The following is a 115,343-nucleotide window of genomic DNA, read 5'->3' on the forward strand; positions in this document are numbered from 1 at the left end:
GGATGACGTGTGCATGGACCCGGAGGGTGATGGCTGGGTCGGCGTGACCCAGGCGGGCCGCGACGACGTGGACGGGGACTCCCGCCAGGAGCAGCGTCGTCGCGTGGATGTGGCGAAGGTCGTGGAGGCGCGCGTGGTTCTACAACCGCCGCCGCCTGCATTCGGCGCTCGGCTACCGGCCACCCCTGGAAGTACTCAACGAGTCCCTTTCAACCCAAACGGCCGCATAGGCTACGCCCATAAGACGGCTGTCCGGAATCACCGTGGCCCCTCAATGCGCCTCGTGGTGACCCTTGCATTCAAGACCAGCTCACTATGGCTGCCTGGTCGGGCAGATGTCGCGGTAGGGCACGTCCTTGAGGAAGGCGGCCCAGTCGGCCGGGGAGAGCGTGTGCCCGGCACGGCGGCACACGTCCTGGACGATCCGCTCGGCACCGATCGGGATCCTGTAGACGGAACCCCAGTCGGCGGCGTAGAGGGTGGAGCCGTCCGGGCCGAAGGCGAGCGAGGTGATCTGGGAGCCGTGCAGGTTGAACGCGCCGCCGAGCCGCCGCATGGCGTTGACGTCCCAGATCTGGAGGATGCCCTCCATGGTCACGCTGGCGAGCAGATCGCCCTTCGTCGAGAAGGCCAGTTCCGTGATCTCACCCGTCGTCCCGCGCAGGACCGGCGTGATCTGGACCGGCCCCTGGACCGTCCACATCGCGATGCGGCCGGCAGAACCGGCGCTGAACGCCAGCCGCCCCTGGCTGCTGACGGCCACTGCCGAGGCACCGCGTACGACGTCGAAGGCCGCGTCGACCGGCTTGCCGGTGGTGAGGTCTATGAACCTTCCGAAAGTCGAGGCGAGGCGCCCGTCCGGCGTGTACGGCCCGCCGCCGATCTGCGAGCTGAACGTGCGCAGGACGCGCCCACGGGCGGTGTCCACCACGAGTAGCCGGAAGCTGCCCTCCTGGGAGGATGGCTGGAGCGTGAGCGCGATCGTCTTGCCGTCCCGGCTGAAGTCGACACGTTCGGGGTTGTTCGTGTTCGTGTGGGGCGTGGAGAGCTGCCAGAGCTTCTTATGTGTCGCGAGGTCGATCAGCCGCACGCTCGCGAGGTCGGCGATGAGCATGCGTGTGCCGGTCCGGTCGAATCCCCATGCCCCGAATTCGCGGAGCGGGAACGTCGCCACCTCCTTGCGGCCGCGCAGGTCCCAGAGCCCGAGGCGGTTCTGATCGGGATCCTCCATCGCCACCCACCGTCCTCCGGGGCTGAGTTTCGCCACTCCCTTCCTGACATGGGTGGCGCCGGCTCTCGGCGACAGGTCGAGGCTGATGACCATGTTGTCGTAGAGGTAGCGCAGGGTCCTGCCGTCGGGGTCGAACCGAAGGTCGGTCAGCTCGTCCTCGGCCCGGTAGGTGAGGATCTGCTTCCGGTCGGCGACCTTCCACACGCGCAGCTCGCGTGCGGCGAAGGCGGCCAGGTAGTCGCCGTCCTGGCTGAAGCGCAGCTGGGCCCCGGATTTCGTGCAGATGTCGCAGGCCCAGTCGTCATCGCCCCGTTTGTGTTCACGACCGGTCGCCGCGTCGACGAGCGCGATCGTGGCGGCCGCGCAGGCGATGGTCTTGCCGTCCGGGGTGAAAGCCGCCACGTCCGCGTGAATGCGGCAGGGCGCCAGGCGCCGCTCCCGGGTCCAGCCCGGCAGCGCCAGCTCGTCGAAGCGTCCACCCGTCAGCAGCAGGTGTTTGCCTGTCGGATCGACGAGCGGAGGCTGCCACGGCGTCGTGCCGCCGTCCGTGTAGAGAGCCTTGCCGAACTGCTTGCCGGTCGCCACGTCCAACAGGTAGACGATGTCGCCCTGGTACAGCACGGTGAGGATCGACTCGTGCTCACCCCAGATCGCGCTGTACCCGCCGCGTTCCCCCAGGGAGCGCCGCACCAGTTGCTTTCCCGAGGTGAGGTCCCAGACTCCGAGCTCTGAACCGATCGTCAGGGAGAGCAGGCGGCCGCTCTTGTTGAGCGCCGGCTCCTGAGGAGTCCCGTCCTTCAGCCTCAGCCCGGCCCAGCCACCGGTGCGCTTGCCGGTGCGGACGTCGTAGACGTTCACGCCGGCCTCGCTGACGCTGACGAGTGTGCGGCCGTCAGAACTGAGGGCGCGGTGGGCAAGGCCCTTGACCAAGGGATCGCGGAAGACCGCCGTCTCCTGCTGCTGCAGGGAGGCGATGAGACTGGATCGGGCCTCCAACTGCGGTGAGACCCGCCAGGCGGCCACGCTCAGCAGCATCGCCTTGACCGGGTCGGTCGTGCGCATGCGGTCGGCCTCCGTCGCCACCTGCTTGGCGGTGAGGATGTCGCGCTGTTCGGTGGCCTGCTGCTGCTGATAGACGGCCAGCCCTCCGGCGACCATGGCCACAACCAGCAGCCCGGTCAGTGCGATCGTGGTCAGCGTTCTGCGGCGGGTCCGCTTCCTGGTCAGCTCTGTGCCTGCCCGCAGGAAGTCACGCTCGGCGGGGGTGAGCGTCACGTGACGGCGACCGGTCGCCGCCCAGCTGAGCGCCTGCTCCAGGCGGCTGCCCTGGAGCAGGTCGCCGTCCCGCCTGCCGTTGTCGGACCAGCGCCGTGCCGCCGCGGAGATCTGGCCCAGTACGGCCAGGCCATCGCGGTCGGCGTCCACCCACATGCGCAGCCGCGGCCAGGCCCTCAGCAGCGCGGGCCTGGACAGGGCGACCGAGGTGTCCTTCGTGGTCACCACGTACGAGAACGCCCGCAGGATCCGCTGAACCGCCGCCGCCTCGCGCTCTGGGCGCCCGCCGTACAGCTCCTCGCGCGAGGCCCACCGCCCGCTCTCGTACCCGTCCTCGTCCACGGTCACCATCCGCAGGAACACCTCGGCGGCCAGGTCGCGCTCCTCTGGCGCGAGTGCCGCGTAGGCGTCCTCCGCGATCGTGCCGAGCGCCGGATCACCTTGGTCGGACCCGTGCACGCCCTGCGCCGAGCGGCTGCCCGCCGCCAGCAGGCTTCTGGTGTCGGCGGCGTTGCCGCTGACCAGCGCGAGCAGCAGGTCGCGTGCCGCGGGCCTGGCGGCGGGATCCTTCGCCATCGCGGCCGCCACCAGCTGGGCCAGCCGCGGCGGCAACGCCCGCAGATCCGGTGCGGAGGACAGCACCTGGTGCATCACGCCGCCCAGGTTGTCCGCCTTGAACGGATCCTGCCCCGTGGCGGCGAACACAACGACGGCACCCCACGCGAACACGTCGGCGGGCGCCCCCGCGCGCTGCCCGATGAACACCTCGGGCGCCATGTAGCTGGGCGTGCCCGAGATCTCGCCCGTCCTCGTCAGCGACATGTCCAGGGTACGGGCGATGCCGAAGTCGATCACGCGTGGGCCGTCCGGGCCGAGCAGCACGTTGTCCGGCTTAAGGTCGCGGTGGATGACGCCCGCGTCGTGGATCGCGGTCAACGCGGTGGCGATCGCCGTCGCCAGCCGGTGGAGGTCGTCCTCGGTGAACCTGCGGCCCTCGTTCACGGCCTTGCGCAAGCTCGGCCCCCCCACGTACTCCGAGACGATGTACGGCTTGCTGCCCTCCAGATCGGTGGCGAGCACCCGGGCCGTGCAGAACGAGGCCACCCGGCCGGCCGCAGTCGCCTCCTTGGCGAAGCGGTCACGGCTGCCGCCGTCGTCCGACGCGTGCAGCACCTTGATGGCGACCCTGTGTCCTTCGGGGTCGTAGGCCTCGTACACGACTCCCTGGCCGCCCGAACCAAGGCGTCCAGCCAGCCAGTAATCCCCGATGTGCTGCGGATCTCCCGCGATCAATGCGTCCACGGCGCGTTAGATGAAGAGTCTTCGCCCAAAGTTGTCACATCCGACCGCCTTGTCCCGTCTTGTCGGCGTAGCGCGGAAACCGCGGAGGGTCCGATGACCCAGCGTCATTCGCATGAACACCTCGAACGCCTGTCACGTGTGCGAAAAAACTGAAGGGCGCGTGTGCGGGGAGCGCGGGGTCCGCAGGACACTCGATGGGCAGGCTGGATGTCAGGTGATGATCATGCCACTGGTTGATGGCGCCGTGGCTCTCATACCGACACGCCTGGCGCGCGGGGTGTTCTTCCGTCGTCGTGGGGGCGAATGACGATGGTGCTGACGGTGTCGTTGCCCCAGACAGTGGTGTCCATCATCATCCACCCGTCGAGGGACGCCATTGTGAACTCCGGCACGAAGCGTGCCGTGGACAGCTCCGCCATATAACTTCGCAGCAGCTCTACTTCACTTGCGACGAAATCCCACTTATCGAGGAGGCGTACCTGAACCCACGCGATGTCGTCGTCCCCGGTGCCTGTTTCCCAGTATCTCGCATAGCAGACTGAGAGCAGGAACTCGCGGTCATCGTTGAAGAGCCCATGCTCAGTTGCCATCCGGAACCAGCCCGCATTGACCTTGTCAGGCATGTCCGCGTCGTCGACATCGGCTATTTCGTCCGGGTGGGAATCGAACCGGCCGTGCTCGGGGCCTGCACTCGCGGCGGAGTGTCCCGGTGGCAGCGGAGGCAGCCGGACGTCCTCTTGGTTCATCCGCTTGATGAAGTGGAGGCCGGCGGGTGCGAGCAGAGCGGCCACATCGGCATCGGTGAGCGTCACAGCCGTACGATAGCCCTAGGACTTGGATCTTGCCCTGCCCTTGTAAACAGAAGGCTTGGGGTGCGATTTCCCACGTTGGCTCTGTTGGAAATAGCCCCTGAACTGGTCGCCCATTCACTGCCATGGTCCGCAGCCGATCCGCTGGGGTCGCCTGGAGCTCCTGGATCCCTGACAAAGATTTCCCGATATGCCAGTATCTGTCGGGTGACACTGGGGGATCTTCGAAACCACATTCCCGGGTACCGGCTCATCGAGCCTGTGGGCCAGGGTGGTTTCGCTGTGGTCTACCGCGCCCTGCACGAGCGGGTCGGCCGCGTGGTCGCCGTGAAGATCCTCTCGGTGGCCGACCTCGACGAGCGTGCGCTGCGCAACTTCCGGCGGGAATTGGAGGTCATGGGTCGGCTGAGCGACCACCCCAACATCGTGGCCGCGCTGGACACCGGCACGACCACCAACGGCCGGCCGTACATCGTCATGGACTTTCACGAAGGTGGGAGTCTCTACACCCAACTGCGCGCGGCAGGAGCGCTCCCAGCGAACGAGGCGCTGCGGATCGGCGTGAAGGTCGCCGCCGCGCTGGCGGCCGTGCATGATGCCGGTGTCTTTCACGGCGACATCAAGCCGCAGAACATCCTCGTGTCCAAGTACGGCGAGCCGGCGCTGGCCGACTTCGGCGTGGCACGCATGCTGGACGTCGGGCAGCTGTCGTCCAACACGCTCATCTTCACTCCGCACCACGCCGCTCCTGAGGTGCTCAACGGCTTACCCCAGAACGTCGTCTCCGACGTCTACGCGCTCGGGTCGACTCTCTACCAGCTGCTGACCGGGCGTCCCGCCTACTATGACGCCGCCGATGTCGGGGTGGCCCCGTTGCTGCTCAGGGTGCTCAGGCAGCCGCTGCCCCCGCTGCCGGAGCCCGGCGTCCCCGCTCCGCTGCGTGCCCTCGTTGAGCGGGCGATGTCCAAGGAGCCGGACGCGCGGCCGCAGAACGCCTGGGCCTTCGTCGAAGAGCTACAGAAGGTGCAGCGGGCTCTCGGGCTCCCGGTGACCGAACCGGCGACCGCCATTCCGGCACCACTTCCCGCCGCCGTCACGCCCCCCGCACCGGCAGCGGCCCCTCCCCTTCGCGCTGGGCCTGCCGTAACGGCGCCCACGAGCGCACGCCGCAAGTCCCGCCGATGGATTCTCGCGACCGCTGCGGCGCTCACCGCGGTGGTCGCCACCGTGGCCGCGGTCAACCTGACCGGCGGACCCGCCGCGAAGGCGGTGCTCGCCACCACTTCTTCCCCGCAGCCCGTGGCCACCGGGCGCGAGCCTGTTACCCCTTCGCCGAGTTCGGCTGAACCCTCGGCGAGGTCCAAGAAGCCCACCCTCACCAAGGTGTTCGTGACAACGGACGCGAAAGCCCAGACTCCGGGTCAGACTTTCAAACTGAAGGTGACCGGCCGTCTGTCCAACGGGCGCGCGGCCAGCCTGTCGAAAGCCGCCTTCGACTTTCACAGCGCCGATCCCCGCGTGGCCACCGTCAGCCCCGACGGCCAGGTCACCGTGCTTGCCGCCGGCCGGGTCCGCATCACCGTCAAGGTGACCATGAACGGCGCGTCGCGGGTCGCCGCCCTCCCCCTCAGCATCGCGGCCTCGGCGACGCCCACCCCTTCCCCCTCGCCGAAGGCGGGTCCCCGGAGGCTGCGCGTGCCCGCCACGATGACCAATATGGTCCGGGCAGGCGGCTACTCCGGCGACGCGTACGCCGCCTGCATGAAATGCAAGGTCAAGACCGGGAACCCGGGCTACTACCGCGAGACCTACTTCCGCTTCGACCTCGGCGCCGTCAAGGTCAAGCCTGCCCGGATCGCCTCCATCGTGCTGCACGCCCACATGCGCGTCGAGGACGCCGGCGACGTCCAGGGAAGGGCTGTCGCGTACGCCCTTGGGAACGACTGGACCTCCAGGGTCACCTTCGACACCCGCCCGCGTCTGAGCAACAAACTCGGCGAGTTCCCGCCGGTGGATGAGGCCGGCGGCTGGGTGAAGCTGAATCTCACCGGCTACCTCAAGCCGAAGCTCGGCGGGCCGGCCAGCGTGGGGCTGGCCGAGAACGCTGGAGTAGGCGTGGCTATCGGCGGCCTCTCCTCCAAGACTGTCCCCTATCTCGAGATCACTACTCGCTGACGCCTCGGATGCGGCTATGGCTTTGCTATCACCGGACCCGGACGATCATGGATGGGTGTGGACTGGAATTGTCCGACCAAGGCGCGTGACCAGCATGTTCAGGCACCCACGGACGATCGTGGACATTCTTGAACTGTGCCAACAACTTCAACCAGAACTTCGACGAGGACCTGTGGCTGGAGCCGTTGCGCGCGGGGCGGCTCGCGCTGCCGATCGGTGAGACGCCTGAGCCGTTCATCGACGTGGAGGATGTCGCGGACGTGGCGGCGGAGGTGCTGGCGCGCGGCGGCCACAGCGGGCAGGTGTACGACCTGTCGGGGCCGCGCGGGCTGAGCTTCAGGGCGGCGGTCGAGATCAGCGCGGGGGCGGCGGGGAGGAGTATCGACTACGTCGAGTTGACGCCGGAGGTCTACCGTGCCGAGCTGGCCGCGTCGGGGTATCCGGAGGCGGCGGTCGCGGCGCTCGACGCGATGTTCGCCATGCACCGGGAGGGACACACGGCGGTTCCGGCCGACGGGGTCAGCCGGGTGCTCGGGCGCGCGCCGCGGCGCTTCGAGGAGGACGCAAAGCGGGTGGCCGCCTCGGGCGTGTGGTCGGGCACATCCTGACTGCGGCGGTCGGCAGTCCGGCCCGGCGGCTCATGGCCTGCGATCGGATCGCCGCTCGACGGCTCGCATGCAGTGGCGCCGGCCCCGATGGGACGCGGTTGGCGGCGGCACCAAAAATCGCGTCTGGCCGCAAGCGACTTCGGACATTTCCGGCCTGCCATAAACCGTCTGCAAGAAGACGGTCGGCACCTCCTATGGCGATGCCTCCGTTGCGGCACTCGCCGTAGGCGATTGACGAAGAGGGATATTCCTCGCTGGAACCCTGAAGAGCGCCAGATCGTGCCCGACCGGAAAACTGCGCCGTCTATGAGCGGGAGTATCGGGTATTCAAGGATCTCTATCGCCAGACCAAGGGCCTGATGGCGGAGCTGTCATGAGCGACAACCTCTTTCGCGCCGCGCTCGACGAGCTTGGCGCTGTGCTCGCGAAGATGGACGAAAGGCTCATCGATGCAGCCTGCCGGTTGATCGCCGACGCGAGAGCGATCGGCGTCTATGGCTGCGGCCGGGAGGCGCTGCAGATCAAAGGTTTTGCGATGCGCCTCTTCCATCTCGGCCTGCCGGTTGCGGTGGTCGGCGACATGACCATGTCGGCGCTGGGACGCGGCGACGTTTTCCTCGTCACCTCCGGTCCCGGCGAAACATCCACGGTGCTGGCGCTGATGCAAACGGCGAAGGCGGCGGGCGCGACGAACCTTCTGGTGACGGCTGAACCTGAGAGCAGCGCGGCAAAGCTCGCCGACTTCGCGCTCGTGATCCCGGCGCAGACCATGGCCAGCGATCAGGGCGAAAGGCAGACCTCCGTCCTGCCGATGGGTTCGGTCTACGAAGGCGCGCTGTTCGTGCTGTTCGAGGTGATGGTGCTGAAGCTCAGGACGCTGACCGGCGCCACGCGCGAGGCGATGCGCGCCAGGCACACCAACATGGAGTGAGCGAGCCGTACACGAAGCCAGCGCCGGCGATGACGAGCCTGAAGTGGTTGAGCAGTTTTGGTGGCCCTTGCAGGTCCTCGACGGAATGCAGCGCCGCGGCTTGCCGGGACGCGGCGCTGCAAGTCGGGCCGGTCAGCATAGGTCAAGAGCGATTTCCAGGCGCAGGTATGCGTCGACCCAGGCGTGCTCGGTCACCTGGTCACGGTCGCGGGTCAGCATCGTCGCGAAGGCCGTGACAGCCTGCGCGACGCGGTGCAGTCCGAGCACGGTCAACCGCTGTGCCGCGGTGGCCAGCCGGACGCCGTACGTCGGGGGCAGGTGGCACAGGCCGCGGTGGACCGCCTCGGCGAGAAGATCCCTGGTCTCGATCAGAGCCGCGGCGAGCGGTTCGCGCGGGGTGTCGTCGGCGGCGGTGAGGCTGGCGACGCTGCCGGTTGGCTGCAGGTCGGGGACGACGACCCGATCGCCGACTGCCAGACCGATCGGTTCGATGATGACGCTGCCGGCTGTCCGCCGCACGATGCCGCTGACGAAACGCAGCTCGCCTTCCTCGCCGGCGAGCACGGCGGCCAGCGAGTCGAGGCGCCCGGAGGCGGCGCTGGTGTGGGTGGCGGTGACGGTGGCGGTATTACCCGCACGGTCGATGATCACGGCATCGAGACGCTGGTCGCCGGGGGCGTAGGTAACGGCTTGCACCCGGGCGACGGCGACGACCCGGACCAGCTCCGCTTCGACCCGCGCGCGGATCGGCCGGGGTGCGAGGGCGTCGAGTTCGTGGGCGAGGGTGGCGAAGTCGACTGCCACCAGTGGTGGCGGCAGTTCATCCCAGGCGCCCCGTGACGGGCTGACGGTGCTCTTGGCGATCCGCCCGGTGGCCAGCCGCACCGTTCGGCTGGCGCTGCGGACGGCGGATTCGGTGACGAGGTTGCCGGCGGCGAGCACGGCCAGCGTGGTCGTGCCGATCCGCCGCCGTGACAGCGTCGCGCCATCGGCGTCGCCGTCCCAGTGACGGCGGAGCACGAGCACCATGGCGCTGGCGCTGTGGGCGAGGTACACCTCGGCGATCCGCTGTCCGCCGAGGGTCCGGATCCGGCAGCCGAGGCTGTCGAGGCGTGCCCGGCGCAGGGGTGTCTCGGCGGCCTCGGCGGTGCCCAGCACGCTGCTGCGCAAGGTGGCGTTCGGCCGGATCACCGCCCGGTGGCGGGCGTGCAGCTCGGCGATGTGGCTCGCGAGCAGCTCGGGACGGTAGTGGGCGCTGCGGTCGCGGTAGGAGGCCAGCTGCTCGGCGAGGTCGCCGACGGCCAGCAGCGGCCAGCGCAGTCCGGCATCATCGAGGTGACGCTGCACGTCGGCGATGGTGGCCTCGAGGCCCGGGCCGAGATGCGTCGCACCGTCGTGCAGAACCGTGCCGGCCAGCGCGAGCGCTCGCTCCAGCCCGGATCCGGTGCCGGCTTCGATGTCGCCGCCGACGTCGACCTGCACGTCGGATGCTTCGGGATGCTTGTCGTCGGCGGCCCGGAACGCCCACACCGCCAGGGCGATGACGTCGTCGCGGCTGCCGGCGACGGCGTCGGTGTGCACGAACCCCAGGTCGGCGGGTACCAGGAAGCGCACGGTCGCGGTGGCGAGTTCGACCTGCGGCACCGGGTCGGCGGCGGTGGCGCGGCGGATTCGGGCGGTGTATCCGGCCCGCTCGGTACGGCGGGCGGCGGCCATCAGGCGGGCGCCGATCCTGGCGGTGAGTTCGTCGTCGGTCACCTGCCCCGGTGACCAGGGCCCGGGCGGCGCGGCGGCCGGGCGTTCCTCAGCCGGCTGGTCGGCGCGTTGGTAGGCCAGGACCACGCCGATCAGGTGGCGGCAGATGCCGGTGGCGCCGCAGGTGCAGCGGCCGGCGTCGAGGCCGCCGGGGGGCAGGCTGGCGGTCGGGCCGTCGGGGAACTCGCCGTGCACTGTGCCGTCGGCGTCGGTGCGCAGCTGCGGCGCGGCGCTGACGAGTTCCTTGTCGGCGCGTTTGACCAGGCCGCGGTTGGTGAGCGCGGCGAGGGAGTCGGCGGTGAGCGCGAGCAGGTCGGTCCTCATCGGCCCACGTGCTCCGCGACGAAGGATGCCAGTTCGCCGGGTGTCATCGCGCCCACGTGCGCACCGACGTCGGCCAGGCGCTGCGCCAGCACCCGGTCGTAGTCGGGATTGGCCTGCTCGTCGAGAGCGGCCAGGCCCAGCACCTTGGTGCCCTGCTCGACCAGGCCGCGCACAATGCGCACCAGCCGGTGGGGATCGCCGCCCTCGTAGAAGTCGGAGATCAGCACGACGATCGCCCGCCGTGGCTGGTCGACCAAGCCGGCGCCGTACGCCGCCGCGCGCGCGATGTCGGTGCCGCCGCCGAGCTGGACCCTCATCAGCAGCTCCACCGGATCGTCGACATCGGCGGTCAGGTCGACGACCTCGGTGTCGAAGGCGACCAGGTGGGTGCGCACGCCTGGCAGCCCCCACAGGCACGCCGCGGTGACCGCCGAGTGGATCACCGAGTCGACCATGGACCCGGACTGGTCGACGAGCAGGATCACCTGCCACTGTTCGAGGTGGCGGCGGGTGCGGGTGAAGAAGTACGGAGTCTCGATCACCACCTTGCCGGTGTCGGGCTGGTAGCGGCCGAGGTTGGCACGCATGGTCCGGGTCAGGTCGAAGTTGCGAGCCTGCCGCAGCCGGCCGGGGCGTCGCGCCTTGGTGCCGGAGAACGCGGTCCGCACGTCGGTGGCGAGTTTGTCCATCAGCTGCCTGACGACCGTCTCGACGATCCGCCTGGCCAGCCGCAGCACCTGCGGATTCATCAGGTGCTTGGTGCGCAGCACCGCTTTGAGCAGCGCCGGGTTGGGTTCGATGCGCGCCAGCACGGTCGGGTCGGTCACCACGTCATGGATCTCGTAGCGTTCGACCGCGTCACGTTGCAGCCGCTCGACGGTCTCCTTCGGGAACAGCCGGGTGATGTCGTCGAGCCAGTCGACGGTGGTCAGCGCCGATTCGCCCGAGCCGCCTTCGCGGGGGCCACCACGCCGTACGCCGCGCCGACGCAGGTCGTCGTCGCGGCCGTAGAGCCAGTCCATGGCCGCGTCGCGGGCGGCTGTCTGCGGGTCGAGCTGCTGCCCGCCGAGGCAGGCGCGGCCGGGTTCGCCGAGCAGCAGGCGCCAGCGTTCGAGGATGGGGTCGGTCATGACGTGATCAGTCCCTCCCGGCGCAGCGCCGTGTCGACCCGCTCGTCCAGTGCCATGCCGGCCGCCACCAGCGCCGGTGTCGCGTCCAGCCGCATCAGGTCCGATCCGGAGGCGCCGCCGGTGCGCCGCTGGACCAGGCGGGTGGCGATGATGTGCCGTTCGCGGGGCGGGAAGTATTCGAACGCCTGGCGCAGCGCCGGCAGCGCGATCAGGAAGTCGTGGTCGGTCATCGCTCCCACCAGCTCGTCGAGCAGCTCCAGCATCCCGGGGGTGTGGAGCACCTCCTCGCGGGCGAGCGCGAACAGCCCGGCCAGCCAGTCACCCGCCGACGCTGGGGTGAACGTGCCGCGTACCGCCCGAGCGGGGTCCGCGACGGCCGTACCGCGCAGCGACCAGCCCAGTCCGAACGAGGCGCCGCGCAGGTCGGGTGGCGCCTCGTGACAGGCGGCGAGCCGATCGGCGGCCCCCAGCGCCGCCGGTGTGTCCAGTCCGAGCGGCGTCCCGGCGTGGGTCAGGGCGTCGCGGACGGCGATCAAGGCGTTGATCCGTTTGAGGTCGGCCGGTGCCGAGCCACCGCGCACGCCCTCGGCCAGCCACAGTGCCCGGCGGGTGGCCGCCGCGATGACCGCGCCCAGGGTGGTGCTGCGGCCGGTGTGGAATAGGCCGTCGTGGCGCCACATCGCCAGGACGACGGTGAGCGTGCGGCCCAGCGATCCCAGGTCGGCCGCCGCGCCGACGGCCCGCGCCAGGTCGTCCAGCACCTGCCCGGTCAGCTCGCCGATGCCGCACAGCGCCGCGTCGAAGAGCAGGTCGGCCAGCCGGTCCAGGTCCGCGGCCGTGGCAGTGATCCGTTCGGTGAGGGCGGCGGCCGCCGCCTCCTGCGGGTCCACTCCGTAGCCGCCGGCCTCGATCAGGGCGGGCAGGCGGTCGTCGGACTCGATCAGCGTCCATTGTTCGACCAGCACATGATCACCTGCCGGGTGCGGCCCGGATTCGCGTACCAGGCCGGGGATCGCCAGCACTCGCAACCGGTGCAGCAGCCGGCTGCGCTCGCTGTCGGCCTCCTTGCCAAGGTCAAGGCGTACCTCGCCGGAGCCGTCCAGCCCGTAGCGGCTCAGTTGCTCGACAACGGCGTGGACCAGCGGCGGCAGCGGAGTCGACGCGTGCAGCCGGCCGACCCGGTCACCGCTGAGCGCCGCAACCATCTCCACGATCACGGGATGGCTGCCGGCCTGCATCCGGCCGCGGGTCGCCCAGGGCAGCGGAGCCTCGAGCGCCTCGCTGACCAGCGCACTGGCCAGGCCGTCCAGCACGTCGACCCTGGCCGGATGCCGGTGGCCACGCACCAGCGCCAGACCGTCCGCGGTGGCCCGAGCGGCGATCAGGTCCGCGGTGGACACCGACTGGTGCCGTGCGCGCAGCCGTACCGTCACCGCCTCGGTGAGCTTGCGGGCGGCCGCGCGGGGACCGGACTCCCATAGGTGCTGGTAATAACCCGGCGACGGCATGCCCGACTGGTAGCCGTCGAAGGCGTCCAGCCGCCGGAACGAGTACGGCACCAGATAGCTGCCGACGACCGCGTCGGCGGGTGGTTCCGGCAGCCCCGGCCAGGTCCGGTCGCCTTGCTCGGCCAGCCGGATCAGTGCGGGGCGGTGGAAGCCGCCGGTGACCACGGCGACCGGCCGGTCGCCGGCGTCGGCGAGCGCGGCCCGGATCCACTGCGCCATGTACGCCTCGCGGGCCATGTCGTCAGGGCCGGGCTGCGCGTCGCCGCGCACCAGGTCGAAGTAGGTGGCCAGCCGTTCGGCCAGCCCGTCGGCGGGCTCCATCTCGAACAGGTGGTCCCACAGCGCGTCCACATTGTCGACGGCGAAGGTACGGCACAGCCGCTGGGTAACCTCGGCGTAGCGGCCCTCGGCGTCGGCGTAGCGGTTGCGCACCTCGGCCAGCGCCGGGTGCCAGGCGGGCAGGTCAATGAAACGCAGCTCGGCGCCGACGGCGCGCCCCGCGGTCAGCGCCGTCCACTCCGGGGAGTACTCGCACAGCGGCGCCCACGAGCCGTGCCGGCGCTGGGCGTCGCGGTAACTGGTGTACACCGCGACCGGCAGCTTATGCCCCAGCATCAGCTCCTCGAGCCGGCGGTTCATGTCGGCCGGGCCCTCGACCAGCACGTACGCCGGCCGCAGCGCCGTGATGGTGTCGGCGACCAGCCGTGCGCAGGCGGGGCTGTGGTGCCGCACGCCGAGGAAGGTGGCAGCCATCGTCAGCCCGGCAGCAGGTGACGGGCCTCGTACAGGTCCCGCCACTGGTCGCCGCGCCGCCCGGCGGCCTGCTGCTCCAGGTACCTGCGGAGTTTGGCCAGATCCTCCGGACTGTCCTTGGCCGCCGTGCCGGCCAGGCACGACACCAAGTCGGCCGCGGTGCCAGGCTCGCCGCGCAGGAACCAGCCGCGCAGCCCGACGGCGTGCGCGACCGAGACGGCCTCGGCGGTGCTCATCACCCCCGACAACCGGTCGGTGGCGTCACCCCGCAGGGTCTGTCCCTGGCGCAGCTCCCGGAACGCGGTGACCAGAACCTCCAGCACATCGCGTCGCGGCGGCGCGCCGACTCCGGAGCGCTCCAGGAGCGCTGTGGCCTCCGCCTCCACCAGCGACAGCTCGGTGTCGAAGTCGGCGATCGGAAAGACGGTCTCGAAGTTGAAGCGCCGCTTGAGCGCGGCGCTCATCTCGTTGACGCCACGGTCGCGGGTGTTGGCGGTGGCGATGACGGTGAAGCCCTCCCGAGCGAACACCATCGCCTCCGGGCCGGTCAGCTCCGGGACCGCGAGCACCCGGTCCGACAGCGGCGACAGCAGGCAGTCCTGCACCTCAAGCGGGCACCGGGTGATCTCCTCGAAGCGCACCACCTTGCCCTCGGCCATGCCGCGTAGCAGCGGAGCAGCCACCAGCGACCGAGTCGACGGCCCCTCGGCGACCAGCAACGCATAGTTCCACGAGTACTTGATCTGATCCTCGGTGGTGGCCGCACCGCCCTGGATGGTGAGCGTCGACGTGCCGCTGACCGCCGCGGCGAGCAGCTCCGACAGCAGCGACTTCGCCGTGCCCGGCTCACCGACCAGCATCAGCCCACGGTTGGTCGCGAGCGTCACCAGGGCACGGTCGATCAGTGACGGGTCGCCGACGAACTTACGGCTGACGCCCAGTCTCTCGTCGCCGATGACGAAGCGCCGGGCGGCTCGCAGGCTCAACGCCCAGCCCGGCGGCCGGTCACCGTCGTCGCTGTCACGCAGCCGGGCCAGCTCGTCGGCGTAACGCACTTCGGCCGGAGGCCGCTGGACGTGGTCGTTCATCGGATGAGCTCCTGCAGGTCTCGCATGATCTCGGAGGCGGTGATGGGATCGAGGCCGTCGAAGTCCTGCTTGGAGACCACTAGGGTCTGTTCGGGTTCCACGTCGATGTAGCCGATGGCGACGCCCGGATCGAGGCCGATCGTGACGGTCTTGCCACCGGGCACGTCCCGCTCGATCCACCCCTGCCAACCGGCATCCTGCGGATCGCCACGCCGCCAGCCGCGCCGCTCCAGGCCGAGCACCCGGCCGGTCGGGATCTTGGCGAACTGCTCTGTGTCGAAGTCCTCGGCCGAGGTGTATACCTCCCGACCCAGCTGCGGGAACGGCTGCAGGATCTCGTAGTCGGCGAACACCTCCGCCCAGGGGCTCAGCGTCTCTCCCAGTTCCAGCGGGTGTACCAGCCCGATGGCCACGTCGTCCGGCAAGGTCAGCGTCTCGTCCTCGACGTCGGCGAAACTGCGGTCCTCGGCGACCCGCAGCGCGCCGAGCAGCTTGCCCGAGGAGTCGTAGTAGCCCCACACCAGGCGCCGCACGATGTGCCACAGCAGCGGGTGGCCGACGAGCAGCCGCGTGAACTCCTCGACGCTCCAGCGTCGCTGCTGCACCATCGCCTGCTCCAGCCGGCTGATGTTGTCGGCGGCCACGGTGCGGACGTCCTTCTTCAGCCCGGCAAAGCGCTGGTAGGCCGCCGGCGCCAGCTCCGCGTCGTCCTTGGCACCCGGCTTGGGCAGGCTCTTCAACCGCTTGCCGCCGACGTCGACGACATAGGGCTTGAGCTGCTCGTCGAAGCCGACGACGAACTGCCTGCCGCCGTAGTCGAGGGTCAGGCTGCCGTCGGCGGCCAAGCCGAAGTCCGGCACCAGCCGGTCGGCCAGCTCCTGGGGCTGCAGGCCCAGCTGCGCGGCAACCTCGGCCATCTTCTGCTGAGCCCGGTTCCTGAGCCCGCTGAACTTGACCTTCTCGGCGATTCCGTGGAGGTGCATCAGCGCGACCTCGGTCCCGAGAGCGGCCAGGATGTCCAGGCCGGTGACCGCACGGGCGTGCCCGCCCTCACCGGGCCAGGCTCGGATCAGCGGTGTCAGCCTCCGGACGGTCTCGTCGTCGCCGAGCAGCCCGAGAGCGTCCATCATCCAGCTCTCCTTGGATGGATACCCGACCGCCTGCCACCGCTGGAACAACGCCCAGCCGAAGTCCGCGAGGCTGCGGCCGTCGCAGGCCTCCTTGACCAGGGCGATACCGGAGTACGGGTCACCGGGCCGGGAGATCGCCAGCATCGTCAACACATGGCGGGCGGCCTCGATCGACAGCGCTCCGGTACCGCCGCGCAGCTGGATCGGCGTCAAGATCGAGGGGTCGGCCCACTCGGGCAACACCGGCATCTTGTTGGGCAGCGCGTCGAGCGGGTCGGCGGCGAGCAGGTCGGCGACCGCGGCCTCGGCGACCGGGCCGTGACCCGCAGCAGCCTGCGTCACGGCATCGCGGTTGCTGCCCGCGGCCAGCACCGACAATGCCTGCTCGGCCTGCCGGCGGGCCGGACCGGGCTTGCCCAGCGCCGCCGGGACCAGCGCCCGGGCGGCAGCACCGGGATGCCGCGCCAGCCAGCCCAGTGCGGTGGCCCGCACCGACTTCAGCCGGGTCAGCCACTCCGCCATCAGCACGGCGATCTCCGGGCTGGCGAACGGGAGCAGCGCCGGAGCGATCGGCCCGGGATTCTTCCGGGCGCTGTCGACCGCCATGGGCAGCGCGGCCAGCTGGAACCTGGCGACCACCGCCCGCATCCAGTCCGAGGCACCCCACATATCGGGCGGGCGCCACATCTCGATCAACGGCCTGGCCAGTTCCTCCGGCCCGGCCACGAACAGGGCCACCTCCTCGTACCAGCCGTTACGGCCCTGCCGGGCATCGGCGATGTTGGTGGCGATCTGCTTCCAATCCCGACGGTAGCCATCGCTCCACCCCGATCCGGTGGAGCGCCAGGAATCCCGCTCGCCCGGCCCCCACACCACCGTCGGCTCGTCCGCACACACCAGATCGCTCACCACCACCGGCTTGCTTGCCGTACGCCGACGTGTCCACGGCGGACTGACCAGCACCTCGGGCAGGGCCTCAGGCGGCGCGGTGGCGACAGCCGCGGTGGTCGCGATGGCGCTGATCCTCTGCGCGGCGGCACCGCTCACGTCCGCCAGCACCTCGTCCACCAGGTCGGGATGGGCCAGCACGTGGGCACGCAGCAGGTCGCCCACGACCTTGCCACCGGCTGCGGCCAGCAGCCGCATCGCCCGGCGTGGGTAGCGGGCCGCTGCCCGCAGGAGCGCCGGCTGGCCGTACTTATGCTCGACCCGGTCGATCAGCGCCTGCATTGCCGCGTCGGTCGGCAACTCGGCGAGCATCGCCAGCAGCCGCCGCTGATCTTCCGCACCGTGGGCGTCGTCGAGCCATCCGGCCAGCACCGGTACAGCCGCGCCACCCATGCCGTCGACGACCGTGGCCGGCAGGGCGAGAGAGTGTGTCACGTAGTAAAGCCACACGTTACTCGCGATCAGCGCCGCCTGGTCCGGGGTGCTGATCGCGGCGACCAGGCCGTTGGCGAGACCCGGGTTGAGCCGGGCAGCTTCGGCGCAATCCGCCTCCACCCAATCGGTCTCGGTCGGGACCAGGTAGGAGGCGGCCACTCGTTGGTGCGGCCCCCCTTCACGACATCCGGCCAGCGCGGCCACTACCTCGGCGTACTCGGCATCCGACGCTGCCGCGATGGCGGTCCGGACCCGCATGGGTAATTCCACCCGGTTCCAGCCCCACCAGCGACCGGGGCCATCCGTCGCAGCGAGCCGCTGGATCGGCAGGGCGGGCTGCGTGCTGCTGTAGTAGTGCTGGTCATCCCCACATTTCAGCGAGCTCAGCTCGGCCACCGCCACCGCCGCGAACACCTGGCCGCGCTCTATCAACCAGGCCTCAGCGAACGCGTGCAGCGTCGTCGAGTCCTGCCAGTCCAGGTGCGCGCCCAACACTTCGGCGACCGTCGCGGCACCCAGCGGGGTGCTCGCCGGATCCCCTGCCAGGTATGCCGCGCCCGCTGCGGCGATCTCCGGGTCGGGGCACAGCGCCAGGCAGTCAAGGATCACCTGCCGATACTTGTCCAGCGTTGCGGCGACCTTCGACGGCGAGTCTGCGTCCAGCCGCTTCACGGTGACCCGCACGCCACCCCGCCGCGGATGGAGGCTGCGCACCCAACTGGTCGGCATCGTGAAGAGATCCTCATCGACAGCCCCGGCGGCCGCCGTACTGGACAGCTGCGCCGAAGCTTTGGGCGCAGGTGACGTCGCCTCCGCGGCAGATGTGTCGCCTTCGGTGTAGCCCTTGCGCAGCTTCTCGGCCACCAGCTTGTCGGCCGCGGCGGCCGCGGCGGCCGCGGAGGCGAACGACTTGACCTGCGTCTGACCGGCTGCACCAAGCCGTCCGTACCGGATGCTCAGCTCGGTGTCATCCTGGCTCACTTGCCAAAACTTCGCTGAGCCGCCGCCGACGTAGGTCAGCTTCCGTTCCGTGGTCATGCCGATACCTCGCAAGGGTCTACGTAGTACGCGAGCACGGTAGTGACAGATCTGCTACCTCACGCGCTCAGGGGTAGGGACAAGGTAGCCACCCGGACTGACAAACCCACTGATTGGGGAAGTCACCGACGCTCAGGTCGTTGAAGTGCAGAAGGCTCACGCCATAGATGCACGGTCTTGGCCGCATCTACGCGGATGAGACCCGAGGAGAGCCTTGCAACCCAGCCAGCAACACGAGTTCGCCGTATTCGTGGCCAGCCGATCGGACAGCCTGATCAGGCTCGCCTACGTCCTGACCAACGACCAGCACGCCGCGGAGGATCTCTTACAGACAGCGTTGATGAAGACCGCGGGCCACTGGCGGAGGATTCGCGGCAATCCCGAGGCGTACGTGCGCAAGGTGATGTACCACGAGCAGGTCGGCCGCTGGCGAAGTCCGCGCTGGGGGCGTGAACGCGTGGTCCCCGCACCTCCCGAGCAGCCGGTCGAGGACCGCACTCACGAGGTCGAGAACCGTCTCACACTGCAGCAGGCGTTGCGCGCCCTGCCGGTGCGCAAACGCGCGGTCCTCGTTTTGCGCTACTACGAGGACCTGCCCGAGTCGGAGGTCGCAAAGATCATGGGCTGCTCGGTGGGGACCGTCCGCAGCCAGACCCATCAAGCGGTCGCCCGGCTCCGCGAGCTGGTCGGCGAACACCTCATCCTGGAGGCCTGACATGCCCGTCAACGAACGCCGGATCGCCGAGGAACTACGGCTGATGGCGGACGAGGCCCAGCCGGTCGACCCGGTCGCCTACGCCACCCGGGCGGGCGCCGGAGCGTCGAGGCGCCGCCGGCTGTCCTGGTCGCTGGCCGGGCTCGTGACCGCCACGGCACTCGTCGCCGGCGTCTTCGTCGTGTCTCCCTTGCACGAAGGCGGGGACATCGCCGCGCAGGTCGCCGAGCTCCCGCGGAACACCCCTGAGCAACTGCGGCTGGTGCGCGACTGCATGCCCGGAGGAGGCCCGGTGCACAACATGGACCCCGGCCTGCGGATTCCCGAGCACGGCAGGCGCGAGGACTTCCGCGTGCTGGTGGAATACCGGGACAAGAAGGGCTCCACCGCGCTGGTCGGGAGCACCGCGGGATTCGTCCTGTGCACACCGGCCGAGCAGAAGGACATGGCGCAGCCCCCGGTGTTCACCTACTGGGGTTATCGGCCTCCTGGAAGCCTGAGCGGCTTGGCGGGAGATCTCACCGTGGACGCCTATGACAGCCATGACCACCCGTATGTCGTGGGGCCTGATCGTGAGCAGAAGAACGACTACTACCTGGTCATCGCCGGGCGGGTCACCCCTCGCGTGCAGCGGGTGGAGATCGTCTGGAAGGGCGGGCGGCGTACCGACGCGCGGCTGGCCAACGGCTTCTTCCTCGGACGGATGCTCACGGGATTGGTTCCTGCTCCCGAAGACCTCGGAGAAGGGACGCTCAAACCCGAGCAGATAGTGGACACGCCACCGGCCACCGTGACCGCCTACGACCAGGCGGGCCGGGTCATCGGGCAAGAGCAGAACGTTCACTACTCATGGCGAGGTCCTACCTCCCGGCCCAGCCCCACCCCCTGACCGCGTCGAGCCGGCGGCTGGGCAATACGTGGCCTGAGCGGTGTCGCTGTCGGCGAGAACGCCGTGAAGGCTGGCGATGGCGGAGGAGCTCGCTCATCGGCCACATGTGGCGAGCCCGTCGCCCGACCTGGCGGCGGAGTCTCCGCGGGGGAAACGGCCGGGGGACGCGGCGAACAGGAGGCCCCGGCAGTGAGGCCGGGGCCGAGGTGGGGCAAGGTCAGCTATTCGAGGGCGTTGTTGATCTGTCCGTTGATGTGTCTTGCTGGCCATCGAGGCACTTCGTGCGGTGAGCCTCGAGACCCCTGACCCCGCCGCCGCCCTGGCCGTCCCCAAGGGGACGACCAGGGCGGCGGCAGGTGGGCGGGACGCGCTCCTATCTCTGCCATGCGCGGACGTAGTCCACCGTCATGTGCCCCACCGACTCCGGCGCGGGCGGAACCTCGGCGTACACAAAGTTGCTCACCACCAGGTTGACCACGCTCGGAGGCGAGCCCGCCGCGTGGCACGCCTTCACCCCGTCGATGTAGAAGTCCGTCCCCGACTCGCCGATGTCGGCCCCGTAGACGTGCATGCCCGCGCTCGGATCGAAGTCCGGCTTGTGGGTGCACCCCTTGTCGCCGTCCCAGTGCCAGGAGAGATACAGGTGCCGGTGGTTGTCGGAGAAGTACTCGAAGACGTCCGTCTCGGTCTGCTGCCTCTGGCCGGACGCCTGCCAGGTCCAGAACGACGGCCAGAATCCTCGAGGGGAGGGAAGCGTCGCTCTGATCTCGACGTACCCGTACCGGAAGGCGTAGCCCTGGGGCCCGCTGGAGGTGATCAGGCAGCTGGACCACCTGTACCGGTGACCGGACTCGGACCGGACGCTGTCGGGCCTGGCCGTGATGGTCAGCGCTCCGCCGGCCACGGAGCAGTTGCCGGGCTGGTCGAACTCCAGTTGCTTGCTGTTCGGATTACCGGTGCCGTACGGCTTGTCGGACCAGTCGGACTCGGCCGTCGAGCGAAACTGCCACTTCGACCCGTCAACAGCGGATCCATCGAATTCGTCCTGGAACGTGAGCGTCCACCGCCCGCCGGGCCCGACGGGTTCGACGTCTCCGGGTCCCAGAAGCGACGCCGGGACTGTGCGCTCGGCAGAACTGATCGTCAGGACCGACATCACTACCAAGAATCGTATCAACCACATTGTTCACACCTTTCTCAGGCAATTCATTGATTCGCCGCCTTAAGGACAAACCTGTGTCGACAGTGTCCGGGTGGTGTGTTTGCCGTGAGTGCACGTGCGAGCAAACCTCTTTGGCCTGCGGGTATGGCCCCTTAGTGTCCGATTGGCATCAATTCCCGGCTGATCAGGACATGTTTCGATCCCCGGAAGGCGGCCCGCGTGGTCCTGGACGGGCACGTGCGCGCCATGGATCTCCTCACCCACGACCGGGGGCGGCATCGTGGGCAACGCCCTCCGGGTCCGGGGCGCAGGACTCGCGCGAGGCCGTACCGCTCGAGCCGCTGCTCCGGCGGGCCGCGTACGTCGTGGGGTGGTGATCCGGTCGCCCGACGGTGTCCCGGGTGCGGCCTGGCGAGGGGGCGTGGACGTTGCCTCGGGGTCGTGCTCGTCGTCGGCGGCCGTCAGCGCCGAGGACTTGACGATCTCGTCCCGGTCGCGACCGAGCATGGCGACGCGGCGTCGAGCAGTTCTCGCATGGTCGCCTGCTCCGAGGGGGAAAGCGCGGCGTCCCGATGGCGTCCGGTCATCGCGGTTCCTCACCTTCCCCACCAGGTTAGGCGCAGGATTCAGGCTGACTGATCACATGATGTTCGCGGCTCTGAACACCGCCTTCACGCCTTCAGGGCGAAGAGTATCCAGGACTCCTCCGGAGCCAGGCCGGCCAGTTCGCGGCCGCATTCCTGAAGCACCTGTGGGCCCGAGGTGATGTGCGCGGTACCGGCGTGGACATCCCTGAACAGCCGCTGGATCAGCCCGTCGCGCAGCGCCGAGGTGCCGCACGACGCGTAGACGAATCGGGCCACCTCGGCGACCGTCGACGTGACGTGGTTGAGCGCGAGCCGCACCATCGTCTCCTGGCGTACGTCGAGCCACCGGCCCGAGTCCAGGGTGCGTTCCGTGTCGTCCCACGTCTCGTGCACCAAGGCCTTGGCCGCGCGGAACTTCGCCTCGGCACGGGCGAAGTCGGCGTGGAAGGCGTCACTGTCGGCGATCTGGCCGGGGCGTTCGGCCCGTGTCCCGACGTAGCGGATCAGCTCGTCGAGCAGCCGGCGGCCGACACCAAGCGCCCAGGCGGAGTGGCAGATGAGTGCCTGGTCCAGCACGCCGAGCCGGTAGATCGCCCCGCCGCGCAGCGGCTCGTTCTGGGTGAAGACATGCGTTTGCGACTCTGGTACGAAGGCGCCGTCGATGGCGTAGTCGATGCTGCCCGTCGCGCGCAGGCCCAGGACGTCCCAGTTGCCGAGCATCTTGACGTCTTCGATCGCGGTGATGAAGATCCGGGTCTCGTCGGTGCCCTCGATGGCGCCCAGGCTGTGGACGTACTGGGCGTGCGGCATGCCCGAGGCGAAACTCCACTGCCCGCTGAGGCGAAAACCGCCGTCTTCCCGTACGGCGGTGCCCGGCCGGGTGCCCTGGCCCGCGAAGACGGGCATCCGCGGGCCCTTGAAGATCCGTTCGACGGCCTCGTCGCCCAGGTAGGCGCCGGCCGTACCGTTCTCCAGGGTGGTGGCCATGACGACCCAGCCCGTCGAGGGATCGGCGTGGGAGAGCTCCTCGAAGACGGCGATCAGTTCCCTGGGGGACAGCTCGGCGCCGCCCAGCGTCGTGGGCACCCATATGCCGAAGAGTCCTGCCTCGTGCAGGGCGTCCACGACGGGGGTGGTGAGCCTGCCCTGCGCCTCGGCCCTGGCCGCCTCCCGCTCGATCAGCGGGCGCAGCTCACGGGCGCGGTCCAGCAGGGTGGTGCCGGCGGTGTGCAGTCGCGGCGTATCGCTCATTCGCAGGTGCTCCTCTTCGTGATCGACGGCGCTCTTACTCCTTCTGTCAGATCACGCGAGTGGCATCTTGTCCAGAGCCGGTAGCCGTCACGGGCTGGGCGAGCATGACCTCCCGCAGACGCCCACCTGTGCCGGGCGCCCTCACCTCCCACGGTTTCGCCACCTTGATCGCCTGGGCCGTCGGCTTCACGGTCGGCGACGCCGAAGGCCGGCCCCGACGCCGACGTCACGGTCACCCGACGAGACCGGCCCGGCGGCCTGCTGCGCGAATACTCCCAGGTCGCATGAGGTGACCACAGCCTCCGAAGGGCTTATGACCGGGAATGACGCCCTTCTGGTGACAGCCTCGTCAACGCCAGGCCTGGTTGAGGCCGGGTCTCGTGAGCTGAAATGATCACATTTGTCCCTGTCACCACCTCTGTATCGCAGGAGCACTCTTGTCCAAGCGTCGTGGTTTGACCTTGTCCGCGGCCCTCGCCGCGCTGTTGGTGTGCGTCGCCGTACCCGGCGCGTCGGCGGACGAGGCGATGGATGATTCGACATCTCCGGGGCCGGTTTACCGGACGGTTACCGACAAGAGCGGACTGCTGTCACTGCAGACCAATGGGCGTCCGGACGGGCGGGACATGGTCTTCCGGATTTCGGGAGCCGTCTACGCCAACATCGAGGGCAACGCCCACGACCCGCAGCTGCGCCATGGCCAGAAACTGTTCAACCTCGAGGGTTACAACATCCGACGGCTGTACCGGGTACCCGGCACCACGCAGCTGTACCAGCTCTCCCGTGAGATCGTCTTCTACACCGACCCCGCCGACCCCACGAAGATCCTGCGGGAGTGGAAGAACCCGATCGACCTCCGGACCTACCCCGTCGTCCCCATCAACAACGACGCGGTGAACTTCGGCCCGTTCAACGTCACTTCCTCCTACGTCGGTCCGCCCCTAAGGCAGATGCACGACGAGACGGTGTGGACCAGTGACATCCCGGTTCGCGCGGACTTCAAGGCCACGCTGGGCGAGCCGTTCGGACTGGTGAACGGCGTCTACGCGGCCCAGGAGATGTTCGACTTCTACGTCGACGACCGCGAGGTCGCGGCCCGCACGATTCCTGGCACCGTCCCCAGGGGCGCGATGAAGACCAAGATCAGCTGGGCCAGGACGAGTCCGTGGGCGCCGTTCATGTGCCTGCCGGAGACCGACGTCCGCGGGCAGCTCACCTACCATGCCCGCAGCTGGTCGCTGCCGTCCTACCTTGACCTTGAGCCATGGCTGCGTGCGGAGGTCGACGCCGCCTACCCGCTCTTCAAGGCCGCTCCTACGGCGCCTGGCCCGAGCGAGAACTCCTGGACCTCCTTCTACAACAAGCAGCTGGGCAAGGGTGCCACCACGTGGGCCGGCTGGTGCGCCGCCAATGGAAGGGCCTGATCAAGGCTGAAAGGACCTGCGGCTTCTCCGCCGCAGGTCTTTCGCCTGGTGTGTCACGGTCCGATGGGGTCAGAGCAGCCGCCTGATCTCGCCGTACGCCCGGTAGAAGCCGCCCCGCCCGGCGGAGCGCACGCCGTCGACCAGGTAGCGGGCACCCGCCTCCCGGACGGTCTTGGGGAACTGCACGTTCCATGACTCGTAGCCCGGGCTGACCACGCGGACCCGCAGCCGCTCGCCCTCCTTGACGCACTCCACCACCACGCCGTCGCCCGCGCCGTCGGTCTCCAGCACCCTCTCCAGCACCCTCTCCAGCACGGTCTCCAGCGCGGTGGACGGCTCGACCACCTCCAGCGACGCGGCCGCCTTGACGTCCACCGGCTGCGGCACGCTGCCCGCGCGGGCCGCGGCGATGGCCACCTCGCCGGCGTCGATGCAGGCGAGGGAGCCGTCCGTGGTGACGATGTAGAGGCGGTCGTCCAGGAACTGCATGGAGAACGCCGACCCGCAGCCTGTGGCGAGCTTCCACAGCACACCCGCGTCGAGCCCTTGGGCGAGATCGGGCGAGCGGTCGGGGCACACGGTGGCCACGAAGGACAGCCGCGCGCTCTTCAGGATCATGCGCATGTCGTCGTCGACTGTCTTCATCAGCTCTCCTTCGGTGGGGCCAGGCTTCGGCCTTGAGGGAGGAGGTCAAGGTCTCTCCATGTCGCTGGTGAGCTGCGTCGCCTAGACTTGTACCATTCGTTCTCTTGTATCGTTCGTGTTTATGACGGTAGGTTTGGCGGCATGACCGCATCCAGGACTCCGACCGTCGCCGAGGAGCTGCGCGGTGCCGGCCTGCGGGTGACGGCCGCGCGCGTCGCGCTGCTCGAGACCGTTCGGGACGGTGACCATCTCGGCGTCGAGGCGATCGCCTCCGGGGTGCGCGATCGCGTAGGCCATATCTCCCTCCAAGCCGTGTACGAGGCCCTCCACGCGCTCGCCGCCGCGGGGCTCGTCCGCCGCATCGAACCGCCCGGCAGCCCCGCCCTGTTCGAGGGACGCGTCGGGGACAACCACCACCACCTCGTGTGCCGGTCGTGCGGGGCCGTCGCCGACGTCGACTGTGCGGTCGGCCACGCCCCCTGCCTGACCGCCTCCGACGACCGCGGCTTCTCGATCGACGAGGCCGAGGTCATCTATTGGGGCCTGTGCCCCGACTGTTCCACCTCCCACAGTGCCTGAGCACGGTGATCCGCATAGTCCGAAAGGATTCCCATGTCTGAGAACCATGATGCAATCGTCACCGACCCGAAGCCGGAGGAGGCCTCCGGTTGCCCGGTCGCGCACGGGCGCGCCGCGCACCCGACTCAGGGCGGCGGAAACCACCGGTGGTGGCCGGACCGGCTCAACCTGAAGATCCTCGCCAAGAACCCTGCCGTGGCCAATCCTCTCGGCGAGGAGTTCGACTACGCCGAGGCGTTCAAGACCCTCGACCTCGCGGCCGTGAAGCAGGACATCCTCGAGGTGCTGACGACCTCGCAGGACTGGTGGCCGGCCGACTTCGGCCACTACGGCCCGTTCATGATCCGGATGGCGTGGCACAGCGCGGGCACGTACCGGATCAGCGACGGCCGCGGCGGCGCCGGGGCCGGCCAGCAGCGCTTCGCCCCCCTCAACAGCTGGCCGGACAACGGCAACCTCGACAAGGCTCGCCGCCTGCTGTGGCCGGTCAAGAAGAAGTACGGCCAGAAGCTCTCGTGGGCCGACCTCATGATCCTCACCGGCAACGTCGCCCTGGAGTCGATGGGCTTCAAGACCTTCGGCTTCGGCGGCGGCCGCGCGGACGTCTGGGAGCCTGACGAGGACGTCTACTGGGGCCCCGAGACCACCTGGCTCGGCGACGAGCGCTACACCGGCGACCGGGAGCTCGAGACCCCCCTCGCCGCGGTGCAGATGGGCCTCATCTACGTCAACCCGGAGGGCCCGAACGGCAACCCGGACCCGCTCGCCGCGGCCCGCGACATCCGTGAGACGTTCCGCCGGATGGCGATGAACGACGAGGAGACGGCCGCCCTGATCGTGGGCGGTCACACCTTCGGCAAGACCCACGGCGCGGGCCCGGCCGACCACGTCGGCGCCGACCCGGAGGCCGCCCCGATCGAGGATCAGGGCCTCGGCTGGAGGAACACCTTCGGCACCGGCAAGGGCGCCGACACGATCACCAGCGGTCTCGAGGGTATCTGGACGAACACCCCGATCACCTGGGACAACAGCTTCCTCGAGATCCTTTACGGCTACGAGTGGGAGCTGTTCAAGAGCCCCGCCGGCGCGCACCAGTGGCGGCCGAAGGACGGCGCGGGAGTGGGCACCGTACCCGACGCCCACGACCCGTCGAAGCGCCACGCCCCGACGATGCTGACGACCGACCTCGCGCTCCGCGTCGACCCGGTCTACGAGCAGATCACGCGGCGCTGGCTCGAGCACCCCGCCGAGCTCGCGGACGCCTTCGCCCGGGCGTGGTTCAAGCTGACCCACCGTGACATGGGCCCGATCGTGCGCTACCTCGGCCCGGAGGTCCCGGCCGAGACGCTGCTGTGGCAGGACCCCCTCCCCGCGGTGACGCACGAGCTCATCGACGCCGCCGACATCGCCGCCCTCAAGAGCCAGGTCCTCGCCTCGGGTCTGTCGGTGTCCCAGCTCGTGTCCACCGCGTGGGCGTCGGCCTCGTCCTTCCGCGGCAGCGACAAGCGCGGCGGCGCCAACGGCGCGCGCATCCGCCTCGAGCCGCAGAGCGGGTGGGAGGTCAACGACCCCGACCAGCTGGCGACGGTGCTGCGCACCCTTGAGGGGATCCAGCAGTCCTTCAACGCCGCCCAGACCGGCGGCAAGCAGGTCTCGCTGGCCGACCTGATCGTGCTCGCCGGTGGTGCTGCCGTCGAGCAGGCCGCCAAGGACGCCGGCTTCGAAGTCGAGGTTCCCTTCACGCCGGGCCGCGTGGACGCGTCGCAGGAGCAGACCGACGTCGAGTCGTTCGCCGCGCTCGAGCCGGCCGCCGACGGCTTCCGCAACTACCTCGGCAAGGGCAACCGCCTGCCGGCCGAGTACCTGCTGATCGACCGGGCGAACCTGCTGACCCTCAGCGCTCCCGAAATGACGGCCCTCGTCGGTGGCCTCCGCGTCCTGGGCGCGACCTACCAGCAGTCGCCGCTCGGCGTCTTCACCACGACCCCCGGGTCGCTGACCAACGACTTCTTCGTCAACCTGCTCGACCTGGGCACGACGTGGAAGGCGACGTCCGAGGACGCGAACGAGTTCGAGGGTCGCGACGCCGCCACGGGCGAGGTCAAGTGGACCGGCAGCCGGGCCGACCTCGTCTTCGGGTCGAACTCCGAGCTGCGCGCGCTCGCCGAGGTCTACGCGAGCGATGACGCGAAGGAGAAGTTCGTGAAGGACTTCGTCGCGGCGTGGGACAAGGTGATGAACCTCGACCGGTTCGACCTCGTCTGATCAGGACGTCCAGGCCGGCCCACGCCGGCCGGCCTGGACGTCCGCTGACCCCAGATGAAGCGACCGCCGAGGAACCTCGTCGGCTCTGTCGTGAGCGGCCCCTGAACAGGGATGACCTGTTCAGGGGCTTCTCGTTTGTCAGGAAACTCCGTCGAAATCCCGTCGGGTGTCTCGTGTCGCCCATGGGCCGGTATTTGGCGGTTCGGCGGTGCCGTGCATCGGTTGGTGTCATTGTTGACCAATGGCTAAGGATCTTGTCCGGGGAGCTGTTGTCGGGTTGCCCGCGGGCCTTGGGCTCGGGTATCCGGTGTCGCGCCTGTATGAGGAGGATCTCGACAGCTACGTGGCCCTGCCTGGCGTGGCCCTGGCCATAGTGCTGATCGTCCCGGGGGGATGGCTGCTCGCGAGGCTCGTTCGAATCGCGCACCCGCTCCGCACCGCGTTGCTCGCGCCGATGCTGTTGTGGGTGCTCAGCGGCGCGGCCGAGCTGGCTGTGCCCCATCCGAGCCCGCGGCTGGTTCTCCTCGAGTTCGCCGCGCTCGCCGTGGTGAGCTACGCGAGCGCCGCCCAGTTGACGGCCACCACGTCACTGGTGCCACGGGTGATCGCCGCTGGAATGGTGTGCGCGTGCGTGGTCACGACGGCGACGATCCAGGAACGGCGGGCGGAGAGGCAGGAGCGGCGACTGCGGAACGAGTACGTCGCCCATCTCCGCGAGTCCCTCCCCTTGGCGGTGCCTGCTGTCGTCCCCGGTCGCAGGCTGGTCAGGGCGTTGCCGCTCACCGACCAGGTACTGGAGCTCGCCTACGCCAAGGACCGTGGGAGCGAACCCGACGTGTACGTCCGTATCACCGGCAACGAGGATCCGCGCCGGGCGTGTTCGGTGTGGAACGTGCGGGATGTCAAACCCGGGTGCGTACGGCTCGCGGCCGATCGTTGGCTTTGGCGGTACAAGCCGAGCGGCCGGATGGTGCTCTTCTCCAAGGTCGGGCATCGGCTGGTCGAGGTCGACTCAACGAGCCTGACTCTCGACGAGGCTCTTGTCGCGGGGAGCAAGCTGCGCGCCGTGAGTGCGGAATACCTCGCCGATGTCGGTGACCGAGCATCTTGATCGCGAGCCCCCCTGTCGGGTCTTAAAGCGGTGGCGCGGAAGGTGATGCCTGCAATGCCGGCGCCCAAGGTCCGGGTGCGCACGCCGCAGGGAATCCAAGATCGCAGCAAAGCGGGGCCGGCTCGCGGGTCGCGAAGGGCGGATTCCGAGGTCAGGCTCGGACGCGTCAGTGCCGCGTCCCGTGTCGTGTTCAGGGGAACGGCTTAATCGGTGTGGTTCGTGAGCGTGCTCTGTACACGCTCCATCAGGTCGGCGCGGTCGATGCCGGCCAGGGCGAGGGCGCGTGGCACGGTGCCGACCTCCGCCTGGAAGATCCCGAGCAGCAGATGCCCCGAGCGCAGGTCCTTCTTGCGGGCGACGGAGGCGAAGGCGCGTTCGAGCGCGAGCTTGCCCGAGGTGCCCATGGACACCGAACGCGTGGGGTCCTTGCTCGGCCGGGGAAGGTCGAAGTCGGCGAGAGACACTCCCGCCGCGCTCAGGCTGTGCTCGAACTCCTTGTCCAACGCTTCGCGGATCGCCTGGTGGTCGAGCCCGACCGAGGTCAGCACATCGTGCGCGGCGGTTCCTTCATGGTCGGCGATCGCCAGCAGGAGATGCTGTGCCTCGATCGTCGCCGATCCGTCCTCCACGGCCTCATGTGTTCCCCGCGTGATGACGGAGTGGAGGTATTTGTCGAATGCGCTCATTGTCGCCTCCTCAGGGTGACGTCAGCGGCGATGAGCCGCTTGGCGTGCTTCTTGTGCACCGCTTGGCGCGTGACCCCGAGCGCCTCGGCGACCTGCGGCCAGCTCCAGCCCGCTCGCATCGCCTGCTCGACAGCGGAGTCCTCCAACTGATCGGCCAGGCGCCGCAACGCCACCACGGCCGCCAGCCCATCGGCAGGATCTTTGGAACCGGGAATCTCATCAGCGGGCATGCAAGCAACCGTAGTTGACTAATCCTCGCTTAGTCAATGTGGGTTGCTAATTCGTGGATGGGCGCGATCGGGACCGGCCTGGTGGTCTCTTCAGTAGAGGATGCTGGGCAGGTATGCGCCCTCCGGATCGTTGTAGAGCCCGATGGTCATCAGGGTCATCAGCTGGGTGATCTTGAGGCCGTTGCCCAGGCACCACTGGAGCAGCGCGTGGTCGCTCGCCGGGACGAGAATGCCAGGGCCGCCGAAGGCGGGGGCCGCGGCGATGAGCGCCTTGAGGTCCTCGGTGGTCTCGCCGACCGCGTGGGCGAAGAACGCCAGGTCCGTGGCGTAGCCGGTCAGGCGGCCGTCGTGCTCGACGACGCTGGCCGTACCCTGCTTGAGCGCGTCGCTGACCTCCCCGCCGCGATCGACTCCGTGGACTCGCGAGCACAGCTCGTTGCAGGCGGCCAGGTCCGCGTCCGTCGCCGGCCGTACCGTGTGGCCTGGGATGGTGCGCCGGATCGGCGGGCCCTGCATGCAGGCCAGGGTCTCGCGGAACTCGAAGCCCATGCCGGCGTACAGGGCGAACGACCTGCAGTGGTAGCTCGACTGCAGCAGCCTGATGCCCGGCGCCTGCCGCTCGGTGGCCCGGCGCATGACGTCCTCCATGAGCCGACGGCCGACGCCGCGGTTCTGGCAGTCAGGGTCGACGGTGACCGGCCCGATGCCGACGACGCGCGAGCGTTCATCGAGGAAGTTGCTGCCGACGATCCGTCCGTCCAGCTCCGCGGTCACGCTGTAGAAGCCCGGGTGGTTCAGGAGCATGTCCACCAGCCCCGTCGCGGTCTCCACGTCGGGCATGTCACCGATGAAGCCGTGCTCGGCGGCGATCCGGTCGAAGGCCGCGAAACAGATCCTTCCGCAGTCGGCCGCATCAGCGCGTGTCCCTGGGCGCAGGAGCAGATCCATGGTCACACCCTCCGTCGTCTCCGCTGGGTGCCGGGAAACGCCTTCTCTTCCATCAAAGCACCAGGCGCCGTACGGCCCTGCGGCGGCCGGTCGGGGCCGAGAAATGTCGCACCCGACGACTACGCTCGCCGTCGTGGATCCTGCGCGGGGTGAGGTGAGATGGAACTCTTCGATCTGAGCGAGCCCTCCGTGCGCGACCACGTGGTGCGCTGTGAAGCGTGCAAGCACACGCTCCGCACTCCGGAGTCACGGGCTGCCGGGATCGGGCCCGAGTGTGCGGCCAAGCTGGGGCTGGTGCCGCGGAAGCCGCTCAGGATCACGGGAGTGCCGCGGGGCTGGGACTGCGAAGGGCAGATCGATCTCCTGGAGGGGCGCGGCCCGCACGGTTGGTGAAGACACGAAGGTATGGAAGACGCGAAGACGGCTCGCAAAGCGTCCTGTCGTGGGACAGTAGACCTACTGTGATCTCTTCCCCCGCTCTTCCTCTTGACATCGTCGCCATGCCCAACGGCGACGTTCTCGTGCTGCCTGCGGTGTGGCCGGTGCGGCTCAACCCTGAGCAGAGACGGCAACTCGGCGAGCTCCTGCTCAACTCGGACACGCAGGGATTGAGCGTGCGAGAGGCCGAGAAGGCGCCCAGCCCGCAGCAGTAGGGCGACCACAGCGGTGTCCCACGGTGAGAGCACTCCCGGGGCCGCTCCCTTACCTCCGAGACGCGTACGGCTTGCGTACAGCAATGGCTTCTGCGTACAGTGTTCGCATCAAGAGGACGTTGTACGCGGATCTGGAGGAGAAACCATGTCGGACGTCGCGAGCTGGGGCATGAAGGGCAGCTGGGAAGCGAAGAGCCACTGGGGCGGGACGGAGATCGGCGGCCTCTCGGCGGCGGGACTGCGCCGGATGCGCGAGGTCCTGGCGGGCCATGTGGACTCCGGGGCGGTTCCCGGGCTGGTGGCCCTGGTCGGCAGGGGAGACGAGACGCACGTCGAGGCCATGGGGACGCTGCACGTCGGCGGTGGCGAGCCGATGCGCCGCGACACGATCTTCCGGATGGCGTCGCTGAGCAAGCCGATCACGGCCACGGCGGTGATGATCCTCGTCGAGGAGTGCCGCCTGCGGCTGGACGACCCGGTCGACGAGTGGCTGCCCGAGCTGGCGGACCGCCGGGTGCTGACGCGGATCGACGCCCCGCTGGATGACACCGTGCCGGCGCTGCGGCCGATCACCGTACGGGACCTGCTGACGTTCACCTTCGGGTTCGGGGCGGTGCTGGCGCCGCCGGACACATACCCGATCCAGGTCGCGATGCGCGAGCTGGGCCTCGACGGCTCGGCGCACACGGCGGGGCCTGACGAGTGGCTCGGCAAGCTGGGCAAGCTTCCGCTGATGTACCAGCCGGGGCAGCTGTGGCAGTACCACACCGGCTCCGACGTGCTCAGCGTGCTCGTCCGGAGGGTGACGGACCAGTCGCTGGAGACGTTCCTCAAGGAGCGGCTCTTCGGCCCGCTCGGGATGCAGGACACCGGCTTCCACGTGCCCGCGGACAAGATCCACCGCTTCCCGACCAGCTACGCGCACGACCCCGAGACGGGCGGGCTGGTGGTGTGGGACGAGGCCGCCGGCGGGAAGTACAGCAGCCCGCCGGTGTTCGAGGCCGGTGGCGACGGGCTGGTGTCGACGGTGGACGACTATCACGCGTTCTACCGGATGCTGCTGAACAAGGGGACGTACGGCGGGCAGCGCATCCTGTCCCGCGCGACGGTCGAGCTGATGACGATGGACCACCTGACGCCGGAGCAGAAGGCCGAGAAGGACGCGTTCGGCGACCACTTCGGCAGGCACGGCGGCTACGGCTTCGGGGTGGCGGTCCGCACCCACCGCCGCGACCTGGCGTCCGTGGGTCAGTTCGGGTGGGACGGTGGCCTGGGCACGACGGCGTACGCCGACCCGGCCGAGGGGCTCACCGGGATCCTGCTGACCCAGCAGGCGATGGACTCCCTGGACACGCCCCGCCTCCACAAGGACTTCTGGACCACTGCCTACCAGGCGATCGACTGACGGCTCGCCGCTTTGGACGGGTCTGTCGGCGGCGTCTGGTGTTCGGGGGAAGGCATCCGCGGGCGTTGGGGAGAGGCGGTCTGTGGGACGGGGGCCGCGGTAGGTGGCCTGAGTGGTCATCCGGAGGGCGGCGCCGGATGAGGTGGCCGCCGGTGGATGGCCGGGGCAGGTGTCTTCGGACATAAATCAGTTGTTCGGCTGACCGGTCGTCTGTTCTACTCGCCAAGACAGGTCGCCGACCAGGGAGACGGAAATGCGCACGGCTTACATGTCCATCCAAAAGGTAAATGCCACCTATCTTGAGGACATGTCGCTCCGTGAGCACGTTGAATTTGGGGATTTTGGCGCATGTAGACGCCGGTAAGACCAGCCTGACCGAGCGGCTGCTCCACGCCGCCGGTGTCATCGACGAAGTCGGTAGCGTCGATGACGGCAACACCCAGACCGATTCCCTGGCGCTGGAACGGCAGCGCGGGATCACCATCAAGTCCGCCGTCGTGTCGTTCGAGGTCGACGGCGTCACCGTCAACCTGATCGACACCCCCGGGCATCCCGACTTCATCGCCGAGGTGGAGCGGGTGCTCAACGTGCTCGACGGCGCCGTCCTGGTCGTCTCCGCCGTCGAAGGGGTGCAGGCGCAGACCCGCGTGCTGATGCGGACGCTGCGGCGGCTGCGCATTCCCACTCTCGTCTTCGTGAACAAGACCGACCGTGGTGGCGCGCAGGACGAACGCGTGCTGGAGGCGATTTCCGAGAAACTCACGCCATTCGTCATTGCGATGGGATCGGTGTGCGATGTGGGCACGCGGGATTCCGATTTCCGGCCGTACGGCGCCGCCGACGTGGCGTTCACGGCGAGGCTGGCCGAGGTGCTCGCCGAGCGGAATGACGCGATTCTGGCCGCTTTCGTCGATGACGAGACGACGGTGTCGTACGGCGTGCTCCGGCGCGAGCTGGCGGCGCAGACCGGGCGGGCGCTGGTGCATCCGGTGTTCTTCGGCTCGGCGATGACCGGCGCCGGGGTGGATGCGCTGATCTCCGGTATACGGGAGCTGCTGCCCGCGATCGAGGGTGCCGCCGACGGACCCCTCTCCGGCACCGTCTTCAAGGTCGAGCGGGGCTCGGCGGGGGAGAAGATCGCCTATGTGCGGATGTTCTCCGGCACCCTTGCCGTCAGGGAGCAGATCGGCGCGGGGAAGGTCACCTCGATCAGCGTCTTCGAGCACGGCTCGGCCGTCCAGCGAGGGACGGTCGTGGCCGGGCAGATCGGCAAGCTCTGGGGGCTCACGGACATCCGGATCGGCGACCCGATCGGCGCTCCCAGGGAAACGCTCAACACCCTCCGAGAGGAGGGAGTGCCCAGAGGTTTCGGGTCCGGGGAGGTCGGGTTTCAAGAAGGCGCCGCCCGAGAGGTTGGATCCCCGAGGAGCGGCCCTGGTGGGGGCGGCGAGGGGTGCTACTTTGCTCCTCCGACCCTGGAGACCGTGGTCGTCCCCCGTCGTCCCCGGGACCGGGCGGCGCTGCACCTCGCGCTGTCCTACCTCGCCGAGCAGGACCCGCTGATCAACCTGCGCCAGGACGAGATCAGGCGGGAAGTGGCCGTCTCGCTCTACGGCGAGGTGCAGAAGGAGGTCATCCAGGCCACGCTGGCCGATGACTTCCGCGTCGACGTCACCTTCCGCGAGACGACGACCATCTGTGTCGAACGGCTGGTCGGCACGGGCGCCGCGGTCGAGGTCATGCACAGGGGCGACAACCCGTTCCTCGCGACAGTGGGGCTGCGCGTCGAGCCGGCTCCGGTCGGCGCCGGAGTGGAGTTCGGCCTGGAGGTGGAGCCGGGTTCGATGCCGCCCACGTTCTTCAAGGCAGTCGAGGACACCGTGCGGGTGACGCTGCGGCAGGGGATCCACGGCTGGGAGATCCCCGACTGCAGGGTCACCATGACGCACTCCGGTTACGCGGCGCGGCAGAGCCACGCCCACGCCGTCTTCGACAAGTCCATGTCGAGCACCGCGGGCGACTTTCGTGACCTGACGCCGCTGGTGCTGATGGACGCGCTCAGGCAGGCCCGCACCAGGGTGGACGAGCCGATGCACCGCTTCACGATGGAGCTGCCCGCCGACACGTTCGGGCAGGTGGTCGCCGCGCTGGCGCGGCTGCGTGCCGTACCGCAGAGCTCGGAGATCAGGGGCTCGACCTGCGTGCTGGAAGGGGAGATCCCCGCGGCCATGGTGCACGGGCTGCAACGGCAGCTGCCCGCGCTCACGCGTGGCGAGGGTGAGCTGGAGTGCGCCTTCGACCACTACCGGCCGGTCACGGGAGCGGTTCCGAGCAGGCGGCGGACCGACTGCAACCCGCTCAACCGCAAGGAGTACCTGCTGCGCGTCAAGCGGAGGGTGTAGCCGACGTCCACTTCGACAGGGAACTCCTGCGCCAGGGGGCGGGCGGAGCGCTGACGACGCGTTCCGGTCCGCCGGTCGGCGAGGCAGAATGGGGGGACGGCGAGGGAGCTGGGAGTCGCACCGTGTCCACCGCCGACGGTCGCAGCCTCGCCGCGATGCTCGACCTGCTCGTCTACGAGAACGTCCTGGTGGCCTGGCGGGTGCGCTCGGGCGTGTACGAGATCGTGCTCCACGACGGCGAGGAGATCGCGATGAGCCGCGACCAGGCGGCGATGTGGTCGCTGGGGGCCTTCGAGGTGTTCCTCGCGTTCGTGGACCAGGGCCGGATCATCCCGCGCATGCCGTAGTCCTGTCGCGCGGCAGGGCGGCGGCATCGGGACTCCGTTCGATGCCGCCGCCCTGCCCGGACGACGCGGTCAGGACGCGGTCAGGACGTCGACAGCGCGACCGTCGGCGACAGGCGGGCCGCCCGCATGGCCGGGTACAGCCCCGCCACCGTGCCGATGACCAGCGTGGCCCCGACCGCGCCGCCGATCGACCACGGCGGCACCACGGGCGGCCAGTTCTGCGACAGCGCGTACCCGATGGTGGCCAGGGCGCCCAGCACCGCTCCCGCGACCCCGCCCAGCGCCGACAGCAGCAGCGACTCGGAGAGGAACTGGACCCGCACCTGCCCTCGCGTGGCTCCGAGCGAGCGCCGCAGTCCGATCTCCTTCCTGCGCTCCAGCACCGAGATGACCATGGTGTTGGCCACCCCCACGCCGCCGACCAGTAGCGCGACGGCGCCGAGGCCCAGCAGCAGGTTGGTGAACGCGCCCGCGGCCGCCGCCTTGGCGGCCAGCGCGTCGGACGGACGGCTGACCTCGACCTCGGAGGGGTTCTCCGGGTTGACCGTGCGCGGCAGGACGTCGCGCACCGCCTCCACCGCCGCCTCGTCCGACCGCTCGTAGATCGTCGTCGGGTGGCCGTCGAAGCCGAGCTCCTCCTCGGCGACGGGGAAGCCGATGAGCGCCGAGCGCTCCACCTCGGGGGCCAGCGGCATCGGGCCGAGAATCCCGATCACGGTGAACCACCGGCCGCCCATCCAGACGCGCACCCCCGTGCGGGTGATGCCCAGCCGCTCGGCGGCCCTGGCGCCGAGGACGACGGCGGGCTGGCGGGAGGTGGCGTCGTTCAGCCAGGTTCCCTTCGCCACACTGCCCTCCAGGGTGGTGAGCAGGGAGGCGGTCGCCGCCTGGACGGTGATGCCGCCGGTGACCGCCTCGTCGATGTGGGCGGTCCGCCGTACGGTGGCCGCGACGGTGCCGGTCGCGGAGGCCGAGGTGACGGGTGCGATGCGCGAGACCATGTCGACCGAGGCGACGGGCAGTTTGGCGGGCTCGCCGAAGACGGTGGTGCCCGCCGAGACCGTCAGCAGGTTGGTGCCGAGCTTGTCGAGCTGACGGAGCAGCTCCTCCCGTGACGACGACGAGATCCCGATCACCGCGATCATCGTGGCGATGCCGATCGCGATCCCGAGCGCCGAGAGGATCACCCTGGTCGGACGGGCGCGCAGTCCTGACGCGCCCACCCTGAAGACGTCGGAGAGGCTCAGCCTGGCGGGCTTCATGACAGCACCAGCCCGTCCCTGACCCGTACCTGCCGAGGGCACCATTCGGCGATCTCGTTGTCGTGCGTGATGATCGCGATCGTGGTGCCTCCCTCGTGGAGCTCTTTGATGATCTTCAGGACCTCGGCGCCCGCCGCCGAGTCGAGGTTGCCCGTCGGCTCGTCGGCCAGCAGCAGCGGAGGATCGCCGACCACTGCCCTGGCCACGGCGACGCGCTGCTGCTCGCCGCCCGACATCTGGTTCGGCTTGTGGTCGAGCCGGTGTCCGAGGCCCACGCGATCCAGCGCCGCGGCGGCCCGCTCCCGCCGCTTGCGCAGCGGGGTGCCGGTGTAGAGCAGCCCGTCGGCCACGTTGTCCAGGGCGCTCACCCCCGGCGAGAGGTGGAACTGCTGGAAGACGAAGCCGAGGTGGCGAGCGCGCAACGCGGACAGCCGGCGGTCGTTCAGGTCGAGAACGGAGTGTCCGGCGATCCGCACGGTCCCCGTGGTCGGCCGGTCGAGGGTGCCGATCATGTGGAGCATCGTGGACTTCCCCGAACCGGAGGGGCCGATGATCGCCAGGAGCTCCCCCGTGGAGATGGTCAGATCCACCCCGCGCAGCGCATGGACGTGCCCGTTGTAGGTCTTGGTGACCCCGCGCAGCTCGACGATGTTCATTCCGCGGGCACCCCGACCTTCATGCCCTCGGCCAGGCCCTCGCCGGTGATCTCGACCATGCCGCCGCCGAACGCGCCGACCTTGACGGGGACCAGCCGGGTGCGGGCGCCCTCCACGACCTCGACGCCGAAGCCGCCCTCGCGCAGCGCGAGCAGCGCCTCCACCGGTACGGCGAGCACGTCCTCGCTCCGCTCGCTGACCAGCTCGACCTCGACAGGGGCCTGGTCGAGCTTGGTCTTCGGGGTCTTGCTGAGCGTGATGTCGACGTCGATCGTCGTGCCGTCCTGGGCGGTCTTGGCCACGGTGCCGACCTCGGTGATCTTCCCGGTCATCGTTTCGCCGCCGGGCAGCTCGACGTCGACCTTGGCGCCCTTCCTGGCCAGCGACTGGTCGCCGGTGTCGAGGTCCACGTGGACGAGCCTGCGCAGGCCGCTGACGGTCAGCGCCGGCCGGCCCGGGTCGGTTCTCGCGCCGACGGCGGTCTTGGCCTCGGTCACCCTGACCGAGGAGGGAAGGAACACCACCTGGGAGGCGTCCACCCGCCCGGTCTCCGGCAACCCCCTGTCCTCCTGCCATTCGAGGACGGCCAGGTAGGTGGCGTAGGAGAAGTGGTCGTCCACGGTGAAGTCGTCGTAGCCGAGCGCCCTCAGGTTGCGCTCCAGCTGCTCCACGTCGGGGCCGTCGTCGACGCCCTGTTCCAGGGTCCGGTAGAGGGGCAGCTTGCCGTACATCAGGACGAGGGGTTCGCGGTCGATCGTGAGCAGTGAGCGGCCGCGCCTGATGATCGAGCCCTCCTCCGGCACCCAGGTGACGGTGCCGGCCCTGCCGGAGGCGACCTGGCGCTCGCCCGAGTAGGTGAGCGAGCCGTCCACGGTCTTGGTGTCGACCAGGTCCTGCCTGGTGATGGCGGCCGTGGCGGGCACCGGGGCGGCGCTCTGCGTGGCCGCGCCGGTGCCGCCACCGTCGGTGAAGCCGACCAGCGCCGCCCCCGCTGCCGCGACCGCCAGAAGGCAGGCGCCCGCGAGGATGCCCTTTCTCACGATCCGCCCTTCGCCATGCCGGGCGCGAGCTCCTTGCACGCCTCCTGGGCGGCCTTGACCTTCGCCTCGCCGCCCTTGGGCGCGGTCATCTTCATCATGCCGTCGGCGCCCGGGTCGGGCATGTCGACGCCGTGCTCGCGCATGCACTGGGCGAACTTGACCATCTGGTCGCGGCGCTTCGGGTCCTGGGCCGCCTTGTCGCCGATCGCGCCGTCGAGATGCTCCTTGCAGGCCTTCATGGCCTTGTCCATGAGGCCCTTGTCGGCGCCGCCCTTCTTCGACTCGATGCGGATGCCGCCGGTGGCGTCGGGGTCGGCCATGTCGACGCCGTTCTCGCGCATGCACTGCGCGAACTTGAGCTGGGCCTCGGCCCTGTCGACGGTGGCGGAGGGGCTCGGCTTGGCGGCGGCGGCGCCCTCTCCGGCCACGCTCGCGACGCCGGTGGTGGGTTGGTCGGTGCCGCAGGCGGCGAGGAGGAGCAGCGGCAGCGAGGCCAGCAGCAGTCGTGTTCTCATGCGGCACACTTCACCGGAGCGGGCGCTAAAGCCGGATAAGGCGCTTACTCACGACTAACAGTCGCTCCTGCACTCTCATGGCTATGCGGGTGCTGATCGTCGAAGACGAAGAACAACTGGCCGACGCCGTCGCGCGGGGCCTCAGGCTGCACGCGATGGCCGTCGACGTGGCCTATGACGGCCAGGAGGCGCTGGAGCGGGCCTCCTACACCGACTACGACGTCGTCGTCCTCGACCGTGACCTACCGGAGGTGCACGGCGACGACGTCTGCGGCGAGCTGACCAGCAGGACCAGGATCCTCATGCTGACCGCCGCGGGGCAGGTGCGCGACCGGGTCGACGGGTTGTCGCTCGGCGCGGACGACTACCTGGTCAAGCCGTTCGCCTTCGCCGAGCTGGTGGCGCGGATCAGGACACTGGCCCGCCGTACCTCCCCGGCCGCGCCGCCGGTGCTGGAGCGGGCCGGGATCAGGCTCGACCCGGCCCGCCGTACGGTCACCAGGGACGGCCGCGAGCTGTCGCTGAGCCGCAAGGAGTTCGACCTGCTGCGGGAGCTGATGCGCGCCGACGGCGAGCTGGTCAGCTCCGCCGACCTGCGCAGGGACGTCTGGGACGAGTTCGCCGACGGCGACACCAGCGTGCTGCGCGTGACCATGACCTCGCTGCGCAGGAAGCTGGGCGCGCCGCCGGTCCTGGAGAACGTGCCGGGGAAGGGATACCGGCTGTGAGGCTCGGGCTGCGGGCACGACTCACCGTGCTGTACGGCGTGCTGTTCTTCGTGGCGGGCTCGGTCCTGCTCTGGTTCACCTACATCCTGACGGCCAACGCCCTGAGCAAACAGATGGTCATGGCCTACACCAAGACCGGTCCCGCGGGGGCGCTGCCGACCAAGGAGCAGATCGACGTGGCGGTCAAGCGGACGGTCGGCGACAAGGCGGCCGGCGTGCTGGAGGAGATGCTGCGCTCCTCCCTGATGATCATGGTGCTCATCGGGATCACCGCGGTCGTGGTCGCCTACCTGGTGGCAGACCGCGCGCTGCGCCCGCTCGACAGGGTCACCGCGACCGCGGAACGGCTCTCGGAGAGCAACCTGCACGAGCGCATCGGCCTGGAGGGCCCCAAGGACGAGATCAAGCGGCTGGCCGACACCTTCGACGCGATGCTCGACCGGCTGCACAGGGTCTTCGACGCGCAGCGCAGGTTCATCGCCAACGCCTCGCACGAGCTGCGCACCCCGCTGGCGGTCAACCGCACGGTCCTCGAGGTGTCGCTGGAGGAGCCGGAGGCCTCTCCCGACCTCAAGGCGCTGGCCAGGGCGCTGCTCGGCACCAACTCCCGCCACGAACGGCTGATCGAGGGCCTGCTGCTGCTCGCCCAGTCGGAGCAGGAGCTCACCGCCCGCAAGCCGGTCGAGCTGCGCCACGTGGTGGCCACCGCGATGGAGCAGGCCGAGCTCCATCCCCGCAGGCGGCGCGTCACGATCCACCAGGACCTCGGTCCCGCGATGACCGAGGGCGACCCGCTGTTCCTGGAGAGGTGCGTCTTCAACCTCATCGAGAACGCGATCAAGTACAACGTGCGCGAGGGGGAGGTCTGGGTCCGGGTCTCCACCGAGAACGAGGCCGCAGTGATCACCGTGGAGAACACCGGTCCGGTGGTCCCGCCGTACGACGTGGACGACCTGTTCGAGCCCTTCAGGCGGCAGGCGGGCGACCGCGTCAAGTCCGAACGCGGCTCGGGGCTCGGCCTGTCCATCGTCAGGGCCATCGTCGACGCCCACGGCGGCACCGTCACCGCTCTCGCCCGCCCCGAAGGTGGACTGGTCGTCACCGTGGGGCTGCCGCGCAGGGCGGGCGTCGCGGCGAGAGCGGTGCGGGTGTAGCCGTCCTAGCAGGTGAAGTGGACGCCGGAGAAACCAGCGCGCCACGCCGTCACGTCGGGGGCGACGGTCGCGGGGTCCACCGCGGGATCGAGGCCGCGGGCGATGAACGAGGCCAGGACCGGCATGTCGCTCTCCTGCATGCCCAGCCGCGCCACCTCCGGCGTGCCCAGGCGCAGCCCGTTGACGTCGCCGTCCACGGGAGCGACGGGCAGGCCGATCCCGCAGGCCAGCAGGTTGGCTCTGCGCAACCGGCGGGCCGCCGCCTGCCCCCCGCCCGGGGCGAGCAGGGCGAACTGGTGGGAGTTGGTGCCGCCGCCGAAGACCGGCAGGCCGAGCTCTTCCAGGCTGGTGGCCAGCTGGTGGGCGGTGACGACCATCATCTCCGCGTAGGCCTTGCCCGCGACCTTCCAGTCGAGCAGCGCGACGGCCAGCGCCGCCGTACGTCCCGCGTCGAAGTTGGCCGTCAGGCCGGGGTAGGCGATGGCGTCGAGCCGCTCGGCGAGCTCGGCGGAGTCGGTGACGACGAGGCCGCCGGCGGGGCCGCCGAGGCTCTTGTAGGTGCTCATCGTCATCAGGTGGGCGCCCGAGGCGAGGGGGTTCGGCCAGACGCCGCCCGCGATCATCCCGCAGGCGTGGGCGGCGTCGAAGAGCACCCGGGCGCCCACCTCGTCGGCGACCTCGCGCACGGCGGTTACCGGGTGGGGGAAGGGGTTGAGGCTGCCGCCGATGGTGATCAGCTTGGGGCGGACCCTGACGGCCAGCTCGCGCAGGGCGGCGACGTCCACGGTGTAGCCGTCGGCGGCAACCGGGGCGTCCACCGTGGTCAGGCCGTAGAGGCCGGCCGCGCCCGCCGCGTGGTGGGTGACGTGGCCGCCGATGGAGGGCGGCGGGGCGATGATCGTGTCACCTGGACGGCAGGTGGCCATGAAGGCGTACAGGTTGGCCAGCGCGCCCGAGCCGACGCGGACCTCGGCGTAGCGGGCGGAGAAGACCTCGGCGGCCAGGGCGGCGGCGATGATCTCGATCTGCTCGATCGCCTCGAGCCCCATCTCGTACTTGTCGCCCGGATAGCCGAGCGACGGCCGCGTGCCGAGGTTCGCCGACAGCAGCGCCTCCGCGCGCGGGTTCATGATGTTGGCCGCGGGGTTGAGGTTGACGCACTCGACGTCGTGGATCTCGTGGTTGCGGGCGGCGAGTCTTTCGATCCCGGCCAGCGTGGACGGCGCGGTCTGGGCTGAGACCTCGGCCGCTCCGCGTTGGACCAGGTCCTCGGCGGCGGCGGGTACCCAGGGGCGAGGAGCGAGCATGTGGCCAGGGTAGGCAGGCTCCCGGCGCGGGCGCATGGTGTGGATGAAGGGACCCGCTCCTACACTTGTCGGATGCAGGCAAGGCTCGACGCACTCGCGGCGGCCATCGAGCGGAGCGTCTCGGTCGACGACCCCGAGGGCCGCCTGCTCGCCTACAGCTCCATGCACGCCGACGCCGACCCGGTGAGGGTGGCCGCCATCCTGTCCAGGCAGGTCGCCCCCGAGGTCCGGCTGTGGCAGGACCGGCACGGCATCGCCGCCGCCACCTCCGCCGTGCGCGTGCCCGCCAACGCGGAGCTGGGCATGGGCGCGCGGGTCTGCGTGCCCATCAGGGACGGCGGGCGCTGCCTGGGCCACCTGTGGCTGCTCGACCCCGGCCAGTCGCTGGACGACGAGGCGCTGGCGCTGGCCGAGGAGGCCGCCCGCGACCTGGCGGCCGACTGGCGCGAAGACCTCGACACGCTGGTCCGCCGCCTGCTCACCACCGGGCAGGGCGCGGAGAAGCTGCCTCCCCAGCTGGTCCAGGTGTGCGTCGTGCTCCCCGGCTCGGCCCGGCGCGAGCGCAACGCCATCGGCGGGTTCGTCACCGACTCCCACGCGGCCTACCTGCTGCGCCATCCGGCCGAGAGCGCGCCGCCCGAGGAGGGCGTCATCCGGGGCTACAGCGACCCGGCGGGGCTCGACGCCGCGCCCGAGGCCTACCGCCAGGCGCTGGCCGCCGCCCACCTGGCCGCGGGCGACCCCGCCCTGCCCCGGCACGTCTCGTGGTCGGAGCTCGGGGTCTACCGGATGCTGCTCGGCGCGGCCGACGACCCGCTGGCCCCCCTGGACGGCGAGCAGGTCCACACCCTGGAGACCTACCTCGACCTCGGCGGCAACGCCCAGCGCACCGCGACCCGCCTGCACCTGCACAGGACCACGCTCTACTATCGGCTCGGCCGCATCGCGGGCGCGCTCGGCGCCGACCTCGACGACGGTCTGACCAGGCTCCACCTGCACCTGGCCCTGAAGAAGCGCCGGCTGCCGCCCGACCTGCGCTAGCCCCCTGCTCCAGCTCCCCGGCCGCACCGGGGAGCTGGAGCCCGTTCACTCGGCCGCCAGCCGATCGGCCTCCTCGTGCAGCGCGCTGACCAGCAGAAGCTCAAGCCTGAGCTCGGTCAGGTCGGTCGCCGCGAGGCCATCGAGAACCTGCATGGTGGGCCTCCCTGATCATGAGACGCCCCACTCGCCACACCGGTTTACGTCAGCTTCTCGGTCGTGAACGACCGAGCTTGCAGCTCCTCTCCGTCGATGGATTCGACGTTTCGGGCCGCGTAAGGCAGCGTGACTCACTGCCCGACATGGCAGGCCATGCCGCGTTGCGATGCCGATACCAGATCACAGAGCCGTTCCCCGGCACGCCGGGTGCGTTCAATCCCGTCACCGCGTCACCAAGAGTAACAACAAGCCTACGCAGGGAAGCCATTCCTCTCGGGCGTGAACGCCCGAGGTTCCTGGCTGGATGGCGCTGACTTTCCATGTGTCAGGCCACGCCTGACAATCCCTCCTGCGCGACGGCTCTGGCGCCCTTGACCTCCGCCATGATGATGGCGCTCCGCTCCTCGGCGATCTTCCTGCAGATGGTGGTGTAGGCCTGGAGAATTCTGCGGTAGGCCGCACGTGCCTCCTCGAGTTGGGCGTTGAGCGCGAGCACGCGGATGGGGTCGTCGTAGAGTTCGGCCTCCGCGAGCATGGCCCGTGCCTCGTTCACGATTTCCTCGGCGCGCTGCCGTGTGCGGCGCAGCAGCGCCGAGCACTCGTAGAGCTCGCCCAGTCGTGCGGAGGAGACGATGCGCTCGGCAGAGCGCACGGCTGGATCCTCGGTCGTCTGACGGCTGAGTTCCGTTCCCATTCCTGCCACCTCCCCGGTCAAGGTTGCCTGAGTGTAGACGCGCGATCCTCTCCTCCGGATCACGTGGAAGGGCCGGGGGTAGGGCACTGTTCCCTGCGGGGATGATTCTCTACGCCCGGGGGGAATTCATCGCTCCCGCCACACCCCTTTTAATCAGCAAATTTGCACCGCTAGGGGATATGTCGCCTGTCCTAAAAGGACGGGCACGAACACGCCCGATCAGCCACGCCACGCCCACGCCTCGTCACATACTGAAGCGGAATGCAAGCGGAACGTGACGGCTGAGGGGCGCGGCTGTGGCTGAACAACCAACGGGGCGCGATGGCGGCGGTGTCGACGTCAGCGTCATCATCCCCGTCCACAACTGCAGGGCATTTCTCGATCGCAGCCTGACCTCCGCTCTCGTGCAGCGGGTGAACAAGGAGATCGTCGTCGTCGACGACGGCTCCACCGACGGCAGCGCCGACCTCCTCGACCTCTACTCCCACTACCACCGAGGCGTGATCAAGCTCGTGCGCACGGAGCACTCCGTCGGCGCGGGCCGCCCGCGCAACCTCGGCCTCGAGCACGCCACGGGTCGCTACGTCTTCTTCTGCGACGCCGACGACTACCTCGGGCCCGAGGCGATGGAGCGCATGCTGGCCGTCGCCGACCGCAACGGCTCCGACATCGTGCTCGGCAAGGTCGTCGGGCACGGCCGGCGTGCGCCCGTCTCGATGTTCCAGGCCGGCGCCGACCGGGTCGAGCTGGGCGCCAGCGCCGTCTACAACAGCCTGAGCTGCTTCAAGCTCTTCCGCAGGGAGATGCTCGACAGGCACGGCATCAGGTTCGCCGAGGACCGGCTGGTGGGCGAGGACATCTACTTCAGCGTCCACGCCTACTGCCACGCCAAGATCATCTCGGTCGTGGCCGACTACGACTGCTACCACCTGGTCGCCAGGCCCGACGGCAGCAGCATCATGCAGCAGCCCTCCAGCCGCGACCCGCTCGACTGGCTGGCCATGATCAGGGATCCGATCGCGCTGATGGCCGAGCACGTCGAGCCTGGCCCGCTGCGCGACCACCTGCTCCGCCGCCACTTCAGGCTCGACATCTTCGCCCAGCTAGGCGCGCCCTTCCTGGAGGCCGACGAGGTGCGGCGCAAGGAGATCGCGCAGGAGGTCGCCGCGCTGTGCGACGAGTGGATGACCCCTGGCGTCATGGAAAGGCTGACCACGACCGACGGCCAGCGTCTGGCGGCGCTCGGCGACATCGAGCGGCTGGTACGGCTGGCCGACATCGAGGCCGCGACCGTGCGGCGCCGCCTGACCGGGCTGCGGTGGGAGGGCGAGAGGCTGGTCGTCGAGGGCGAGGCCGCGCTCGACGGCATGGACAGTCAGGGCGGCGTCGCGCTGGTGCTGCGCTCCAGACACGAGGAGCCGGTCGAGGTGGCCGTGCAGGCCGAGACCGACGGGCACTCCTTCACCGCCAGGATCGACCTCGCCGAGCTGACGTCGGGCGTGTGGGACCTCCACGTCGCCGTCGAGTGCGAGGGCGTGGTCCGGCTGGGCCGGTTGGGCGCCGCCAGGGAGAGCGGCATCACCAGGCCGGCTCCCCGGCTGGTCGGCGCCGTGGTCGCGCTGCCGTACTTCACCAGGTCCAACGGCAACCTGAGCCTCGACGTCGGAGGGCACGTGCTCACCGTGCCGGGCTCCGTGCGCCTCACCCGCACCCGGTGGGCGCTGGGGCACCGGCTGGTCATCGACGGGGCGATCACCGTCGGCGGAGACGGCGTCCCCGAGGCGGGAGCCGTACGCCGGCTGGTCTGGCGGGAGCGGCACACCGGCAGGGAACGCACCGAGCGGGTCGTGGCGCTGCCCGGCGGGAGGTTCGCCTCCAGGCCCGCGATCGGCAGGTTCGCGCCCGGCACCTGGGACGCCTACCTGGAGCTGGAGCTGGGCGGCCCGCCCGTGCGCTTCAGGATCGAGGCCGACGCGGACACGGTGGCCGAGCCGCGCAGCTGGTGGCGCGGGCCCGTGCGCAGCAGCGTCAGGCCCTACGCGACGTCAGGGAAGGGCAGGTTGAGCACGGTCGTCCGTAAGATCACGCCGCGCGCGGTCCTTCGGCGATTCTTCGGCTAATTGCCACATATATGCAGTTGCAAGGCCATCACCTAAAGTAGGGACGTTTGATCCCCTTCATGGAGGCTTGGTCGTGCACGTACCCGATGGCTTCTTCAATGCCGCTACCTCCGTTTCGGCCGGTGTCGTCGCGGCCGCGGGGGTGGCGGTCTGCCTGCGTGGCGCGAGGAGAGAGCTCGACGACCGCACCGCGCCCATGGCCGGTCTGGTCGCGGCCTTCATCTTCGCCGTCCAGATGCTCAACTTCCCCGTCGCGGCGGGCACCAGCGGGCACCTGCTCGGCGGCGCGCTGGCCGCGATACTCGTCGGGCCGTACACAGGAGTGCTGTGCATGGCCGTGGTGCTGCTCGTGCAGTGCGTCTTCTTCGCCGACGGCGGCGTCACCGCGCTCGGCATCAACGTCCTGATCATGGGCGTGGTCACCGTGCTGGTCGGCTGGGGCGTCTTCCGCCTGGTCACCGGGGCGGTCAAGAGCAAGGCGGGGGTCAGCGCGGGCGCGTTCCTGGCCGCGCTGGTCTCGGTGCCCGCCTCCGCGCTGGTGTTCGCGCTGCTGTTCGCGGTCGGCGGCACCGCGCCCATCGACACCGCCGCCGTGGCCGCGGCCATGGGCGGCGTCCACGTGCTCATCGGCATCGGCGAGGCGCTCATCACCACCGCGACCGTCGGCGCGGTGCTGGCAGTACGGCCCGACCTGGTGTACGGCGCGCGCGGCCTGGCCACCCCGCTCGTCCTGAAGGGCGCCGACGGCACGGTCTCCACCGTCGAGGCGCCCTCCACAGTCGGACCCGCCCCGGGCGGCGTCAGGCCGTTCCTGATCGGGGGTATCGGCGTGACGCTCGTGCTCGCGGGCGTGGTCTCTTTCTTCGCCTCCTCCAGCCCCGACGGCCTGGAGGCGGTCGCCGAGAACAAGGGCTTCCTCGACCAGGCGACCGAGCACCCGCTGGGCTCGTGGGTGCTGGCCGACTACGGCGACGTCGGCGGCATCCATGTCGGCATCGCCGGCGTGATCGGCGTGGGCATCACGCTGGTGGTGGCGGGGGCCGTCGCCTACGCCGCCCGCCGCAGGGGCAGCAGGGCCAAGGTCTGAGAGATGGGCGCGGGACACCACCACCAGCTCTACCGGCCGGGCGACTCGCCGGTCCACCGGCTGCCGCCGCACTGCAAGCTGGTGGCGGTGCTCGCGTTCGCCGTGGTCGTCGTGGCCACGCCGCGCGAGTCCTTCTGGGCGTTCGGCTGCTACGCGCTCCTGCTGGCGGCCGTGGCAGTGGTGGCACGGGTCCCGCTCGGCCACGTGGCGCGGCGGATGGTGATCGAGGTGCCGTTCGTCGTGTTCGCGGTGGCGATCCCGTTCATCGGGCTGGGGGAGCGGACCGACGTGCTCGGGCTCTCGCTGAGCGTGCAGGGGCTGTGGGCGGCGTGGAACATCCTGGCCAAGGCCTCCCTCGGCGTCGTCGCCTCCATCCTGCTGGCGGCCACGACCGAGCCGCGGATGATCCTCCTGGGCGCGCAGCGGCTCAGGCTGCCCTCGCTGCTGGTGCAGATCGCGATGTTCATGCTCCGCTACCTGGACGTGATCATGGAGGAGATGCGGCGGATGCGGGTGGCCAGGGAGTCGCGCGGCTTCGTGGCGCGTGACGTGCGGCAGATCCCGGTGATCGCGCGCTCGGCGGGGGCGCTGTTCATCCGCTCCTACGAGCGGGGCGAGCGGGTCCACCTGGCTATGCTCAGCAGGGGATACAACGGATCCCTCCCCGTTATTCACGAAATTTCGGGATCAGGGCGGCAGTGGGTGGTCGCGCTGGCCCTGCCGGTCACCGCGCTGGCCGTTCTTGGAGTGTCATGGTGGTGAATTCCCTCGAGGTGAGCGAGCTCGCCTACGCCTACCCGGACGGCACGCAGGCCCTGTTCGGCGTCGACCTGACGATCGGCAGGTCCGAGCGCGTCGCCCTGCTCGGACCGAACGGCGCCGGCAAGACCACGCTCGTCATGCACCTCAACGGCATCCTCACCGCAGGCCACGGCACGGTACGCGTGGCGGGCACATCGGTGCGCCCGGACACGCTGAAGGAGATCAGGCAGCGGGTCGGGCTGGTCTTCCAGGACCCCGACGACCAGCTGTTCATGCCGACCGTCCGCGACGACGTGGCCTTCGGCCCGGCCAACATGGGCGTCAAGGGCGAGGAGCTGGAGCGCAGGGTCAAGAACGCCCTCGACAGGGTGGGCATGGCCGACCACGCCGACCGGCCGCCGCACCACCTGTCCTTCGGCCAGCGGCGGCGGGTGGCGGTGGCCACCGTGCTGGTCATGGAGCCCGAGATCCTGGTGCTGGACGAGCCGTCGTCCAACCTCGACCCCGCCGCGCGCAGGGAACTGGCCGAGATCCTCCGCTCGCTCGACGTGACCGTGTTGATGGTCACCCACGACCTGCCGTACGCGCTGGAGCTGTGCGAGCGGTCGCTGATCCTGTCCGGCGGCGTGATCGCCGCCGACGGGCCCACCGGGACGCTGCTGGCCGACCCCGAGCTGCTGGCCGCGCACCGCCTCGAGCTGCCGTACGGCTTCGCTATCCCTGAGGGGCGTTGACGACCACCAGGCGGTCGCCCTCCCTGATCGAGGACACCTCCTCGTCGGCGTAGGTCAGGATCCGGCCGTCGCGCACGACCGCGATGACCACGCCGTCGCACTGGGAGGGCGACCTGCCGATCTCGTGCGGCTGGACGGGCCGCTCGGCCAGGTCGAGGCCCTTGCCGTACGCCAGGAAGTCCTCGATCAGAGCGCTGACCGCGGGGCTCTGGGTGGCCACGCCCAGCATCCTGCCCGCCGCGTCGGAGGAGGTGATGACGACGTCGGCGCCGCTCTGCCGGACGAGAGGGTCGTTCTCCGCCTCGCGCACCGCGGCCACGATCGTGGCGGTCTTGTTGAGCTGGCGGGCGGTCAGCGTGACCAGCGCGGTCGTGTCGTCGCGCTGGGTGGCCACGATGATCTCGCTGGCCTGGCGCACGCCCGCCCTGTTCTGCACCTCGCTCCTGGTGGCGTCGCCGACCACACCCGCGAAGCCGTCGGCGTTGGCCTCCTCGATCGCCTCGGCGCGCGGGTCGATGACCACGATCGACTCCTTGTCCCGCTCGTTCTCCAGCAGCGTGCGGATCGCGGCCCTGCCCTTGGTGCCGTAGCCGATGATCACGGTGTGGTCGCGCAACCTGGACCTCCATCGGTCGATCAGGAAGATTTCGCGGGTGCGCCGGGTGAGGACCTCCAGCGTCGTGCCCACGAGGATGACGAGGAAGACGATGCGCAGCGGTGTGACGGCGAGGATGTTCACGGTCCTGGCGAGGGGGGTCACGGGGGTGATGTCCCCGTACCCTGTCGTCGACACCGTCACCGTCGCGTAGTAGAGCGCGTCGAGGAGCGAGACCTTGCCGTCGTAGCTGTCCTTGTAGCCGTCCAGATCCAGCGCGACCAGCAGGAACACCAGGCCCAGCGCTGCGCAGGCGTAGACGATCCTGCGCAGGACCGCCCTTATCGGGCTGAGCGAGGGGGCGGGCAGACGGACGCCGGTGCCTCGAAGGTCGTCCTGCATAGTGGTGATCGTAGTTTGTCCATGCCGTCCCTCTGGGGATGTCGAAGTACAGTGGCTCATCGAGGAGGGCAGATGAAGCTGCGGCTGGCGCGTCATGCCATGGGCGATGCCGTGGTGGTGGCCGTGGAGGGAGAGCTCGATCTCTTCACCGCACCCTTCCTCCGCGACGAGGTCCGCGACGCGATCAAACAGGACGGCGCGCGGCTCGTCCTCGATCTCCAGGCACTGTCGTTCATGGACTCCAGCGGGCTGTCGGTGCTCATCGAGGCCTGGCGGCTGGCGACGGGCGAGGGCGGCGGCGTCTCGCTCGCCGCGCCGCAGGCGCCGGTGGCCCGCATCCTGCGCACCACCGGCCTCGACCGGCGGATCAAGGTCTATTCGGACGTCGACACGGCGGTGGGCGCGATCTGAGGGGAGCCGGGCGCCGGCTCCCCACGGCGTCGTGGCGACACCTTGGCGCGCGCGTTTCCCATTAGTGGCCCACCCCGAGTAGAACTTCATTCGGTTCTCGCGTTAAGGTCCGTGGCATGGACGTCAACGGAGCAGTAGCAATCATCTCGGGCGGGGCCAGCGGGCTGGGCGAGGCCACGGCCCGCGAGCTCGCCCGCCAGGGCGCGACCGTGGTCATCGCCGACCTCAACGAGGAGCGCGGCAAGTCGATCGCCGACGAACTCGGCGGAGTCTTCGTCAGGACGGACGTCTCGGACGAGGGCGACGTGCAGGCGGCCGTCGACGCGGCCGTGGCCACGGGCAAGCCGGTACGCGTGATCGTCAACAGTGCGGGCATCGGCTGGGCCGAGCGCACCGTCAACCGTGAGGGCGCTCCGCACAGCCTCGCCAGCTACCGCAAGGTCATCGAGGTCAACCTGATCGGCACCTTCAACCTCATGCGCATCGGCGCGGCGGCCATCGCCAAGACCGATCCCGTCTCCGAGGACGGGCACCGCGGCGTGGTCATCAACACCGCCTCCGTGGCCGCGCTGGAGGGCCAGACCGGCCAGCTGGCCTACTCCGCGTCCAAGGGCGGCATCGTGGGCATGACCGTGCCCGCCGCCCGCGACCTGGCCGCGATCGGCGTGCGGGTCAACACGATCTGCCCCGGCATCATCGACACGCCGATCTACGGCTTCTCCGGCAACGCCGAGGAGTTCAAGGCCAAGCTCGTCGCCCCCGTCGTCTTCCCCAAGCGCATGGGTCGCGCCGACGAGTTCGCCCACCTGGTGCGCGCGCTCGTCGAGAACGACTACATGAACGCCGAGGTCATCCGCTTCGACGGCGGCATCCGCTTCCAGCCCAAGTAAGTGAGGTGCGCGTGTCCGCAGAAGAGGTTCTGATCGAGGAGTCCGACGGCGTCGCGGTGATCACGATCAACCGCCCGTCGGCTCGCAACGCCGTGAACGGCGCCGTCGCGCGAGGGATCGCCGCGGCGCTGGACTCCCTGGACTCCCGCACCGATGTCTCGGCCTACGTCCTGACCGGCGCGGGAGGCACGTTCTCCGCGGGCATGGACCTGAAGGCCTTCCTGGCCGGCGACTTCCCCGTCATCGAGGGCAGGGGCTTCGGCGGCATCGCGGAGGCGCCGCCCAAGAAGCCGCTGATCGCGGCGGTGGAGGGCTACGCCCTCGCGGGCGGCTTCGAACTGGCGCTGTCGTGCGACCTGATCGTGGCGTCGGCGGAGTCGAAGTTCGGCCTTCCCGAGCCCAAGCGCGGCCTGGTGGCGGGCGCGGGCGGCATCATGCGCCTGCCGCGCAGGATCCCGTACCACGTGGCCATGGAGATCGCCCTGACCGGTGACCACTACCCGGCCTCCAGGCTGTACGAGCTGGGTCTGGTCAATCGGATCACCGAACCCGGCGAGGCGCTCGCCGGCGCGCTCGAACTGGCGCGCAGGATCGCGGCGAACGCCCCGCTGGCGCTCGCGGCGACCAAGAAGGTGATCATCGAGTCGGCCGACTGGTCGATCGAGGAGATGTTCAGGAAGCAGGGGCCGATCATCAACCCGGTCTTCGGCTCCAAGGACGCGATGGAGGGCGCGGCGGCCTTCGCCGAGAAGCGCGCTCCCCAGTGGCGGGGCGAGTAGCCCCACTCGTCAGGCTCCTCCCGATCTCGGGAGGAGCCTGTTTCTTTACGCCGAGGAGGGGAAACCCCGCATTACCGTAAAAGGAGACGGTCCACCTTCGGCGGCAGGAGAGCCCATGAGTTCCCCCTACGAGTCGGTCAAGCGTGGCGCGGGCGGCCTGCTGCAGGGTGCGCTCGGCGCGCTGCTCCTGGTGGGGGGCATGGTGGTGGCCATGTGGGCCGTCGAGGTCTTCGACTACGTCACCCCTGGCGACCTCGACGCCGAGCTCGGCATCATCTCCTGGTCGCCCGACGGGCTGATCGGAATCCTCTTCGCGCCCTTCCTGCACGCCAACTTCGAACACCTGATGGCCAACTCGCTGCCGCTGCTCGTCCTCGGCTTCCTCGCCGCCTTCCGCGGAATCGGCAAGTTCCTGTGGGCGACCTTGATCATCATGGTGGTCGGCGGCGTCGGCACCTGGTTCGCCACGCTTCCCGGCATCGCCACCGTGGGCGCGAGCGGCCTCGTCTTCGGCTACTTCGGCTTCGTGGTGGCGCGCGGCCTGTTCGACCGGCGCGCGCTCGACATCCTGGTGGGTCTCGGGGTGGCCGTGGCCTACTACTCGCTGATCTGGGGCCTGCTGCCCACCCAGGAGGGCATCTCGTGGCAGGGCCACCTGTTCGGTCTCATCGGCGGTGTGGTGGCCGCGTGGGTGCTACGCCGTAAGCGGCTGGCCACGCCGACGTACCCGGCCTACTGAGCTCCCCGCTTCCCCGAAGGACAGGGCCCGGCTCCCGGGCCCTCAGCGGACGGCTCAGCGGCGCCCACGCGTCAGTGGACGGCGGGCGCGTGGGTGCGCTCGGCGGGTGACGACGACAGCAGCCTGTCGATGAAGGCCAGGCCGATCGCGGACGCCACGAAGGCCAGATGGATGAGCGTCTGCCACAGCATCGCCTGCGTCGGCGTCTCCCTGGCCCTGATGAAGGTCTGCAGCAGGTGCACCGAGGAGATGCCGATGATCGCGGTGCCCAGCTTCACCTTGAGCACGTTGGCGTTGACATGCGAGAGCCACTCGGGCTCGTCGGGGTGGTCCTTGAGGTCGATGCGCGAGACGAAGGTCTCGTAGCCGCCGACGATCACCATGATCAGCAGGTTGGAGATCATCACGACGTCGATGAGCCCGAGCACCGCCAGCATGACGATCACCTCGGGCCCCGGCAGGGAGCCGGTGCCGCCGAAGGCCTTGATCGTCGCCTCGCTCACGTGCCCGGTGAAGACCGTCTGGATCAGGTGCCACAGCTCGACCATGAACTGCCACACGTAGACGCCCTGGGCCACGATCAGCCCCAGGTACAGCGGCGCCTGCAGCCACCGGCTGGCGAACATCACGTACCCGAGCCCCCGCCGGCGTACCGCACGCTCCTCCAAGGTGGACGTCACTCGTGTCACTCCTGTCGCAGTGGTCGGCCGATCTCTGGCAGCGTCGACCGATTTGGGGAACAATGTTGCCGACTTTGAGAGGTGATCGTGGCAAACCTCGGGTCCCTGGAACGCGCGATCATGGACGTCCTCTGGGATTCCGGCCGCCCCCTGCTCGTGCGCGAGCTGCTCGCCGCGCTCAACGAGGGTTCCGACCGGCCGCTGGCGTACACGACCGTGCAGACGGTGGCCGAGCGGCTGCTGCGCAAGGGGCTGCTGACCCGCAGGCCGTACCGCAACGCCTTCCGCTACTCGGCGGCCCGCACACGAGACGAGCACGTCACCCAGCTGATGCTCGAGGCGCTCGCCGCCAGCACCGACAGAGTGCCGGTGCTGGCCAGGTTCGCGCAGAGCGTCGAGCTGGAGGACGCGCTCGCGTTGCTCGACGAGCTGACCCGCCGGGCGAAGGACGGCTAGAGGCGCTCGACCACGTAGTCGACGCAGGTGGTCAGCGCCTCGACGTCGGAGGGCTCGATCGCCGGGAACATCGCGATGCGCAGCTGGTTGCGGCCGAGCTTGCGGTAGGGCTCGGTGTCGACGATGCCGTTGGCGCGCAGCACCTTGGCCACCGCGGCGGCGTCGACGGCGTCGGTGAAGTCGATCGTGCCGACGACCTGCGAGCGGAACTCGGGGGCGGCGAACGGCGTGGCGAACGAGGACTTCTCGGCCCAGGTGTAGAGGCGCTGCGAGGAGTCGGCGGTGCGCGCGGTGGTCCACGCGAGGCCGCCGTTGCCGTTCATCCAGTCGAGCTGGTCGGCCAGCAGGAACAGCGTCGCCACCGACGGGGTGTTGTAGGTCTGGTCCTTGCCCGAGTTGTCGATCGCGATCGGCAGGCTGAAGAACTCGGGCACGTAGCGGCCCGACGCGGCGATCTCCTCGACGCGGGCCAGCGCGCGCGGCGACATGATCGCGATCCACAGGCCGCCGTCGGAGGCGAAGCTCTTCTGCGGGGCGAAGTAGTAGACGTCGGTCTCGGCGATGTCGACGGGCAGGCCGCCGGCGCCCGAGGTGGCGTCGACCAGGACGAGCGCGTCGTCGCCGCCCACCCGCCTGATCGGCATCGCGACGCCGGTCGAGGTCTCGTTGTGGGTGAGGGCGTAGACATCGACGCCCTCCTCTGCCACGGCCGCCGGGTGGGTGCCGACCTCCGACTTGATGATCGTCGGGTCGGCCAGCCACGGCGCCTTGCTGACGACCGCGCCGAACTTGGACGAGAACTCGCCGAAGGACAGGTGCTGCGACTTCTCGCGCACCAGCCCGAAGGCGGCGATGTCCCAGAACGCGGTGGTGCCGCCGTTGCCGAGCACGACCTGGTAGCCCTCGGGCAGCGAGAACAGGTCGGCGAGACCGGAGCGGACCCTGCCGACCAGGTTCTTGACCGGCTTCTGTCGATGGGAGGTGCCCATCACGCTCGCTCCTGAGGAGGCGAGCGCGGACAGCTGCTCGGGTCGGACCTTCGAGGGCCCGCAGCCGAAGCGGCCGTCGGCGGGCTTGATGTCAGCGGGAATCACGATGTCAGCCACCTGCCCAAGCCTACTGAGCCGTCTCGCGTGGCTTGTCCCGGGTCCGCATGTGAGATTCACGGCCTTGGGGGCGTTGCTCCCCAAGGGAACGAGAAACGGCCCGCCGGATCTCAGCGGGCCGTTACCAAGAGGTGTCAGATGGTGCCGACGACCTCGTCGGCGCCCGGAACGTCGCTCAGCGGACGCGTGGCGGGGCCCACGTAGTTCGCGCTGGGGCGGACCAGCCTGCCCGTGCGCTTCTGCTCCAGGATGTGCGCGGCCCAGCCGGCCGTGCGGGCGCAGGTGAACATCGAGGTGAACATGTGGGAGGGAACCTCGGCGAAGTCGAGGACCACGGCGGCCCAGTACTCCACGTTGGTGGCCAGCACCCGGTCGGGCTTGCGCGCGTGCAGCTCCTCGAGAGCGGCCTTCTCCAGCGCTGCGGCCACCTCGTACCGGGGAGCGTCGAGCTCCTTGGCGGTGCGGCGCAGCACGCGGGCGCGCGGGTCCTCGGCGCGGTAGACGCGGTGACCGAACCCCATGAGGCGGTTGCCGGCGTCGAGCTCGCTCTGGACGTACTTCTTGGCGTCGCCGAGCTTCTCGACACCCTCGATCATGTGCAGCACGCGGGCGGGAGCGCCACCGTGCAGCGGGCCCGACATCGCACCGACCGCGCCGGACAGCGCGGCGGCCACGTCGGCGCCGGTGGAGGCGATGACACGGGCGGTGAACGTGGAGGCGTTCATGCCGTGCTCGGCGGCGGAGGTCCAGTAGGCGTCGATGGCCTTGACGTGCTTGGGGTCGGGCTCGCCGCGCCAGCGGACCATGAACCGCTCGGTGATGGACTGGGCCTCGTCGACCCTGCTCTGCGGCACCATCGGCAGGCCGAGGCCACGCGCCGACTGGGCCACGAACGACAGGGCCATCACCGACGCGCGCGCGAGGTCGTCACGAGCCTGCGCGTCGTCGATGTCGAGCAGAGCCTTGAAGCCGTAGGCCGGAGCCAGCATGGCCAGCGCGCTCTGCACGTCCACGCGGATGTCACCGGAGTGGACAGGGATGGGGTACGGCTCAGCCGGCGGGAGACCGGGCTGGAACTTGTTGTCGACGAGCAGACCCCAGACGTGCCCGAAGGGGACACGGCCGACCAGATCTTCGATGTCGACGCCCCGGTAGCGAAGGGCGCCCCCCTCTTTGTCCGGTTCGGCGATCTCGGTCTCGAAAGCCACAACGCCTTCGAGGCCGGGTTTGAAGTCGGACATTCTCGGCCGCCTCCCTTTCTTGCCGTGTGGGCAATCCGTACTCATGGTCGCGGCCGCCTCGGAGCGTGTTCGCATCCCCGGAGCTCGTCCGCTTCTGTTGATGTCGAGATACCGGCGGGTCAATTTAACCCCCTACGTGAGCGTGCTTCGTCTTCGGGCACGCCGAAACGTCATCACCGCTGGTAGGGGGCAATGCGTGGGATCGCCACCAAGCGCGCAAGAATACCTTCTCGTGGATGCCACATCGCTGGCGGGGCTCCGCCGTACCTATGAGGGCAAGCCGTTGCTCGAAACCGACGTCGCGGCCGATCCGATCACGCAATTCACCCGGTGGTTCCAGGAGGCGGTGGAGGCAGGACTGCCCGAACCGAACGCCATGGTGGTCGCCACCGCGTCGGCGGGCGGCCGGCCGAGCGCGCGCACCGTGCTGCTCAAGGGCTACGACCAGCACGGCTTCGTCTTCTTCACCAACTACGAGTCGCGCAAGGGCCGTGACCTCGCCGAGAACGCCCGTGCCTCGCTGCTGTTCCCCTGGCATCCGATCCGCCGCCAGGTCCGCGTCGAGGGCGGCGTGGTCCGGCTGTCGCACGAGGAGTCCGCCGCCTACTTCAACTCCAGGCCGTACGGCTCCCGCATCGCCGCCTGGGCCTCGCGCCAGTCCGCCGTCGTGCGATCGAGGGAGGAGCTCGACGCCCGTTACGCCGAGCTGGCCGCCCGGTGGCCCGAGAACCCGCCGGTCCCCGACTTCTGGGGCGGTTTCCGCGTGCTGCCCACGGAGGTGGAGTTCTGGCAGGGCCAGCTGGAGCGCATGCACGACAGGCTGCGCTACCGGCGTGTTCACCCTGGTTGGGTCCTGGAGAGACTTGCCCCCTAATGTGCCTTGAATGGCTTTGGGGGATTTCGTTGTCGACACGCGGCCGCTGCGCGTAGCCGCCTACCGGCGCCTGTGGACCGGACAGGCCGTCTCGCACGTGGGCCTCGGAATGACCGTGGTAGCGGTCAGCCAGCAGGTATGGGACCTCACCCACTCCTCCTTCTGGGTCGGCATGCTGGGGCTGGCCAACCTGATCCCGCTGGTGGTCTTCGGGCTGTGGGGCGGCGCGGTCGCCGACGCCATGGACCGGCGCAAACTGCTGGTCGTCGGCTGCGTGGTCGCGTGGGCGGGCACGATCATTCTCCTGGGCCAGGCGCTCGTCGGGCTCGGCAACGTCCACGTCCTCCTCGCCGCCGTCGCGCTGGGCGCGGCGGGTTTCGCGATCAGCTCCTCCACCAGAGGCGCGATCATCCCCAGGCTGCTCACCCCCGAACTAGTGCCCGCCGCCAACGCGCTCAACTCGCTGGTCTTCAGCATCGGCGCGGTCTTCGGCCCGATGCTCGGCGGCGTCGTGCTCGCCAACGGCGGGTTCGGCGCCGCCTACGCCGTCGACGCGGTGCTGTTCACCGCGAGCCTCTACGCCGCGCTCCGGCTGCCCGCGCTCCAGCCGCTCGGCGAGGTGGTCCGTCCTGGAGCGAAGGCCGTGCTGGAGGGGCTGCGCTTCATCATGGGCAGTCCTGTCCTGCTCATGTCGTTCGTCGTTGACATCATCGCGATGGTCTTCGCGCTGCCGAGGGCGCTCTTCCCTGAACTGGTCGCCGAGCGCTTCGGCGGCTCGATGACGGCTCTGGGCTGGCTGGTCTCCTCCATGGCGATCGGCTCGGTGGCGGGCGCGCTGTTCTCCGGCTGGGTCGGCAGGGTCAGGCGGCAGGGCGTCGCCCTCGTGGTCGTCATCGCGATCTGGGGCCTGGCGGTGGCCGCCGCCGGAATGGCGCACGAGCTGTGGCTCGTGGTCGCGTTCATGGCCGTCGGCGGCGTGGCCGACGTGGTCTCCTCCGTCTGGCGGCAGTCGATCCTGCAGCTGTACGCGCCCGACGAGATGCGCGGGCGGATGCAGGGCGTCTTCATGGTGGTGGTCGCGGGCGGGCCGCGCCTCGGCGACCTGCGTGCCGGAGCCACCGCCACGGCCGTCGGGATGTCGGGCGCGTGGGTGGGCGGCGGGCTCGCCTGCGCCGTCGCCGTCCTCCTGGTCGGGCTCGCCGTACCGGCTTTCAGGAACTACAGGAGCGGCGGGCGAGCTTGAGGTCGGACAGGAACCCCTGATAGGTCTCGTCGCGGTCGGGGGCGCGCAGGATCGCCGACGGGTGGATGGTCGCCACGGCCAGCGCCTCGCCCAGCTCCAGCACCTCGCCGCGGCGCTGGGTGACCCTGAAGGCCGCGCCCAGCAGGGCGCGCGCCGCCGTCGCCCCGAGCACCACGACCATCTCCGGCTTCAGCAGGGCGAGCTCGGCGTTCAGCCACGGCTGGCAGGCCTCGATCTCGGCGACGGTCGGCTTCTGGTGGATCCTGCGCTTGCCCTTGAGCGTGAAGGAGAAGTGCTTCACCGCGTTGGTGACGTAGACCTCCTCCCTGTTGATGCCGGCCTCCTCGAGCCCCTTGTCCAGGATGCGGCCGGCGGGCCCCACGAACGGGGCGCCCTTGCGGTCCTCCTGGTCGCCGGGCTGCTCCCCGACGATCAGGAAGCGGGCGTCAGGCGGGCCCTCGCCGAACACGGTCTGGGTTGCGTCGCGATAGAGATCGCAACCCTCGCAGTGAGCCGCGGCGCGCCGCAGCTCGGGCAGGGTGAGCCGCTCGGGAAGGAACCGAGCCGCTCCGGTGTTTCCGTCCAATGCCATCGTCGGTCGTTCTCCCACTAGGGTTTCTGTGGCTTCTGTGCCCCATGACCGGCGTAGCATTCAGGACGGGAGGAGCCTTGACCGCACACGGCTTGATCGACACGACGGAGATGTACCTCCGTACGATCTACGAACTCGAGGAAGAGGGGATCGTTCCCCTTCGTGCGCGCATCGCGGAGCGGCTCCAGCAGAGTGGTCCCACCGTCAGCCAGACCGTGGCGCGCATGGAGCGCGACGGGCTGGTCAGGGTGGAGGGCGACCGCCATCTGGCGATGACCGATCTCGGCCGCACCCTCGCCACGCGCGTCATGCGCAAACATCGCCTCGCCGAATGCCTGCTGACCCAGGTCATCGGCCTGCCGTGGGAGGAGGTGCACAACGAGGCCTGCCGCTGGGAGCACGTGATGTCGGAGTCGGTGGAGGAGCGGCTGGTGAAGCTGCTCGACAACCCGACCGTCGATCCCCATGGCAACCCCATCCCAGGTCTTGAGGAGCTCGGCGCGCAGGGGCCACAGGGTGACGCGTGGCAGACCCTCCCGTGCATGGCTGACCTCGCAGGACCCAGAGATGTACCCGTTGTCGTGCGTCGAATTAGCGAACAAGTGCAAAGCGATCCCGCTGTGATGCTTAAACTCAAGCAAGTTGGGATACAACCCGGACGCGAGGTGACGCTCGCGGCGAGCGACGACGGTGTGCGGGTGACAGGTGATAACGACGCGACAGAAACTCCCGCGGAGCTCCCGCGTGAGATCGCCGCGCACGTATTCGTCTCCAAGCGCTGACGACGGCGCTGCTGCCTGGTTGCATCCCAGATGGGAGTCCCTCCACTCCCCGGACACGACTGTTGCAGGAGCGCCCGTGGTTCGCTTTGCGCACATGCCTCCCCGAGGAGTGGTCTCCGGATGAAGCGTTGGGGGGATTTGTCTCAGGAAGCGGTCGATTTCTTGTCGGCGTCGGCGGTTCTCGACCACGCGGAGATGGCCGTCGTGGTGACGGATCGCTTCAGCAACCTCCTGTACTGGAACCCGTTCGCCGAGAAGCTGTTCGGGCGCCAGGGCAAGGGCTCGGTGCGGGAGGGCTCCGTCCTCTCGCTCGGGATCATGGAGAAGGACCACCCGCTCGCCGTCGAGCTGGCCAAGCATGTGCTCAAGGGCGGCGTGTGGGAGGGCACCTTCGACGTCAAGCGCGGCGACGGCACCATGATCTACGTCAGGGCCCAGGCCGTGCCGCTGCGCCACGACTCGGGGTCGGTGACGGGCATCGTCATCACCGCCCGCGAGGCCATGCGCAGCAACGAGCGCGAGAAGGACCGCTTCGGCCTGCTCGAACGCATCGGTGAGCGGCTGGCGGGCTCCCTCTACGTCGAGGAGACGCTCAAGCGGGTCGCCGAGATGCTGGTGCCGCAGTTCGCCGACCACTGCTTCATCGAGCTGATGGAGGGCGAGCGGCTCGTGCGCAGGGTCTCCCAGCACGTGCAGGGCTGGAGCCCGCCGCCCGACACGTGGAAGCCGGTGGGCGCCGAGATCCGCTACCCGGCGGGCCACTACGCCGACACCGCGATGCGCCGCCAGGAGACGATCCTGGTGGAAGACTTCTCCTCCAGTAACTTCCCGAGCCCCCACGAGGGCAGCGCCCGCCTGTGCGGCGAGATCGGCATGACCTCCGCGGTGGTCGCGCCGCTGAGCGTGCGCGGCGAGACTCTCGGCCTGATGTACCTCGGCCTGTCCAACCTCACCGACCGGCGCAGCCCCCACTACGACGCCTTCGACCGCGACTTCGTCGGCGCCATCGCCACCCGCGTCGCGCTCGCCGTCGACAACGCGCTGCTGTTCGAGGAGGAGCGGCACACCGCCGAGTCCTTCCAGAAGCACCTGCTGCCGCGGGCGCTGCCCGCGCTCGACGGCCTCGACATCGCGGTCCGCTACTACCCCGCGGCCCCGCTGGCCTCCCACGGCCAGGGCATCCAGACCCAGGTCGGCGGCGACTGGTACGACGTGATCCCGCTGTCGGCGGGCCGGGTCGGCATCGTGATCGGCGACGTCGAGGGCCGCGGCGCCAAGGCGGCGGCCATCATGGGGCAGCTGCGCGCCGCCCTGCGCGCCTTCGCCCAGGACGACAAGCCGCCCGCCGACATCCTGGCCAGGCTCGACGAGTGGACGCGCATCATCGCCACGCCCGAGCAGGACGAGTCGGGCGCCGACATCAGCGTGCCGCCCATCGTCACCTGCCAGTACCTCGTCTACGACGCCTGGTCGCGCCAGCTGTCCTTCGCCAACGCCGGGCACGCGCCGCCGCTGCTGCTGCACGACGGCCAGTGCCTGGAGATGAGCATCGAGGAGGTCGGCCAGCCTCTCGGCGTCCGCGCCAAGGGCATGCACGCCGACCTGGTCTACAAGGAGGAGACCCGCACGCTGCCGCCGGGCGCCGCGCTGGTCCTCTACACCGACGGTCTCGTCGACCGGCGGCCGAGCCGCGACTTCGGCGGCAGGATGCCCTCCGACGAGGAGACGCTGGCCATCCTGCAGGAGAAGCTGGCCGCCTGCACCAAGGAGAACGTCGAGCGCATCGCCGACACCGCCACCCGCGCGGTGCCCGGCGAGATCGACGACGACATGGCGATCCTGGTGCTGCGAGCCAGCCCCGCCGACCTCGACGTCGAGGAGCGGACCTTCCCCGCCCAGCCGATCATGGTGGGCGAGGCCAGGCGCATGGCCGGTGAGGCCTTCGCCGGATGGAACGTGCCCGACGAGCGCGCCGAGCTGGCCTGCCTGCTGGTCTCCGAGGTGGTCACGAACGTGGTCCTGCACGCCGCCACCGCGAGCATCCCGCGCAGGGAGCTGGTCGTGGAGGGGCCGCCGCTGCCGTTCGAGGAGTCGTGGGACGTGCCGGGCTTCGAGGAGGAGCTTGTCGGCGACAAGGAGTTCACGCTCAGGCTGCGCAGGGGCGAGGAGTCGGTCTGGGTCGAGGTGTTCGACCAGGACCTGCGCCTGCCGCGCATCCGCAGCGCCGGGGAGAACGACGAGGGCGGCCGCGGGCTCTACCTGGTCGACCAGCTCGCCAAGCGCTGGGGGTCCCGACCCACCAAGGAAGGCAAAGCGGTCTGGTTCGAGATTCCCACCCGTAGCAGGTAGTGGTTGACTCGATGACATGGAGCTGGCCTTCGAGCGGCGTGGTAGCGGCCCGCCGCTGATCCTCGTGCACGGCATCGGCCATCACTGGCAGGCGTGGTTGCCGGTCATGGACCGCCTCGCCGCCTCGCGTGACGTGATCGCCGTCGACCTGCCGGGGTTCGGGAGGTCACCCGGGTTGCCCGCGGGCACGCCGTACACGGCCGAGTCGCTGGCCGATGCGGTGGAGTCGTTCTGCGCCATGCTCGACGTGCGGGAGCCGCACGTGGCGGGGAACTCTCTGGGCGGGTACATCGCGCTGGAGCTGGCCTCCCGCGGTGTGGTCCGTACGGCCACCGCGATCTCCCCGGCCGGGTTCTGGTCGAGGACGGAGCTGCTCTGGTGCCAGGGCGTCCTGCGGGCCATGCGCGCCTCGGCCGTGAGCCGCGTCCAAGCGACTGCCCAGTCCGAGACCGCCGTAGCGGGGGCGCTGTCGCGGCTGCTGGCCGCCGAACCCGTGACGTTCCTCGGGGCGGGCCTGCTCGTCGCCCACCCCTCACGGCTCGGCTCCGTCGCCCTGGCCGCCGCCACCGAGGCCCTCGCCACCTCGTCCGGGTTCGACGAGACGCTCGACTCCTTCACCGGGATGCTGCCGCCCGCGCCGCCGAAATCGCCGATCACGATCGCCTGGGGCGCCCATGACCGGCTGCTGCTCCGGCGGCAGGCCGTCCGCGCGGCCCGCTGGTCAGGTCAGCGGGTGAAGCTGCTCACGGACTGCGGGCACGTGCCCATGAGCGACGATCCCGAGCTGGTCGCCGGGGTCATCCTCGAAGGGTCTGACCCCAGATCGCCAGCATGACGATGACGAAGACGACGACCACGCCGACGTAGCCGACAGGTCCGAGGCGCAGCGCACTGCGCACGCGGTTGAGCGCCCAGGCGAACAGCAACGCCAGGAAGACCAGGAGGATGAGGCCGCCGTCCATATGGACCAGTATGGGCTAGAAGCCGAAGGAGCGGCCGATAATCTCCTTCATGATCTCCGTGGTGCCCCCGTAGATCGTCTGGACCCTGCTGTCCACCCAGGCCTTGGCGACCGGGTACTCCATCATGTAGCCGTAGCCGCCGTGCAGTTGCAGGCAGCGGTCGATCACCTTGTTCTGCAGCTCGGTGGTCCACCACTTGGCCTTGGCCGCGTCGACGACCGACAGCTGCTTGGCGTTGAGCGCGACGACGCACTTGTCGACGTAGTGACGGGCGATCTCGGTCTCGGTGGCGAGCTCGGCGAGCACGAACCTGGTGTTCTGGAAGCTGCCGAGGTTGCGCCCGAACGCCTGGCGGGTCTTGCAGTACTCGATCGTCTCCTCCAGCACCGCCTCCGCCGCCGCGACCGCCGCGACCGCGATCGACATGCGCTCCTGCGGCAGGTTGTTCATGAGCTGGAAGAAGCCCTGGCCGTCCTCGGCGCCCAGCCTGTTGGCCACCGGCACCCGGACGTTCTCGAAGAACAGCTCGGCCGTGTCCTGCGCCTTCATGCCGATCTTCTCGAGGTTCCGGCCCCTGGCGAAGCCCTCCTTGCCGCGCTCGACGACGAGCAGCGTCGTGCCCCTCGCCCCCGCCGCGGGGTCGGTCTTGGCCACCACCACGACGAGGTCGGCGTTGATGCCGTTGGTGATGAACGTCTTCTGGCCGTTGACCACGTAGTGATCGCCCTCGCGCACCGCGGTGGTCCTGATGCCCTGCAGGTCGCTGCCGGCTCCCGGCTCCGTCATGGCGATCGCGGTGATCAGCTCGCCGGTGACGAACCCGGGCAGCCAGCGCTGCTTCTGCTCGTCGTCGGTGAGGTCGACGAGGTACGGCGCCATCACGTCGTTGTGCAGCGAGAAGCCCAGGCCCGACGCGCCGGATCTGGTGATCTCCTCGACGATCACCGCGTTGTAGCGGAAGTCGGTGATGCCGGCGCCGCCGTACTCCTCTGGCACGGAGAAGCCGAACATGCCGACCTCGCCCGCCTTCTTCCAGACCTCCCTCGGGACTATGCCGTCCTTCTCCCACTGGGCGTGGTGGGGGAGGACCTCGCGGGCCATGAACTCTCGGACGGTCTCCCGGAAGAGCAGGTGCTCCTCCTCGAAGAGGTCTCGCTGCATCAGTCGCCTCCATGCTGGGGTACGGCAACAGAATACAATTCTGTTGATTGGCCCGGCAGGCGGAAACTGTCGGAGCCGGTCTCTACGGTGGGTCGCGCACCGGACGATCTCCTGGACAAGGAACAGACGTTGACCTTCTGATGCCGCTGGCTGTTCTCGATGATCGAGCCAGGGTCGCGCGTTGGAGCCGGCCGCGCCGGTCCGCGACTGGGTGGTGTGCACGTCGGCGGGAGCGAGCGTTCGCGGTGTCTTGACCTCGACACCGGCCCGCCCGCGCGGGGGAACGTGCACCAGACCGCAGGCGAGGCCAAGGTTGCCTGCTCACGCCCTTCGTCCTTGACGCATCGCGTGCGCGAAGGGGTTCCTCGAGTGCGCGGGCGGGTCGATGCTGATCAGCAGGCAGTGGGGCACTGGGACACGGGTTCATCACAAGTGTCGGTAGTCGCGCCGTTTCTCCTGTGTAGCAGGTGGTTGAAAGCTTAAGATCTCCTCTTGGTTTATGGGAGATCGGAGTGTGCCGTGGGTCGGTGGCGCAGCGCTTTAGCAGCCGGATCGGTGGGGCTGGCCGCAGCCGCCTGCGTACTGTTGCCGACGGCTCCCGCCTCGGCGGCCCCGGCTGATCTGGTCATCGACTACGAGTGCAGGGGCACCGGTCCCGCCAGCATCGCGAAGTACGCGCCGGTCCGGCTGCGGACGCGGTTGACGTTCGCGACGGACCTCGTCGTCGGCGGCGCGCTCGACCTGAAGTGGTCGCTCGCCTACAAGGATGCGAGCCGGTTCACCTCGCCCGGCTACTACGTCGGCGGCGCCCAGATGAACGTCATGGGCAATGTCCAGATCTCCGGCAGCTGGCAGAACATCCTGCAGCCGACGGGTGCGACCACAATTACGCAGGGACTTCAGCTCGACAAGGAGCTGCCGCTGCCTGCAGGGATCTCCGACCCTGGGCTGCTCAACAAGCCCGGCGTGATCAGGATCGAGCCCAAGGACATCGTGGTCGACTTCGCGCCGCCGAGCGGCGAGGCGAACGTCAACGATGGGAACGACACCGACAATCCCCACGGCCATGTGATCGACTACAGCCTCGGCGACTGGACCCCGATCATCAACCGTCCCGGGTCCGAGAAGCACATCCACAACGACTACCACGAGACCACCAAGCAGTACGCCTGGGCGGAGCTGAAGTTCATCGGCACAGGCGTGCAGTACATCGGTCCTCGCGACCATGAGGGCGGCCCGGTCTCGATCGAGATTGATGGCGAGGCGCGAGGAACCGCGGATCCCTCGCGAGACGCGGTCGGCGACCCGGTGAACGAGGTTCACAACGGCGGGCACACTCTGTGGGAGGTGCGCGATCTTCCGTATGGCGAGCACAAGATCAAGATCGCAAACGCCTCCACGAAGAAGGCGTGGCTTGACGCATTCAGGGTGATCACCGACACGTCCAAGATTCCCCCGAACAACCAGAACTTCCACCGGGCCACGTGCACGATCGTGAGCGCTCCGGTGTCGGTCGAGGTGACGGTGAAGGACAAGCCGGGCTCGTCGCCGTCCGGCACGCCCAGCACCCCGAACCCGACGCCCACGACGCCCACGCCGTCCCCGAGCACCTCCACCAGCCAGCCGGGCCACAACAACGGCGGCAACAACAACAACCACCACAACAACGACCAGACGGTGGCCGACAAGCTCGTCATGGTTCACGGCAACGTGGCCACCACCACCCCCACCGCCACGCCCAAGCCGTCGGCGGGGCCGACCGCGACCAACTACGTCGCGGCGCAGGTGAAGAAGACGCCCTTCGGCGGCGTGCCGTCCGGTGAGGCGCCCGAGGCTTCGCGGCAGCCGTACGTGCTGCTGGCCGGTGGGTCCGTGCTGCTCCTCGGGAGCGCGGTGGGCGGGGTCGTAATGAGACGGCGGCGCGCCACGCACGCCGGGAACCGGCGTTAGAGGGAGGGGCGGATCATGACCGAGCAGAAGTCGCTGCTGAACAAGGCCCTTCCCGGGCTGCTGATCGCCGGGTCGCTGGGCGGCGTCGCGGCCATCATGGCGGGCCTGCTGGCCTTCATCACGCCGGTGGACGACGGCTCCGACGGGTCCGTCCCGATGGCCCAGCCTGGACAGGGCGAGGAGACCGTCGGCATGTACAACGTGGCCAATGCGTTCGTCCTGCCGAGCGTGGGTCCTGGCGGGCCCAACAAGCCGCTGGCGCCCGCCGTGCTCTCCGCGCCCCCGCCCGCTCCCGCCGGCGCGGTCGTGGCGCCGATCAAGACCACCGTCAAGGCCAAGCCGACGCGCATCCGCATCCCCAAGATCCAGGTGAACGCGCCGATCGGCGGGGTGACCGTCGACTCCAAGGGCGAGCTTCAGGCCCCGCCGACGAGCAAGCCGAACCTGACCGGCTGGTACCGGTTCAGCCCGGTTCCCGGCGAGAAGGGCCCGGCGATCATCAACGGGCACGTCACCACCAAGAGCGGCGCGGCGGTGTTCCGGCGACTGAAGGAGCTCGCGAAGGGCGACTTCATCTACGTCTACCGGACCGACGGCAAGGTCACCCGCTTCACGGTGAGCGGGATCGAGCAGGTGAAGAAGTCGGCCTTCCCGACCAAGCGCGTGTACGGCAACGTGACGAACTCCCAGCTGCGGTTGATCACCTGCGGTGGGATGGTCGGCGCGAACGGCCACTACGACGACAACGTCATCGTCTACGCCACCCTGTCCAAGAAGAAGGGGTAACGGGCGGGGAAATTTGGGCTGATTTTTCAAGTTTGATGACGATTCACAGGGACAGTTCGTAGGATCTCTACCGAACCGTGACCAAGGACTGGAATCCTGTTACGCCAGTTGCAGTTGGTCGCTTTGCTGTTTGGAACGGAGAGAGACAGTGCAGAAGTCCAAGGCGCGGCGCCGCCTCGCCCTAAAGACCTCCGCCCTGGGCCTCGCGGGAACGCTGGCTCTCTTCGTCGGGTCGGTAGTCGGTCTGGCCGGCCCCGCCGAGGCGGCGGCAGTGGACAAGACAATGGATGTTGTCTACAGCTGCAACGGGGGGCCCTTCAACGAGTCGTCACTTACGGTCCGGTTCAGCGCTCCTGACCCTGTGACGGCAGGCGGCACTCTCGCGGTCAAGTGGACGATTCCCCAGCTGACGTTGAAGCAGGCCCCGACGGCGGCAGGCCGGGTCAAGGTGAGCGGCAAGCTCGTGGTCACGGGCGGGACCGCCACGGACCTCGTCGGTCAGCAGGCCGGGACCATCACGAGCGGTCAGGTCAGCATTCCGACGGCCGATGTGACCAGCAACGTCACCGTCACTGGCACGACCGGCGGCAAGGTCAACATCAAACCGTCCACGGAGGCTGGCAGCCTGAAGCTGACCGTGGGTGACAGCACCACCGAGGTCCATTCATGCTCGACGACCTCGACTTCCAGCATGGAGGTCTCCATCGGGCAGGGGACGGGCACGGGAACGGGCACGTCGGACATCGCTGAGTACAACTGCACGCTCAAGAGCGGCAGCACGACCGACACCGAGTACCCCGTCTACCCCGAGATCAAGCTCGAGCTCACTCCTCCGACCAGCGCCAGGACGAACGAGGAGATCACGCTCACCTGGCGGCTGACCAACCAGGACGACGCAGAGAAGCTGAAGGTTCCCGCGGCGGGCCTCACTGGGACCAACAAGCTCTTCATGAGCTTCACGGGCAGCGGCGCTGGGTTGTCGGCGACTCTCACCGGAGAAGGCGCCATATCCGCCGGCACCACCACGGGTGCGGACATCACGCTCCCGAGCGTGACGCTCAAGGCGAAGGCCACCACGGTCGGCACCGCGAGCCTGAAGCCGGGTAACTTCACCATCGGCACCGCTGCGACCACCTCGACGATCGAGTGCGCCTTGCAGAACGCCACCGAGCTCAAGGCCTGGACGTACCAGGTGACCGCTGGGAGCACCTCTCCGTCGCCTTCGCCTTCGCCCTCTGCGACCACTACCGGCCCCAAGCCCACTCGGACCGTTACCGCGACCGTCACCCAGACCCCCGTCGGCGCCGGTAACGGCAAGGTGACCAAGACGCCCAAGGGTGCTGCCGAGACCGGTGGTGGCGGGGACATGGGGCCTGATGGGCGGATGTTCGTGCTCACCGGTTCGCTGATCGTGCTCGCCGCCGCGGCCGGTGGGTTGGTTCTGCGTCGCCGTACCCTCTCCAGAGGTTGACCCCCGTGTCCGCGCAGTACCCCGACCCGCAGTACCCCGGCCCCTATGACGATCGTGGCAGCAGGATGCTGCGGTCCACGCTGATCCTCGCCGCGGTGGCCGGGGTGTTGACCGTGGTCGTGGGGTTGGTGTTCATGCTGCTCAACCCCGAGGAGTACGGCCTGTCGGAGGGGCGGCAGTCGCTGTCGCTGTCGAGCCAGCCGGACGCGCTGCCGTCGGCCGCGCCGAAGCAGGCGCTGTTCCAGGCGCCGCCGACGGCGCCCCCACCGCTGCCGCAGGTGGTGCCCGCGCCGCCGATGCAGCCGTCGAACCCGATCAGGGTCGTCATCAAGCGGCTCGGCATCAACGCGCCCGTCAAGTCGGTGGGCGTGGACAGGAAGGGCGCGATCGAGACCCCGCCGATCGACAACCCGAACCTGGTCGGCTGGTACCGGCACGGCTCCACGGCCGGCGAGGCGGGCCCCGCCGTGATGCTGGGGCACAAGGACACCCGGACGCGAAGCGCGGTGTTCAGCCGGCTCGGCGAGATCCGCAACGGCGACGTCATCGAGGTGAAGCGGCGCGACGGCACCACCGCGGTGTTCACCGTGGGCGGGGTCGAGCAGGCGGGCAAGGCGACGTTCCCGACCCAGCGGGTGTACGGGGACCAGGACAACGCCCAGCTGCACCTGATCACCTGCGGCGGCGTCTACAACCGCAGCACGGGGCACTACACCGACAACATCATCGTCTACGCGACGATGACCGGCTCGCACCGCTCCTGATCCGCCGCGCCGCGGCTCAGTTCCTCCCCGTACGGCAAGCCCACCCCAGCCCACCGCGGTCACTCCTGACCGCCCGTCCATCACGCCGCTCCAGCACGACTCCGGCCGGGCGCCGTCACGTCGCCCGTCTCAAGGGGCGACGTGACGGCGGGAACCGAAGTCGTGCTGGAGGACGCGTGATGGACGGGCGGCAACCGGCATCCCACGGTGGCCTCAGCCCGGCGGCAGCCGTACGGGAAGGTGGGCGGGAGCCGTACGGGAAGGTGGGCGGGAGCCGTACGGGAAGGTGGGCGGGAGCCGTACGGGAAGGTGGGCGGGAGCCGTACGGGAAGGTGGGCGGGAGCCGTACGGGCAGACCGGCGGGAGCCGGACGGAATGGGCGGGGAGAGGCCCGCGGCGACGACGCGGTGAGGCGACTGTCACAGGCACAGAGGAACATTCTGTTGTAACCTCTCACTGACCGAATGTTGCTCGGTTTTGACCCGGGAGGCACTGTGGCAGAGGCATACATCGTCGGGGCGGTCCGTACCCCCGTCGGTAAGAAGAAGGGCGGCCTTTCCACCGTCCACCCCACCGACCTGGCCGCGCGCACGCTCAAGGCGCTCATGGACAGGACCGGCGTGGACCCAGCGGCGGTCGAGGACGTCATCATGGGCTGCGTCATGCAGTTCGGCCCCCAGAGCATGGACATCGCGCGCAACGCCTGGCTGAGCGCGGGCCTGCCCGAGACGACCGCGGGCGTCACGATCGACCGTCAGTGCGGCTCTTCCCAGCAGTCGATCCACTTCGCCGCACAGGGCGTGCTGTCCGGCACCCAGGACCTGGTCGTGGCCGCGGGCGTCGAGTCGATGAGCATCGTCCCGATGGGCTCGTCGATCACGGCCGCCCTGGAGAAGGGCATGCCGTTCCCGTTCGGCGAGATGTGGGTCGAGCGGTACGGCAAGCAGGAGATCTCCCAGTTCCGCGGCGCCGAGCTGATGTGCCAGAAGTGGGGCTTCACCCGCGAGGAGCTGGAGAAGTTCGCCTTCGAGTCGCACCAGAGGGCGGCCAAGGCGATCGCGAACGGCTACTTCAGGGACCAGATCGTCCCGGTGAACGGCGTGGAGGACGACGAGGGCCCGCGCCCCGACACGACCCTGGAGAAGATGGCGAGCCTCAAGACGCTGAAGGAGGACGGCGTCATCACCGCGGCCACGTCGTCGCAGATCTCCGACGGCTCCGGCGCGCTGCTCATCGCCTCCGAGCAGGCGGTCCGCGACCACGGGCTCACGCCGCGCGCCCGCATCCACCAGCTGGCCCTCACCGGCGACGACCCGGTCTACATGCTCACGGCGCCGATCCCCGCGACGCAGAAGGCGCTGAAGAAGGCCGGGCTGTCGATCGACGACATCGACGTCACGGAGATCAACGAGGCGTTCGCGCCGGTGCCGCTGGCGTGGATGCGCGAACTCGGCGCCGACCCCGCCAAGGTCAATCCGAACGGCGGCGCGATCGCCCTCGGCCACCCGCTGGGCGGCACCGGCGCGATCCTGATGACCAAGCTGCTGAACGAGCTCGAGCGCACCGGCGGCCGTTACGGCCTGCAGACGATGTGCGAGGGCGGCGGCCAGGCCAACGTCACGATCATCGAGCGCCTCTGACGGGGTCACGCCATGGGCGCATCCCGAGGATGCCGCAGCCTGTGAGTGAAGCCGCTCCCCGCGAACAGTTCGCGGAGAGCGGCTTTTTCGTCACGGGAGGGGGTAGCGCCGCCCGCGTCGGCGGCCCTTGGGTGGGATGCGGCGCGGCGGCGCGATGGGCCGCTGCGGCATCTTGGGCATCTGGCGAGGAATCTGCGGCGTCTGCCACGTTTCTCTGCGTACTTGGTCACGTAGATCCGATGCACATGCATCACGGAAACTGCGTGCCTGCCGTTCCGGTATTCGTCTGACGGTGTCAGAGACCCGTTGATACTGTGTTCGAGTTCTGGGACGTCGGTGTCGCGAGGGGGTGGTGTTCGGTGAAGCTGCGCTACAACTACCGGCTGTACCCGGACGCGCCCCAGCGGGAGCTGCTGGCCCGGACGTTCGGCTGTGTGCGCGCGGTGTGGAATGACGCGCTCGCGCGGCGCAAAGCCGCCTGGAAGGCCGACCGGACGCGGATCGGCGGCGTCGAGTTGCAGAAGATCTGCATCACCGCCGCGAAGCGGACCGTTGAGCGGGAATGGCTCGGGCAGGTGTCCCCGGTGCCGTTGCAGCAGTCGCTACGAGACCTGGACGTGGCGTACAAGAACTTCTTCGAGTCGGTGTCGGGCAGACGGAAGGGCCCGAAGATGGGCCTGCCCGTGTTCAAGTCCCGCCACGATCAGCGGCAGTCGGCCAGGTTCACCACCAACGCCTTCAAGGTGCGAGCAGGCGGCGCCCTGTATCTTGCGAAGATCGGCGAGATCGCGGTCCGGTGGTCGCGCGATCTTCCCGCTCCGCCTTCCAGCGTGACGGTTGTCAAGGACGCGGCTGGAAGGTATTTCGCCTCCTTCGTCGTCGAACTCGACGACGACGCCCACACGCTTCCGCAAGCAGACACCGAGGCCGGGATCGATCTCGGTCTGACCCACTACGCGGTCACGTCCTATGGCGAGAAGATCGCGAACCCGAAGTGGCTGCGCCGCCGGGAACGCAAGCTCAAGAAACTCCAGCGGGCCCTGTCGCGCAAGAAGAAGGGGAGCGCCAACCGAGCCAAGGCCCGGATCAAGCTCGCGCGTCAGCACGCCAAAGTCGCCGACGCCCGCCGAGACTTCCTGCACCAGGCCAGCACCACACTGCTCCGTGAGAACCAAGCGGTGCATGTGGAAGGGCTGGCCGTGCGGGGCCTGGCGCGGGGCATGCTCGCCAAGAGCGTGAACGACGCCTCCTGGGGGGCGTTCCTGCGGCTGCTGGAGGGCAAGGCAGCCCGGTACGGGCGCGAGTTCATCGAGATCGGCCGCTGGTATCCGTCCTCCCAGCTGTGCCCGTGCTGCGGGTGGAAGATCGGGAAACCCGCTCTGGACGTTCGCGAGTGGGACTGTCAATCGTGTGGCGAACACCACGACCGCGATATCGCCGCCGCGCTCAACATCCTCACCGAAGGCATCCGCCTGAGGTTCTCACACGACGTGGCCGCCGGGCTGGCGGACACCGAAAACGACTGTGAAGGGCAGGTAAGACCAGGGAAGGCAATCCCGACCCTGGCCCCGCCCGAAACCTATACCGCGCACGCGGCGTAGAGGCAGCAGTAAACTCCCCGTCGCGAGGCGGGAGAATCCCCGTCATTTATTTATGGCGGGGAGAAGTCAAAGGTAAAGGCGCATGGCTCAGACGTTAGGGCAGGAGCCGCACGGCGCGCAACGGATTAATTCAGCTGCAGTAGGCAGGCCCGAAGCCCTCCACGGGGTTGCTGTAGCCGACCTGGCCGTAGACCTCGATGCACTTGCCCTTGCCGTACACGCTGACGGGGCCCGCGTAGTACTTGTAGTACTGGGCGTCCGTCCTCGACGAGCCGCCGATGGCTGAGAGGGTCACCCGGATGTACTGCGAGACGCCGGGCCTGTTGGTGTACGTCATCGCGCAGTTGTAGCCGGTCGAGGAGTTGTAGTAGACGGCGATGTAGCCGCCCGTGATGGGCCAGTTGTCCAGGTGGGTACCCGAACAGGTGGCGGCCGACGCGGGGCTCGCCGTACCGACCAGGACGCCGGCGCCCAGGACGAGGGCGGCGGCGATGGTGCGCAGCTTCAAGGAGTCCTCCGAGATCGTTAAGGGATCGCGGAGGACATTACCAAGAGTGTCACTACTTGATCGAGCCGGCCGTCAGGCCGCCGACGACCTTGCGTTCGATCAGGGCGAACAGGATGATCACCGGGAGGGTGGCGATCACCGAACCGGCGAACAGGTTCTGCCAGTCCACCGAGTACTGTCCGATGAAGGAGTTCAGCGCCACCGTCAGCGGCTGGTTCTCCGGGCTGGTGGTCAGCGTCAGCGCGACCACGAACTCGTTCCACGCGGCGATGAAGGTGAAGATCAGCGCGGTGATGACGCCGGGCATGGCCAGCGGCAGCGTGATCCTGAACAGCGCGCCGAAGCGCCCGTTGCCGTCCATGAACGCCGCCTCCTCCAGCTCCCTCGGGATGGAGGCGAAGTAGGCGTTGAGGATCCACACCGCGAAGGCCAGGTTGAACCCGCCGTTGACCAGGATCAGCGACCACGTCGAGTCGACCAGGCCGAACTGGTAGAACTCGCGGTAGATGCCGACGAGCATCGCGGTCGGCTGGAACATCTGGGTGATCAGCACCAGGATCAGGAAGGCCGTGCGGCCCCTGAAGTTGTGCCTGGCCGAGTAGTAGGCCGCGGGCAGCGCGACCAGCAGCACCAGCAGCGTCGAGCCCGCCGCGACCTTGAGCGTCACGAAGAGGTTGTCGGCCAGGCCGCCGGTCCAGAAGTTCAGCAGGTTCGACCACTCGAACGACGAGGGGAAGTATTCCGCCTCCCGCAGGCTGCTCTGCGGGCGCAGCGCGGTGAGCAGCATGACCAGGTAGGGGAAGAGGAAGATGAACGCGATCACGTAGGCCGAGGCCGCGACGACCACCTTCTTGAGCGACGGCATCGCGCCGCCCGTGACGGTACGGGAGTGGGCCATCACGCCACCTCCTGCTTCCACTTGGAGATCTTGAGGAAGATGGCGGTGAGGATGATCACCATGCCGAAGTTCACGACCGACATCGCCGCCGACTCGCCGATGTCCGAGCCCTTGAGGATGAACATGAAGATGGTCGAGGTCGCGGTGGAGTAGCCGGGCTGGCCGTGGGTCATCGACCAGATGATCGGGAAGCTGTTGAAGACGTTCATCACGTTGATCAGGGCGGCGACGGTCAGCGCGGGCCGCAGCAGCGGCAGCGTGATCGACCAGTACGTCCTGAACTTCGAGGCGCCGTCCATCTTGGCCGCCTCGTAGACGTCCGAGGGGATCGTGGCGAGGCCCGCCAGCAGCGCGTAGGTGGTGAACGGCACCGACACGAACACCGCCACGAAGATCAGCCAGGGGAACGCGGTGGCGGCCTGGCCGAGCTGGTCGGCGTCGGAGCCGCCCATCGCGGGGATCAGCCCGAGGTCACGCCTGATCAGGTTGATGATGCCGACCTCGGGGTCGAGCATCCACTTGAAGATGATCGACGTCATGAGCACCGAGGCGGCCCAGGGGGCGATGAGCGCCCACCGGGCGATCTTGCGCCCGGGGAAGCGCTGGTTGAACAGCTGGGCGAGGGCCAGCGAGATCAACACGGTGAAGCCGACGACGGCGACCACCCAGATGAGGCTGCGCAGCATCACCGGCCAGAAGTCGGTCTCGGCGAAGAGCTCGTCGTAGTTGTCGGTACCGTTCCAGCCGCGGACCACGCCGAACCGGCTGACCTCCAGGAACGACGTCCGAACCATCTCGATGACCGGCCACAGGACGACCAGGGCGATCAGCACCACCGCGGGTCCGACCCAGGCCAGGGGCTCCAGGACGCGCAGCCGCTTCATCCGGAGCTCCCCAGGAGATCCCGGGAGCGCGGGAGGTCGGTCAAGTCCCGAGCGGTGCGGTGACCCCGCGCTTTCCGCATCACGGGAACCCCTCTCTTGGTATGGTCCATACGTTCGAACAGGCTTCACCGCCGGGCCGGCGGGATGGGAGCCTGTGGCGGCCGGTCACGACCGGTCGCACGCCTTCGGGCGCGCGCGCGGGTGGTCAGGTGACGGCCGGCGCCGCCGTGGCGCCGGCCGTACCGAGCCCCGAGGATCAGCTGCCCTCGGCGACCTTCTGCAGATCACCGAGCACCTTCGCCGGGTCGTCCTTGACGGCCCCGCCGATGGTCTGCTTGATCGCGGTGTTCACCTCGGACCACTTGGGGTCCTTGAAGGGGTAGAAGCTGGCGTTGGGCAGCGCGTCGAGGAACGGCTTGAGCTTCTCGTCGCCCGACAGCTTCTCGATGCCGCCGTTGGTGACGGGCAGCAGCTTGTAGTTGTCGACGATCTTCTGGGTGGCGTCGCCGGTGTAGAAGTAGTCGAAGAACTTCTTGATCTCCGCGGCGTGGCCGTTCTTGTTGAACGCCATGATCCAGTCCATGACGCCCAGCGTGGTGTCGAGCGGTCCGGTCTTGCCGGCGATCGGGGCCACGGCGTACTTGCCGTTCACCGCGCCCTTGTCGAAGATCGGGATCGACATGGGGCCGCCGTTGACCATGCCGACCTTGCCCGCGGCGAAGTCCTCCCAGACCGTCTTGCGGTCCTTGGTGCCGGGGTTCGGGGTGGTGAGGCCGGCGTCGACCAGGCCCTTGACGTACTGGAAGGCCTCGACGTTGGCGGGGGAGTTGATCGTCCACTTGCCGGAGGCGTCGGTGTAGCCGCCGCCGTTGCCGAGCATCCACAGGAAGGACTCGGCCTGGGCCTCCTCCTGGCCGAGCGGCAGACCGAAGGGCTGGCTGACGCCCGCGGCCTTCAGCTTCTCGGCGGCCGCTTTCACCTCGTCCCAGGTCTTGGGCGGCTCGGCGATGCCGGCCTTCTCGAACAGCTCCTTGTTGTAGAAGAGCGCGCGGGCCGAGGAGACGAACGGGATGCCGTACGACGTGCCGTCGACCTTGCCGAAATCGGCGAACTTCGTGAGCATGTCCTTCGAGACCTCGGGGGAGAGGACCTCGTCGGTCTTGTAGAGCAGGCCGTCCTTGACGAAGCCCGAGTAGTCACCCGTCTGCAGGATGTCGGGCACCTGGCCGTTCTGGACCATGGTGGCGACCTGCTTGTCGATGTCGTTCCAGGAGATGACCTGGACCTCCACCTTGATGTTCGGGTTGGCCGCCTGGAAGCCGTCCACCACGGACTTCCAGAACTTCGTGCCGGCGTTGTCGGCCGTGGGGTTGTCGCCGTAGTCGGCGGCCACCATCTTCAGCGTGACCTGCTCGCCGCCGGCCGCCGCCCCCGTCGCTCCGCCGTCCGCGGGCTTGGCGGCGTCGCCGCCGCCACAGCTGGACAGGACCAGCATGGTGGCGAGGCCGAGAGCGGCGCCGCCCACAAGCTTGATGTTCACCGTAGATACCGCCTTCTCGTCGGACGGGCCGTTGGTCCATACCAGCCGGCGGAACCCGCCCAGGGATGAGGTGCGCGAGCCTGTCAGCGCCACGCGTTTGCGTCAGGGTAGGGCGGGATTCATCACCTGGTCTATACCGGCGCATATCGGTTTGAAAACAACACTGAGCAGCCGGTCTAGACCGGGTGAGTCAAGACTTGTTAGAAGGTGATTGTAATTGATGGCTTTCAATCAATTACAAACTTCGATCGCCGTCAAGAAGCCAAACGCGGCGGCCCAGGATGACGGGTCAGGCCGAGGTGACCCGGACCGCCTCGCGGATCACGTCGGAGACCTCCTTCGGCCGGGACACCGCGACGGCGTGCGAAGCGCCCGCGACCTCGACGCCGACCGCCCCCGCCCGCTTGGCCCCGAACCGCTGGACCTCGGGGTTGATCGCCTGGTCGGCGTCGGCGATGACCGCCCATGAGGGCTTCGTCTTCCAGGCCGCTGTGCTCGCGGTCTCGGTGAACGCCCCGGCGGCGAGCGGCCGCTGCGCCACCGCCAGAACCTTGGTGACCTCGCCGGGTACGTCCGCAGCGAAGACCTGAGGGAACATCTCGGGAGCGATCGTCAGCTCGACGGCGGGTTCGGCGCCCTCGACCGGGTAAACAGCCTGCCGCAGGCTCGCCCCCAGCGGCGGCTCAGGGAACCGTCCCTGCAGCTCGCCGAGGCTCTCGCCCTCTTCGAGGACGTAGGCGGCGACGTAGACGAGACCGACGACGTTCTCGGTCGCGCCTGCCACGGTGATGATCGCACCGCCATAGGAGTGGCCGACCAGCACGACGGGGCCGTCGATCTGGGCCGCCACGGACGCGATGTACGCCGCGTCGGAGGCCAGGCCGCGCAGCGGGTTGGGCGGGGCCACCACGGGGACGCCGTGCTGCTGCAGTTCGGCGATGACGCCGGACCAGCTGGCGGCGTCGGCGAACGCGCCGTGCACGAGGACGACTGTCGGGATGGTGCTTTCCGTCATGGAAGTGCTCCTTGTTCGGCAGGGTGTCAGGTGTTTCAGCGGCGATCCAAACAGGCCACGGTGCGGGCGGACGAGGCGGAAGCGTACTTCTGCCTGTGCTTCTGCCTCGTCTTCTTCCGATGCCGCTTGCTTGGATGTGCGGTGAACGGGCGCCCCCTTGTGCCGAAGCCCCCGCCTTTTCACCCATGTGGAGCGATCATGAGCAAGCCTGTCCTGGAACCCGCCGCGCGAGCCTTCGCCGAGGCCACCGCCCAGCCGCCCTATCTCTTCCAGCTCTCGCCGGACGAGGGCCGCAAGACCGTGAACGACGTCCAGTCCGGCCCCATCGACAAGCCCGCCGTGGACGAGGAGTGGGTGACGATCACCGGTGGCCCGACCGGTGAGGTCAGAGCCCGCATCGTCCGGCCGGCGGGCAGCACGGGCGTCCTTCCCGTGATCATTTACATCCATGGCGCCGGCTGGGTCTTCGGCAATGCCCACACTCACGACCGGCTGGTACGTGAGCTGGCGGTGGGCGCCGGTGCCGCCGTCGTCTTCCCCGAGTACGACCTGTCGCCTGAGCACCGCTATCCGGTGGCGATCGAGCAGAACTGGACGGTGGCGCATTGGATCACCGCCGAGGGCGCGGCCAGGGGCCTGGACGCCACGCGTGTCGCGGTGGCCGGCGACTCCGTCGGCGGCAACATGGCCGCCGCGCTGACACTGATGGCCAAGCAGCGCGGCGGGGTGACGCTGCGGCAGCAGGTGCTGTTCTACCCGGTGACCGACGCGTCCTTCGACACCGGCTCCTACCAGCAGTTCGCCGAGGGCTACTTCCTGCGCAGGGACGGCATGCGGTGGTTCTGGGACCAGTACACCACCGACGAGACCCAGCGAGCCGAGATCACCGCCTCCCCGCTGCGGGCCACCACCGAGGAGCTGACCGGCCTGCCTCCGGCGCTGGTCATCACCGCCGAGGCGGACGTGCTGCGGGACGAGGGCGAGGCGTATGCGAACAAGCTCCGCGCGGCCGGCGTGCCCGTGACCGCCGTGCGCTACCTGGGGATCATCCACGACTTCGTCATGCTCAACGCCCTGCGCGAGACCCAGGCGGCGGGGTCGGCGATCGGGCTGGCCATCGGCACGCTCCGGCAGGCCCTCGCCACGAGCTGAGGCTGTCCTCCTGACCCGTGCGGGGACCGCCGCCACGTCCGGCGGCCCCCGTGCCGACCCCCCGACCCCGGGACGGATTCATGCCTTCCAGCTTCGAGCACGCCCAGATACGCCACGCCAACCTCACCGGCCGGATCCCCGTCGTCTTCGTCCACGGCCTGTGGCTGCTGCCCACCAGCTGGGAGCGCTGGGCTCAGGTGTTCGCCGAGGCGGGATTCGCCCCCGTCACCCCGGCCTGGCCCAGCGCGCCGCCGGCCGGGGCCGCGCCTGCCAGGACGGCGCCTGCCGGGACGGCGCCTGCCGGGACGGCGCCTGCCAGGACGGCAGGCGAGGTGGCCGGCCACTTCGCGGACCTGATCGGCGGGCTCGATCGCCGGCCCGCCGTGGTCGGCCACTGCACCGGCGGCCTGCTCGCGCAGATCCTCGCAGGGCGCGGCCTGGCCTGCGCCGCCGTGGCCATCAGCCCCGCACCCCTCCAGGGCGCGCTGCCGCTGCCGATCTCCCCTCCGCGCGCCCCCGTCCGCGCGCCGGCCGATCCGGCCGTCGTCGGCAGCGCCGTCCCGCTCACCTACGACCAGTTCCGCCACGCCTTCGCCAACGCCGTCGACGAGGCAGAGGCCGAGCGCTTGTACGAGACGTTCGCCGTCCCCGCACCGGGCGTGCCGCCGCTCCAGGCAGCCGCCGCCTTCGACCCGTGGAGCGAGCCCGAGGTCGACCGCACCGCGAAGGACAGGGGCCCGCTGCTGCTCATGTCAGGCGAGATGGACCGCATCGTCCCGTGGGCCGTCGCCCACGCCTCCTACGAGAGCCAGGTCCGCAACGAGCACCACCTGACGGAGATCCTCGAGATGCCCGGCCGCGGGCACTCGCTGACCGTCGACGGCGGCTGGCGCGAGGTCTGCGGCACCGCCCTGACGTTCATCCAGCGTTTTGTGGACGCGTGACGGCACCTGACCGGGCGACCTGCTCGAGGAGCTCGAGCACCCTGGTCGCCCTGACGGCGTCACCGGCGGCCTCGTGCAGCTCCATGGCTTCACGGAACGCTTCGCGGGCCTGCTCGACCTGCTCCAGCTGGACCAGCGCCTTGCCCAGGCTGGTCAGTGTCGTCGCCACGGCCCGGCTGATCGGGCGCTCCCGCATCTCCCGCAACGCCTGGCGGTAGTGGTCGGCGGCCTCCTGCCAGCGTCCGAGGGCGGAGTAGCCGTCACCCACCAGATCCAGCGTCGCGCCGACGGCCTGGTTGACGATGGCGGGCGAGCCGCCGAAGGCGGGATCGCGCAGCCGGTCCACCAGGGCCAGGTTGTGCCGGACGGACTCCTCCACCCGGCCGAGCCGGCGCAGGCAGTGCCCCATGCTGGTCATGGCCTGGGCGTAGCCCTCCGTGTCCCCTGCCTGCTTGAAGCACTCCGCCGCCTGCCGGGTGTAGCTCAGACCGCTCTCCTTGCTCGGCTGGTCGTCGCGAGCCCACAGCGACCAGGTGGCGTAGATCAGCGACCAGCCCTGCTGGCGCACGTCGCCGATGTCGCGGGCCAGCTCCAGCGCGCGCAGGGCGGTCGCCTCCGCCTCGTCGTAGCGAGCCTGGCAGTAGGTCTGCGCCCAGGACAGGTAGTTGAGATGCACCGCCTCCTGCCCGCGGTCGCCCATGGCGCGGGCGGCCCTGGCGGACAGGTCGAACACCTCGGGCCAGTGCCCCCAGTGCATCCACAGGTCCGAGAACCAGTGCATGGCCTCGGCCACCTCGACGACGCGCGCGTGCTCGCCGACGCGGAAGGCCTGTCTCAGCGCCGCCAGCCACGCCTCGCCCTCCGTCTGGAGCCACTCCTGTGCCTGCTGCGAGCTGTTCAGCTCGACGAGGGAGCTCCAGTCCGGCGGCGGGGCGCCGTAGTCCGGCTCGAACCAGCGCCCGGCGATCGTGGCGACCTCGAGCAGCCAGTCGTCCATACGCCGCCGGGCCTGCCGCTGGGTCTGGACGGGCTCCTCCTCGGACAGCCGGGCGCGGGCGAACAGCCGTACCAGGTCGTGGAAGCGGTAGCGGCCCACGTACGGCGACTGCAGCAGGCCGAGGTCGACGAGTTCCTCCAGGGCGTCCTCGGCCTCGACCCGGCCGAGCTCGGCCAGGACCGCCGTCATCGGCACCCCGAACTCCGGCGCCGCGGCCAGCGCCAGGCGGCGGAAGCTCTGCCGGGCCGGCAGGGAGAGCTGCCGGTACGACAGCGCGAAGGCGGCGGCCACGGACAGGTCTCCCGCGGACAGGGACTCCACTCGCCGTCCCTCGTCGCCAAGGCGTGCGGCCAGTTGCCCTGCTGTCCAGCCGGGCCTGCTCTGCAGCCGGTTCCCGGCGATGCGCAGCGCCAGCGGCAGGTTCCCGCACAGGCTCGCCACCTGTGCCACCCCGTCCGGATCGGCCGCGGCGCGCTCCGCGCCCACGATCGCGCGCAGGAGGGCGGCCGCCTCCTCCGCGGCCAGGTGCGCCAGCGGGAGCTGGTGTACGCCTTCCAGCCCTGCCAGTGGCCTGCGGCTGGTGACCAGCGTCATCACCGGACCGGCCGAGGGCAACAGCGAACGCACCTGGCCTTCGTGGGCCGCGTTGTCCAGGATGATCAGGCACCGCCGTTCGCGCAGCAGGGCCCGGTATTGGCCTGCGCGGTCCTCCTCGTCGGCGGGGACGCGCCGCTCGGCCACGCCCAGGGCCTTGAGCAGCCGGGACAGCGCCGTCCCCGAGTCCAGTGGCACCGGATCCATGCCGCGCAAGTCCAGGTAGAAGCGGCCGTCGGGGAACAGATCGTCCAGTTGCCCTGCGGCTCGCACGGCCAGCGCTGTCTTGCCGATGCCGGCGGCGCCGGAGACGGCGGCCACGACGGCGGCCTGCTCGTCTCCCGTCCGACCCGCCAGTTCGCGCAGCGCACGCAGTTCCCGTGTCCGCCCGGTGAAGTCGCCCACTCCGCGGGGCAGCTCACACGCTCCCGGCGCGGGGGCCTCCTGGCGCGGTCGTCCCGCCCGTGCCGCCTCCGACAGCGCCATCCGCTGCGCGTCGTCCAGCCGCAGCGCCTCGGCCAGTGCCTCCACGGTGCGCCGTTGCGGGCCCCGGCTGGTTCCGCGCTCCATGTCGCCGATGGCCCGTACGCTCACGCCGGACGTGTGGGAAAGCTCCTCGATCGTCAGCTTGGCGGCGTGTCGCAAGCTCCGCAGCAACCTGCCGAACGACTCCGCCACCCGTCCCCCTCACGATCGCCCTCGGCGAAGTACTACAAACGCCGCAGACCAACCCTATCCACCCGCTGAGAGCGGATGTTCTCCTGCACGCCAGAGCTGCCGCCTGCTCGGAGAGGGGCACGGCCGAGGTGGTCGTTCTCTGCCGCGCCGCCGCTATTGGACGTGCCGGTGGACGTCCTCCCCTTCCGCCGGAGCGGCGATCCACGGGCCCTCGACGGACGGGTCGAGAATCCCCTCCTCCACGAAGGTGTAGCGGCCGTCGAGGACGTATCCCGCCACCCTCGCGTCATGGGCGTCGCTGTTGTGCCACAGCCTGTCGAACAGCGTGTCCACCCTGATCCTGGCCTGGCGGCAGAAGACGTCGGCCAGCTCCATGGGGCGCCGTCCGAGGTCGCGAGAGTCCTCCTCGGCCCGCACGCAGACCGCGGTCATCGCGAACAGCTCGGCGCCGATGTCGACGATCCTGCCGAGGAAGGTTTGCTTACGCTCCAGGCCGCCCTGCCACCGCGACATGGCGTAGAAGGTGGATCTGGCCAGCTTGCGGCTGGTCCGCTCCACGTGGCGCAGGTGCTGGGCCAAGGGCCCGAAGTCGCCGTAGGCGACCGGCAGCGTGCCCCCGCCGACGACCAGCCCCGGCAGCCACTTGGCGTAGAAGGCGCCGGCTCTCCTGAGCGCTCTCGCCCGCTCCTGCCGGGAGGCGCCCGGATCGATCAGCTCACCGGCCACGGACAGGTGCGCGTCGACGGCCTCCCTCGCGATCAGCAACCGCATGATCTCCGAGGAGCCCTCGAAGATCCGGTTGATGCGCAGGTCGCGGAGGATCTGCTCGGCGGGCACGCCGCGCTCGCCGCGCGCGGCCAGCGACTCGGCCGTCTCGTAGCCGCGCCCGCCCCTGATCTGGACCAGCTCGTCGCCCACCCGCCAGGCCATCTCGCTGGCGAACAGCTTGGCGAGCGCGGCCTCGATCCTGATGTCGTTGGACTCGTCGTCGGCCATCCTGCTCGACAGGTCGCACACCGCCTCCAGCGCGTAGGCCGTCGCCGCGATGAACGCGACCTTGGTGGCCACCGCCTCGTGCTCGCCGACCCGGTGCCCCCACTGCACGCGCGCGTTGCACCACTCACGGGCGATCTTCACCGCCCATTTGGCGTTGCCCGCGCAGGTGGCCGGCAGCGACAGCCGACCGGTGTTCAGCGTGGTGAGCGCGATCTTCAGGCCCTGGCCCTCGCGGCCGATCCTGTTGCGCGCGGGGACGCGGACGCCCTCGAACCGGGTCACCCCGTTCTCGATCCCGCGCAGGCCCATGAAGGAGTTGCGGCGCTGGACCGTGATGCCGGGCGACCCCGCCTCGACCACGAAGGCGCTGATCTTCTGGCCGGTCCTGGCCATCACGACGAGCAGGTCGGCGACCACGCCGTTGGTCGTCCACAGCTTGACCCCGTCGAGCACGTACTCGTCCCCGTCGAGGGTCGCGGTCGTGGACAGCCGCGCCGGGTCGGAGCCCACGTCGGGCTCGGTCAGCAGGAACGCCGAGATCTCGCCTCGGGCGCAGCGCGGCAGGAACTCGCGCTTCTGCTCCTCGGTGCCGAACAGCCGCAACGGCTGCGGCACCCCGATCGACTGGTGCGCCGACAGCAGCGCGGACAGCGCGGGACAGTAGGAGCCGACGAGCATGAGCGCCTTGCTGTAGTAGAGGTGTGACAGGCCGAGCCCGCCGTACTCCTCCTCGATCGTGATGCCGAACGCGCCCAGGTCGGCCAGGCCCTTGACCACCTCGTCGGGCACGACCGCGGTCCGCTCGATCTGCGCGGGATCCACCCGCGAGTCGAGGAACCTCCTGAGGGCCCTGACGAACTCCTCGCCCTTCTTGGTGGCCGACTCGTCCAGCGTGGGGATCGGGTGGACGAGGTCGAGGCGGAAGTCCCCGAGGAAGAGCTGCCTGCCGAAGCTCGGCCGCTCCCACTCGACCTGCCTGGCCTGCTCCGCGACCTCTCGCGCCCGCGCGTACTCGGTCATGACCGCCTCCCGCCTGCTCCCCGATTCTGTTCTTCCCCCCGCGCGCCATCGACACCTGCTTTTTGGTGCTGTACGGCCAGCCCGGGGGCCCAACCTGTTTTTCGGTGCTGTACGGCCAGCCCGGGGCCCGACCTGTTTTTTGGTGCTGTACGGCCAGGCCCGGTTAGGCCCACCCTCCGCCCGTGGCCGGGGTCTGTCCAGGGGCACGGCAAACGAGCGCACGTGGCCGGGGTCGCGTTACGCCGGGATCGTCGGCGTGGCGGCTTCGGTCCGTGGCGTGGCCGGTGGGCTGCCGGGCGTGGCGGGGCGGTGCCGGGCCGGGCGGGGTGGGCGCAGGTGGGGAAGTCTCGCGCTACGCCCCGCCGGGTTCACGGGCGACGTTGCGGTGGCGGGTGCTCCCGTACTACGCCCCTCGGTTCTACGGGCTGCGTCGACGTGGGTGCTTCCGTTACGCCTCGCTGGTCTTACGGGCGACGTTGCGGCTGGTTACCGGAGTCCTGCTGGAGTGTGCCTGAAAGACAGACGGCCACCGGTGACTCCGGTGGCCGTGGGGTGGCTTTGCCGTACAGGCTTATAGGGGTTTGCCGTACAGGCTTATGAGGGGTTTGTCGGTTGGGCCGAGAAAACGGGCGGCGGAGAACCGGGTTAGTTGGGCACGCGGGCGACGCAGAAGACGGTTTGTCCGAAGGGGGGACGGATGAAGCGTTCGATCAGGCGGGTGGCGGGGACCACGGTGCGGTCGTAGATCTTGACCAGGCGGGGGTCGGGGTAGCCGACGCCGCCCCGGCGGACCGCCGCCCACCAGGCGATGCCGCCCAGGAAGTTGATCGGCTTGATCACGTCGATGTCGAGGCCCGCCTTGGCCACCGAGCTGCTCAGCGTCTTCGGCGTGTAGCGCTGGACGTGGCCGACCTTCTTGTCGAAGTCTCCGTAGAGCTGCATGTAGCCCGGAACCCAGATGATGATCCGGCCGCCCGGCGTCACGACGCGGGCCAGCGAGCGCAGGGCCTCGGCGTCCTCCTCGATGTGCTCGAGGACGTTCATCATGACGACGGTGTCGACCTTCTCCTCCATCGGAACCGCGTCGGGGAGGGCGAAGTGCAGCACGTCGACGTCGGAGCGGTCGGCGAACCGCTTGCGCAGCTGGTCGACGCAGTAGGGGTCGAAGTCGCTCACCACGAGCCGGTCGAGGCGGGGCAGGAACTGCTCGGCGAAGTGCCCGAGGCCCGAGCCGATCTCCAGCATGGAGCGGCCGACGTGGGGTGCGACCATGTCGAACTCGTACTGCCGGTAGTTCTTGGCCTCGTCGCCGCCGAGGTGGTTTTCCAGAGCCTCGTCGCCGGCCGCCGGCTGGACCACGCGGTCGTACCCAGATGACATGAGAGCTGTTCCTCCAAGAATGCGGTGCCGCTGAGTCTAGTGCCCGCCCCGGTGGCCGGGTCACTCCAACCGTCGAACTCGCGAACGGGCACTCCGGACCGTATTCGACGCGTTACGCTGAGCTCACGCGTGAATCCCACACCCGAAGGGCTTCTCGTCCAGGGCGCGCGGAACCGGCGCCGGAAAACCCTTCCGCGAAGGCCCTCCCTTGGGATGGAATCTGACTCGCCCATGGATGACGACGAGGCGATAGCCCGCGCTCTTGACGGCGACCTGTCCGCCTACGAGGCGCTCGTCGCCCGCTACAGCGCACTCGCGCACCGCACCGCCGCCATGCTCGGCGCCGGCGACGAGGCGCAGGACGTGGTGCAGGAAGCGTTCGTGAAGGCGTTCAAGCACTTGGCCGGCTTCAGGAAGGACGCGCCGTTCCGCCCCTGGCTGCTGCGGATCGTCGCCAACGAGACCCACAACCTCACCCGGTCGAGGGGGCGCAGGTCCGAGCTGACGCAGAAGCTCGGCGCGATGGCCACCACCCAGGCCGCCGACGACCCCGAGGGGACGGCTGTCGCGGGCGACCGCAGGGAGCGCCTGCTGGCCGCCGTGCGCCGGCTGCCTGATCGGGAACGGGAAGCGGTGGTCTGCAGGTACTTCTTGCAGTTGTCGGAGCAGGAGACCGCTCAGGTGCTCGACTGGCCGGTCGGCACGGTCAAGTCGAGGACGCATCGCGGACTGGCCAGACTGAGGGAGGAGGTGGGACGTGACCTCGCCTGACGACGACCTCGAGGCCGAGCTCATGGCCCTCGCCGACTTCGTCGACCTGCCCGGCGTCCCGCCGCCGGCCGAGGTGGCCGCGGCCGTACGGGCTCGCATCGAGGAGCCCGAGCCCGCGCCGTCTCCGCCGGTGCGGCGGCGGCGGAGGTGGCGGCTCGTCGCGGCCGTCGCGATCGTGGTCGTCGCGCTGACCGCCGCCACCCCGCAGGGCAGGGCCGCCGTGGTGCACATCCTGCGGCTGGCGGGCATCGAGGTGCGCGTCGGTGAGGCGGGCACGCCGCCCGCCACCGCCGTCCCGCTGCCGGGGGAGCGGGAGGTCTCGCTGGCCGAGGCGCGGCGGCTGGCCGGATTCCCCGTCAAGGTGCCGGCCGAGCTGGGCGAGCCCGAGCGCGTCACGGTCAGCGACGGCGACAGGATCGTCTCGCTGTTCTGGGCGGACGGCGTCCGGCTCGACCAGTTCGAAGGGCTGACCCCCTACTTCGTCAAGCAGCTGAGCGAGCCATGGCCGGAGAGCGTCGGCGCCAACGGCTGGTGGATCGCGAAGGAGCACACGCTCAGCCGCCTCAGCAGGGAGGACGGCAGCGAGCTTCCCTTGCGCCTGGCCGGCCCCACCCTCATCTGGTTCGACGGCGACCTCGCGCACCGCCTCGAGGGGGTCACCGCCAAGCAGCGGGCCGTGGAGATCGCCTCCTCACTCCGCTGAGGGCGAGGCGAGCCAGTCGTCCACGCCCTTCAACAGCTCCTTGCGCACCGACTCGGGGGCGGCCGACGACCTGATCGACTGCCGCGCCAGCTCGGCCAGCTCCTGGTCGCTGAAGCCGTAGACGTGGCGCGCCAGCTCGTACTGCGGCAGCAGCCTGGCCCCGAACAGCAGCGGGTCGTCGGCGCCCAGCGCGATCGGCACCCCGGCGTCGAACAGCCTGCGCAGCGGCACGTCCTCCGCCCCCGGGACCACGCCGAGCCCGACGTTGGAGGTCGGGCACACCTCGCAGCAGATCTGCCGGTCGGCCAGCCGCTCCATCAGCCGCGCCGACTCCGCCGCCCGCACGCCGTGTCCGACCCTGTCGGCGTCGAGGTCGTCGACGCACTCCGCGACGCTCTCGGGACCGAGCAGCTCACCTCCGTGAGGCACCGCCAGCAGCCCCGCCCGCCTGGCGATCCTGAAGGCGTGCTCGAACTCGCGCGCCCGCCCCCTGCGCTCGTCGTTGGACAGCCCGAACCCGACCACGCCCCTGCCGGCGTACTGCGTGGCGAGCCTGGCCAGTGTCCTGGCGTCGAGCGGGTGCCTGGTCCTGTTCGCCGCCACGACGGTCGCGATCCCGATGCCCGCCGCCTTGGCGGCCCGGTCGACGGCGTCGAGCATCAGCTCCAGCGTCGTGGTCAGCCCGCCGAACCGTGAGGCGAACCCCGAGGGGTCCACCTGGATCTCCAGCCAGCCCGAGCCCTCGGCGGCCTCGTCCTCGGCCGCCTCGCGCACCAGCCGGTAGATGTCCTCCTCGCGCCTCAGCACCGACCTGGCGATGTCGTACAGGCGCTGGAACCTGAACCAGCCCCGCTCGTCGGTCGCGTGGAGCTGGGGCGGCCAGTCCTCTTCAAGCGCGTCGGGCAGGTGCAGGCCCTGCTCCCTGGCCAGTTCGATCAGCGTCGAGTGCCGCATCGAGCCGGTGAAGTGCAGGTGCAGATGAGCCTTGGGCAGCTCGGCCAGGGGACGTGGCATTTCCATATGGTGCCACTCAACCTCGCGGTGGGTTGACGCGTTGGGAGGGGCGAAAGGGGACCTCGCTGATGACGGAAGAACATGAGGCGGCCTTCGATCAGTTCCTGGCCGCCCGAAGCACGTCACTGCTGCGCACCGCGATCCTGGTATGCGGGGCGTCGCAGCACGACGCGGAGGACCTCGTCCAGCACGCGCTGGAGAAGGTCTATCGGCACTGGCCGAGGATCAGGCACGACAACCCCGACGCCTACGCGCGCAGGGTCGTCATGAACGCGGCCATCTCCGCGGCCCGCCGCCGCAAGATCATTCAGGAGATCACGTTCGCCAGGCCGCCCGAGACCGAGGCGGCGGTGCCCGACCTCGATCTGCGCGACGCGCTCATGGCGGAGCTGCGCAGGCTGCCCGCACGGATGCGGGCCGTCCTGGTGCTGCGCTACTGGGAGGACCTGTCGGAGTCGGCCACGGCGGCGGCGCTCGGCTGCTCGCTCGGCACGGTCAAGAGTCAGGCGGCGCGGGGGCTCGCCAGAATCCGCGAGAACATGAAGGAAGGAGCGCTCGTATGAAGGTCGAAGAGGGGCTCGCCGAGGCGATGGCCGCCCGGGTGGCCGACGTGCACGCGCCGTCCACGATGGGCGAGAGCGTGCGCAGGAGGCACCGCAGGCACGTGATCAGATTCAGGGTCGCGGGGGCGGCCCTCATGACCGCCGCCCTGGCGGCGGGGGCTCCCATGGTCCTGTCGATGAGCTCGGGCTCCACGGTGGTGGCCCAGGCGCCCATCACCGTGAAGATCGTGACCGAGGTGACGGTGCCCGACCTGACCGACATGACGCTGGCCGAGGCGCAGGCGGCGCTGCGGGCGGTCGGTCTGGTCGGCGAGAGGTCGACAGGGCACGAGCACGTCTTCGGCCAGGAGCCGAAGCCGGGCACGGAGGCGCCTTCGGGCTCGACCGTCAAGCTCTACCTGAGGGAGGAGGCGCCCCAGGCGCTCGGCGATCTGGGCGACGGCCGCACGTTCGGCGGCATCACGCTCGGCTACCTGCCCGAAGGGCTGGTGTGGAGCAAGTGGTCGAACAGCTGGTCCGACAAGAAGGCACAGGGCCACACCAGCTACACCACCAGCTACGACACTCCTGACGGCCGCCCCGGCGAGTATGGCATCCAGGTCATGGTTCACGAGGGTGAGGCGGGCAGGCAGATCGAGGCCCGCCTGAAGCGCGACGGTGTCGAGCTCGTCGACCTCGGCGGCAGGCAGGCCTACGTGGCCGAGCTTGAGCCGAGCGTTCGGAGCATCGGCTTCAAGCTGCGCGACGACCTCGCGGTCGAGGTGCTGATGAGCCCTGTCAGGGCCAAGAAGCTCGGCGCCGAGGCGGTCTCCACCGAGCTGAAGAAGATCGCCGAAGGGATCCGCCCGGCGGAGTGATCAGAGCGGGGAATGCGGGCATCTAATGGGGTATGGCGCCTGACGGGTTGGTCACCGCCCACGGCGGGCGATGGCGGGCCGCGCTCGCCCTCGCCGCCCTGGCGGTGACCGTCCTCACGATCATCGCCATCTTCTCCTCGGGATTCGGCAGGACCCCACCGGTCACGGTCGTCCCGACCCTCGCCCCCAGGCCTCCTTCGACCCCCACCGTCACCTCGCCCGGCATCACGGTCGTGGCCGACAACTTCTGGCTCACCTACCTGCCTGCCGGGCTCAGCCGCACAGGAGGCGGCTCCATCTCGCCCGAGCCCGGCGTCGAGGGCGGGTGGGCCCGCTACGCGGCGGGCTCGGACTTCGTCGAGGTACAGGTGGAGCACGGCACCGTCGCCGCCGACTGGGAGACCTACCGCAAGCGCGCGGCTCTCGCCTCGCCGCGCGAGACCACCGTCCGCGGCAAGCCCGCCCTGGTGGGCAGGCACCCGAGCGGCGGGATGATGATCGCCTGGCTCGAGCGCACCGGCACCGGCGCCTGGATCCGCGTCAGCGACGCACTCTCCGCCGACCTCCTCCCCCTGGCCGCCTCCGTCCACGCTCCGCCGTCCTCCAGGTGACAATCCATCCCGTACGGCAAGCGGCCATGGCGCCTCCGTTCCCGCGTGGTCCCGTCCCTCGCGGGCGCGCGCCCAGCAGGACTTCGCCTCCCGCCGTCACGGCGCCCGCGTCTCTGGAAGCAGGGCGATGCGTCAGACGGCTTCGGACAGGAGCTTCTGGAGGCGGCTGACGCCCTCGACCAGGTCGTCGTCGCCCAGCGCGTAGGACAGGCGGAAGTAGCCGGGAGTGCCGAAAGCCTCACCGGGCACGACGGCGACCTCGGCCTCCTCGAGGATCAGCTCGGCCAGCTCGGCCGAGGTCTGCGGGCGCCTGCCGCGCAGCTCCTTGCCGAGCAGCGCCTTCACCGACGGGTAGACGTAGAAGGCGCCCTGCGGCTCGGGGCAGACCACGCCGGGGATCTCGTTGAGCATCCTGACCATGGTCCTGCGGCGGCGGTCGAACGCCTCGCGCATCCGCGCCACCGCCGACAGGTCGCCGTTCACCGCGGCCAGCGCGGCGACCTGGGCGACGTTGCAGACGTTGGAGGTGGCGTGCGACTGCAGGTTGGTCGCGGCCTTCACCACGTCGGAGGGGCCGATGAGCCAGCCGACCCGCCAGCCGGTCATGGCGTAGGTCTTGGCGACCCCGTTCAGGATGACGACCTTGTCGCCGAGCTCGGGCACGGCGGTGGCGATGCTGGTGAACTCGGTCTCGCCGTACACGAGGTGCTCGTAGATCTCGTCGGTGACCACCCACAGGCCGTGCCCTGCCGCCCAGCGGCCGATCGCCTCGACCTGCTCGCGCGGGTAGACCGCGCCCGTCGGGTTGGACGGCGAGACGAACAGCAGCACCTTGGTCCGCTCGGTGCGGGCCGCCTCGAGCTGCTCGACGGAGGCGAGGTAGCCGGTGGTCTCGTCGGTGACGACGTCGACCTGCACCCCGCCGGCCAGCTTGATCGCCTCGGGGTAGGTCGTCCAGTAGGGCGCGACCACCAGCACCTCGTCGCCGGGGTCGAGCAGCGTCGCGAACGCCTGGTAGACCGCCTGCTTGCCGCCGTTGGTCACCAGGACCCGCGAGGCGTCGACCTGGTAGCCGGAGTCGCGCAGGGTCTTGTCGGCGATCGCCTGCTTCAGCTCGGGCAGGCCGCCCGCCGGCGTGTACTTGTGGAAGCGCGGGTCGTGCGCCGCCTCGACCGCCGCCTCGACGATGTAGCCGGGCGTGGGGAAGTCGGGCTCGCCCGCGCCGAAGCCGATGACCGGACGGCCTGCGGCCTTCATGGCCTTCGCCTTGGCGTCGACGGCCAGGGTGGCGGACTCGGAGATCGCGGAGATGCGTGCGGAGATGCGGCTGGACATATTCACATGGTGGCACGAGGCGACACGCCCATGCGGGCAACTACCCGGTGACCAGGGCGATCAGGTTCTGGTTCGACGTAGCGGTCATTCTTCCGTACACTTTCGCCTGGTCCTGCCGCCGCATGTCGTTGTGGCGATCGGTCCGGGCAGTAAGTCAATCGATGTAGTGTGGTTGACGACATAGGGCACTAGCGCAATTGGTAGCGCACCGGTCTCCAAAACCGGCGGTTGGGGGTTCGAGTCCCTCGTGCCCTGCTGAGTGCGGTCCGCGCAGCAAGGCGTGCAAGCGCGCCGCGTAAACTGCGTTGGATACGACAGAGGTGAGGACTGTGGCGATCGACACGCACAGCGAGACCGCCGGCAAGCCGAGCGGCGAAAAGAAGTCGAAGCGCACTTCTCCTGCCCTTTTCTATCGGCAGGTCGTCAACGAGCTGCGTAAGGTCATCTGGCCGACGCGCAAGGATCTCATCACCTACACCGCGGTCGTTCTGGTATTCGTTCTGATCATGGTTGCGATCGTGTCGGGGCTTGACGCCCTGTTCACGGAGGGCGTCCTGCGGATCTTCGGCGGCAGCTGAGCCACGCCGGCCGGGTGACGCCCGACGGGCCACCATTCGATTCGACGAAAGAGGAAAAGTCACCGTGTCCGAGACTTCAGACACCCCTCGCGAGGAGTGGGACGACGACGTCGCCGCTGAGGAGTCCATCGACGAGGTCGAGGAGACCGACGTCGAGGAAGCCGAAGACGCCGACGACGTCGAGGAGTCCGACGAGGCTCCGGTGGCCGTCGTCGAGGAGGAAGAGGACGAGGTCGAGGCCATCGACCCCGTCGAGGAGTTCAAGCGCTCCCTGCGCGGCCAGCTCGGCGAGTGGTACGTCATCCACTCCTACGCCGGCTACGAGAACCGCGTGAAGTCCAACATCGAGAGCCGTAACGTGTCGCTCAACATGGAGGACTACATCTTCCAGGTCGAGGTGCCCACGCACACCGTCCAGGAGTTCAAGAGCGGCAAGAAGGTTCCGGTCAAGGAGCGCGTGCTGCCCGGCTACGTGCTGGTGCGCATGGACCTCACAGACGAGTCCTGGGCCGCCGTGCGCAACACGCCCGGCGTGACCGGTTTCGTCGGCCTCTCCAACAAGCCGAGCCCGCTCAGCATCGACGAGGTCGCCAAGCTGCTGGCGCCCGAGCCGACCGAGGAAGCCAAGAAGGCCACCGCCAAGGCGGCCACGGGCCCCACGGTCGAGTTCGAGATCGGCGAGTCGGTCACCGTCATGGACGGCCCGTTCGCCACGCTGCCCGCCTCGGTCAGCGAGATCAGCCCCGAGTCGCAGAAGCTCAAGGTGCTGGTGTCGATCTTCGGTCGCGAGACCCCGGTCGAGCTGTCGTTCAACCAGGTCTCGAAGATCTGACAGGCTCGCATACACTCGATGAGGAACGTGTGACTCCGCGCGTGCCCTAGCCGCCGGAGCCCCTCGCGCGTTTCTGTCGTCAAGACGTTCGGCAGGCCGTCCCTCGCGAAGGACGGCCTTCCGACATGTCCGCCCGCACCCGCGGGTGGACGGCACCGCAATCAGGACCCGGAGAAGGACACATGCCTCCGAAGAAGAAGATCGCGGCACTGGTCAAGGTCCAGCTTCCCGCTGGCCAGGCCACGCCCGCCCCGCCGGTCGGTACCGCCCTCGGTCCGCACGGCGTCAACATCATGGACTTCGTGAAGCAGTACAACGCTGCCACCGAGGCCCAGCGGGGCAACATCATCCCCGTCGAGATCACCATTTTCGAGGACCGCAGCTTCACCTTCATCACGAAGACGCCTCCGGCGCCTGAGCTGATCAAGAAGGCGCTCGGTCTCGACAAGGGCTCTGCGGTTCCCCACAAGGACAAGGTCGGCAAGCTGAGCCGCGAGCAGCTGCGCAGCATCGCCGAGACGAAGATGCCCGACCTCAACGCCAACGACGTCGAGGCCGCCGAGAAGATCATCGCCGGCACCGCCCGGTCGATGGGCATCACCGTCGCCGAGTAAGACCTTTCCGTTCGTCCCGTGGGAGGGCCACGCGCTGGCCCGAGACCACAGACTCCACCGAGGAGACAGAAGTGAAGCGCAGCAAGGCGCACAAGAACGCGTCGGCGCAGGTCGACCGCGACAAGCTCTACACCCCCGCCGAGGCCGCGAAGCTGGCCAAGGCGACCTCCACCACCAAGTTCGACGCCACCGTCGAGGTGGCGCTGCGGCTGGGTGTCGACCCTCGCAAGGCCGACCAGATCGTGCGCGGCACGGTCAACCTCCCGCACGGCACCGGTAAGACCGCCCGGGTCCTGGTCTTCGCGACCGGTGACCGTGCCGAGGCTGCCCGCGAGGCCGGCGCCGACATCATCGGCGCCGACGAGCTCATCGACGACATCGCCAAGGGCAACAGGCTCAACGAGTTCGACGCCGTCGTCGCCACCCCCGACCTGATGGGCAAGGTCGGCCGCCTGGGCCGTGTCCTCGGCCCGCGTGGTCTCATGCCGAACCCGAAGACCGGCACCGTGACCCCGGACGTGGCCAAGGCCGTGACGGAGATCAAGGGCGGCAAGATCGAGTTCCGCACCGACCGTCAGGCGAACCTGCACTTCATCATCGGCAAGACGTCGTTCGGTGAGCGCCAGCTCATCGAGAACTACGCCGCGGCCCTTGACGAGGTGCTGCGTCTCAAGCCGTCCGCGGCCAAGGGGCGTTACGTCAAGAAGGTCACCTTCTCCACCACGATGGGTCCGGGTGTCCCGGTCGACCCCAACGTGACTCGCGCGATGACCGCCGAGCTCGAGGGCTGATCCCGCTCTTCCGAAAGACCCCCGCAGGGCTTCCTGCGGGGGTCTTTCGCTGTCATATGGGATTAAAGACATATACAGGGAGGAAGTGGACTCAGGGTTATCTCGGGGTCATCCCTGTGCGCCGGGAAGGCTTCGGCGACGTAGTGTCGGAATCATGCTGAAGCGCAGGATTACTCTCGCCGCCGTCGCGACGGGCGCCGCCGCCCTGGTCGCGGTCGCCGGTTGTGGATCGACAGGAGCGACCGCGTCCGGGGCGGTGCCCATCCAGGTGAACCTGGCCGCCGCCGAGGTCCTGGAGCAGGCCGCGCAGAAGACACAGGAGGTCACGAGCTACACCGTGGACGCCGTCGTGGACGTGACGGACCCGCAGGAGGGCTCGGGCAAGGTCCAGGGGCGGATGATCTACCAGAGCAAGCCCCAGCTCGCCGCCGACCTGACCCTCGACAGCGCCAACTTCGGCGGGAAGAGCCTGCCGGGCGGGGCGCGGGCCGTACTGCAGGGCGACCACGTCTACCTGCGTGTCGAGGCGCTGAACCAGATGCTCGGCGCCACCAAGCCGTGGATCAAGGTGTCGCTGAACGAGGCGGCCGGCGGTGACGCGAGCAGGTACCTCGAGCAGGTCCAGCAGTTCGACCTGGCGAACGTCACCAAGCTGGTCACCGCCTCCCAGAACGTCAAGCAGGTCGGCACCGAGGCCGTGGGCGGCGTCGACACCACCCACTACAGCGGCACGTTCCCGGTGGACGCGGCCGTGCAGCAACTGCCCGCCGACAAGCAGGAGCAGGCCAAGAAGCACATGGCCGAGCTCAAGGACGTCACGTTCGACATCTGGGTCGGCGCGGACGGCCTGCCGCGCAAGCTGGCGATGACCGGCGCGGAGAAGGGCGCCACGTTCAACGCCAACCTGTTCTTCAAGGGCTTCAACGAGCCGGTCTCCATCGTCGCGCCGCCCGCCGAGCAGGTGGGCGACCTGCCCAAGCACGGCGGAAACTGACTCCAGCGGGGGGCGATTTGGCATCTTGACGAATCGCCCCCTATTCTGGTGCTTGCCAAAGACCGCCGGTCGTTGCTGGGTGCCTCAAGGCCCGGTGACCGAAGGATCCACATCGTGGACGGCCCGCGTAGGTGAGATGCGAAGTTCTTCCGTGTGGATTCCACATGGGTGAGCCCCGTGCGCCTGCGCCGGGGCTTGTTTCATGTTCAGAGACCTTCGCCGGCGGCACATCTGGAAGGAGGCCCATGGCGAGGGCGGATAAGGCGACAGCGGTTGCCGAGCTCAAGAGCGAGTTCGAGGGCAGCAGCGCCGCCGTTCTGACCGAGTACCGCGGTCTCACCGTCGCGCAGCTCAAGCAGCTGCGTATTGCGCTCGGTGGGAACGCGAAGTTCGCCGTGGCGAAGAACACCCTGACCAAGATCGCGGCCACCGAGGCCGGCGTGACTGGTCTCGACGACCTGCTGGTCGGCCCGACCGCCGTTGCCTTCGTCACGGGCGACGTCGTCGAGGCCGCGAAGGGTCTGCGTGACTTCGCCAAGGCCAATCCCCTTCTGGTGATCAAGGGCGGCTTCATGGAGGGCAAGGCCCTCGACGCCGCTGAGATCACCAAGCTCGCTGACCTCGAGTCCCGTGAGGTTCTCCTCGCGAAGCTGGCCGGTGCGATGAAGGCGAAGCAGTCCGCTGCTGCCGCCGTGTTCGCCGCGCTGCCCACCAACATGGCTCAGCTGGCCGAAGCCCTTCGCGCCAAGCGCGAAGAGGCTGGCGAGTAAGACCGGGGATTGCCGCAACTTCACCGCGGTCCCGTTTCACCACTTAGCAAGATCCATACGGAGGAAACATCATGGCGAAGCTCAGCACCGACGAGCTGCTCGACGCGTTCAAGGAGATGACCCTCCTCGAGCTGTCCGAGTTCGTGAAGCTCTTCGAGGACACCTTCGACGTCAAGGCTGCCGCCCCGGTCGCCGTTGCCGCCGCCGGCCCGGTCGGCGCCGCTCCGGCTGAAGAGGCTGCGGAGCAGGACGAGTTCGACGTCATCCTCGAGGCCGCCGGCGACAAGAAGATCCAGGTCATCAAGGAGATCCGCGCGCTGACCTCCCTCGGCCTGAAGGAGGCCAAGGACCTGGTCGACGGCGCTCCGAAGCCTGTCTTCGACGCCAAGGTCAACAAGGAGCAGGCGGAGAAGGCCAAGGCTGCCCTCGAGGGCGCCGGCGCCACCGTCACCGTCAAGTAAGACGGCGCGTCTCTTCTGAAAAGAGCGGAACACCACCCTGGTGCCGGGTGGGTTCCGCTCTTTTTCGCGTCCGCCCGCAGGACAAAGATCAGAGTGCCCCTGGAGCGTCAGCGTCGGTATGGCCCTGAGCTCCCGCACATAACCGGCCAGTAACAATCCCGGAGGACTATTGGAATGGAGTCCAATTCGCGGGAAGCTCCCTACGACGATCGTGCGTAGATACAGTGTTCGTCTCGTTACCACCGGCGACTGGAAGGTGACCAGTGGGCGTCGAGGTCGTGGTCGATGGGCTGACGAAGTCGTTCGGCAGGCAGGTCATCTGGGAGGACGTCTCGCTGACGCTCCCCGCCGGCGAGATCTCGGTGCTGCTCGGCCCCTCCGGCACCGGCAAGTCCGTCTTCCTCAAGACCCTCGTCGGCCTGCTGCGGCCCGAGCGCGGTCACATCTGGATCGACGGCTACGACCTGGCCAACTGCAGCGAGAACAAGCTCTACGAGCTGCGCAGGCTGTTCGGCGTGCTCTTCCAGGACGGCGCGCTGTTCGGCTCGCTCAGCCTCTACGACAACATCGCCTTCCCGCTGCGCGAGCACACCAAGAAGAGCGAGACGCAGATCCGCCAGATCGTCATGGAGAAGATGGAGCTGGTCGGCCTGCTCGGCGCCGAGAGCAAGCTGCCGGGCGAGATCTCGGGCGGCATGCGCAAGCGCGCGGGCCTGGCCAGGGCGCTCGTGCTCGATCCCGAGATCATCCTGTTCGACGAGCCCGACTCCGGCCTCGACCCGGTCCGCACCTCCTACCTCAACCAGCTGATCGTCGACCTCAACGCCGAGATCGAGGCGACCTTCCTCATCGTCACCCACGACATCAACACCGCCCGCACGGTGCCCGACGACATCGGGCTGCTGTTCAGGCGCGAGCTGGTGATGTTCGGCCCCCGCGAGATGCTGCTGTCCAGCGACGAGCCGGTGGTCAGGCAGTTCCTCAACGCCCGCAGGCACGGCCCGATCGGCATGTCGGAGGAGAAGGACGTCTCCGAGCTGGAGGCCGAGGCGCAGCTGGGCCACGACCCCGGCGCACTGCCGCCCATCCCGCCGCAGCTGATGCCCAGCGGCAACGTGATCCGCCGCACGCAGAAGGCGCCGGGCTCGTGGCTGGCCGCCAACGGGGTGATCCCGCCGCAGGGCTCCTTCGTCGACGAGCGCGGCCGCAACTGGCTGGAGGAGTACCCCCGGCTGGTCAACGCGCACATGAACGGCGTGCACTGACCCATGTCCACCTGCCGAGCGCCCTGGTCGCAGCCCTGGAGCGACTACTCTCCGCGTTCGCGTGCGCACGGTGATGGGTCGGGTTCGTGGCGCACGCAGGTGACACCGCCAGGGCGGCGCTCAGGCGGCCGTTCCACCGGCGGGAGTTCCTGCAGCAGGCGTGGTTCATCGTCAGCGTGAGCGAACTGCCGACCGCGCTGGTCGCGATCCCGTTCGGCGCGGTGCCGGCGCTGCAGTCCGGCAACCTCATCCGCCAGTTCGGCGCCCAGTCCTTCACCGGTGGGACGGCCGTGCTCGCCCTCGTGCGCGAAGCGAGTTCGGTCGTGATCGCGGGCGCGGCCGGCAGCGCGCTCTGCGCCGACCTCGGCGCGCGCGTGATCCGCGAGGAGATCGACGCGATGCGGGTGTTGGGCATCGACCCGCTGCACCGGCTCGTGGTCCCCCGCGTCGCGGCGTGCGCGCTGGTGACGCCGCTGCTCAACGGCCTCGTCAGGGTGGTCGGGCTGGTGGCGGGCCACTCCTTCAGCGTGCTCGCCCAGGGCGGCTCGCCCGGCGCCTACCTGCAGTCGTTCAGCGCGCTGGCGCGCCTGTCGGCCCCGTGGACGGCCGAGGGCAAGGCGCTGGTCTTCTCGGGGTGTACAGCCGGGCTCATCGCCTCCTACAAGGGCCTCAGCGCCGCGGGGAGGCCCAAGGGCGTGGGCGACGCGGTCAACCAGACGGTGGTGTTCTCGGCGATGGCCCTCTTCGCCGAGAACTTCCTCATCAGCGCGGCGGCGGCGTGAACAGGCTGGGCGAGTTCGCCTACGGGCGCTGAAGGCGCTGCCCGTGGCCCTCCGCTACCGCGCGGAGGTGCGGCGGCTGCTGGGCGAGTCGCGTGCCGTCCGCGGGGTTGCAACTGGGCCCCATGGCCAGCGCCGCTCTCGGCACGACCGTCACCGGCGAGCGCGACCGGATCGACCGCCTGCTGCGCGACGTCCCGAGCATGTCGAACAATAGCGAGCGCCTGCTGGCAGCGACGACGTGCGCGTCGCCGGCGTCCGCGTCGGCCGCGTGGAGGAGATCTCCCTGTACGGCACGCAGGCCGAGGTCGCCCTCGGCTACCCGGCGGGGGTGGCGGGGGCCTTCACCGTCATCGACGACGACGACGGGCTGCACTTCGGGGCCTGCGCTCGCGGGAGTAGCCCTCTGGCACGCGGGTGGCGCGAGATACCCGCAGGACACGAGCGTGAAGCGGGGCCGGTTCCACACCTACTGCAGGGCTCCGGACGACAGCGAGACCCGGGGTGAGGGGCGCCCGCCACGCGCCCGCTCCGCTGCCCAGCCCGTCCATTCAGGGCCTGGAGGAACGGGCCGGGCGTTATGATCCCGCGATATGGCAGGCACAGCTGACTCCTCCAGGTCGGTGACCGTGCTGCGCGGGCTGACCGTGGCGCTGGCGGCGCTCCTGCTGCTGGTGGCGGGGTTCGCCGTCTGGCTGAGCGCGCAGCTGCGCGACGAGGAGGCGGCGGCGGCCGACCGCCGGGGGGCGCTGGCGGCGGCCTCGGCGCATGCGGTGAACCTGCTGTCGCTCAACTACCAGGACGCGGACGCCAGCATCCAGAAGATCCTCGCCACCTCCACGGGGACGGCCTTCGCCGAGTACTCTGCGGGCGCGCCCAAACTCAAGGAGACCACGATCGCCAACAAGGTCGTCCAGACGGGCGCCGTGCGGGCGGCGGGGGTGGTGTCGATGGGCGACGGCACCGCCAAGGTGCTGGTCGTCGCCGACTCCCACATCAACTGGGTGGGCTCGGGCACCCCCGACCAGGACCGCTACTTCCGGTGGTCCATGGACCTGGCCAAGGTCAAGGGCGTCTGGCTGGTCGCGAAAGCGGAGCAGGTGCTGTGAGGATCGCGGTGGCGGCGGTGCTGGCCGTGGCGGTGGCGTTCCTGGGTTGGACCGCCGTGCGGATGCTGGGCGAGCTCAACGACCTGCGCGGCGGCAGGGAGTCGGGGGAGCAGGCGATGGTCGCGGCTCTGGCGATGGCGCCCGACCTGCTGTCCTACAACCACAGGACGATCGAGGAGGATCTGAGACGGGCCGAGGCCCTCACGACGGGCGAGCTGACCGAGCGCTACCGCGAGCTGCGCGCCTCGCTGGTGCCCAGGGTCACCGAGCAGCGCACCGTGCAGGAGGTCTCGGTGGCGGGGGCCGCGGTCGAGAGCGCCACGCCTGACCGGGTGGCCGTGCTGCTGTTCGTGAACATGGGGACGGTCAAGCAGGCGCCGGGCAGCGCCGAGCCGCGTCAGCAGGTGATCCAGAACCGGGTCAGGTTCGTCATGGTGAAGAATGGTTCGCGATGGCTCGTGGGCGATCTGTCCACGCTGCTCGGTAGCGCATGATGTCCGGGCATGTCCCGACTTTCAATTGTTATCAAAATCCAGGTTTGGCGAAGCTCTGGATGCGGGTACCTCAGTCACAGTTCCACCGCACGGCAGCATGGGTTCGGCCGCAGGTGTGACAGAGCGTTAGCGCCCCCGGCTCGCGGGTATCGTCTTGGGGCTGTCGGCTAGTGAGCTGTCACCTTGGGGAGAAATCCCAGCGTCCAGGCTTTGAGTTGGCCGAAAGTCCGGCTCGCAGGCTTGACGTTTCCGCTCGGACGGGCGATGCTGCGGACAACGTGGAGCATGCAGCGAGAGCGAAGTGGACAGGCGTGTGCCGTTCGGCTACACTGCCCCTTTGCGCTGCCCTTTGACGACCCGCTTCTCTTGCTCACGTTGCGAGGTTGTCTGGCGTGCGTGTAGTCAGTCCGCCGCGAGCCCTCGGAAGGACATCTGTTGGCAGCCTCGCGCAACGCCTCCGCCGTACCCGCCGGTCCCCGTCGCGTCTCTTTTTCGCGTATCCAGGAGCCCCTCGAAGTTCCTGACCTTCTCGCTCTGCAGACCGAGTCCTTCGACTGGTTGCTCGGCAACGAGAAGTGGAAGGCCCGGGTAGAGGCGGCTCGTCAGGCCGGGCGCAAGGACGTCCCGACCCAGTCGGGCCTCGAAGAGATCTTCGAAGAGATCAGTCCCATTGAGGACTTCTCGGGGACCATGTCCTTGTCGTTCCGCGACCACCGGTTCGAGCCGCCCAAGTACTCAGTCGATGAGTGCAAAGACAAGGACATGACCTTCTCCGCCCCCATGTTCGTGACGGCGGAGTTCATCAATAACACCACTGGTGAGATCAAGAGCCAGACGGTGTTCATGGGCGACTTCCCGCTCATGACGCCGAAGGGCACCTTCATCATCAACGGCACCGAGCGTGTCGTGGTCTCGCAGCTGGTCAGGTCCCCTGGTGTCTACTTCGACCGCAGTGTCGACAAGACCTCCGACAAGGACCTCTACGGCTGCAGGGTCATCCCCTCGAGGGGAGCCTGGCTCGAGTTCGAGATCGACAAGCGCGACAGCGTCGGTGTGCGCATCGACCGCAAGCGCAAGCAGGCCGTCACCGTGCTTCTCAAGGCACTGGGATGGACCAACGACCAGATCCTCGAGCGCTTCGGTCAGTACGAGTCGATGCGGGCCACCCTGGAGAAGGACCACACGGCCGGCCAGGATGACGCCCTGCTCGACATCTACCGCAAGCTCCGTCCGGGCGAGCCGCCGACCAAGGAGTCGGCGCAGACCCTGCTGGAGAACCTCTACTTCAACCCCAAGCGTTACGACCTGGCCAAGGTTGGTCGTTACAAGATCAACAAGAAGCTGGGGATCGACGCCGAGATCACTCAGGGCACGCTGACCGAAGAGGACATCGTCGCCACCATCGAGTACATCGTCAGGCTGCACGCGGGCGAGGAGTCGATGCCGGGCGCCGAGGGCCGTGAGGTCATCGTCGAGACCGACGACATCGACCACTTCGGCAACCGCCGTCTGCGCAGCGTCGGCGAGCTCATCCAGAACCAGGTCCGCCTGGGCCTGGCCCGCATGGAGCGCGTCGTCCGCGAGCGCATGACCACGCAGGACGTCGAGGCGATCACGCCGCAGACCCTGATCAACATTCGCCCGGTCGTGGCGTCGATCAAGGAGTTCTTCGGCACGTCGCAGCTGTCGCAGTTCATGGACCAGACCAACCCGCTGGCCGGCCTGACGCACAAGCGGCGTCTGTCCGCGCTGGGCCCCGGTGGTCTGTCGCGTGAGCGGGCGGGCTTCGAGGTTCGAGACGTGCACCCGTCCCACTACGGCCGGATGTGCCCGATCGAGACCCCTGAAGGCCCGAACATCGGTCTGATCGGCTCGCTGGCCTCCTACGGACGCATCAACGCGTTCGGCTTCGTCGAGACGCCTTACCGCAAGGTCGTCGACGGCAAGGTGACCGAGCAGATCGACTACCTCACGGCCGACGAGGAAGACCGCTACGTCAAGGCGCAGGCCAACACGCAGCTCAACCCCGACGGCTCCTTCGCCGAGCCGCGCGTCCTGGTCCGCACCAAGGGCGGTGAGACCGAGCTCGCGCGTGCGGAGGAGGTCGACTACGTCGACGTCTCCGCCCGCCAGATGGTCTCCGTCGCGACCGCGATGATCCCGTTCCTGGAGCACGACGACGCCAACCGCGCGCTCATGGGCTCCAACATGCAGAGGCAGTCCGTGCCCCTGCTGAAGAGCGAGGCGCCGCTGGTCGGCACCGGCATGGAGTACCGTGCCGCGACCGACGCCGGCGACGTCATCAGCGCCGAGAAGGCCGGCGTGGTCGAGGAGGTCTCCGCCGACTACGTCACCGTCATGAACGACGACGGCACCCGCACCACCTACCGGGTCGCCAAGTTCAAGCGCTCCAACCAGGGCACCTCCTTCAACCAGAAGCCCATCGTCGCCGAGGGCGACAGGGTCGAGGTCAACCAGGTCATCGCCGACGGTCCCTGCACCGACCAGGGCGAGATGGCGCTCGGCAAGAACCTCCTCGTGGCGTTCATGCCGTGGGAGGGCCACAACTACGAAGACGCGATCATCCTGTCCCAGCGGCTGGTCCAGGACGACGTCCTCTCCTCGATCCACATCGAGGAGCACGAGGTCGACGCCCGTGACACCAAGCTGGGTCCCGAGGAGATCACCAGGGACATCCCGAACGTCTCCGAGGAGGTCCTGGCCGACCTCGACGAGCGCGGCATCATCCGCATCGGCGCCGAGGTCGTTCCCGGCGACATCCTCGTCGGCAAGGTCACGCCCAAGGGCGAGACCGAGCTGACCCCCGAGGAGCGGCTGCTGCGCGCGATCTTCGGTGAGAAGGCGCGGGAGGTCCGCGACACCTCGCTGAAGGTGCCGCACGGCGAGTCCGGCAAGGTCATCGGCGTCCGCGTCTTCAGCCGCGAGGAGGGCGACGAGCTTCCTCCCGGCGTCAACGAGCTGGTCCGCGTCTACGTGGCCCAGAAGCGTAAGATCACCGACGGTGACAAGCTGGCCGGCCGTCACGGCAACAAGGGTGTCATCTCCAAGATCCTCCCGGTCGAGGACATGCCCTTCCTCGAGGACGGCACGCCGGTCGACATCATCCTCAACCCGCTGGGCGTGCCCGGCCGAATGAACGTCGGCCAGGTGCTCGAGACCCACCTCGGCTGGATCGCGGCCAGGGGCTGGGACATCACCGGTGTCCAGGAGGCGTGGGCCGAGAGGCTGCGCGAGAAGGGCTTCGGCGAGGTCGCCCCGCGCACCAACGTCGCCACCCCGGTGTTCGACGGCGCGCACGAGGAGGAGATCGTCGGCCTGCTCAGCAACACCATCGCCAACCGCGACGGTGACCGCATGGTGCAGGAGACCGGCAAGGCGCGGCTGTTCGACGGCCGCTCCGGCGAGCCGTTCCCGTACCCGATCTCGGTCGGCTACATCTACATCCTGAAGCTGCTGCACCTGGTCGACGACAAGATCCACGCGCGTTCGACCGGTCCTTACTCCATGATCACTCAGCAGCCACTGGGTGGTAAGGCGCAGTTCGGTGGCCAGCGTTTCGGCGAGATGGAGGTGTGGGCTCTCGAGGCCTACGGCGCCGCCTACGCCCTGCAGGAGCTGCTCACCATCAAGTCCGACGACGTCCTCGGCCGAGTCAAGGTCTACGAGGCCATCGTCAAGGGCGAGAACATTCCCGAGCCCGGCATTCCCGAGTCCTTCAAGGTCCTCATCAAGGAAATGCAGTCGCTGTGCCTGAACGTCGAGGTGCTCTCCAGCGACGGCATGTCCATCGAGATGCGTGACACCGACGAGGACGTCTTCAGGGCCGCCGAGGAGCTCGGTATCGATCTGTCCCGGCGCGAGCCGAGCAGCGTGGAAGAAGTCTGAGGGGGAGATCGCACATGCTGGACGTCAACTTCTTCGACGAGCTCCGGATCGGCCTCGCAACCGCTGACGACATCCGTCAGTGGTCCCACGGCGAGGTGAAGAAGCCCGAGACCATCAACTACCGAACTCTCAAGCCGGAAAAGGACGGACTCTTCTGCGAGAAGATCTTCGGCCCGACCCGCGACTGGGAGTGCTACTGCGGCAAGTACAAGCGCGTCCGCTTCAAGGGCATCATCTGTGAGCGCTGCGGCGTCGAGGTCACTCGCGCCAAGGTGCGTCGTGAGCGGATGGGCCACATCGAGCTGGCCGCGCCCGTCACGCACATCTGGTACTTCAAGGGCGTTCCTTCGCGCCTTGGCTACCTGCTCGACCTGGCCCCGAAGGACCTCGAGAAGGTCATCTACTTCGCGGCCTACATGATCACGCACGTCGAGACCGAGCTGCGTGACCGTGACCTGCCCTCGCTCGAGGCGAAGATCTCCGTCGAGCGGCAGCACATCGAGCAGCGCCGTGACGCCGACATCGAGGCCAGGCAGAAGAAGCTCGAGGGCGACCTGGCCGAGCTCGAGGCCGCCGGTGCCAAGGGTGACCAGCGCCGCAAGGTCCGCGAGGGCGCCGAGCGCGAGATGCGTCAGCTGCGCGACAGGGCCCAGCGCGAGCTCGACAGGCTCGACGAGGTCTGGAGCCGTTTCAAGAACCTCAAGGTCCAGGACCTCGAGGGCGACGAGATGCTCTACCGCGAGATGCGCGACCGCTTCGGCCGCTACTTCAAGGGCGGCATGGGCGCGCAGGCGATCCAGGAGCGCCTGATCAGCTTCGACCTCGACGCCGAGGCCGAGAACCTGCGCGAGACGATCCGCAGCGGCAAGGGCCAGAAGAAGGCCCGCGCCCTCAAGCGGCTCAAGGTCGTGTCGGCGTTCCTCAACACGACCAACTCGCCGCGCGGCATGGTGCTCGACTGCATCCCTGTCATCCCGCCGGACCTGCGCCCGATGGTGCAGCTCGACGGTGGCAGGTTCGCGACCTCCGACCTGAACGACCTGTACCGCAGGGTCATCAACAGGAACAACCGCCTCAAGCGACTTCTCGATCTCGGCGCGCCCGAGATCATCGTGAACAACGAGAAGCGGATGCTCCAGGAGGCCGTCGACTCGCTGTTCGACAACGGCCGTCGTGGCCGTCCCGTCACGGGTCCCGGCAACCGTCCGTTGAAGTCCCTCAGCGACATGCTGAAGGGCAAGCAGGGCCGCTTCCGCCAGAACCTGCTGGGCAAGCGAGTCGACTACTCGGGCCGTTCGGTCATCGTCGTCGGCCCGCAGCTGAAGCTGCACCAGTGCGGTCTGCCCAAGCAGATGGCGCTGGAGCTGTTCAAGCCGTTCGTGATGAAGCGCCTGGTCGATCTCAACCACGCGCAGAACATCAAGTCGGCCAAGCGGATGGTCGAGCGCGCCCGCCCCGTCGTGTGGGACGTGCTCGAAGAGGTCATCACCGAGCACCCCGTGCTGCTCAACCGCGCGCCCACGCTGCACCGTCTGGGCATCCAGGCGTTCGAGCCGCAGCTGGTCGAGGGCAAGGCCATCCAGATCCACCCGCTCGTCTGCACCGCGTTCAACGCGGACTTCGACGGCGACCAGATGGCCGTGCACCTGCCGCTGTCGGCTGAGGCCCAGGCCGAGGCTCGCATCCTGATGCTCTCGACCAACAACATCCTCAAGCCGGCCGACGGCAAGCCCGTGACGATGCCCACCCAGGACATGGTCATCGGCCTCTACTGGCTGACCACGCAGAAGGACGGCGCGATCGGCGAGGGCCGCGTGTTCGGCTCGGTGGCCGAGGCGCAGATGGCCTTCGACCGGCGCGAGCTGGAGATCCAGGCCAAGATCCAGATCCGGCTCGCCGGTGACGTCCAGCCGCCTCGCGGCTGGGCCGCTCCCGAAGGCTGGGAGGCGGGCGACCCGATCCGTCTGGAGACGACCTTCGGCCGCTGCCTGTTCAACCAGACGCTGCCGAGCAACTACCCGTTCGTCAACTTCCAGGTGGGCAAGAAGCAGCTGTCCGCGATCGTCAACGAGCTGGCCGAGACCTACCCCAAGGTCGACGTCGCCACCTCGCTCGACGCGCTCAAGGACGCCGGCTTCCGCTGGGCGACCCGCTCCGGCGTCACGATCTCGATCGACGACGTCGTCGCGCCGCCCAACAAGGCCGACATCATGGAGAGCTACGAGCGCAGGGCCGACAAGGTCCAGCGCGAGTACGAGCGCGGTCTGATCACCGACGAGGAGCGCCGCCAGGAGCTCATCGAGATCTGGACCCACGCCACGGCGGACGTCGAGACCGACATGGTCAACGCGTTCCCCGCGACGAACCCGGTCTGGATGATGGTCAACTCCGGCGCCCGCGGTAACAAGATGCAGGTGCGTCAGATCGCCGGTATCCGTGGTCTGGTGTCCAACACCAAGGGTGAGACGATTCCGCGGCCGATCAAGGCCTCCTTCCGTGAGGGCCTGTCGGTTCTGGAGTACTTCATCTCCACCCACGGTCAGCGAAAGGGTCTGGCCGACACCGCGCTCCGTACCGCCGACTCGGGTTACCTGACCCGTCGTCTGGTGGACGTGGCGCAGGACGTCATCGTGCGCGAGATCGACTGTGGCACCGACCGTGCGGTCCCGCTGCACGTCGGCGAGCGCGACTCGGCGGGCAACCTGGTCAAGGCCGAGAACGCCGAGTCCAACGTGCACGGCCGCATCCTGGCCGAGGACGTCGAGGTCGACGGCAAGGTCATCGCCGCGGCGGGTGTCGACATCAACGACACCCACGTCACGGCGCTGGTCGAGGCCGGCATCGAGACCGTCCGCACCCGCAGCGCGCTCGTCTGCGAGGCCAAGATCGGTGTCTGCGCGACCTGCTACGGCCGCTCGCTGGCCACCGGCAAGCTCGTGGACGTCGGCGAGGCGGTCGGCATCATCGCCGCCCAGTCGATCGGTGAGCCCGGCACCCAGCTGACGATGCGTACCTTCCACACCGGTGGTGTGGCGGGCGCCGACATCACCCACGGTCTGCCCCGTGTCCAGGAGCTCTTCGAGGCGCGCATCCCCAAGGGTGTCGCCCCGATCTCCGAGGCAGAGGGCCGGGCTCGCATCGACGAGACCGACAAGACCAGGAAGATCGTGATCACCCCCGACGACGGTTCGGAGGAGATCGCCTACCCGGTCTCGATGCGCTCGCGCCTGCTCATCCAGGACGGCCAGCGTGTCTCGGTGGGCACCCAGCTCATCGCCGGTGCGGTCAACCCGAACGAGGTCCTGCGCATCCTCGGCCCGCGTGCGGTGCAGCTGCACCTGGTCGCCGAGGTCCAGCAGGTCTACCGCTCCCAGGGTGTGTCGATCCACGACAAGCACATCGAGATCATCGTTCGGCAGATGCTCAAGCGCGTCAACGTGCTCGAGTCCGGTGAGACCGACCTGCTGCCCGGTGAGCTCGTCGAGCGTCCGCGCTTCGAGCAGATGAACCGCGAGACCGTCGCCGAGGGTGGCTCGCCCGCCTCCGGCCGTCCGGTCCTCATGGGCATCACGAAGGCGTCGCTCGCCACCGAGTCGTGGCTGTCGGCGGCCTCCTTCCAGGAGACCACCAGGGTCCTGACGGACGCGGCGATCCACGCCAAGTCCGACTCGCTCCTGGGCCTGAAGGAGAACGTCATCATCGGAAAGCTGATCCCGGCCGGAACTGGCATGCCCCAGTACCGCAACATCCGGGTGGAGCCGACCGAGGAGGCCAAGGCCGCGATGTACACCGTCGGCGGGTACGACGGTTCGGCCGCGGACTACACCTTCGGCACCGGCAGCGGCGAGGCCGTGCCGCTGGAGGAGTACGACTTCGGGCAGTACAACCGCTAGTCGATCGGTTGCCGGGAACGCCCCGCACCTTGCTCCGGCAAGGCGCGGGGCGTTCCCCTTTTCCCGCCCACGCCTTAGAGACAAAGCCCCCGGCGTCCGTGCCGGCTTTCCGAGAGGCGTGCCCCCGGGCGTCCGCGTTGGTTCCGTCGTGCCGGGCCCTCTGGGGTTCCGCGTTGGTTCCGTCGTGCCGGGCCTGTACGGCAAGCTCAGCCTGCCGCCACCCTCGGCGCGTGGCCGGGGTCTGTCCAGGGATACGCGTCACCGGGCGCGCGGGCTGGGGTCCGTTACGGCGCACCCACCCCCGGCCGCCGAAGGGCCGCGATCACACGCACGCCCCCAGGACACCGACGAGAGAGCGAGTCGTTGAGCGCCGAGCCATGCACACGGTCAGGGCGCCGAGCCGTGCACACGGTCAGGGCGTCGAGCCGTGCACACGGTCAGGGCGTCGAGCCGTGCACACGGTCAGAGTGTCGGGCGGGGTGAGGCGTTGAGTGTCGGGTGTCGGGTGGGTGAATTCTGGCAAAGAGGATGCGGGGAAACGCGTGACGGAGAAGGGCCAGACAACTAGGGAGATGCGGGTAAGCTGGACCAGGGTCTGATAAGGCCACGGCACGAATGTACGGTCGCACCGACAGCGACCGGTCGCAGTCGTTTTGACGTGCTGCGCTGGGCTGGGTAGTCTTACCCTTCGTGCCCGTGGGTTCATGGGCCCTCATGCATGCGCTCCGACAGGCTGCGCGGCATGGTCTCTCTCCAGCGTTCGATTGCGCCGGGTGGTGGCTCGACAGAGCGCGACACGCCCGACCGCGTGGGTCGGCGCAAGAGGAAAATCAGCAGGTCATGACACCGGCAGTACCTGCGAAATGCACGACCTGACGTATTACCGGCCAAGGCACGAACGGAGTGGCAGTGCCCACTATTCAGCAGTTGGTCCGCAAGGGCCGGCAGGACAAGGTCACCAAGACCAAGACTCCTGCCCTCAAGGGGAGCCCGCAGCGCCGCGGCACTTGCCAGCGCGTCTACACGACGACGCCCAAGAAGCCCAACTCGGCTCTGCGCAAGGTGGCCCGTGTGCGGCTCACCAACGGCATCGAAGTCACGGCTTACATCCCCGGTGTGGGCCACAACCTGCAGGAGCACTCCATCGTGCTCGTGCGTGGCGGTCGTGTGAAGGACCTGCCGGGTGTTCGCTACAAGATCATCCGTGGCTCCCTCGACACGCAGGGCGTCCGTAACCGCAAGCAGGCCCGCAGCCGCTACGGCACGAAGAGGGAGAAGTAACCATGCCTCGCAAGGGTTCTCCTGGCCGTCGTCAGCTCATGTCTGACCCGGTTTACAGCTCGCCGCTGGTGACCGCTCTGATCAACAAGGTGCTCCTTGACGGCAAGCGCTCCATCGCGCAGTCGATCGTCTACGGGGCGCTCGAGGGCTGCAAGGACAAGACCGGCAACGACCCGGTCGTCACGCTGAAGCGCGCCCTCGACAACGTCAAGCCCACCCTCGAGGTCCGCAGCCGCCGTGTCGGTGGCGCGACCTACCAGGTCCCGGTCGAGGTGCGCGCCGCGCGCAGCACCACCCTGGCCCTGCGTTGGCTGGTGCAGTACTCCCGCGCCCGCCGCGAGAAGACCATGACCGAGCGCCTCATGAACGAGCTCCTCGACGCCAGCAACGGCCTCGGGGCGAGTGTCAAGAAGCGCGAGGACACCCACAAGATGGCCGAGTCCAACAAGGCCTTCGCCCACTACCGCTGGTAACAGCGGGTTCGACGAGACGACGAGGACGCGAGAGAAGTGGCCACCACGACCGCTCTTGACCTGGCCAAGATCCGCAACATCGGGATCATGGCCCACATCGACGCGGGCAAGACCACGACGACCGAGCGCATCCTGTTCTACACCGGCATCAACTACAAGATCGGTGAAGTCCACGAGGGCGCTGCCACCATGGACTGGATGGAGCAGGAGCAGGAGCGCGGCATCACGATCACGTCTGCCGCGACGACCTGTGAGTGGCTCGACCACACCATCAACATCATCGACACTCCCGGTCACGTCGACTTCACCATCGAGGTGGAGCGCTCGCTCCGCGTCCTCGACGGCGCCGTCGCCGTGTTCGACGGTGTCGCGGGTGTCGAGCCGCAGTCGGAGACGGTGTGGCGCCAGGCTGACCGCTATGGCGTGCCGCGCATCTGCTTCGTGAACAAGATGGACCGCGTCGGCGCGGAGTTCCACCGTTGCGTCGACATGATGATCAGCCGTCTGGCGGCGACGCCGGCTGTCATCCAGCTTCCCTGGGGCGTCGAGTCCGGTTTCAAGGGCGTCATCGACCTGGTGAAGATGAAGGGTCTGCTCTGGAGCGAAGAGGCTGCCAAGGGCGAGATGTACGACACCGTCGACATCCCGGCCGAGTACGCCGACGCGGCTCGTGAGTGGCGCGAGAAGCTGGTCGAGACCGTCTCGGAGAACGACGACGAGCTGATGGAGCTCTTCCTCGAGGGCACTGAGCCCACCGAGGAGCAGCTGGTCGCGGCCATTCGCCGCGCCACGCTGGCCAGCGCCATCAACCCGGTTCTCACCGGCACCGCGTTCAAGAACAAGGGCGTTCAGCCCCTGCTCGACGCGATCGTGGCCTACCTGCCCGCGCCGACCGACATCCCCGCCTTCAAGGGGCACGCGGTCGGCAAGGAGGACGAGGTCGTCGAGCGTCACGCGGACGTCAGCGAGCCCTTCTCCGCGCTGGCCTTCAAGATCATGAGTGACCAGCACCTGGGTCGTCTCACCTACATCCGCATCTACTCGGGCACGCTCGAGACCGGCACCGGGGTCATCAACTCGGTGAAGGGCAAGAAGGAGCGGATCGGCAAGATCTACCAGATGCACGCGAACAAGCGCGAGGAGCGCCCGTCCGCGCACGCTGGTCAGATCGTCGCCGTGATGGGTCTGAAGGACACCACCACGGGTGACACGCTCTCCGACCCGTCGAACCAGGTCGTGCTCGAGTCGATGACGTTCCCGGCTCCGGTCATCAACGTCGCGATCGAGCCCAAGACCAAGGGCGACCAGGAGAAGCTCGGCACCGCCATCCAGCGTCTGGCCGAGGAGGACCCGTCCTTCCAGGTCCGTCGCGACGAGGAGACCGGTCAGACGGTCATCTGGGGCATGGGCGAGCTTCACCTCGAGATCCTCGTGGACCGTATGCGTCGCGAGTTCAAGGTCGAGGCCAACGTCGGCCGCCCGCAGGTCGCCTACCGCGAGACCATCCGCCGCAAGGTGGAGAAGGTTGACTACACCCACAAGAAGCAGACCGGTGGTTCCGGTCAGTTCGCGCGGGTCATCATCAACCTGGAGCCGCTGGGCGAGGGCAACGACGGTTACGAGTTCGAGAACAAGGTTTCGGGTGGTCGTGTCCCGAGGGAGTACATCCCCTCGGTCGACGCGGGCGCCCAGGAGGCCGCCGAGTTCGGCGTGCTGGCCGGTTACCCGATGGTCGGCGTGAAGGTGACGCTGACCGACGGTGCGGCGCACGACGTCGACTCCTCGGAAATGGCCTTCAAGATCGCCGGCTCGATGGCCTTCAAGGAGGCCGCTCGCAAGGCCGACGCTGTGCTCCTCGAGCCGATGATGGCCGTTGAGGTCACCACGCCCGAGGACTACATGGGTGACGTCATCGGAGACCTCAACGGTCGCCGCGGGCAGATCCAGTCGATGGACGAGCGCGCTGGCGCCCGCGTCATCGCGGCTCTCGTACCCCTGTCGGAGATGTTCGGCTACGTGGGAGACCTGCGTAGCAAGACGCAGGGGCGCGCGAGCTACAGCATGCAGTTCGACTCCTACGCGGAGGTGCCCCCGGGCATCGCCAAGGAGATCGTCGCGAAGGCCCGGGGCGAATAAGTCCTGGTCCCGCCGGTCCGGGGCCGTGTGCCCCGGACCTTTCGGGATCAGGGCGCACAAGCCCAGGTCCCTGGTGGGGTGACGACGAGTCGCCTCGCCGTTCAGGGGTTCGGGGAGACCCGGGCCCGAGTGTGAAGTAAGTCAGTCAGATTCTCTAAGGAGAGAACCAGTGGCTAAGGCCAAGTTCGAGCGGACTAAGCCGCACGTGAACATCGGCACCATTGGGCACATCGACCACGGCAAGACCACTCTGACCGCGGCGATCACCAAGGTGCTTCACGAGCGTTTCCCTGAGATTAACGAGGCGACGCCGTTCGACAAGATCGACAAGGCGCCCGAGGAGAAGGCTCGTGGCATCACGATCTCCATCGCGCACGTCGAGTACCAGACCGAGAAGCGCCACTACGCTCACGTGGACTGCCCCGGTCACGCCGACTACGTGAAGAACATGATCACCGGTGCCGCTCAGATGGACGGCGCGATCCTCGTGGTCGCGGCGACCGACGGTCCGATGCCGCAGACGAAGGAGCACGTCCTCCTGGCCCGCCAGGTCGGCGTCCCCTACATCGTCGTGGCGCTCAACAAGGCCGACATGGTCGACGACGAGGAGATCCTGGAGCTCGTCGAGCTCGAGGTCCGTGAGCTGCTCTCGGCTCAGGAGTTCCCCGGCGACGACCTGCCCGTCGTTCGCGTCTCCGCTCTGAAGGCCCTCGAGGGCGACCAGAAGTGGGGCGACAGCATCATCGAGCTGATGACCGCTGTCGACGAGAGCGTGCCGGAGCCCACCCGCGCCGTCGACAAGCCGTTCCTGATGCCGATCGAGGACGTCTTCTCGATCACCGGCCGCGGCACCGTCGTGACCGGCCGTATCGAGCGCGGCATCGTCAAGGTCAACGAGACCGTCGACATCATCGGCATCAAGACCGAGAAGACCACCACCACGGTCACCGGTGTCGAGATGTTCCGCAAGCTGCTCGACGAGGGCCAGGCCGGTGACAACGTCGGTCTGCTGCTCCGCGGCATCAAGCGCGAGGACGTCGAGCGCGGCCAGTGCATCATCAAGCCGGGCACGACCACCCCGCACACCGAGTTCGAGGCCCAGGTCTACATCCTGAGCAAGGACGAGGGCGGCCGTCACACGCCGTTCTTCAACAACTACCGTCCTCAGTTCTACTTCCGTACGACTGACGTGACCGGTGTCGTGCACCTCCCCGAGGGCACCGAGATGGTCATGCCGGGCGACAACACCGAGATGCGCGTTGAGCTGATCCAGCCCATCGCCATGGAGGACGGCCTCAAGTTCGCCATCCGCGAGGGTGGCCGCACGGTCGGCGCCGGCAACGTGGTGAAGATCCTCAAGTAGTACGACAACTGGGGCGGCGGTCGCTCCCCACACCGGGGATCGACCGCCCAACCAGGCAAGGGAGCCTCACGGCTCCCACCACGGCTCCACGAGAAGGCCGTGATCTCGCAGTCGCTTCGGCATCGTGACCGAAGTAACTGCCGGATCACGGAAGAAACGGCAGATCGAATACGTCTGCTACGTGGGGTCAGCGGGCGGTCTCCGCCCGTACTACAGCGGCAACAGGCCGCACGATACTTTTTCAGACGACAGCGAAGGACACCGAGGCCACTATGGCGGGACAGAAGATCCGCATCCGGCTTAAGGCCTATGACCACGAGGTCATCGATAGCTCGGCCAAGAAGATCGTCGAGACGGTGACGCGGACTGGCGCGAAGGTCGCGGGCCCGGTGCCGCTGCCGACCGAGAAGAACGTGTACTGCGTCATCCGCTCGCCGCACAAGTACAAGGACAGCCGCGAGCACTTCGAGATGCGCACGCACAAGCGGCTGATTGACATCATCGACCCGACGCCGAAGACGGTCGACTCGCTCATGCGACTCGACCTCCCCGCCGGCGTCGACATTTCGATCAAGCTCTGAGGGAACGCACTGACATGGCTAAGACGATCAAGGGCGTCCTGGGCAAGAAGCTCGGCATGACCCAGGTCTTCGACGCGGACAACCGGATGGTTCCGGTGACCGTGGTGGAGGCCGGTCCGTGCGTGGTGACCCGGGTCCGCACCGCTGACAAGGACGGCTACACCGCCGTTCAGCTCGGCTACGGGCAGGTCGACCCCCGGAAGGTCAACAAGCCGCTCGGCGACTACCTGCGTAAGCACGACATCACCCCGCGCCGTTACTTCGCGGAGATCCGCACCGACGACGCGAGCGAGTACACCCTCGGCCAGGAGCTGCTGGCCGACACCTTCGAGGCCGGCCAGTACGTGGACGTCACTGGCAAGTCCAAGGGCAAGGGTTTCGCCGGTGTCATGAAGCGCCACGGGTTCAAGGGCCTGGGCGCGTCGCACGGTACGCAGCGCAAGCACCGGTCGCCGGGTTCCATCGGTGGCTGCGCCACCCCTGGCCGCGTATTCAAGGGTCTCCGCATGGCCGGTCGGATGGGTAACGTCCGCACCACCGTGCAGAGCCTCAAGGTTCACGCCGTGGACGCCGAGAACGGTCTCATCCTGATCAAGGGTGCGATCCCCGGCGCCAACGGCAGCCTGGTCCTCGTCCGCACCGCTGCAAAGAAGGGGGCTGCCAAGTGACCAGCATTGACGTCCTCGACGCCAGCGGCGCGAAGACCGGCTCCGTCGACCTGCCCGAAGACATCTTCGGCGCCAAGGTCAATGTTCCGCTGATCCACCAGGTCGTCGTGGCCCAGCTCGCCGCTCGCCGGCAGGGCACCCACAAGGCCAAGACCCGTGGTGAGGTCAGGGGCGGTGGCAAGAAGCCGTACCGCCAGAAGGGCACCGGCCGCGCCCGTCAGGGCTCGACCCGCGCTCCCCAGTTCGCCGGCGGTGGCACCGTTCACGGTCCCCTCCCGCGCGACTACTCGCAGAAGACGCCCAAGAAGATGAAGGCCGCCGCCCTGCGTGGCGCCCTGTCCGACAGGGCGACCGGCGGTCGCGTGCACGTGGTCAGCAGCCTGGTCACCGGGGAGACCCCGAAGACCAAGGCGGCCCTCGAGGCCCTGCGCAAGATCACCGACGCCAAGACCGTCCTGGTCGTGGTCGAGGAGACCGACGAGCTCACCTGGCTGAGCCTGCGCAACGCTCCGGAGGTCCACCTGCTGGACGCCGGGCAGCTGAACACCTACGACGTGCTCGTGCACGACGACGTGGTCTTCACGCAGGAAGCGTACGACCAGGTCGTGGCGCGGCTGAGCAAGAGCGGGAAGGAAGACGCCTGATGGAGAACACCGACCCGCAGGTGGTCGCCTCCGAGAAGCCCAAGGGCCGGCTGGAGAGGGTCACCGACCCGCGCGACATCATCATCAAGCCCGTTGTCTCCGAGAAGAGCTACGGCCTGATCGATGAGAACAACAAGTACACGTTCATGGTGAAGAAGACCGCGAACAAGACCCAGGTCAAGATCGCTGTTGAGCAGATCTTCGGGGTCAAGGTCACCGGCGTGAACACCATCAACCGGCAGGGCAAGCGCAAGCGCACCCGCGCCGGTTTCGGCAAGCGTCCCGACACCAAGCGCGCGATCGTGAGCTTGGCCGAGGGCGACCGGATCGACATCTTCGGTCAGATCGGCTAGCCGACTCGTAAGTAAGCGCAAGCCGTACGGCTTGCGGGGGATGAGACCGCCGTGCGAAAGCGTGGCGGGCTCACCCATGTAACCGACGAAGGATGAACGAAAAAGATGGGCATCCGTAAGTACAAGCCGACGACTCCGGGTCGCCGCGGCTCGAGTGTCTCGGACTTCTCCGAGATCACCCGCAGCACGCCGGAGAAGTCGCTGCTTGCTCCCCTTCACAGCAAGGGTGGCCGTAACGTCCACGGCCGGGTCACCGCTCGCCACCAGGGCGGCGGTCACAAGCGCGCCTACCGGATCATCGACTTCCGCAGGCACGACAAGGATGGCATTCCGGCGAAGGTCGCTCACATCGAGTACGACCCCAACCGCACCGCCAACATTGCTCTGCTGCACTACGCCGACGGTGAGAAGCGCTACATCATCGCGCCG

General features: G+C 68.9%; 103 protein-coding genes, 1 tRNA gene and 1 pseudogene (2 of these 105 cut by a window edge). 68 read left to right on the top strand and 37 right to left on the bottom strand.

From position 1 onward, the window contains the following. The 3 genes and pseudogenes from H4W81_RS39770 to H4W81_RS39780 form a co-directional block, all read right to left on the bottom strand. Positions 1-124 (bottom strand): annotated as a pseudogene (locus tag H4W81_RS39770) (tyrosine-type recombinase/integrase) (its annotated part extends 59 nt beyond the left edge of the window); the annotation flags it as partial. 189 nt (positions 125-313) lie between these two features. Further along, positions 314-3,808: a protein kinase domain-containing protein gene (locus H4W81_RS39775; RefSeq protein WP_192779507.1), complete on the bottom strand. Its 3,495-nt coding sequence runs from the start codon at positions 3,806-3,808 to the stop codon at positions 314-316. 251 nt (positions 3,809-4,059) lie between these two features. Then, complete coding sequence (locus H4W81_RS39780; protein WP_192779508.1) at positions 4,060-4,620, bottom strand: hypothetical protein; 561 nt, start codon at positions 4,618-4,620, stop codon at positions 4,060-4,062. 60 nt (positions 4,621-4,680) lie between these two features. Here H4W81_RS39780 and H4W81_RS39785 point away from each other — a divergent pair, with 60 nt between their 5' ends. The 3 genes from H4W81_RS39785 (at position 4,681) to H4W81_RS39795 (ending at position 8,331) form a co-directional block, all read left to right on the top strand. Further along, complete coding sequence (locus H4W81_RS39785) at positions 4,681-6,792, top strand: protein kinase domain-containing protein (RefSeq protein WP_192779509.1); 2,112 nt, start codon at positions 4,681-4,683, stop codon at positions 6,790-6,792. A gap of 128 nt (positions 6,793-6,920) precedes the next feature. Beyond that, a complete protein-coding gene (locus H4W81_RS39790; protein ID WP_192779510.1) occupies positions 6,921-7,400 on the top strand; it encodes a Rossmann-fold NAD(P)-binding domain-containing protein in 480 nt (159 codons plus the stop codon). Between the two features lie 373 nt (positions 7,401-7,773). Next, positions 7,774-8,331 carry an SIS domain-containing protein gene (locus H4W81_RS39795; protein ID WP_192779511.1) on the top strand — a complete coding sequence of 186 codons (558 nt, stop codon included), beginning with the start codon at positions 7,774-7,776 and terminating at the stop codon, positions 8,329-8,331. A 132-nt stretch (positions 8,332-8,463) separates the two neighbouring features. Here the strand turns inward: H4W81_RS39795 and H4W81_RS39800 are convergent, their stop codons facing one another. From H4W81_RS39800 to H4W81_RS39820, 5 genes are read right to left on the bottom strand one after another with little or no spacing between them, the layout of a single operon-like run. Beyond that, on the bottom strand, positions 8,464-10,410 hold the full coding sequence (locus H4W81_RS39800) for a hypothetical protein (protein WP_192779512.1): 1,947 nt from the start codon (positions 10,408-10,410) through the stop codon (positions 8,464-8,466). Continuing rightward, positions 10,407-11,540: a VWA domain-containing protein gene (locus H4W81_RS39805; RefSeq protein ID WP_192779513.1), complete on the bottom strand. Its 1,134-nt coding sequence runs from the start codon at positions 11,538-11,540 to the stop codon at positions 10,407-10,409. Before H4W81_RS39805 ends, H4W81_RS39800 begins: the two co-directional genes overlap by 4 nt. Continuing rightward, a complete protein-coding gene (locus H4W81_RS39810) occupies positions 11,537-13,801 on the bottom strand; it encodes a DUF5682 family protein (RefSeq protein WP_192779514.1) in 2,265 nt (754 codons plus the stop codon). The genes H4W81_RS39805 and H4W81_RS39810 overlap by 4 nt, the downstream gene beginning before the upstream one ends. A 2-nt stretch (positions 13,802-13,803) precedes the next feature. Continuing rightward, positions 13,804-14,889: an ATP-binding protein gene (locus H4W81_RS39815; protein ID WP_192779515.1), complete on the bottom strand. Its 1,086-nt coding sequence runs from the start codon at positions 14,887-14,889 to the stop codon at positions 13,804-13,806. Continuing rightward, complete coding sequence (locus H4W81_RS39820; RefSeq protein ID WP_225959015.1) at positions 14,886-18,455, bottom strand: WGR and DUF4132 domain-containing protein; 3,570 nt, start codon at positions 18,453-18,455, stop codon at positions 14,886-14,888. The genes H4W81_RS39815 and H4W81_RS39820 overlap by 4 nt, the downstream gene beginning before the upstream one ends. 199 nt (positions 18,456-18,654) lie before the next feature. On the opposite strand from H4W81_RS39820, the gene H4W81_RS39825 reads away from it, so the two are divergent. Together H4W81_RS39825 and H4W81_RS39830 are read left to right on the top strand one after the other, a co-directional pair. Further along, a complete protein-coding gene (locus tag H4W81_RS39825; RefSeq protein WP_192779516.1) occupies positions 18,655-19,155 on the top strand; it encodes a SigE family RNA polymerase sigma factor in 501 nt (166 codons plus the stop codon). Position 19,156: 1 nt separating this feature from the next. Then, positions 19,157-20,044: a hypothetical protein gene (locus tag H4W81_RS39830; protein WP_192779517.1), complete on the top strand. Its 888-nt coding sequence runs from the start codon at positions 19,157-19,159 to the stop codon at positions 20,042-20,044. A gap of 373 nt (positions 20,045-20,417) precedes the next feature. On the opposite strand, the gene H4W81_RS39835 is transcribed toward H4W81_RS39830, so the two are convergent. Continuing rightward, positions 20,418-21,200 carry a glycoside hydrolase family 16 protein gene (locus H4W81_RS39835; RefSeq protein ID WP_225960705.1) on the bottom strand — a complete coding sequence of 261 codons (783 nt, stop codon included), beginning with the start codon at positions 21,198-21,200 and terminating at the stop codon, positions 20,418-20,420. Positions 21,201-21,877: 677 nt separating this feature from the next. Further along, positions 21,878-23,044, bottom strand: coding sequence for an acyl-CoA dehydrogenase family protein (locus H4W81_RS39840; protein WP_192779519.1), 1,167 nt, complete (start codon positions 23,042-23,044; stop codon positions 21,878-21,880). A gap of 437 nt (positions 23,045-23,481) precedes the next feature. On the opposite strand from H4W81_RS39840, the gene H4W81_RS39845 reads away from it, so the two are divergent. Further along, positions 23,482-24,468, top strand: coding sequence for a DUF1838 family protein (locus tag H4W81_RS39845; RefSeq protein ID WP_192779520.1), 987 nt, complete (start codon positions 23,482-23,484; stop codon positions 24,466-24,468). 69 nt (positions 24,469-24,537) lie between these two features. Here H4W81_RS39845 and H4W81_RS39850 read toward each other — a convergent pair whose 3' ends face one another. Beyond that, positions 24,538-25,113: a PQQ-binding-like beta-propeller repeat protein gene (locus tag H4W81_RS39850; RefSeq protein ID WP_192779521.1), complete on the bottom strand. Its 576-nt coding sequence runs from the start codon at positions 25,111-25,113 to the stop codon at positions 24,538-24,540. A gap of 141 nt (positions 25,114-25,254) precedes the next feature. Here H4W81_RS39850 and H4W81_RS39855 point away from each other — a divergent pair, with 141 nt between their 5' ends. From H4W81_RS39855 to H4W81_RS39865, 3 genes are all read left to right on the top strand, one after another. After that, positions 25,255-25,692 (top strand): Fur family transcriptional regulator, encoded by a 438-nt coding sequence (locus H4W81_RS39855; protein WP_192779522.1) that lies wholly within the window; start codon positions 25,255-25,257, stop codon positions 25,690-25,692. 33 nt (positions 25,693-25,725) lie between these two features. Then, positions 25,726-27,957, top strand: coding sequence for a catalase/peroxidase HPI (gene katG, locus H4W81_RS39860; RefSeq protein WP_192779523.1), 2,232 nt, complete (start codon positions 25,726-25,728; stop codon positions 27,955-27,957). A gap of 307 nt (positions 27,958-28,264) precedes the next feature. Further along, a complete protein-coding gene (locus H4W81_RS39865; protein ID WP_192779524.1) occupies positions 28,265-29,068 on the top strand; it encodes a hypothetical protein in 804 nt (267 codons plus the stop codon). A gap of 203 nt (positions 29,069-29,271) precedes the next feature. Here H4W81_RS39865 and H4W81_RS39870 read toward each other — a convergent pair whose 3' ends face one another. The 3 genes from H4W81_RS39870 to H4W81_RS39880 form a co-directional block, all read right to left on the bottom strand. Then, on the bottom strand, positions 29,272-29,754 hold the full coding sequence (locus H4W81_RS39870; protein ID WP_192779525.1) for a Clp protease N-terminal domain-containing protein: 483 nt from the start codon (positions 29,752-29,754) through the stop codon (positions 29,272-29,274). Beyond that, positions 29,751-29,984 (bottom strand): hypothetical protein, encoded by a 234-nt coding sequence (locus tag H4W81_RS39875; protein WP_192779526.1) that lies wholly within the window; start codon positions 29,982-29,984, stop codon positions 29,751-29,753. Before H4W81_RS39875 ends, H4W81_RS39870 begins: the two co-directional genes overlap by 4 nt. Before the next feature lie 90 nt (positions 29,985-30,074). After that, positions 30,075-30,932, bottom strand: coding sequence for a GNAT family N-acetyltransferase (locus H4W81_RS39880; protein ID WP_192779527.1), 858 nt, complete (start codon positions 30,930-30,932; stop codon positions 30,075-30,077). A 159-nt stretch (positions 30,933-31,091) separates the two neighbouring features. Here H4W81_RS39880 and H4W81_RS39885 point away from each other — a divergent pair, with 159 nt between their 5' ends. The 5 genes from H4W81_RS39885 (at position 31,092) to H4W81_RS39905 (ending at position 35,739) form a co-directional block, all read left to right on the top strand. Further along, positions 31,092-31,325, top strand: coding sequence for a DUF6011 domain-containing protein (locus tag H4W81_RS39885; protein WP_192779528.1), 234 nt, complete (start codon positions 31,092-31,094; stop codon positions 31,323-31,325). Between the two features lie 107 nt (positions 31,326-31,432). Next, positions 31,433-31,585: a hypothetical protein gene (locus H4W81_RS39890; protein WP_192779529.1), complete on the top strand. Its 153-nt coding sequence runs from the start codon at positions 31,433-31,435 to the stop codon at positions 31,583-31,585. A 145-nt stretch (positions 31,586-31,730) separates the two neighbouring features. Next, positions 31,731-32,990 carry a serine hydrolase domain-containing protein gene (locus H4W81_RS39895; RefSeq protein ID WP_225959016.1) on the top strand — a complete coding sequence of 420 codons (1,260 nt, stop codon included), beginning with the start codon at positions 31,731-31,733 and terminating at the stop codon, positions 32,988-32,990. 287 nt (positions 32,991-33,277) lie between these two features. After that, complete coding sequence (locus H4W81_RS39900; protein WP_225959017.1) at positions 33,278-35,392, top strand: elongation factor G; 2,115 nt, start codon at positions 33,278-33,280, stop codon at positions 35,390-35,392. Between the two features lie 122 nt (positions 35,393-35,514). Continuing rightward, a complete protein-coding gene (locus H4W81_RS39905) occupies positions 35,515-35,739 on the top strand; it encodes a hypothetical protein (protein WP_192779531.1) in 225 nt (74 codons plus the stop codon). Between the two features lie 80 nt (positions 35,740-35,819). Here H4W81_RS39905 and H4W81_RS39910 read toward each other — a convergent pair whose 3' ends face one another. The 4 genes from H4W81_RS39910 to H4W81_RS39925 are packed head-to-tail and all read right to left on the bottom strand — an operon-like array spanning position 35,820 to position 39,212. Then, positions 35,820-37,001, bottom strand: a complete 1,182-nt coding sequence (locus tag H4W81_RS39910) for an ABC transporter permease (protein WP_225959018.1) — start codon at positions 36,999-37,001, stop codon at positions 35,820-35,822. After that, positions 36,998-37,657, bottom strand: coding sequence for an ABC transporter ATP-binding protein (locus tag H4W81_RS39915; RefSeq protein ID WP_192779533.1), 660 nt, complete (start codon positions 37,655-37,657; stop codon positions 36,998-37,000). The genes H4W81_RS39910 and H4W81_RS39915 overlap by 4 nt, the downstream gene beginning before the upstream one ends. Next, positions 37,654-38,697: an efflux RND transporter periplasmic adaptor subunit gene (locus H4W81_RS39920; RefSeq protein ID WP_318782355.1), complete on the bottom strand. Its 1,044-nt coding sequence runs from the start codon at positions 38,695-38,697 to the stop codon at positions 37,654-37,656. The genes H4W81_RS39915 and H4W81_RS39920 overlap by 4 nt, the downstream gene beginning before the upstream one ends. Continuing rightward, positions 38,694-39,212: a hypothetical protein gene (locus H4W81_RS39925; RefSeq protein WP_192779534.1), complete on the bottom strand. Its 519-nt coding sequence runs from the start codon at positions 39,210-39,212 to the stop codon at positions 38,694-38,696. Before H4W81_RS39925 ends, H4W81_RS39920 begins: the two co-directional genes overlap by 4 nt. Before the next feature lie 83 nt (positions 39,213-39,295). On the opposite strand from H4W81_RS39925, the gene H4W81_RS39930 reads away from it, so the two are divergent. After that, positions 39,296-39,940, top strand: a complete 645-nt coding sequence (locus H4W81_RS39930) for a response regulator transcription factor (RefSeq protein ID WP_192779535.1) — start codon at positions 39,296-39,298, stop codon at positions 39,938-39,940. After that, positions 39,937-41,094: a sensor histidine kinase gene (locus H4W81_RS39935; RefSeq protein ID WP_192779536.1), complete on the top strand. Its 1,158-nt coding sequence runs from the start codon at positions 39,937-39,939 to the stop codon at positions 41,092-41,094. Before H4W81_RS39930 ends, H4W81_RS39935 begins: the two co-directional genes overlap by 4 nt. A 5-nt stretch (positions 41,095-41,099) precedes the next feature. Here H4W81_RS39935 and H4W81_RS39940 read toward each other — a convergent pair whose 3' ends face one another. Beyond that, positions 41,100-42,401 (bottom strand): serine hydroxymethyltransferase, encoded by a 1,302-nt coding sequence (locus tag H4W81_RS39940; RefSeq protein ID WP_192779537.1) that lies wholly within the window; start codon positions 42,399-42,401, stop codon positions 41,100-41,102. Positions 42,402-42,473: 72 nt separating this feature from the next. Between H4W81_RS39940 and H4W81_RS39945 the strand changes: the two genes are divergently transcribed. After that, positions 42,474-43,442, top strand: a complete 969-nt coding sequence (locus H4W81_RS39945) for a PucR family transcriptional regulator (protein ID WP_192779538.1) — start codon at positions 42,474-42,476, stop codon at positions 43,440-43,442. Positions 43,443-43,923: 481 nt separating this feature from the next. On the opposite strand, the gene H4W81_RS39950 is transcribed toward H4W81_RS39945, so the two are convergent. Then, positions 43,924-44,250 (bottom strand): hypothetical protein, encoded by a 327-nt coding sequence (locus tag H4W81_RS39950; protein WP_192779539.1) that lies wholly within the window; start codon positions 44,248-44,250, stop codon positions 43,924-43,926. A 338-nt stretch (positions 44,251-44,588) separates the two neighbouring features. On the opposite strand from H4W81_RS39950, the gene H4W81_RS39955 reads away from it, so the two are divergent. The 4 genes from H4W81_RS39955 to H4W81_RS39970 all read left to right on the top strand — a co-directional run bounded on the left by H4W81_RS39955 (position 44,589) and on the right by H4W81_RS39970 (position 48,995). Continuing rightward, positions 44,589-46,412 carry a glycosyltransferase family 2 protein gene (locus H4W81_RS39955; RefSeq protein ID WP_192779540.1) on the top strand — a complete coding sequence of 608 codons (1,824 nt, stop codon included), beginning with the start codon at positions 44,589-44,591 and terminating at the stop codon, positions 46,410-46,412. A gap of 73 nt (positions 46,413-46,485) precedes the next feature. Beyond that, the gene (locus H4W81_RS39960) at positions 46,486-47,499 is read left to right on the top strand and encodes an energy-coupling factor ABC transporter permease (protein WP_192779541.1); all 1,014 of its coding nucleotides are present in this window, start codon (positions 46,486-46,488) and stop codon (positions 47,497-47,499) included. A gap of 3 nt (positions 47,500-47,502) precedes the next feature. After that, positions 47,503-48,261 (top strand): cobalt ECF transporter T component CbiQ, encoded by a 759-nt coding sequence (gene cbiQ, locus H4W81_RS39965; protein ID WP_192779542.1) that lies wholly within the window; start codon positions 47,503-47,505, stop codon positions 48,259-48,261. Then, on the top strand, positions 48,252-48,995 hold the full coding sequence (locus H4W81_RS39970) for an energy-coupling factor ABC transporter ATP-binding protein (protein ID WP_192779543.1): 744 nt from the start codon (positions 48,252-48,254) through the stop codon (positions 48,993-48,995). The genes cbiQ and H4W81_RS39970 overlap by 10 nt, the downstream gene beginning before the upstream one ends. Here H4W81_RS39970 and H4W81_RS39975 read toward each other — a convergent pair. Then, positions 48,976-49,992: a potassium channel family protein gene (locus tag H4W81_RS39975; protein WP_192779544.1), complete on the bottom strand. Its 1,017-nt coding sequence runs from the start codon at positions 49,990-49,992 to the stop codon at positions 48,976-48,978. The two genes, H4W81_RS39970 and H4W81_RS39975, sit on opposite strands and share 20 nt — an antisense overlap. Before the next feature lie 72 nt (positions 49,993-50,064). Between H4W81_RS39975 and H4W81_RS39980 the strand changes: the two genes are divergently transcribed. From H4W81_RS39980 to H4W81_RS39995, 4 genes are all read left to right on the top strand, one after another. Then, a complete protein-coding gene (locus tag H4W81_RS39980) occupies positions 50,065-50,403 on the top strand; it encodes an STAS domain-containing protein (RefSeq protein ID WP_192779545.1) in 339 nt (112 codons plus the stop codon). A 116-nt stretch (positions 50,404-50,519) separates the two neighbouring features. Continuing rightward, positions 50,520-51,293: an SDR family NAD(P)-dependent oxidoreductase gene (locus H4W81_RS39985; protein ID WP_192779546.1), complete on the top strand. Its 774-nt coding sequence runs from the start codon at positions 50,520-50,522 to the stop codon at positions 51,291-51,293. An 11-nt stretch (positions 51,294-51,304) separates the two neighbouring features. Then, positions 51,305-52,072: a crotonase/enoyl-CoA hydratase family protein gene (locus tag H4W81_RS39990; protein WP_192779547.1), complete on the top strand. Its 768-nt coding sequence runs from the start codon at positions 51,305-51,307 to the stop codon at positions 52,070-52,072. A 115-nt stretch (positions 52,073-52,187) separates the two neighbouring features. After that, positions 52,188-52,811, top strand: coding sequence for a rhomboid family intramembrane serine protease (locus H4W81_RS39995; protein WP_192779548.1), 624 nt, complete (start codon positions 52,188-52,190; stop codon positions 52,809-52,811). Positions 52,812-52,882: 71 nt separating this feature from the next. Here H4W81_RS39995 and H4W81_RS40000 read toward each other — a convergent pair whose 3' ends face one another. Next, complete coding sequence (locus H4W81_RS40000) at positions 52,883-53,491, bottom strand: TIGR00645 family protein (RefSeq protein ID WP_318782358.1); 609 nt, start codon at positions 53,489-53,491, stop codon at positions 52,883-52,885. Between the two features lie 87 nt (positions 53,492-53,578). Between H4W81_RS40000 and H4W81_RS40005 the strand changes: the two genes are divergently transcribed. Next, positions 53,579-53,947 (top strand): BlaI/MecI/CopY family transcriptional regulator, encoded by a 369-nt coding sequence (locus H4W81_RS40005; RefSeq protein ID WP_318782359.1) that lies wholly within the window; start codon positions 53,579-53,581, stop codon positions 53,945-53,947. Here the strand turns inward: H4W81_RS40005 and serC are convergent. Together serC and H4W81_RS40015 are read right to left on the bottom strand one after the other, a co-directional pair. Then, on the bottom strand, positions 53,944-55,053 hold the full coding sequence (gene serC / locus H4W81_RS40010) for a phosphoserine transaminase (RefSeq protein ID WP_192779550.1): 1,110 nt from the start codon (positions 55,051-55,053) through the stop codon (positions 53,944-53,946). The two genes, H4W81_RS40005 and serC, sit on opposite strands and share 4 nt — an antisense overlap. Before the next feature lie 134 nt (positions 55,054-55,187). Further along, the gene (locus H4W81_RS40015; protein ID WP_192779551.1) at positions 55,188-56,294 is read right to left on the bottom strand and encodes a citrate synthase 2; all 1,107 of its coding nucleotides are present in this window, start codon (positions 56,292-56,294) and stop codon (positions 55,188-55,190) included. Between the two features lie 232 nt (positions 56,295-56,526). Here H4W81_RS40015 and pdxH point away from each other — a divergent pair, with 232 nt between their 5' ends. Together pdxH and H4W81_RS40025 are read left to right on the top strand one after the other, a co-directional pair. After that, complete coding sequence (gene pdxH / locus H4W81_RS40020; RefSeq protein ID WP_192779552.1) at positions 56,527-57,168, top strand: pyridoxamine 5'-phosphate oxidase; 642 nt, start codon at positions 56,527-56,529, stop codon at positions 57,166-57,168. Positions 57,169-57,178: 10 nt separating this feature from the next. Further along, a complete protein-coding gene (locus tag H4W81_RS40025) occupies positions 57,179-58,411 on the top strand; it encodes an MFS transporter (protein ID WP_192779553.1) in 1,233 nt (410 codons plus the stop codon). On the opposite strand, the gene H4W81_RS40030 is transcribed toward H4W81_RS40025, so the two are convergent. Further along, positions 58,380-59,003, bottom strand: coding sequence for a UdgX family uracil-DNA binding protein (locus H4W81_RS40030; RefSeq protein WP_192779554.1), 624 nt, complete (start codon positions 59,001-59,003; stop codon positions 58,380-58,382). The genes H4W81_RS40025 and H4W81_RS40030 overlap by 32 nt on opposite strands. Positions 59,004-59,080: 77 nt before the next feature. Here H4W81_RS40030 and H4W81_RS40035 point away from each other — a divergent pair, with 77 nt between their 5' ends. From H4W81_RS40035 to H4W81_RS40045, 3 genes are all read left to right on the top strand, one after another. Beyond that, positions 59,081-59,785 (top strand): iron-dependent transcriptional repressor DtxR, encoded by a 705-nt coding sequence (locus H4W81_RS40035; RefSeq protein WP_318782360.1) that lies wholly within the window; start codon positions 59,081-59,083, stop codon positions 59,783-59,785. A gap of 120 nt (positions 59,786-59,905) precedes the next feature. Further along, complete coding sequence (locus H4W81_RS40040) at positions 59,906-62,134, top strand: ATP-binding SpoIIE family protein phosphatase (RefSeq protein WP_192779556.1); 2,229 nt, start codon at positions 59,906-59,908, stop codon at positions 62,132-62,134. A 16-nt stretch (positions 62,135-62,150) separates the two neighbouring features. Then, the gene (locus tag H4W81_RS40045) at positions 62,151-62,969 is read left to right on the top strand and encodes an alpha/beta fold hydrolase (RefSeq protein WP_192779557.1); all 819 of its coding nucleotides are present in this window, start codon (positions 62,151-62,153) and stop codon (positions 62,967-62,969) included. Here the strand turns inward: H4W81_RS40045 and H4W81_RS40050 are convergent. Both H4W81_RS40050 and H4W81_RS40055 read right to left on the bottom strand, forming a co-directional pair. Continuing rightward, complete coding sequence (locus H4W81_RS40050; RefSeq protein ID WP_192779558.1) at positions 62,932-63,096, bottom strand: hypothetical protein; 165 nt, start codon at positions 63,094-63,096, stop codon at positions 62,932-62,934. The genes H4W81_RS40045 and H4W81_RS40050 overlap by 38 nt on opposite strands. A gap of 15 nt (positions 63,097-63,111) precedes the next feature. Further along, complete coding sequence (locus H4W81_RS40055) at positions 63,112-64,257, bottom strand: acyl-CoA dehydrogenase family protein (RefSeq protein WP_192779559.1); 1,146 nt, start codon at positions 64,255-64,257, stop codon at positions 63,112-63,114. 555 nt (positions 64,258-64,812) lie between these two features. Between H4W81_RS40055 and H4W81_RS40060 the strand changes: the two genes are divergently transcribed. The 6 genes from H4W81_RS40060 (at position 64,813) to H4W81_RS40085 (ending at position 72,469) form a co-directional block, all read left to right on the top strand. Next, on the top strand, positions 64,813-66,207 hold the full coding sequence (locus H4W81_RS40060; RefSeq protein ID WP_192779560.1) for a hypothetical protein: 1,395 nt from the start codon (positions 64,813-64,815) through the stop codon (positions 66,205-66,207). A 15-nt stretch (positions 66,208-66,222) separates the two neighbouring features. Then, on the top strand, positions 66,223-66,993 hold the full coding sequence (locus H4W81_RS40065) for a class F sortase (protein ID WP_192779561.1): 771 nt from the start codon (positions 66,223-66,225) through the stop codon (positions 66,991-66,993). A gap of 148 nt (positions 66,994-67,141) precedes the next feature. Beyond that, positions 67,142-68,464, top strand: coding sequence for a hypothetical protein (locus H4W81_RS40070; protein WP_192779562.1), 1,323 nt, complete (start codon positions 67,142-67,144; stop codon positions 68,462-68,464). A gap of 5 nt (positions 68,465-68,469) precedes the next feature. After that, complete coding sequence (locus tag H4W81_RS40075; RefSeq protein ID WP_318782361.1) at positions 68,470-69,228, top strand: class F sortase; 759 nt, start codon at positions 68,470-68,472, stop codon at positions 69,226-69,228. Positions 69,229-69,722: 494 nt separating this feature from the next. Then, entirely contained in the window at positions 69,723-70,868 is a 1,146-nt protein-coding gene (locus tag H4W81_RS40080; protein ID WP_192779563.1) for an acetyl-CoA C-acetyltransferase, read from the top strand. Positions 70,869-71,227: 359 nt separating this feature from the next. Further along, positions 71,228-72,469, top strand: coding sequence for an RNA-guided endonuclease InsQ/TnpB family protein (locus H4W81_RS40085; protein ID WP_192779564.1), 1,242 nt, complete (start codon positions 71,228-71,230; stop codon positions 72,467-72,469). A gap of 130 nt (positions 72,470-72,599) precedes the next feature. Here the strand turns inward: H4W81_RS40085 and H4W81_RS40090 are convergent, their stop codons facing one another. The 5 genes from H4W81_RS40090 to H4W81_RS40110 form a co-directional block, all read right to left on the bottom strand. Further along, positions 72,600-72,977 (bottom strand): hypothetical protein, encoded by a 378-nt coding sequence (locus H4W81_RS40090; RefSeq protein WP_192779565.1) that lies wholly within the window; start codon positions 72,975-72,977, stop codon positions 72,600-72,602. 52 nt (positions 72,978-73,029) lie between these two features. Further along, positions 73,030-73,875, bottom strand: a complete 846-nt coding sequence (locus H4W81_RS40095; protein WP_192779566.1) for a carbohydrate ABC transporter permease — start codon at positions 73,873-73,875, stop codon at positions 73,030-73,032. Continuing rightward, on the bottom strand, positions 73,875-74,759 hold the full coding sequence (locus tag H4W81_RS40100; RefSeq protein WP_192779567.1) for a carbohydrate ABC transporter permease: 885 nt from the start codon (positions 74,757-74,759) through the stop codon (positions 73,875-73,877). The genes H4W81_RS40095 and H4W81_RS40100 overlap by 1 nt, the downstream gene beginning before the upstream one ends. A 256-nt stretch (positions 74,760-75,015) precedes the next feature. Then, complete coding sequence (locus H4W81_RS40105; protein WP_318782363.1) at positions 75,016-76,299, bottom strand: extracellular solute-binding protein; 1,284 nt, start codon at positions 76,297-76,299, stop codon at positions 75,016-75,018. A 289-nt stretch (positions 76,300-76,588) separates the two neighbouring features. Beyond that, on the bottom strand, positions 76,589-77,314 hold the full coding sequence (locus tag H4W81_RS40110; protein WP_192779568.1) for an alpha/beta fold hydrolase: 726 nt from the start codon (positions 77,312-77,314) through the stop codon (positions 76,589-76,591). Between the two features lie 198 nt (positions 77,315-77,512). On the opposite strand from H4W81_RS40110, the gene H4W81_RS40115 reads away from it, so the two are divergent. Beyond that, the gene (locus H4W81_RS40115) at positions 77,513-78,466 is read left to right on the top strand and encodes an alpha/beta hydrolase (RefSeq protein ID WP_192779569.1); all 954 of its coding nucleotides are present in this window, start codon (positions 77,513-77,515) and stop codon (positions 78,464-78,466) included. A gap of 80 nt (positions 78,467-78,546) precedes the next feature. After that, positions 78,547-79,410, top strand: coding sequence for an alpha/beta hydrolase (locus H4W81_RS40120; protein ID WP_192779570.1), 864 nt, complete (start codon positions 78,547-78,549; stop codon positions 79,408-79,410). Here H4W81_RS40120 and H4W81_RS40125 read toward each other — a convergent pair. The 3 genes from H4W81_RS40125 to H4W81_RS40135 form a co-directional block, all read right to left on the bottom strand. Further along, positions 79,385-81,679, bottom strand: a complete 2,295-nt coding sequence (locus tag H4W81_RS40125; RefSeq protein ID WP_192779571.1) for a tetratricopeptide repeat protein — start codon at positions 81,677-81,679, stop codon at positions 79,385-79,387. The genes H4W81_RS40120 and H4W81_RS40125 overlap by 26 nt on opposite strands. A 153-nt stretch (positions 81,680-81,832) precedes the next feature. Beyond that, positions 81,833-83,695: an acyl-CoA dehydrogenase family protein gene (locus H4W81_RS40130; protein ID WP_192779572.1), complete on the bottom strand. Its 1,863-nt coding sequence runs from the start codon at positions 83,693-83,695 to the stop codon at positions 81,833-81,835. 645 nt (positions 83,696-84,340) lie between these two features. After that, complete coding sequence (locus tag H4W81_RS40135) at positions 84,341-85,075, bottom strand: class I SAM-dependent methyltransferase (RefSeq protein ID WP_192779573.1); 735 nt, start codon at positions 85,073-85,075, stop codon at positions 84,341-84,343. A 231-nt stretch (positions 85,076-85,306) separates the two neighbouring features. On the opposite strand from H4W81_RS40135, the gene H4W81_RS40140 reads away from it, so the two are divergent. Further along, positions 85,307-85,846, top strand: a complete 540-nt coding sequence (locus H4W81_RS40140; protein WP_192779574.1) for an RNA polymerase sigma factor — start codon at positions 85,307-85,309, stop codon at positions 85,844-85,846. After that, a complete protein-coding gene (locus H4W81_RS40145; protein WP_192779575.1) occupies positions 85,833-86,549 on the top strand; it encodes a hypothetical protein in 717 nt (238 codons plus the stop codon). The genes H4W81_RS40140 and H4W81_RS40145 overlap by 14 nt, the downstream gene beginning before the upstream one ends. Here H4W81_RS40145 and H4W81_RS40150 read toward each other — a convergent pair. Further along, a complete protein-coding gene (locus tag H4W81_RS40150; RefSeq protein ID WP_420538732.1) occupies positions 86,538-87,563 on the bottom strand; it encodes an adenosine deaminase in 1,026 nt (341 codons plus the stop codon). The genes H4W81_RS40145 and H4W81_RS40150 overlap by 12 nt on opposite strands. A 68-nt stretch (positions 87,564-87,631) precedes the next feature. Between H4W81_RS40150 and H4W81_RS40155 the strand changes: the two genes are divergently transcribed. The 3 genes from H4W81_RS40155 to H4W81_RS40165 are packed head-to-tail and all read left to right on the top strand — an operon-like array spanning position 87,632 to position 89,594. Further along, complete coding sequence (locus H4W81_RS40155; RefSeq protein ID WP_192779577.1) at positions 87,632-88,126, top strand: SigE family RNA polymerase sigma factor; 495 nt, start codon at positions 87,632-87,634, stop codon at positions 88,124-88,126. Then, positions 88,123-88,983 carry a PASTA domain-containing protein gene (locus H4W81_RS40160; protein WP_192779578.1) on the top strand — a complete coding sequence of 287 codons (861 nt, stop codon included), beginning with the start codon at positions 88,123-88,125 and terminating at the stop codon, positions 88,981-88,983. Before H4W81_RS40155 ends, H4W81_RS40160 begins: the two co-directional genes overlap by 4 nt. Before the next feature lie 32 nt (positions 88,984-89,015). Continuing rightward, positions 89,016-89,594 (top strand): hypothetical protein, encoded by a 579-nt coding sequence (locus H4W81_RS40165; RefSeq protein ID WP_192779579.1) that lies wholly within the window; start codon positions 89,016-89,018, stop codon positions 89,592-89,594. A 132-nt stretch (positions 89,595-89,726) separates the two neighbouring features. On the opposite strand, the gene H4W81_RS40170 is transcribed toward H4W81_RS40165, so the two are convergent. Further along, positions 89,727-90,929 (bottom strand): pyridoxal phosphate-dependent aminotransferase, encoded by a 1,203-nt coding sequence (locus tag H4W81_RS40170; protein ID WP_192779580.1) that lies wholly within the window; start codon positions 90,927-90,929, stop codon positions 89,727-89,729. Between the two features lie 182 nt (positions 90,930-91,111). Between H4W81_RS40170 and H4W81_RS40175 the strand changes: the two genes are divergently transcribed. The 24 genes from H4W81_RS40175 to rplB all read left to right on the top strand — a co-directional run. Then, positions 91,112-91,184 (top strand) — tRNA-Trp (locus H4W81_RS40175). Between the two features lie 74 nt (positions 91,185-91,258). After that, complete coding sequence (secE, locus tag H4W81_RS40180) at positions 91,259-91,507, top strand: preprotein translocase subunit SecE (protein WP_192779581.1); 249 nt, start codon at positions 91,259-91,261, stop codon at positions 91,505-91,507. Positions 91,508-91,571: 64 nt separating this feature from the next. After that, positions 91,572-92,339: a transcription termination/antitermination protein NusG gene (nusG, locus tag H4W81_RS40185; RefSeq protein WP_192779582.1), complete on the top strand. Its 768-nt coding sequence runs from the start codon at positions 91,572-91,574 to the stop codon at positions 92,337-92,339. A gap of 182 nt (positions 92,340-92,521) precedes the next feature. Beyond that, positions 92,522-92,953 (top strand): 50S ribosomal protein L11, encoded by a 432-nt coding sequence (gene rplK / locus H4W81_RS40190; RefSeq protein WP_192779583.1) that lies wholly within the window; start codon positions 92,522-92,524, stop codon positions 92,951-92,953. A 71-nt stretch (positions 92,954-93,024) separates the two neighbouring features. Then, the gene (rplA, locus tag H4W81_RS40195) at positions 93,025-93,744 is read left to right on the top strand and encodes a 50S ribosomal protein L1 (protein ID WP_192779584.1); all 720 of its coding nucleotides are present in this window, start codon (positions 93,025-93,027) and stop codon (positions 93,742-93,744) included. A 154-nt stretch (positions 93,745-93,898) separates the two neighbouring features. Next, entirely contained in the window at positions 93,899-94,738 is an 840-nt protein-coding gene (locus H4W81_RS40200) for an SCO4651 family lipoprotein (RefSeq protein WP_225959022.1), read from the top strand. Between the two features lie 245 nt (positions 94,739-94,983). Beyond that, positions 94,984-95,508, top strand: coding sequence for a 50S ribosomal protein L10 (gene rplJ / locus H4W81_RS40205; RefSeq protein ID WP_192779585.1), 525 nt, complete (start codon positions 94,984-94,986; stop codon positions 95,506-95,508). A 71-nt stretch (positions 95,509-95,579) separates the two neighbouring features. Next, the gene (gene rplL, locus H4W81_RS40210) at positions 95,580-95,969 is read left to right on the top strand and encodes a 50S ribosomal protein L7/L12 (RefSeq protein ID WP_183650926.1); all 390 of its coding nucleotides are present in this window, start codon (positions 95,580-95,582) and stop codon (positions 95,967-95,969) included. 263 nt (positions 95,970-96,232) lie between these two features. After that, on the top strand, positions 96,233-97,234 hold the full coding sequence (locus H4W81_RS40215) for an ABC transporter ATP-binding protein (RefSeq protein ID WP_192779586.1): 1,002 nt from the start codon (positions 96,233-96,235) through the stop codon (positions 97,232-97,234). Between the two features lie 86 nt (positions 97,235-97,320). Beyond that, positions 97,321-98,016, top strand: coding sequence for an MlaE family ABC transporter permease (locus H4W81_RS40220; protein ID WP_192779587.1), 696 nt, complete (start codon positions 97,321-97,323; stop codon positions 98,014-98,016). A gap of 238 nt (positions 98,017-98,254) precedes the next feature. Continuing rightward, positions 98,255-98,521 (top strand): hypothetical protein, encoded by a 267-nt coding sequence (locus H4W81_RS40225; protein ID WP_192779588.1) that lies wholly within the window; start codon positions 98,255-98,257, stop codon positions 98,519-98,521. Positions 98,522-98,606: 85 nt separating this feature from the next. Next, on the top strand, positions 98,607-99,122 hold the full coding sequence (locus tag H4W81_RS40230) for a hypothetical protein (protein ID WP_225959023.1): 516 nt from the start codon (positions 98,607-98,609) through the stop codon (positions 99,120-99,122). Next, on the top strand, positions 99,119-99,616 hold the full coding sequence (locus H4W81_RS40235) for a hypothetical protein (protein ID WP_192779589.1): 498 nt from the start codon (positions 99,119-99,121) through the stop codon (positions 99,614-99,616). The genes H4W81_RS40230 and H4W81_RS40235 overlap by 4 nt, the downstream gene beginning before the upstream one ends. Before the next feature lie 435 nt (positions 99,617-100,051). Next, positions 100,052-103,522 (top strand): DNA-directed RNA polymerase subunit beta, encoded by a 3,471-nt coding sequence (gene rpoB, locus H4W81_RS40240; protein ID WP_192779590.1) that lies wholly within the window; start codon positions 100,052-100,054, stop codon positions 103,520-103,522. 14 nt (positions 103,523-103,536) lie between these two features. Beyond that, positions 103,537-107,415, top strand: coding sequence for a DNA-directed RNA polymerase subunit beta' (locus H4W81_RS40245; RefSeq protein ID WP_192779591.1), 3,879 nt, complete (start codon positions 103,537-103,539; stop codon positions 107,413-107,415). A 909-nt stretch (positions 107,416-108,324) separates the two neighbouring features. Further along, positions 108,325-108,696: a 30S ribosomal protein S12 gene (gene rpsL, locus H4W81_RS40250; RefSeq protein ID WP_183650908.1), complete on the top strand. Its 372-nt coding sequence runs from the start codon at positions 108,325-108,327 to the stop codon at positions 108,694-108,696. 2 nt (positions 108,697-108,698) lie between these two features. Then, complete coding sequence (gene rpsG, locus H4W81_RS40255) at positions 108,699-109,169, top strand: 30S ribosomal protein S7 (RefSeq protein ID WP_183650905.1); 471 nt, start codon at positions 108,699-108,701, stop codon at positions 109,167-109,169. 87 nt (positions 109,170-109,256) lie between these two features. After that, positions 109,257-111,305, top strand: coding sequence for an elongation factor G (fusA, locus tag H4W81_RS40260; protein WP_397126117.1), 2,049 nt, complete (start codon positions 109,257-109,259; stop codon positions 111,303-111,305). A gap of 169 nt (positions 111,306-111,474) precedes the next feature. Beyond that, positions 111,475-112,668: an elongation factor Tu gene (gene tuf, locus H4W81_RS40265; protein WP_192779593.1), complete on the top strand. Its 1,194-nt coding sequence runs from the start codon at positions 111,475-111,477 to the stop codon at positions 112,666-112,668. A 272-nt stretch (positions 112,669-112,940) separates the two neighbouring features. Next, the gene (gene rpsJ / locus H4W81_RS40270) at positions 112,941-113,249 is read left to right on the top strand and encodes a 30S ribosomal protein S10 (RefSeq protein ID WP_012887830.1); all 309 of its coding nucleotides are present in this window, start codon (positions 112,941-112,943) and stop codon (positions 113,247-113,249) included. Positions 113,250-113,263: 14 nt separating this feature from the next. Further along, positions 113,264-113,917, top strand: a complete 654-nt coding sequence (gene rplC / locus H4W81_RS40275; protein ID WP_192779594.1) for a 50S ribosomal protein L3 — start codon at positions 113,264-113,266, stop codon at positions 113,915-113,917. Continuing rightward, positions 113,914-114,561 carry a 50S ribosomal protein L4 gene (gene rplD / locus H4W81_RS40280; RefSeq protein ID WP_192779595.1) on the top strand — a complete coding sequence of 216 codons (648 nt, stop codon included), beginning with the start codon at positions 113,914-113,916 and terminating at the stop codon, positions 114,559-114,561. The genes rplC and rplD overlap by 4 nt, the downstream gene beginning before the upstream one ends. After that, on the top strand, positions 114,561-114,914 hold the full coding sequence (gene rplW, locus H4W81_RS40285) for a 50S ribosomal protein L23 (protein WP_225959024.1): 354 nt from the start codon (positions 114,561-114,563) through the stop codon (positions 114,912-114,914). The genes rplD and rplW overlap by 1 nt, the downstream gene beginning before the upstream one ends. Positions 114,915-115,019: 105 nt before the next feature. Next, a protein-coding gene (gene rplB / locus H4W81_RS40290) for a 50S ribosomal protein L2 (protein ID WP_192779596.1) crosses the window boundary here: on the top strand, positions 115,020-115,343 show its 5' portion. Its footprint extends 513 nt past the window's final position; the window shows 324 of its 837 coding nt (coding positions 1-324); it begins with the start codon at positions 115,020-115,022; its stop codon lies off the right edge, out of view.

This window comes from Nonomuraea africana (genome assembly GCF_014873535.1).
Lineage (GTDB): Bacteria > Actinomycetota > Actinomycetes > Streptosporangiales > Streptosporangiaceae > Nonomuraea > Nonomuraea africana.

Coding starts and splice junctions, on each gene's coding strand:
- H4W81_RS39795 (WP_192779511.1), top strand. CDS start 7,774: ATGAGCGACAACCTCTTTCGCGCCGCGCTCGACGAGCTTGGCGCTGTG.
- H4W81_RS39800 (WP_192779512.1), bottom strand. CDS start 10,410: ATGAGGACCGACCTGCTCGCGCTCACCGCCGACTCCCTCGCCGCGCTC.
- H4W81_RS39805 (WP_192779513.1), bottom strand. CDS start 11,540: ATGACCGACCCCATCCTCGAACGCTGGCGCCTGCTGCTCGGCGAACCC.
- H4W81_RS39810 (WP_192779514.1), bottom strand. CDS start 13,801: ATGGCTGCCACCTTCCTCGGCGTGCGGCACCACAGCCCCGCCTGCGCA.
- H4W81_RS39815 (WP_192779515.1), bottom strand. CDS start 14,889: ATGAACGACCACGTCCAGCGGCCTCCGGCCGAAGTGCGTTACGCCGAC.
- H4W81_RS39830 (WP_192779517.1), top strand. CDS start 19,157: ATGCCCGTCAACGAACGCCGGATCGCCGAGGAACTACGGCTGATGGCG.
- H4W81_RS39835 (WP_225960705.1), bottom strand. CDS start 21,200: ATGTCGGTCCTGACGATCAGTTCTGCCGAGCGCACAGTCCCGGCGTCG.
- H4W81_RS39840 (WP_192779519.1), bottom strand. CDS start 23,044: ATGAGCGATACGCCGCGACTGCACACCGCCGGCACCACCCTGCTGGAC.
- H4W81_RS39850 (WP_192779521.1), bottom strand. CDS start 25,113: ATGAAGACAGTCGACGACGACATGCGCATGATCCTGAAGAGCGCGCGG.
- H4W81_RS39855 (WP_192779522.1), top strand. CDS start 25,255: ATGACCGCATCCAGGACTCCGACCGTCGCCGAGGAGCTGCGCGGTGCC.
- katG (WP_192779523.1), top strand. CDS start 25,726: ATGTCTGAGAACCATGATGCAATCGTCACCGACCCGAAGCCGGAGGAG.
- H4W81_RS39870 (WP_192779525.1), bottom strand. CDS start 29,754: ATGAGCGCATTCGACAAATACCTCCACTCCGTCATCACGCGGGGAACA.
- H4W81_RS39875 (WP_192779526.1), bottom strand. CDS start 29,984: ATGCCCGCTGATGAGATTCCCGGTTCCAAAGATCCTGCCGATGGGCTG.
- H4W81_RS39880 (WP_192779527.1), bottom strand. CDS start 30,932: ATGGATCTGCTCCTGCGCCCAGGGACACGCGCTGATGCGGCCGACTGC.
- H4W81_RS39885 (WP_192779528.1), top strand. CDS start 31,092: ATGGAACTCTTCGATCTGAGCGAGCCCTCCGTGCGCGACCACGTGGTG.
- H4W81_RS39890 (WP_192779529.1), top strand. CDS start 31,433: ATGCCCAACGGCGACGTTCTCGTGCTGCCTGCGGTGTGGCCGGTGCGG.
- H4W81_RS39895 (WP_225959016.1), top strand. CDS start 31,731: ATGTCGGACGTCGCGAGCTGGGGCATGAAGGGCAGCTGGGAAGCGAAG.
- H4W81_RS39900 (WP_225959017.1), top strand. CDS start 33,278: ATGCCACCTATCTTGAGGACATGTCGCTCCGTGAGCACGTTGAATTTG.
- H4W81_RS39910 (WP_225959018.1), bottom strand. CDS start 37,001: ATGAAGCCCGCCAGGCTGAGCCTCTCCGACGTCTTCAGGGTGGGCGCG.
- H4W81_RS39915 (WP_192779533.1), bottom strand. CDS start 37,657: ATGAACATCGTCGAGCTGCGCGGGGTCACCAAGACCTACAACGGGCAC.
- H4W81_RS39925 (WP_192779534.1), bottom strand. CDS start 39,212: ATGAGAACACGACTGCTGCTGGCCTCGCTGCCGCTGCTCCTCCTCGCC.
- H4W81_RS39930 (WP_192779535.1), top strand. CDS start 39,296: ATGCGGGTGCTGATCGTCGAAGACGAAGAACAACTGGCCGACGCCGTC.
- H4W81_RS39940 (WP_192779537.1), bottom strand. CDS start 42,401: ATGCTCGCTCCTCGCCCCTGGGTACCCGCCGCCGCCGAGGACCTGGTC.
- H4W81_RS39945 (WP_192779538.1), top strand. CDS start 42,474: ATGCAGGCAAGGCTCGACGCACTCGCGGCGGCCATCGAGCGGAGCGTC.
- cbiQ (WP_192779542.1), top strand. CDS start 47,503: ATGGGCGCGGGACACCACCACCAGCTCTACCGGCCGGGCGACTCGCCG.
- H4W81_RS39970 (WP_192779543.1), top strand. CDS start 48,252: ATGGTGGTGAATTCCCTCGAGGTGAGCGAGCTCGCCTACGCCTACCCG.
- H4W81_RS39975 (WP_192779544.1), bottom strand. CDS start 49,992: ATGCAGGACGACCTTCGAGGCACCGGCGTCCGTCTGCCCGCCCCCTCG.
- H4W81_RS39980 (WP_192779545.1), top strand. CDS start 50,065: ATGAAGCTGCGGCTGGCGCGTCATGCCATGGGCGATGCCGTGGTGGTG.
- H4W81_RS39985 (WP_192779546.1), top strand. CDS start 50,520: ATGGACGTCAACGGAGCAGTAGCAATCATCTCGGGCGGGGCCAGCGGG.
- H4W81_RS39995 (WP_192779548.1), top strand. CDS start 52,188: ATGAGTTCCCCCTACGAGTCGGTCAAGCGTGGCGCGGGCGGCCTGCTG.
- H4W81_RS40015 (WP_192779551.1), bottom strand. CDS start 56,294: ATGTCCGACTTCAAACCCGGCCTCGAAGGCGTTGTGGCTTTCGAGACC.
- H4W81_RS40025 (WP_192779553.1), top strand. CDS start 57,179: ATGGCTTTGGGGGATTTCGTTGTCGACACGCGGCCGCTGCGCGTAGCC.
- H4W81_RS40030 (WP_192779554.1), bottom strand. CDS start 59,003: ATGGCATTGGACGGAAACACCGGAGCGGCTCGGTTCCTTCCCGAGCGG.
- H4W81_RS40040 (WP_192779556.1), top strand. CDS start 59,906: ATGAAGCGTTGGGGGGATTTGTCTCAGGAAGCGGTCGATTTCTTGTCG.
- H4W81_RS40045 (WP_192779557.1), top strand. CDS start 62,151: ATGGAGCTGGCCTTCGAGCGGCGTGGTAGCGGCCCGCCGCTGATCCTC.
- H4W81_RS40050 (WP_192779558.1), bottom strand. CDS start 63,096: ATGGACGGCGGCCTCATCCTCCTGGTCTTCCTGGCGTTGCTGTTCGCC.
- H4W81_RS40055 (WP_192779559.1), bottom strand. CDS start 64,257: ATGCAGCGAGACCTCTTCGAGGAGGAGCACCTGCTCTTCCGGGAGACC.
- H4W81_RS40065 (WP_192779561.1), top strand. CDS start 66,223: ATGACCGAGCAGAAGTCGCTGCTGAACAAGGCCCTTCCCGGGCTGCTG.
- H4W81_RS40095 (WP_192779566.1), bottom strand. CDS start 73,875: ATGGCCCACTCCCGTACCGTCACGGGCGGCGCGATGCCGTCGCTCAAG.
- H4W81_RS40100 (WP_192779567.1), bottom strand. CDS start 74,759: ATGAAGCGGCTGCGCGTCCTGGAGCCCCTGGCCTGGGTCGGACCCGCG.
- H4W81_RS40110 (WP_192779568.1), bottom strand. CDS start 77,314: ATGACGGAAAGCACCATCCCGACAGTCGTCCTCGTGCACGGCGCGTTC.
- H4W81_RS40115 (WP_192779569.1), top strand. CDS start 77,513: ATGAGCAAGCCTGTCCTGGAACCCGCCGCGCGAGCCTTCGCCGAGGCC.
- H4W81_RS40120 (WP_192779570.1), top strand. CDS start 78,547: ATGCCTTCCAGCTTCGAGCACGCCCAGATACGCCACGCCAACCTCACC.
- H4W81_RS40130 (WP_192779572.1), bottom strand. CDS start 83,695: ATGACCGAGTACGCGCGGGCGCGAGAGGTCGCGGAGCAGGCCAGGCAG.
- H4W81_RS40135 (WP_192779573.1), bottom strand. CDS start 85,075: ATGTCATCTGGGTACGACCGCGTGGTCCAGCCGGCGGCCGGCGACGAG.
- H4W81_RS40140 (WP_192779574.1), top strand. CDS start 85,307: ATGGATGACGACGAGGCGATAGCCCGCGCTCTTGACGGCGACCTGTCC.
- H4W81_RS40150 (WP_420538732.1), bottom strand. CDS start 87,563: ATGCCACGTCCCCTGGCCGAGCTGCCCAAGGCTCATCTGCACCTGCAC.
- H4W81_RS40155 (WP_192779577.1), top strand. CDS start 87,632: ATGACGGAAGAACATGAGGCGGCCTTCGATCAGTTCCTGGCCGCCCGA.
- H4W81_RS40160 (WP_192779578.1), top strand. CDS start 88,123: ATGAAGGTCGAAGAGGGGCTCGCCGAGGCGATGGCCGCCCGGGTGGCC.
- H4W81_RS40165 (WP_192779579.1), top strand. CDS start 89,016: ATGGCGCCTGACGGGTTGGTCACCGCCCACGGCGGGCGATGGCGGGCC.
- H4W81_RS40170 (WP_192779580.1), bottom strand. CDS start 90,929: ATGTCCAGCCGCATCTCCGCACGCATCTCCGCGATCTCCGAGTCCGCC.
- rplK (WP_192779583.1), top strand. CDS start 92,522: ATGCCTCCGAAGAAGAAGATCGCGGCACTGGTCAAGGTCCAGCTTCCC.
- H4W81_RS40200 (WP_225959022.1), top strand. CDS start 93,899: ATGCTGAAGCGCAGGATTACTCTCGCCGCCGTCGCGACGGGCGCCGCC.
- rplJ (WP_192779585.1), top strand. CDS start 94,984: ATGGCGAGGGCGGATAAGGCGACAGCGGTTGCCGAGCTCAAGAGCGAG.
- rplL (WP_183650926.1), top strand. CDS start 95,580: ATGGCGAAGCTCAGCACCGACGAGCTGCTCGACGCGTTCAAGGAGATG.
- H4W81_RS40230 (WP_225959023.1), top strand. CDS start 98,607: ATGGCAGGCACAGCTGACTCCTCCAGGTCGGTGACCGTGCTGCGCGGG.
- H4W81_RS40245 (WP_192779591.1), top strand. CDS start 103,537: ATGCTGGACGTCAACTTCTTCGACGAGCTCCGGATCGGCCTCGCAACC.
- rpsG (WP_183650905.1), top strand. CDS start 108,699: ATGCCTCGCAAGGGTTCTCCTGGCCGTCGTCAGCTCATGTCTGACCCG.
- fusA (WP_397126117.1), top strand. CDS start 109,257: ATGGCCCACATCGACGCGGGCAAGACCACGACGACCGAGCGCATCCTG.
- rpsJ (WP_012887830.1), top strand. CDS start 112,941: ATGGCGGGACAGAAGATCCGCATCCGGCTTAAGGCCTATGACCACGAG.
- rplC (WP_192779594.1), top strand. CDS start 113,264: ATGGCTAAGACGATCAAGGGCGTCCTGGGCAAGAAGCTCGGCATGACC.
- rplW (WP_225959024.1), top strand. CDS start 114,561: ATGGAGAACACCGACCCGCAGGTGGTCGCCTCCGAGAAGCCCAAGGGC.